At 70.0% G+C, this 112,890-nt stretch carries 97 protein-coding genes, 13 pseudogenes and 1 riboswitch (2 of these 111 only partly in view); of the genes and pseudogenes, 62 read left to right on the top strand and 48 right to left on the bottom strand.

What is annotated here, in order from left to right:
- Both IOD14_RS21740 and IOD14_RS21735 read right to left on the bottom strand, forming a co-directional pair.
- Positions 1–665 (bottom strand): annotated as a pseudogene (locus IOD14_RS21740) (IS256 family transposase) (its annotated part extends 537 nt beyond the left edge of the window); the annotation flags it as partial.
- A 95-nt stretch (positions 666–760) separates the two neighbouring features.
- Positions 761–2,713: an RICIN domain-containing protein gene (locus IOD14_RS21735; protein WP_249126012.1), complete on the bottom strand. Its 1,953-nt coding sequence runs from the start codon at positions 2,711–2,713 to the stop codon at positions 761–763.
- 708 nt (positions 2,714–3,421) lie between these two features.
- Here IOD14_RS21735 and IOD14_RS44435 point away from each other — a divergent pair.
- Positions 3,422–3,663 (top strand): annotated as a pseudogene (locus tag IOD14_RS44435) (sugar ABC transporter substrate-binding protein); the annotation flags it as partial.
- Between the two features lie 163 nt (positions 3,664–3,826).
- Here the strand turns inward: IOD14_RS44435 and IOD14_RS21730 are convergent.
- Positions 3,827–4,438 carry a TetR/AcrR family transcriptional regulator gene (locus IOD14_RS21730; RefSeq protein WP_212671235.1) on the bottom strand — a complete coding sequence of 204 codons (612 nt, stop codon included), beginning with the start codon at positions 4,436–4,438 and terminating at the stop codon, positions 3,827–3,829.
- Positions 4,439–4,593: 155 nt separating this feature from the next.
- Here IOD14_RS21730 and IOD14_RS21725 point away from each other — a divergent pair, with 155 nt between their 5' ends.
- The 8 genes and pseudogenes from IOD14_RS21725 to IOD14_RS21690 all read left to right on the top strand — a co-directional run bounded on the left by IOD14_RS21725 (position 4,594) and on the right by IOD14_RS21690 (position 14,426).
- Positions 4,594–5,151, top strand: a complete 558-nt coding sequence (locus tag IOD14_RS21725) for a 2Fe-2S iron-sulfur cluster-binding protein (RefSeq protein WP_123986517.1) — start codon at positions 4,594–4,596, stop codon at positions 5,149–5,151.
- On the top strand, positions 5,148–6,140 hold the full coding sequence (locus tag IOD14_RS21720; protein ID WP_212671234.1) for a xanthine dehydrogenase family protein subunit M: 993 nt from the start codon (positions 5,148–5,150) through the stop codon (positions 6,138–6,140). Before IOD14_RS21725 ends, IOD14_RS21720 begins: the two co-directional genes overlap by 4 nt.
- Complete coding sequence (locus IOD14_RS21715) at positions 6,137–8,254, top strand: xanthine dehydrogenase family protein molybdopterin-binding subunit (RefSeq protein WP_212671233.1); 2,118 nt, start codon at positions 6,137–6,139, stop codon at positions 8,252–8,254. Before IOD14_RS21720 ends, IOD14_RS21715 begins: the two co-directional genes overlap by 4 nt.
- Positions 8,247–9,479, top strand: coding sequence for an XdhC/CoxI family protein (locus IOD14_RS21710; RefSeq protein WP_212671232.1), 1,233 nt, complete (start codon positions 8,247–8,249; stop codon positions 9,477–9,479). Before IOD14_RS21715 ends, IOD14_RS21710 begins: the two co-directional genes overlap by 8 nt.
- An 885-nt stretch (positions 9,480–10,364) precedes the next feature.
- Positions 10,365–10,517, top strand: a pseudogene (locus IOD14_RS21705) (IS701 family transposase); the annotation flags it as partial.
- Positions 10,518–10,769: 252 nt separating this feature from the next.
- On the top strand, positions 10,770–11,621 hold the full coding sequence (locus IOD14_RS21700; protein WP_249126011.1) for an MBL fold metallo-hydrolase: 852 nt from the start codon (positions 10,770–10,772) through the stop codon (positions 11,619–11,621).
- Positions 11,622–11,760: 139 nt separating this feature from the next.
- Complete coding sequence (locus tag IOD14_RS21695) at positions 11,761–13,929, top strand: ATP-binding protein (protein WP_212671231.1); 2,169 nt, start codon at positions 11,761–11,763, stop codon at positions 13,927–13,929.
- A gap of 35 nt (positions 13,930–13,964) precedes the next feature.
- Positions 13,965–14,426 (top strand): hypothetical protein, encoded by a 462-nt coding sequence (locus IOD14_RS21690; protein ID WP_212671230.1) that lies wholly within the window; start codon positions 13,965–13,967, stop codon positions 14,424–14,426.
- Positions 14,427–14,681: 255 nt separating this feature from the next.
- Here the strand turns inward: IOD14_RS21690 and IOD14_RS21685 are convergent, their stop codons facing one another.
- Positions 14,682–15,314 (bottom strand): TetR/AcrR family transcriptional regulator, encoded by a 633-nt coding sequence (locus IOD14_RS21685; protein WP_212671229.1) that lies wholly within the window; start codon positions 15,312–15,314, stop codon positions 14,682–14,684.
- Positions 15,315–15,466: 152 nt separating this feature from the next.
- Between IOD14_RS21685 and IOD14_RS21680 the strand changes: the two genes are divergently transcribed.
- Together IOD14_RS21680 and IOD14_RS44430 are read left to right on the top strand one after the other, a co-directional pair.
- On the top strand, positions 15,467–16,228 hold the full coding sequence (locus IOD14_RS21680; protein WP_212671228.1) for a glucose 1-dehydrogenase: 762 nt from the start codon (positions 15,467–15,469) through the stop codon (positions 16,226–16,228).
- A gap of 562 nt (positions 16,229–16,790) precedes the next feature.
- Positions 16,791–16,994, top strand: a pseudogene (locus IOD14_RS44430) (PHB depolymerase family esterase); the annotation flags it as partial.
- A 267-nt stretch (positions 16,995–17,261) separates the two neighbouring features.
- Here IOD14_RS44430 and IOD14_RS21670 read toward each other — a convergent pair.
- From IOD14_RS21670 to IOD14_RS21660, 3 genes and pseudogenes are all read right to left on the bottom strand, one after another.
- Positions 17,262–17,905 (bottom strand): annotated as a pseudogene (locus tag IOD14_RS21670) (transposase); the annotation flags it as partial.
- 50 nt (positions 17,906–17,955) lie between these two features.
- Positions 17,956–19,332, bottom strand: coding sequence for a glycoside hydrolase family 43 protein (locus IOD14_RS21665; RefSeq protein WP_212671227.1), 1,377 nt, complete (start codon positions 19,330–19,332; stop codon positions 17,956–17,958).
- Between the two features lie 253 nt (positions 19,333–19,585).
- Positions 19,586–21,013, bottom strand: a complete 1,428-nt coding sequence (locus tag IOD14_RS21660) for a glycoside hydrolase family 43 protein (RefSeq protein WP_212671226.1) — start codon at positions 21,011–21,013, stop codon at positions 19,586–19,588.
- Positions 21,014–21,705: 692 nt separating this feature from the next.
- On the opposite strand from IOD14_RS21660, the pseudogene IOD14_RS44425 reads away from it, so the two are divergent.
- Positions 21,706–21,962: pseudogene (locus tag IOD14_RS44425) on the top strand (transposase); the annotation flags it as partial.
- 76 nt (positions 21,963–22,038) lie between these two features.
- Here the strand turns inward: IOD14_RS44425 and IOD14_RS21655 are convergent.
- Both IOD14_RS21655 and IOD14_RS21650 read right to left on the bottom strand, forming a co-directional pair.
- Entirely contained in the window at positions 22,039–22,596 is a 558-nt protein-coding gene (locus IOD14_RS21655; RefSeq protein WP_212671225.1) for a hypothetical protein, read from the bottom strand.
- Positions 22,597–22,739: 143 nt separating this feature from the next.
- Complete coding sequence (locus IOD14_RS21650; protein WP_212671224.1) at positions 22,740–24,389, bottom strand: serine hydrolase; 1,650 nt, start codon at positions 24,387–24,389, stop codon at positions 22,740–22,742.
- Positions 24,390–25,167: 778 nt separating this feature from the next.
- Here IOD14_RS21650 and IOD14_RS21645 point away from each other — a divergent pair.
- Positions 25,168–25,404, top strand: coding sequence for a hypothetical protein (locus IOD14_RS21645; protein ID WP_212671223.1), 237 nt, complete (start codon positions 25,168–25,170; stop codon positions 25,402–25,404).
- Positions 25,405–25,701: 297 nt separating this feature from the next.
- Here IOD14_RS21645 and IOD14_RS21640 read toward each other — a convergent pair whose 3' ends face one another.
- A complete protein-coding gene (locus tag IOD14_RS21640) occupies positions 25,702–26,676 on the bottom strand; it encodes an LLM class flavin-dependent oxidoreductase (protein ID WP_212671222.1) in 975 nt (324 codons plus the stop codon).
- A gap of 86 nt (positions 26,677–26,762) precedes the next feature.
- On the opposite strand from IOD14_RS21640, the gene IOD14_RS21635 reads away from it, so the two are divergent.
- Entirely contained in the window at positions 26,763–27,542 is a 780-nt protein-coding gene (locus IOD14_RS21635) for a helix-turn-helix transcriptional regulator (protein ID WP_212671221.1), read from the top strand.
- Between the two features lie 1,107 nt (positions 27,543–28,649).
- Here IOD14_RS21635 and IOD14_RS21630 read toward each other — a convergent pair.
- Positions 28,650–28,958 (bottom strand): DUF6355 family natural product biosynthesis protein, encoded by a 309-nt coding sequence (locus IOD14_RS21630; protein WP_212671220.1) that lies wholly within the window; start codon positions 28,956–28,958, stop codon positions 28,650–28,652.
- A gap of 615 nt (positions 28,959–29,573) precedes the next feature.
- Here IOD14_RS21630 and IOD14_RS21625 point away from each other — a divergent pair.
- Positions 29,574–29,900, top strand: a complete 327-nt coding sequence (locus tag IOD14_RS21625) for a hypothetical protein (RefSeq protein WP_212671219.1) — start codon at positions 29,574–29,576, stop codon at positions 29,898–29,900.
- On the opposite strand, the pseudogene IOD14_RS44420 reads toward IOD14_RS21625, so the two are convergent.
- The 4 genes and pseudogenes from IOD14_RS44420 to IOD14_RS21610 form a co-directional block, all read right to left on the bottom strand.
- Positions 29,891–30,250 (bottom strand): annotated as a pseudogene (locus IOD14_RS44420) (transposase); the annotation flags it as partial. The gene IOD14_RS21625 and the pseudogene IOD14_RS44420 overlap by 10 nt on opposite strands.
- 258 nt (positions 30,251–30,508) lie before the next feature.
- Positions 30,509–31,234 (bottom strand): PH domain-containing protein, encoded by a 726-nt coding sequence (locus IOD14_RS21620; protein ID WP_212671218.1) that lies wholly within the window; start codon positions 31,232–31,234, stop codon positions 30,509–30,511.
- A 178-nt stretch (positions 31,235–31,412) separates the two neighbouring features.
- Positions 31,413–31,880, bottom strand: coding sequence for a hypothetical protein (locus IOD14_RS21615; protein WP_212671217.1), 468 nt, complete (start codon positions 31,878–31,880; stop codon positions 31,413–31,415).
- A gap of 106 nt (positions 31,881–31,986) precedes the next feature.
- Positions 31,987–33,594 (bottom strand): ISL3 family transposase, encoded by a 1,608-nt coding sequence (locus IOD14_RS21610; protein ID WP_249126010.1) that lies wholly within the window; start codon positions 33,592–33,594, stop codon positions 31,987–31,989.
- A gap of 246 nt (positions 33,595–33,840) precedes the next feature.
- Between IOD14_RS21610 and IOD14_RS21605 the strand changes: the two genes are divergently transcribed.
- The 5 genes from IOD14_RS21605 (at position 33,841) to IOD14_RS21585 (ending at position 36,566) form a co-directional block, all read left to right on the top strand.
- On the top strand, positions 33,841–34,143 hold the full coding sequence (locus tag IOD14_RS21605; protein WP_212671215.1) for a hypothetical protein: 303 nt from the start codon (positions 33,841–33,843) through the stop codon (positions 34,141–34,143).
- A 540-nt stretch (positions 34,144–34,683) separates the two neighbouring features.
- Positions 34,684–35,043, top strand: a complete 360-nt coding sequence (locus IOD14_RS21600) for a hypothetical protein (protein WP_212671214.1) — start codon at positions 34,684–34,686, stop codon at positions 35,041–35,043.
- A 208-nt stretch (positions 35,044–35,251) separates the two neighbouring features.
- Complete coding sequence (locus IOD14_RS21595; protein WP_212671213.1) at positions 35,252–35,722, top strand: hypothetical protein; 471 nt, start codon at positions 35,252–35,254, stop codon at positions 35,720–35,722.
- A 439-nt stretch (positions 35,723–36,161) separates the two neighbouring features.
- Positions 36,162–36,359, top strand: coding sequence for a hypothetical protein (locus IOD14_RS21590; RefSeq protein WP_212671212.1), 198 nt, complete (start codon positions 36,162–36,164; stop codon positions 36,357–36,359).
- Between the two features lie 21 nt (positions 36,360–36,380).
- Positions 36,381–36,566 (top strand): hypothetical protein, encoded by a 186-nt coding sequence (locus IOD14_RS21585; RefSeq protein WP_212671211.1) that lies wholly within the window; start codon positions 36,381–36,383, stop codon positions 36,564–36,566.
- Between the two features lie 90 nt (positions 36,567–36,656).
- On the opposite strand, the gene IOD14_RS21580 is transcribed toward IOD14_RS21585, so the two are convergent.
- Positions 36,657–36,848 (bottom strand): hypothetical protein, encoded by a 192-nt coding sequence (locus IOD14_RS21580; protein WP_212671210.1) that lies wholly within the window; start codon positions 36,846–36,848, stop codon positions 36,657–36,659.
- Positions 36,849–37,039: 191 nt separating this feature from the next.
- Between IOD14_RS21580 and IOD14_RS21575 the strand changes: the two genes are divergently transcribed.
- Complete coding sequence (locus tag IOD14_RS21575) at positions 37,040–41,185, top strand: helix-turn-helix transcriptional regulator (protein WP_212671209.1); 4,146 nt, start codon at positions 37,040–37,042, stop codon at positions 41,183–41,185.
- Positions 41,186–41,295: 110 nt separating this feature from the next.
- Here IOD14_RS21575 and IOD14_RS21570 read toward each other — a convergent pair whose 3' ends face one another.
- The 4 genes from IOD14_RS21570 to IOD14_RS21555 form a co-directional block, all read right to left on the bottom strand.
- On the bottom strand, positions 41,296–41,820 hold the full coding sequence (locus IOD14_RS21570; protein WP_212671208.1) for a hypothetical protein: 525 nt from the start codon (positions 41,818–41,820) through the stop codon (positions 41,296–41,298).
- A 146-nt stretch (positions 41,821–41,966) separates the two neighbouring features.
- Entirely contained in the window at positions 41,967–43,232 is a 1,266-nt protein-coding gene (locus tag IOD14_RS21565; RefSeq protein ID WP_212671207.1) for an MFS transporter, read from the bottom strand.
- A complete protein-coding gene (locus tag IOD14_RS21560) occupies positions 43,229–44,353 on the bottom strand; it encodes a crosslink repair DNA glycosylase YcaQ family protein (RefSeq protein WP_212671206.1) in 1,125 nt (374 codons plus the stop codon). Before IOD14_RS21560 ends, IOD14_RS21565 begins: the two co-directional genes overlap by 4 nt.
- Positions 44,346–44,789, bottom strand: a complete 444-nt coding sequence (locus IOD14_RS21555) for a hypothetical protein (protein WP_212671205.1) — start codon at positions 44,787–44,789, stop codon at positions 44,346–44,348. The genes IOD14_RS21560 and IOD14_RS21555 overlap by 8 nt, the downstream gene beginning before the upstream one ends.
- Before the next feature lie 7 nt (positions 44,790–44,796).
- On the opposite strand from IOD14_RS21555, the gene IOD14_RS21550 reads away from it, so the two are divergent.
- On the top strand, positions 44,797–45,102 hold the full coding sequence (locus IOD14_RS21550) for a hypothetical protein (protein WP_212671204.1): 306 nt from the start codon (positions 44,797–44,799) through the stop codon (positions 45,100–45,102).
- Between the two features lie 21 nt (positions 45,103–45,123).
- Here the strand turns inward: IOD14_RS21550 and IOD14_RS44415 are convergent.
- Positions 45,124–45,282: pseudogene (locus tag IOD14_RS44415) on the bottom strand (IS630 family transposase); the annotation flags it as partial.
- Positions 45,283–45,357: 75 nt separating this feature from the next.
- Positions 45,358–45,789: a hypothetical protein gene (locus IOD14_RS21545; protein WP_212671203.1), complete on the bottom strand. Its 432-nt coding sequence runs from the start codon at positions 45,787–45,789 to the stop codon at positions 45,358–45,360.
- A 536-nt stretch (positions 45,790–46,325) separates the two neighbouring features.
- Here IOD14_RS21545 and IOD14_RS21540 point away from each other — a divergent pair.
- Entirely contained in the window at positions 46,326–46,685 is a 360-nt protein-coding gene (locus IOD14_RS21540) for a hypothetical protein (protein WP_212671202.1), read from the top strand.
- Complete coding sequence (locus IOD14_RS21535) at positions 46,682–47,842, top strand: caspase family protein (RefSeq protein WP_212671201.1); 1,161 nt, start codon at positions 46,682–46,684, stop codon at positions 47,840–47,842. Before IOD14_RS21540 ends, IOD14_RS21535 begins: the two co-directional genes overlap by 4 nt.
- Before the next feature lie 367 nt (positions 47,843–48,209).
- Here IOD14_RS21535 and IOD14_RS21530 read toward each other — a convergent pair whose 3' ends face one another.
- The 3 genes from IOD14_RS21530 to IOD14_RS44900 all read right to left on the bottom strand — a co-directional run bounded on the left by IOD14_RS21530 (position 48,210) and on the right by IOD14_RS44900 (position 50,927).
- Complete coding sequence (locus IOD14_RS21530) at positions 48,210–49,181, bottom strand: TniB family NTP-binding protein (RefSeq protein ID WP_212673349.1); 972 nt, start codon at positions 49,179–49,181, stop codon at positions 48,210–48,212.
- A 77-nt stretch (positions 49,182–49,258) separates the two neighbouring features.
- Positions 49,259–50,728, bottom strand: a complete 1,470-nt coding sequence (locus tag IOD14_RS21525) for a Mu transposase C-terminal domain-containing protein (RefSeq protein ID WP_249126009.1) — start codon at positions 50,726–50,728, stop codon at positions 49,259–49,261.
- Positions 50,667–50,927 carry a hypothetical protein gene (locus IOD14_RS44900; RefSeq protein ID WP_249126008.1) on the bottom strand — a complete coding sequence of 87 codons (261 nt, stop codon included), beginning with the start codon at positions 50,925–50,927 and terminating at the stop codon, positions 50,667–50,669. The genes IOD14_RS21525 and IOD14_RS44900 overlap by 62 nt, the downstream gene beginning before the upstream one ends.
- 179 nt (positions 50,928–51,106) lie before the next feature.
- On the opposite strand from IOD14_RS44900, the pseudogene IOD14_RS21520 reads away from it, so the two are divergent.
- A pseudogene (locus IOD14_RS21520) lies at positions 51,107–51,487 on the top strand (ABC transporter ATP-binding protein); the annotation flags it as partial.
- 198 nt (positions 51,488–51,685) lie between these two features.
- Here IOD14_RS21520 and IOD14_RS21515 read toward each other — a convergent pair.
- Complete coding sequence (locus IOD14_RS21515; protein WP_212671200.1) at positions 51,686–52,960, bottom strand: sulfite oxidase; 1,275 nt, start codon at positions 52,958–52,960, stop codon at positions 51,686–51,688.
- A 538-nt stretch (positions 52,961–53,498) separates the two neighbouring features.
- Between IOD14_RS21515 and IOD14_RS21510 the strand changes: the two genes are divergently transcribed.
- Complete coding sequence (locus IOD14_RS21510) at positions 53,499–54,533, top strand: NADP-dependent oxidoreductase (RefSeq protein ID WP_212671199.1); 1,035 nt, start codon at positions 53,499–53,501, stop codon at positions 54,531–54,533.
- A gap of 49 nt (positions 54,534–54,582) precedes the next feature.
- Positions 54,583–54,954, top strand: coding sequence for a MerR family transcriptional regulator (locus tag IOD14_RS21505; RefSeq protein WP_212671198.1), 372 nt, complete (start codon positions 54,583–54,585; stop codon positions 54,952–54,954).
- A 133-nt stretch (positions 54,955–55,087) separates the two neighbouring features.
- Here the strand turns inward: IOD14_RS21505 and IOD14_RS21500 are convergent, their stop codons facing one another.
- From IOD14_RS21500 to IOD14_RS21485, 4 genes are read right to left on the bottom strand one after another with little or no spacing between them, the layout of a single operon-like run.
- A complete protein-coding gene (locus IOD14_RS21500; RefSeq protein ID WP_160160186.1) occupies positions 55,088–55,624 on the bottom strand; it encodes a hypothetical protein in 537 nt (178 codons plus the stop codon).
- Between the two features lie 47 nt (positions 55,625–55,671).
- Positions 55,672–57,192 carry an aromatic amino acid ammonia-lyase gene (locus IOD14_RS21495; RefSeq protein ID WP_212671197.1) on the bottom strand — a complete coding sequence of 507 codons (1,521 nt, stop codon included), beginning with the start codon at positions 57,190–57,192 and terminating at the stop codon, positions 55,672–55,674.
- Complete coding sequence (locus IOD14_RS21490) at positions 57,189–58,124, bottom strand: 3-hydroxyacyl-CoA dehydrogenase NAD-binding domain-containing protein (protein ID WP_212671196.1); 936 nt, start codon at positions 58,122–58,124, stop codon at positions 57,189–57,191. Before IOD14_RS21490 ends, IOD14_RS21495 begins: the two co-directional genes overlap by 4 nt.
- Positions 58,121–58,843, bottom strand: coding sequence for a GntR family transcriptional regulator (locus IOD14_RS21485; RefSeq protein WP_212671195.1), 723 nt, complete (start codon positions 58,841–58,843; stop codon positions 58,121–58,123). Before IOD14_RS21485 ends, IOD14_RS21490 begins: the two co-directional genes overlap by 4 nt.
- Positions 58,844–58,865: 22 nt before the next feature.
- On the opposite strand from IOD14_RS21485, the gene hutU reads away from it, so the two are divergent.
- On the top strand, positions 58,866–60,509 hold the full coding sequence (gene hutU / locus IOD14_RS21480) for a urocanate hydratase (protein ID WP_212671194.1): 1,644 nt from the start codon (positions 58,866–58,868) through the stop codon (positions 60,507–60,509).
- A 263-nt stretch (positions 60,510–60,772) separates the two neighbouring features.
- Here hutU and IOD14_RS21475 read toward each other — a convergent pair whose 3' ends face one another.
- Positions 60,773–62,299: an aromatic amino acid ammonia-lyase gene (locus IOD14_RS21475; RefSeq protein WP_212671193.1), complete on the bottom strand. Its 1,527-nt coding sequence runs from the start codon at positions 62,297–62,299 to the stop codon at positions 60,773–60,775.
- Complete coding sequence (locus IOD14_RS21470; protein WP_212671192.1) at positions 62,296–63,297, bottom strand: ornithine cyclodeaminase family protein; 1,002 nt, start codon at positions 63,295–63,297, stop codon at positions 62,296–62,298. The genes IOD14_RS21475 and IOD14_RS21470 overlap by 4 nt, the downstream gene beginning before the upstream one ends.
- Positions 63,298–63,434: 137 nt before the next feature.
- Between IOD14_RS21470 and IOD14_RS21465 the strand changes: the two genes are divergently transcribed.
- The 11 genes and pseudogenes from IOD14_RS21465 to IOD14_RS21420 form a co-directional block, all read left to right on the top strand.
- A complete protein-coding gene (locus tag IOD14_RS21465) occupies positions 63,435–64,571 on the top strand; it encodes an ABC transporter ATP-binding protein (RefSeq protein WP_212671191.1) in 1,137 nt (378 codons plus the stop codon).
- Entirely contained in the window at positions 64,568–65,233 is a 666-nt protein-coding gene (locus IOD14_RS21460) for an ABC transporter permease (RefSeq protein WP_212671190.1), read from the top strand. The genes IOD14_RS21465 and IOD14_RS21460 overlap by 4 nt, the downstream gene beginning before the upstream one ends.
- Positions 65,230–65,919 (top strand): ABC transporter permease, encoded by a 690-nt coding sequence (locus tag IOD14_RS21455; RefSeq protein WP_212671189.1) that lies wholly within the window; start codon positions 65,230–65,232, stop codon positions 65,917–65,919. Before IOD14_RS21460 ends, IOD14_RS21455 begins: the two co-directional genes overlap by 4 nt.
- Before the next feature lie 47 nt (positions 65,920–65,966).
- Positions 65,967–66,914, top strand: coding sequence for an ABC transporter substrate-binding protein (locus tag IOD14_RS21450; protein WP_249126007.1), 948 nt, complete (start codon positions 65,967–65,969; stop codon positions 66,912–66,914).
- Positions 66,915–66,964: 50 nt separating this feature from the next.
- Positions 66,965–67,828 carry a MurR/RpiR family transcriptional regulator gene (locus IOD14_RS21445; RefSeq protein ID WP_212671188.1) on the top strand — a complete coding sequence of 288 codons (864 nt, stop codon included), beginning with the start codon at positions 66,965–66,967 and terminating at the stop codon, positions 67,826–67,828.
- Between the two features lie 364 nt (positions 67,829–68,192).
- A complete protein-coding gene (locus IOD14_RS21440) occupies positions 68,193–68,762 on the top strand; it encodes a winged helix-turn-helix domain-containing protein (protein WP_212671187.1) in 570 nt (189 codons plus the stop codon).
- A gap of 13 nt (positions 68,763–68,775) precedes the next feature.
- Positions 68,776–70,005 (top strand): acyl-CoA dehydrogenase family protein, encoded by a 1,230-nt coding sequence (locus tag IOD14_RS21435; protein WP_212671186.1) that lies wholly within the window; start codon positions 68,776–68,778, stop codon positions 70,003–70,005.
- Positions 70,006–70,123: 118 nt separating this feature from the next.
- Positions 70,124–70,398, top strand: a pseudogene (locus tag IOD14_RS44400) (hypothetical protein); the annotation flags it as partial.
- Entirely contained in the window at positions 70,320–70,778 is a 459-nt protein-coding gene (locus IOD14_RS21430; RefSeq protein WP_212671185.1) for an Rrf2 family transcriptional regulator, read from the top strand. The pseudogene IOD14_RS44400 and the gene IOD14_RS21430, both read left to right, overlap by 79 nt.
- A gap of 466 nt (positions 70,779–71,244) precedes the next feature.
- On the top strand, positions 71,245–72,351 hold the full coding sequence (locus tag IOD14_RS21425; protein ID WP_212671184.1) for an aliphatic sulfonate ABC transporter substrate-binding protein: 1,107 nt from the start codon (positions 71,245–71,247) through the stop codon (positions 72,349–72,351).
- A 39-nt stretch (positions 72,352–72,390) separates the two neighbouring features.
- Positions 72,391–72,673 (top strand): annotated as a pseudogene (locus tag IOD14_RS21420) (ATP-binding cassette domain-containing protein); the annotation flags it as partial.
- A gap of 310 nt (positions 72,674–72,983) precedes the next feature.
- Here IOD14_RS21420 and IOD14_RS21415 read toward each other — a convergent pair.
- Entirely contained in the window at positions 72,984–73,919 is a 936-nt protein-coding gene (locus IOD14_RS21415; RefSeq protein WP_212671183.1) for a LysR family transcriptional regulator, read from the bottom strand.
- A gap of 100 nt (positions 73,920–74,019) precedes the next feature.
- On the opposite strand from IOD14_RS21415, the gene IOD14_RS21410 reads away from it, so the two are divergent.
- Positions 74,020–75,042, top strand: a complete 1,023-nt coding sequence (locus tag IOD14_RS21410) for an NADP-dependent oxidoreductase (RefSeq protein ID WP_212671182.1) — start codon at positions 74,020–74,022, stop codon at positions 75,040–75,042.
- A gap of 485 nt (positions 75,043–75,527) precedes the next feature.
- Here the strand turns inward: IOD14_RS21410 and IOD14_RS21405 are convergent, their stop codons facing one another.
- The 9 genes and pseudogenes from IOD14_RS21405 to IOD14_RS21370 form a co-directional block, all read right to left on the bottom strand.
- On the bottom strand, positions 75,528–76,676 hold the full coding sequence (locus tag IOD14_RS21405) for an LLM class flavin-dependent oxidoreductase (protein WP_212671181.1): 1,149 nt from the start codon (positions 76,674–76,676) through the stop codon (positions 75,528–75,530).
- Positions 76,669–77,760, bottom strand: coding sequence for an LLM class flavin-dependent oxidoreductase (locus tag IOD14_RS21400; RefSeq protein ID WP_212671180.1), 1,092 nt, complete (start codon positions 77,758–77,760; stop codon positions 76,669–76,671). Before IOD14_RS21400 ends, IOD14_RS21405 begins: the two co-directional genes overlap by 8 nt.
- Positions 77,757–77,912, bottom strand: a pseudogene (locus IOD14_RS21395) (F420-dependent methylene-tetrahydromethanopterin reductase); the annotation flags it as partial. The gene IOD14_RS21400 and the pseudogene IOD14_RS21395, both read right to left, overlap by 4 nt.
- Before the next feature lie 219 nt (positions 77,913–78,131).
- The gene (locus IOD14_RS44895) at positions 78,132–78,197 is read right to left on the bottom strand and encodes a putative leader peptide (protein ID WP_322724904.1); all 66 of its coding nucleotides are present in this window, start codon (positions 78,195–78,197) and stop codon (positions 78,132–78,134) included.
- Between the two features lie 67 nt (positions 78,198–78,264).
- Positions 78,265–78,990 carry a GNAT family N-acetyltransferase gene (locus tag IOD14_RS21390; RefSeq protein WP_212671179.1) on the bottom strand — a complete coding sequence of 242 codons (726 nt, stop codon included), beginning with the start codon at positions 78,988–78,990 and terminating at the stop codon, positions 78,265–78,267.
- An 88-nt stretch (positions 78,991–79,078) separates the two neighbouring features.
- Positions 79,079–79,279 (bottom strand): annotated as a pseudogene (locus IOD14_RS21385) (ABC transporter substrate-binding protein); the annotation flags it as partial.
- 512 nt (positions 79,280–79,791) lie between these two features.
- Positions 79,792–81,303, bottom strand: coding sequence for an MFS transporter (locus IOD14_RS21380; RefSeq protein WP_212671178.1), 1,512 nt, complete (start codon positions 81,301–81,303; stop codon positions 79,792–79,794).
- A complete protein-coding gene (locus tag IOD14_RS21375; RefSeq protein WP_212671177.1) occupies positions 81,304–81,684 on the bottom strand; it encodes a hypothetical protein in 381 nt (126 codons plus the stop codon).
- A 97-nt stretch (positions 81,685–81,781) separates the two neighbouring features.
- Positions 81,782–82,597, bottom strand: coding sequence for a TauD/TfdA family dioxygenase (locus IOD14_RS21370; RefSeq protein ID WP_212671176.1), 816 nt, complete (start codon positions 82,595–82,597; stop codon positions 81,782–81,784).
- 592 nt (positions 82,598–83,189) lie between these two features.
- Between IOD14_RS21370 and IOD14_RS21365 the strand changes: the two genes are divergently transcribed.
- From IOD14_RS21365 to IOD14_RS21315, 11 genes are all read left to right on the top strand, one after another.
- A complete protein-coding gene (locus IOD14_RS21365; RefSeq protein ID WP_212671175.1) occupies positions 83,190–84,290 on the top strand; it encodes an LLM class flavin-dependent oxidoreductase in 1,101 nt (366 codons plus the stop codon).
- Entirely contained in the window at positions 84,287–85,687 is a 1,401-nt protein-coding gene (locus IOD14_RS21360) for an NtaA/DmoA family FMN-dependent monooxygenase (RefSeq protein WP_212671174.1), read from the top strand. The genes IOD14_RS21365 and IOD14_RS21360 overlap by 4 nt, the downstream gene beginning before the upstream one ends.
- 18 nt (positions 85,688–85,705) lie before the next feature.
- Positions 85,706–86,629 (top strand): LLM class F420-dependent oxidoreductase, encoded by a 924-nt coding sequence (locus tag IOD14_RS21355; RefSeq protein WP_212671173.1) that lies wholly within the window; start codon positions 85,706–85,708, stop codon positions 86,627–86,629.
- Positions 86,630–86,689: 60 nt separating this feature from the next.
- Entirely contained in the window at positions 86,690–87,508 is an 819-nt protein-coding gene (locus tag IOD14_RS21350) for a DUF1684 domain-containing protein (RefSeq protein ID WP_212671172.1), read from the top strand.
- A 138-nt stretch (positions 87,509–87,646) separates the two neighbouring features.
- A riboswitch (SAM riboswitch) is annotated at positions 87,647–87,760 on the top strand.
- A gap of 385 nt (positions 87,761–88,145) precedes the next feature.
- Positions 88,146–89,765 (top strand): ABC transporter substrate-binding protein, encoded by a 1,620-nt coding sequence (locus tag IOD14_RS21345; protein WP_212671171.1) that lies wholly within the window; start codon positions 88,146–88,148, stop codon positions 89,763–89,765.
- 3 nt (positions 89,766–89,768) lie between these two features.
- Complete coding sequence (locus IOD14_RS21340; RefSeq protein WP_212671170.1) at positions 89,769–90,728, top strand: ABC transporter permease; 960 nt, start codon at positions 89,769–89,771, stop codon at positions 90,726–90,728.
- Entirely contained in the window at positions 90,725–91,648 is a 924-nt protein-coding gene (locus IOD14_RS21335; RefSeq protein WP_212671169.1) for an ABC transporter permease, read from the top strand. Before IOD14_RS21340 ends, IOD14_RS21335 begins: the two co-directional genes overlap by 4 nt.
- The gene (locus tag IOD14_RS21330; protein WP_212671168.1) at positions 91,645–93,315 is read left to right on the top strand and encodes an ABC transporter ATP-binding protein; all 1,671 of its coding nucleotides are present in this window, start codon (positions 91,645–91,647) and stop codon (positions 93,313–93,315) included. The genes IOD14_RS21335 and IOD14_RS21330 overlap by 4 nt, the downstream gene beginning before the upstream one ends.
- Positions 93,316–93,328: 13 nt before the next feature.
- Positions 93,329–94,390: an LLM class flavin-dependent oxidoreductase gene (locus IOD14_RS21325; RefSeq protein WP_212671167.1), complete on the top strand. Its 1,062-nt coding sequence runs from the start codon at positions 93,329–93,331 to the stop codon at positions 94,388–94,390.
- Entirely contained in the window at positions 94,387–94,596 is a 210-nt protein-coding gene (locus IOD14_RS21320) for a hypothetical protein (RefSeq protein WP_212671166.1), read from the top strand. Before IOD14_RS21325 ends, IOD14_RS21320 begins: the two co-directional genes overlap by 4 nt.
- 36 nt (positions 94,597–94,632) lie before the next feature.
- Entirely contained in the window at positions 94,633–94,947 is a 315-nt protein-coding gene (locus IOD14_RS21315; RefSeq protein WP_212671165.1) for a hypothetical protein, read from the top strand.
- A 96-nt stretch (positions 94,948–95,043) separates the two neighbouring features.
- Here IOD14_RS21315 and IOD14_RS21310 read toward each other — a convergent pair whose 3' ends face one another.
- Both IOD14_RS21310 and IOD14_RS21305 read right to left on the bottom strand, forming a co-directional pair.
- Positions 95,044–96,132, bottom strand: a complete 1,089-nt coding sequence (locus tag IOD14_RS21310) for a maleylacetate reductase (protein WP_349252433.1) — start codon at positions 96,130–96,132, stop codon at positions 95,044–95,046.
- On the bottom strand, positions 96,129–97,010 hold the full coding sequence (locus tag IOD14_RS21305) for a dioxygenase (RefSeq protein ID WP_212671164.1): 882 nt from the start codon (positions 97,008–97,010) through the stop codon (positions 96,129–96,131). The genes IOD14_RS21310 and IOD14_RS21305 overlap by 4 nt, the downstream gene beginning before the upstream one ends.
- A 368-nt stretch (positions 97,011–97,378) precedes the next feature.
- Here IOD14_RS21305 and IOD14_RS21300 point away from each other — a divergent pair, with 368 nt between their 5' ends.
- From IOD14_RS21300 to IOD14_RS21285, 4 genes are all read left to right on the top strand, one after another.
- A complete protein-coding gene (locus IOD14_RS21300) occupies positions 97,379–98,386 on the top strand; it encodes an AraC family transcriptional regulator (RefSeq protein ID WP_123993002.1) in 1,008 nt (335 codons plus the stop codon).
- Positions 98,387–98,937: 551 nt separating this feature from the next.
- On the top strand, positions 98,938–100,095 hold the full coding sequence (locus tag IOD14_RS21295; protein ID WP_212671163.1) for a helix-turn-helix domain-containing protein: 1,158 nt from the start codon (positions 98,938–98,940) through the stop codon (positions 100,093–100,095).
- A 203-nt stretch (positions 100,096–100,298) separates the two neighbouring features.
- Positions 100,299–101,522 (top strand): acyl-CoA dehydrogenase family protein, encoded by a 1,224-nt coding sequence (locus tag IOD14_RS21290; protein ID WP_212671162.1) that lies wholly within the window; start codon positions 100,299–100,301, stop codon positions 101,520–101,522.
- Positions 101,523–101,706: 184 nt separating this feature from the next.
- Positions 101,707–102,177 carry a flavin reductase family protein gene (locus IOD14_RS21285; RefSeq protein ID WP_212671161.1) on the top strand — a complete coding sequence of 157 codons (471 nt, stop codon included), beginning with the start codon at positions 101,707–101,709 and terminating at the stop codon, positions 102,175–102,177.
- Positions 102,178–102,553: 376 nt separating this feature from the next.
- Here the strand turns inward: IOD14_RS21285 and IOD14_RS21280 are convergent, their stop codons facing one another.
- Positions 102,554–103,138, bottom strand: a complete 585-nt coding sequence (locus tag IOD14_RS21280) for a TetR/AcrR family transcriptional regulator (protein WP_212671160.1) — start codon at positions 103,136–103,138, stop codon at positions 102,554–102,556.
- Between the two features lie 166 nt (positions 103,139–103,304).
- Between IOD14_RS21280 and IOD14_RS21275 the strand changes: the two genes are divergently transcribed.
- Entirely contained in the window at positions 103,305–103,928 is a 624-nt protein-coding gene (locus IOD14_RS21275; protein ID WP_123993006.1) for a DUF1269 domain-containing protein, read from the top strand.
- Positions 103,929–104,197: 269 nt separating this feature from the next.
- Here IOD14_RS21275 and IOD14_RS21270 read toward each other — a convergent pair whose 3' ends face one another.
- Positions 104,198–104,770 carry a TetR family transcriptional regulator gene (locus IOD14_RS21270; protein ID WP_212671159.1) on the bottom strand — a complete coding sequence of 191 codons (573 nt, stop codon included), beginning with the start codon at positions 104,768–104,770 and terminating at the stop codon, positions 104,198–104,200.
- A 97-nt stretch (positions 104,771–104,867) separates the two neighbouring features.
- On the opposite strand from IOD14_RS21270, the gene IOD14_RS21265 reads away from it, so the two are divergent.
- Positions 104,868–106,076: an MFS transporter gene (locus IOD14_RS21265; protein ID WP_212671158.1), complete on the top strand. Its 1,209-nt coding sequence runs from the start codon at positions 104,868–104,870 to the stop codon at positions 106,074–106,076.
- A 297-nt stretch (positions 106,077–106,373) separates the two neighbouring features.
- Here IOD14_RS21265 and IOD14_RS21260 read toward each other — a convergent pair whose 3' ends face one another.
- Positions 106,374–107,468, bottom strand: coding sequence for an alpha/beta hydrolase (locus IOD14_RS21260; RefSeq protein ID WP_249126006.1), 1,095 nt, complete (start codon positions 107,466–107,468; stop codon positions 106,374–106,376).
- Entirely contained in the window at positions 107,465–109,021 is a 1,557-nt protein-coding gene (locus IOD14_RS21255) for a bifunctional 3-(3-hydroxy-phenyl)propionate/3-hydroxycinnamic acid hydroxylase (protein ID WP_212671157.1), read from the bottom strand. The genes IOD14_RS21260 and IOD14_RS21255 overlap by 4 nt, the downstream gene beginning before the upstream one ends.
- Positions 109,022–109,203: 182 nt before the next feature.
- On the opposite strand from IOD14_RS21255, the gene IOD14_RS21250 reads away from it, so the two are divergent.
- The 5 genes from IOD14_RS21250 to IOD14_RS21235 all read left to right on the top strand — a co-directional run.
- The gene (locus IOD14_RS21250; RefSeq protein ID WP_212671156.1) at positions 109,204–109,851 is read left to right on the top strand and encodes a TetR/AcrR family transcriptional regulator; all 648 of its coding nucleotides are present in this window, start codon (positions 109,204–109,206) and stop codon (positions 109,849–109,851) included.
- A gap of 190 nt (positions 109,852–110,041) precedes the next feature.
- The gene (locus IOD14_RS44390; protein ID WP_249126005.1) at positions 110,042–110,446 is read left to right on the top strand and encodes a hypothetical protein; all 405 of its coding nucleotides are present in this window, start codon (positions 110,042–110,044) and stop codon (positions 110,444–110,446) included.
- Between the two features lie 23 nt (positions 110,447–110,469).
- Positions 110,470–110,883 carry a hypothetical protein gene (locus IOD14_RS44385; RefSeq protein WP_249126004.1) on the top strand — a complete coding sequence of 138 codons (414 nt, stop codon included), beginning with the start codon at positions 110,470–110,472 and terminating at the stop codon, positions 110,881–110,883.
- 791 nt (positions 110,884–111,674) lie between these two features.
- Positions 111,675–112,679: a substrate-binding domain-containing protein gene (locus IOD14_RS21240; RefSeq protein WP_123993009.1), complete on the top strand. Its 1,005-nt coding sequence runs from the start codon at positions 111,675–111,677 to the stop codon at positions 112,677–112,679.
- Positions 112,679–112,890: the start of an ABC transporter permease gene (locus tag IOD14_RS21235; RefSeq protein ID WP_123993010.1), read on the top strand. Its footprint extends 865 nt past the window's final position; 212 of the gene's 1,077 nt are visible here — the first part of the coding sequence; the start codon lies at positions 112,679–112,681; its stop codon lies beyond the right edge, outside the window. The genes IOD14_RS21240 and IOD14_RS21235 overlap by 1 nt, the downstream gene beginning before the upstream one ends.

The raw sequence follows: 112,890 nt of genomic DNA, 5'->3' as shown, positions 1-112,890 counted from the left end.
TCTCCCGCCGACCCTCGGTGGTGACGGCCAGAGCCACATAGCCGGGCCGATCGGCCACCGCGCCGTCGCGGATTTCACGTGGATGGCGTCGATGAAGACGACCGGACAGACGGCGTCGAGAGGACGGCTCTGCCATTCGGCCATGCCCTCGAGGACCTGGTCGGTGATGGTTGCAATGGTCTGCCGGGAGATCTCGGCGCCATGACCTCGGCCAGGTGGGCTTGCACCTCGCCGGTGGTCAGGCCCTTCGCCGCGAGCGAGATGATGATCCCGGCGAGGCCCTTCAGGCCCTTCAGGTGCTTCTGCCGCTTCTTGACGATCTTCGGTTCGAGAGACCCGACCCGGTCGCGCGCCACCGCTGTCTCCACCGGGCCGGCGTCGGTCAGCACGGTCTTGGAGCGTTTGCCGTTGCGGAAGTTGCCGCCGTTCTTGCCGGCCGGGTCGTGCTTGTCGTAGCCGTGATGGCCGGTGATCTCGCCTTCCAGACCGGACTCCGGCAACCGCTTGGTCACCTGCTGCAGCACCCCGCCTTCACCGGTCAGCTGCAGCCCCTCCGCCTGGTCCCGGTGCACCATCTCGTCGATCAACCGGTCGTCAACGGCCTTCGGCGACACCGCACTTGCGGACTCAGCACCCTCGGACTCGGACACGTTCTCACTGGTCATCGATGCAGCTTCCATGATCGGGAGTTGCCCCGAACGTCTTGAAGTCCCCGACCGACGACGGGCGTCGGTGAGAGCGCCGCCCGTCGTCGGAATCGTCAGAGGGCTATGATCTGCCACTGTTGCTCGGTTGCGCGGGTGTAGGTGAGCTGGTCGATGTTGGCCCCATCGGCGGTCGAGCCCGAGTCGACGTTGAGCGACAGCCCGCTGAACCGGTTGGTGAAGTAGTAGTAGCCGTCGCCGGTGGGCGTGACCGCCCAGTGCTGCTGGGGAACGTTGTTGTCCGAGTAGATGGAGACGTTTCCGCCGTCCACCCGCGAGAGTCCGGCCACCTCCATCAGCTTGCCGCTGTTCACGTTCTTGATCTCGTAGTAGCCGTCGCCGGTGGAGGCGAAGGTCCACTTCTGCGCGGTGTTGTTCAGCCACGGCCACTGCTGGATGTTGGTGCCGTTGGCGGTGCCGAAGTTGAACACGTCGACGACCTTGCCGCTCTTGCGGTTGACGATGCGGTAGACCGTGCCGTTCCCCGGGAGGACCCTCGACACCAGGGCCGGCTTGGCGGTCCGGCCGCCGATGTGCAGGCCGCCGATGTTGGCGTAGCCGCCGGTGGCCGCGGTGGCCTGGATCCGTACGAAGCCCACGTTCCGGGCGGGCCACTCGGCCACCTTGGTGGCGCGGTCCCCGGCCCAGGTGCCGGTGGCGACCTGGGTGAAGTTCGTGCCGTCGGTGCTGGTGGAGATGGTGTACGAGGTGATGTCGCCATCGGTGGTGTTGCTGCGGTTCCACTGCTTGGGCAGGTACTCCAGGGTGGAGACGTTGCTCCACACCCCGCCCAGGTCGATCGTGATCGAGCGTGGCAGGGCCGGCGAAAGGCCCCAAGTGGACCAGCAGGTCTCGTAGTTCCTGTCGCTCAGTCCGTCGATGGCGTTGAGCGGTCCCTCGCCGGTGCGGAACGCGGTCGCGTAGGCGCTGACCGGTGTGACGGGGTGCTCGGCGCGCAGGATCTGCGTCGGCAGTGGCGGGCGGGAGGTGTCGGGGCTCCATGCCGCGCCGACCTCGGCGAGCCGGTTGACGATGTTGGTGTCGAGCCTGCCGTTGCGGTTGGGCGGGCAGTTGAGGATGAACGAGGTGTACTTCGGTTCCAGGTCCGCCAGATGGGACAGGATCGCGTCCTTGCTCATCAGGCTCTCGGTCGGTGTGGCCGGATGCCAGAACCAGCCGTTGCTGATCGTCTGCCCCTGCGTGGCGGCGTACGTGTTTCCGGCGGGCGCGCTGACGCCCAGCGGCTCCTCGAAATAGATCGCGTCACCGAGGAACGGCACCGACAGCGCACCGTGGTCGATCATGACGATGTTTGGCTGGAGCGACTTCACGTGTTCGCGGATCCGCTGGTAGGAGACGGCCTGCTGGCCCATCTGCCACGCGTAGCCGTCGGTGATGAAGATGTCGATGGTGCCGTAGTTGGTGAGGAGTTCGGTGATCTGACCGAGGATGAAGGTCATGTCGCCGGGCTGGATGGCGTCCGTGGTGTCGAGCCCGGACACCTTGTGCCGGCTCTCCCACGCCTCGACACCGAAGGTGCGGTCCCATATCGAGTAGTAGAGCCCGACCCTCAGCCCCTTGGCCCGGAAGGCGTCGCAGTACGCCTGCACCACGTCCTGCTTGTAGGAACTGTTGGCGACGTTCTGGGTGCCGTAGGCGCTCGGCCACAGGGCGAAGCCGTCATGGTGCTTGGTCGTCAGGATGCCGTAGCTCATCTTCGCCGCCGCGGCGGCGTCCGCCCACTGGGCACAGTCCACGGCCGTGGGGGCGAACAGAGCGGGGTTCTGGTTGGGTTCGGCCCACTCCTGGTTGGTGAAGGTGCCCAGGTTGAAGTGGTTGAACATGCCGAACCGCATGTTCGCCAGATTCTCCAGGTTGGTGTGGGGGTCCGCGGCGGCCGCCTCCGCCAGCAGTGGCGACAACGCGGGAACCACGGGCAGCGCGGTCGCGGCCACAGCGGCGCCCGCGCCACCCAGCAGCGTGCGACGGGACAGTCTTCCTGACGACATGGGTGAACTCCCTGTTTGGGGCGGCTCTGACGTTCGGGGGGAGGCGGTTGGGGGCGGCAGTCCGAGGGTGCGCGGCTCCAGGCCGTCAAGCGCGGCCCTCGCTCTGGTCTCCAAGGCGCCGGATGTTACGCATGAAGTTCGATGACGTAACTGCCCCGTGTCAACAGGCGAGAGGATGAAAGTGTCCAGACGGAGGGAAGAAAGGATGGTTTTGTGCCACTAAAATCCATCTGACTCACCGTAGACATGCCATGTTTTCCAGAAATTCGGAGCGCGATCCCCGGAGGCGCCGCACTGGTTGCAGCGACGGCACACACGGCCGAAGGCGCCACCCCCGCCGCCGTCTCTGACAGCAACACCTCGGTCGCGACAGCGGCCAGACCCTCGCGGTCAGGCCTCCCGAAGCGCTGTCGCCGATCGCCATGCGTTCACCGGCACCCCCACCGTCCGGCAGTGCAGAAGCTCCCAAAGGGTGCGAGCGCAAGCGTCAGCGGATCGTAGGTGCGCATTATTGATGGGATGGATTAAGCGGTAGAGTGCCCGCCTGGTGAGCGCCACTAGATCAACCGCCGCCGCTTTCTAGGAAACTTGCCGTTCCCATCTAGACGCCACTGTCAATCAGTGCCTATAAACATCCCATCCCTTCGGGTGCGGCACACAGCGGTCGTATCTCCGAAACAATCCCCGCTTCGGGACCAGCGCGAGGAAGTGCCGACGAGACTCAGAACCGCCCTCTCTTCCGCTGTCTCGGCCCTGTCCGTACTGGCATTGCTCACCGCCTGCCAGAGCTCCAGCACATCGGCCGGTTCGAGCGGCGGCAAGCCGGTGGTGGGTGTCGACTACCCGCGCTCCGACACCGACTTCTGGACTCGTACATCAAGTACACGCCCCAGTACGGCAAGGAGCTGGGCCTGGACCTGAAGACGACCAACTCGCAGAACGACGTCGCCAGCCGGTTTTCCGTCGACCGGTGGTGTTCTCGGTGTGAGACCCCCGTACCTGCGGAGAGCGGCGGGTTGTTGGTCATGGTGTGCTCCAGGGCGGGGGATCCTCCCCGCACACGCGGGGAGGATCCCTACACGGGCCGCACCGTGTCACGAGGCGCGCTGGTGCCTACCGTCGGCTTGATCGGCCGGACGACCCCGGGCGTCCTGGCGCCCCGGCACGGAGTCCGTCCATGACGATGTCCAGCAGGCGAGTCGCCTGCGGCTGCCAGTCGTCGTGCGGGGCGAGCTGCCACAGGCCGGCGATGGCCAGCATGAAGTCGTCGGCGGTGACGCCGGGACGGATCGCGCCGGCCTCCTCGCAGGCGTGGAGCAGGAGGTCGGCAGCCTCGGTCACCGGGGTGTGGCCCGGTTTCGCCGCCTTCCCGGACGAGGTGCTCAGGGCCTGGCGGATCGCCTCCGCCAGGCCGGCCTTGGTCATCGCGAACCGGGCGAGGTGGTCCATCCACGCCCGGAGCGCACGGTCGGGTTCCATGGTCTCCAGCAGCACGGACGCGGTGTCGGCGATCTGCTGTACTCCGTGGCGGTAGAGCTCGAGGACGAGCGTCTCGCGATTGGGGAAGTTCCGGTAGAACGTGCCCTGGCCGACGCCCGCCTTCTTGGCGATCGTGCTCAGCGGGGTGTCGGCGGCCCGGGAAAGCTCGGTGAGGGCCACTTCCAGAATGCGTTCGCGGTTGCGCTGCGCGTCCGAGCGCAGGTGCGGGTCGTTGCTCTGCCGCACTCGTCCTCCTCACCGGCGTGTGTCCGAAAGCGGTCCTTGAGAACCGGACAGTTGTCCACTACGTTCGACCGATAGCGGACAGCTGTCCGCTTGAGCTCACTCTAGCGTCGGGCTGACGCCCCGTCGTGTCCGGGACACGTGAAAGAAGGCTGAACATGGCCCCAGCCCCCTCGTCAACGTCCAGCGACATCACCCTGAACATCAACGGCGAGAAGCACAGTCTGGCCGTCGACCACCGCACCACCCTGCTCGACGCCCTGCGCGAGCGCCTCGACCTGACCGGTACCAAGAAGGGCTGCGACCAGGGGCAGTGCGGCGCCTGCACGGTACTGCTCGACGGACGCCGGGCGGTGTCCTGTCTGCAACTCGCCGTAGCCGCCGAAGGGCGCGAGATCACCACCATCGAGGGCCTGGCCGAGGGCGACCGACTGCACCCGGTGCAGCAGGCGTTCCTCGACCTGGACGGCTACCAGTGCGGCTACTGCACCCCCGGCCAGATCTGCTCGGCGATCGCGGTGATCGAGGAACACGCGGCCGGCTGGCCCAGTGCCGCCACCGACGACGTCCGCCCCGAGGCTGGACCACCACCCCTGAGCGCCGAGGAGATCCGGGAACGGATGAGCGGGAACCTGTGCCGCTGCGGCGCGTACGTGTCGATCGTCCAGGCCGTGGCCCAGGCGGCGGAAGCGAAAACCGAGGAGACGGCAGCGTGAGGGAGTTCGCATACGACCGGGCCCTCGACGTCTCCGGGGCCCTGACCCTGCTGGACGCCGACCCCGACGCCCGCTTCCTCGGCGGCGGCACCAACCTCGTCGACCTGATGAAGACCGGCGTCGAGCGGCCCACCCGCCTGGTCGACGTCCGTGAACTGCCCCTGGAAGGCATAGAGCTGACAGCGGACGGCGGCCTGCGCATCGGCGCCACCGTCACCAACAGCAACCTCGCCGCCCACCCCGAGGTCCGCCGCCGCTATCCGGCGTTGGCACAGGCGGTACTGGCCGGCGCCTCCGGCCAGCTGCGCAACATGGCCACCGTCGGAGGCAACCTGCTCCAGCGCACCCGCTGCGGCTACTTCACCGACGTGACCAAGCCCTGCAACAAGCGTGTGCCCGGCAGCGGTTGCCCCGCGATCGAGGGCGAGCACCACAACCACGCCATCCTGGGTGCCTCCGAGCACTGCGTGGCCACCCACCCCTCGGACATGGGCGTCGCGCTGACCGCCTTCGACGCGGCCGTGTCGTACGAAACCGCCGACGGCCCCGGCACACTGCCCCTCGCCGACTTCTACCTGCCGGTCGGTGACACCCCGCACCGCGAGACCGCGCTGCCGCCGGGCGCGCTGATCACCGGCGTCACCCTGCCGCCCGCTCCGGTGGCCGCCCGATCCCGCTACCGCAAGGTGCGCGAGCGTGCCTCGTACGCCTTCGCCATCGGCTCCGTCGCCGCCGCGCTCGACCTCCGGGACGGCGTCGTACGCGACGTACGCCTCGCCTTCGGGGCAGTCGCATCCCGGCCGTGGCGGGCGACGGCGGCCGAACGCGTCCTGACCGGAGCGCCTGCCGACGCCGAGACCTTCGCCGCCGCCGCGGACGCCGAACTCGCCGCGGCGAAACCACTGCCGCACAACGCATACAAGGTGACCCTCATGCGCAACCTCGTCGTGGCCGTGCTGACCGAACTGACCGAGGAGGCCGCCCGATGACCACCACCCCCACGGCACGCCAGAACGCCGTCGGCACCGCACACACCCGCGTGGAGGGCCGCGACAAGGTCACCGGAGCCGCCCGCTACGCCGGTGAGATCCCGTTCGCCGACCTCGCGTACGGCTGGCTGGTGCTGTCCACGGTCACCCGCGGCCGAATCCGCTCCATCGACACCGCCGACGTCCTCGCCATGCCCGGTGTGGTAGCCGTCCTGCACCACGGCAACGCCCCGCGGGTCGAGACGGGATACGTCGGTGTGCTGGGCGTTCCGGACCCGACCGCGGCCGTATTCCAGCACGACAGGGTGCCCCACGCGGGCTGGCCGGTGGCGCTGGTCGTCGCCGACACCTCCGAACGGGCCCGGGAGGCCGCCGAAGCGCTGGTGGTGCACTACGAACAGGAGCCGCACGACGTCGACTTCACCAGCGAGCACCCCGACGCGTACCCGCTCGACAGCCATGGGCCGGCGGTGATCGAGAAGGGCGACCTGGAGGCCCAACTCGCCACTTCCGCGGTCGTCGTGGACGCCGAGTACACCACCCCGGAAGAGCACCACACCATGATGGAGCCGCACGCGGCGACCGCCCGCTGGGACGGCGGCCGTCTCGAAGTCGTCGACTCCAACCAGGGCACCTTCTGGGTCGCGAGCGAACTCGCGCAGATGTTCTCGCTCGACCCGTCCGCTGTCCGGGTGCGCTCCGAACACGTCGGCGGCGGCTTCGGCAGCAAGGGCATCCGCGCACACCAGGTGGCCGCCGTCATGGCCGCGACCGAACTGCAGCGCCCGGTCCGTGTGGTCATGACCCGCCGTCAGATGTTCTCCCTCACGGGCTACCGCAGCCCCACCCGGCAGCGCCTGCGGCTCGGCGCCGATGCCGACGGCCGGCTGCGCGCGCTGGAGCACCGTTCCCTCAGCGCCACCTCCACCGTGCACGAGTTCATCGAATCGGCCGCCGGTCCCGCCCGGACCATGTACGGCGCCGACGCCCACCACACCGCCAACCGGCTCGTCCGGCTCGACGTGCCGACCCCGACGTACATGCGCGCGCCGGGTGAGGCACCGGGATCGTTCGCACTGGAGTCGGCGATCGACGAACTCGCCGAGAAGTGCGGTCTCGACCCGATCGAACTGCGCGCCCGCAACGACCCCGCGGCAGGCCCGGTGTCCGGGCTGCCGTTCAGCGGCCGCAACCTGATCGCCTGTTTCAGGGAAGGCGCCCGCAGGTTCGGCTGGGCCGACCGCGACCCGCGCCCCGGCCTGCGCCGCGAGGGACGCTGGCTGCTCGGCACCGGCACAGCGGCCGCATCCTTCCCGGCGGGTGCCGGCCCGTCCACCGCGGCCGTGACGGCACAGGCGGACGGCACCTTCACCGTGGGGATCAACGCCGCCGACATCGGCACCGGCGCCCGGACCGCACTCACCCTGATCGCCGCCGACGCCCTGCAGACCGCGACGGAACACGTCCGGGTGCGCATCGGCGACAGCGACCTCGGTCCCGCTTTCATCGCCGGCGGCTCCATGGGCACCCGCTCCTGGGCGTGGGCGGTCATGGCCGCCGCACAGGAGCTGCGGGAGAGGCTCGCCCTCGGTGCCGACATCCCGCCGGAGGGGGTCACCGCACGGTCCGACACCACGGAGGCCCTCGGCGCCCTCGCCAGGACGGAACGACACTCCTTCGGCGCACAATTCGCCGAGGTCGCCGTCGACCCCGCCACCGGCGAGGTCCGGGTGCGCCGCATGCTCGGCATCTTCGCGGCCGGCCGGATCGTCAACCCGCTCACCGCCCGCAACCAGTTCGTCGGCGGCATGACCTGGGGCATCTCCATGGCCCTGCACGAGGAGGCGGTCCGCGACCGTGCCCTGGGCAGCCACTACGGCGCCGACCTCGCCGGCTACCACGTCGCCTCCCACGCCGACGTTCCGGCCATCGAGGCGGACTGGATCGACGACCCGGACCCCGACGACCCGGTCGGCATCAAGGGCATCGGTGAGATCGGCGTCGTGGGCGCCGCCGCGGCCGTCGCCAACGCGGTCTGGCACGCGACCGGCGTACGCCACCGGGACCTGCCGCTGCGCCCCGACCGCGTTCTGATGGCAGGCTTCCATGCTTGACCTCGCCGGGGACCTGCACCGCTGGATGGAGGAGGGCCGCGCGTTCGCCGTCGCCACCGTCGTGGCCGTCGGCGGCAGCGCCCCGCGCGGCCCCGGCGCCGCCCTCGCCGTCGACAGCGAGGGCACGGTTGTCGGCTCCGTCTCCGGCGGCTGCGTGGAGGGAGCGGTGTACGACCTCTGCGTCCAGGCGCTGCAGCACGGCGAGACGGTCGTCGAACGGTTCGGATACAGCGACGAGGACGCCTTCGCGGTCGGTCTGACCTGCGGCGGGATCATCGACATCATGGTCACCCCGGTCGGCACGGACGCGCCTGGGAGGCCGGTGCTCCGGTCGGCCCTGTCGGCTGCCGTCCGAAACGAGCCGGCAGCCCTCGCCCGCGTCGTACGCGGCCCCGCCGATCTCCTCGGCACGGCCCTGCTGGTGCGGCCGGGCGAAGCGGTGGGGGAGCCGTCCCGGCCCTCCCGGGCGAGCTCGTACGAAGGCGGACTCGGCGGGCACACGGAACTGGACCGTACGGCGGCCGGTGAAGCCCGCGCCATGCTGGACGCCGGCCGCACCGGCACGGTCGAGCTGTCGGAGGACGGCTCGCGCTGCCCCGACGGACTGACCTTGCTCGTCGAGTCGAGTGTCCCTCCGCCCCGCCTGATCGTCTTCGGGGCGATCGACTTCGCCGCGGCACTCGTACGGGTGGGCAAGTTCCTCGGCTACCACGTCACCGTGTGCGACGCCCGCCCCGTGTTCGCCACCACGACCCGCTTCCCCGAGGCCGACGACGTCGTCGTCGACTGGCCGCACCGCTACCTGCGCGGCACCACGACCGACGCGCGCACGGTGCTGTGCGTGCTCACCCCCGACGCCAAGTTCGACGTGCCCCTGCTGGAGGCGGCACTGCGGATGCCGGCTGCGTTCGTCGGCGCGCTGGGCTCACGGCGTACGCACACCGACCGGGAAAGACGGCTGCGGGAAGCGGGCCTGACCGACGGGGAGTTGGCCCGGCTGAGGTCGCCGATCGGCCTCGATCTCGGCGCCCGCACACCCGAGGAGACGGCCCTGTCCATCGCGGCGGAGATCATCGCCACCCAACGGGGCGGAACGGGCACGCCCCTGACCGGGTCGGGCAGACCGATCCACCACGAGGAGGAGACGCATCACGCGGGGACGAGTTCAGGCCCCTGGACGCGGAGCACCGCGCCGATGCCGACGTCCATGCCGAGCTTGCGGTAGTGGCCGGCCATGCGCCGCGACGTACGTGTGGACCGTAGGGTCCGAGCCGCCCCGACGGCGCACGGCCGACGCGCGTTCCTGACGTCGCCGCCTCCGGAGCCGGCGACGCGCACTGAGCGCACGACCCGCCTCCTTCGCGACCGCGACCTGCTCGTCATCGCAGCTCCGGTGTCCCGGCGTCCTGAGTGCTGACACGGACGAAGCGGAACGGGCGGCGGCCGCCGCAGCGTCGGTGAGCTGCTGCAGCCCAACGACCGCCTGGGAGCAGCAGGCGCTCCTGGATACCACGCACGCCCTTGCCGGCGTCAGCGCTCAGTAGGGACACCGCATCGCCGCGGCCGCGTTCGAGTCCGCGCGGGTGCCCGTGAGCCCGTCCTGGCAGGCGGCCTCCGATCACCTGCCCATCCTGGTCCGGGCCACAGCAACGAGTGCTGCCGCGCCGTCCGCGTCGCCCGACTGTCTGGAAGAGATCACCGGCTTCGACCGTGAAGCCGAAGCCGCGGCTGCACGTCCGCGTGGATAGCGGTGGCAACCGGGAGCCGCTGTGTGATCCGACGTGCCCTGGTGGGCTCGGATGGTGCTCAGCGTTCCGCACGGTCTGTGCGCCACCGTCTCGCTGTATCCCTCGCGAACATCTCCAGCCTCGTGCTCCGAGGGTGCATGTAGGTCGGCGGCGCGGACCTGAACGGTGTTGAGGTCGTCGACGGTGGCCCGGGGAACGGTGCCGACCAGGTTCTCCCGGGGCGGCGCCCGCCCTTGACGTAGGCGCGAGCACGTTGGTGCGTCTCGTCAGACCACGACGTGAGCGGTATCAGGTGTTCGATGACGATGTTGGCGGCCGTGAACGGGTCGGCCAGCAGAGAGACGACGACGTCGCTGTGCCGGGTGAGCTGCAACGAGATCCAGCGCCTGTTCATCACGGTCGTCATCCGACCCGTCCACGACACAGCCCACCGGCTCAGCTGGTCCCACGGGCGACGCCGCCACCAGGCTCGATCTCAGGCCGGCCACCACCGACGACAAGCCGCGCAGGCATGAAGATCATGAACTACGGCTGGAGTACCAACGATCCGCACCACCACACCGGGAAAGTGGCACCCGGCGCCCACTCGACGCGGCAACCGGGCCGTCAAGCTGCCCCGGCCCCGAAAAGACCGCACCGGCCCAACGCAGAGTCCCCGTGAACACACCAACGAGGACTTATGCACGTTCTGCGTTTGACGGTGGCCCGCCATGGGGCTGCACTGGATTCATGGATGCTGCGGCGACTCCGTCCTAAGGAGAGCAGCGATGCCCATCATGGAAACGTTCAACCTTCTGCAGCCGTACAAGATCGCCGAGGAGACGTTCGTCATCCCGTGGGCCCTCGAGGCCCCGCCGGTCGGCCACTTTCCGATGAACTCGATGGTGATTCGGGGAGCCGAACCGGTTCTCGTGGACACCGGGGCGCCCGCAGTGCGCTCCCAGTGGCTGGAGGCAGCCTGGTCCGTCGTGGATCCGCTGGACGTCCGGTGGATCTTCCTCACCCACGACGATCGCGACCACGCCGGCAACCTCCTGGCGGTCCTCGCCGAATGCCCGAACGCGACCCTGCTGACGACATGGTTCTCCCTCGGCCGCATGGCCGAGGAGTGGGAGACTCCCATCAACCGGTGCCGCTTCATGACCGACGGCGACACGATCGACGCGGGCGACCGCACCCTGGTCGCCAAGCGACCACCCCTGTACGACAACCCCACAACCCGCGCCCTCTTCGACCCGAAGACCAGCGTCCTGTGGGCCGTCGACACCTTCGCCACGAACGTCCCCGCCCCGATGCCGGACGTAGCGGCGTTGTCCGCGGACGAATTCCGTGACGGCCAGTTCTTCGGCGGACGGTTGGTCTCCCCGTGGGTCGCGTTGCTGGACACCCAGAAGTTCCGGGCGGTCGTGGACGACTTCCAACGCCTGAACGCCGAGGTCATCGCCGGCTGCCATTCCCCGGTCCTCCGCGGCCCCAAGGTCCCCGAGGCCTACGACCTCCTCCGTCAGCTCCCCGAGATCCCCCCGTGGGCAGACTTCACCCAGGCCGACCTGGACCAGTGGATGGCGGCCGCCGAGAGTTCGGTACCGCCGGAACAACCGCGACCGTCGGGGACGTGACCGTCCTTGCCGTCGCACTCCGAGCAGGCAGAGACCCATACGGACAGATTCGCTCAACTCACCGGCAAAAGAAGAACTGTCGCGTGAGTGCCAACCACCGCCGACACGATGGTTCCCGAGGGCGACGTATGGGGAGCGCATGGCCGGTTCGAACACACTGCGGGTCGACGGGGACGTCGGTGGGCAGATCGTCGTCGGCGACCACAACGTGGTGATCAACGCACAGTACGGCTCCACCGCGACCCCCCGCTCCGAGGGCCCGCCCCCGACTCGTCGGCGCGACCGTCCCGCAGGCCGGGCCCTGCCCCGGCGCCCCGCGGAACTGCTCGGCCGGGCGGGCGAACTCGCCACCGTGGACGAGTGGTTGGGCGACGGCCATCTCGTCCAGGTGTACGGGCCCCCGGGCATCGGCAAGTCCGCGCTGCTGCGCCGTTACGCGGCGGACCAGCTCGCGCTCGACCGTGAACTCGTCTACCTTCCGGCCGCCGGGCTCGCGGTGGAGGACGTGATCCAGGAACTCTTTCACGCCTGCTTCGAGACCGAGGACTACAAGCCCGAACCGGCCCGGATGCGCCGCCTGATGGGCACGGTCCAGGCGCTGCTGGTCGTCGACGACTTCGAGGGTTCGGCGCAGGACCTCACCGCCCTGGCGGACGCGGCCCCCGGCTGCGATCTGTTGGTGGCCGCCGTCGCTCGGTGCCCGGCGGAGGAGGCGCGCACCCTGAGACTGGGCGGACTTGCCGAGGGCGCCTCGCTGGACCTGCTCGCGCGCGAGCTGCGCCGCACACCCGATGGCGCCGAGCGAGCCGCCGCGTGCGAGCTGATCGGCACCGTCCGCGGACACCCGCTCACCCTGGTGCAGAGCGCGGCCGCCGTCCGGGCGGCGGAGAACGCGGGGGAGGACCACGACGGCAGCGGGCTCGCGGCCGACGAGACGGCACGGGCGGTGGGCGCGGCCGCGAGGCTGAACGACGACGCCGTACGGCTGCTGCGCACCCTGTCCGCCCTCTCACCGCTGTCCGTGTCGTCCACGCTCCTGGAGGTGCTCACCGCCGAGGCCGGCCCGTCGGGCCCGGCGCTCGAGCCCCTGGAGGGACTGAACCTGATCGAGCGGGACGCGCCGGGACTCCGCAGCCGGGGCGACTTCGCCACCCTGGTCCTCCGGCACGTCGGCGGGGCACCGGACGCCGGAGAGCTCGCCCCCGCGCTGACGCACTGGCTGTCCACCGGGGCCACTCGGCAGCAGGCCGCGGCCGAGGCCACCGTGATCGCCAAGGTGCTGACCGACGCGGCACGGCGCGAGGACCATACCGCCGTACGCGATCTGGCACGGGCCGCCGCGCCCTTGCTGGCACGGTCCCTGCAGTGGGGCAGTTGGCGGGTGGTCCTGGAGCACGGTCGGGCGTCGGCCGCGGCGCTCGGGTCGGCAGTGGACGAGGCGTACTTCGCTCACGAGGAGGACGTACGCCGCAAGGCCCTGGGACTCACGGCGGTGGTCGTCGCGGCGGCGGCCGGCGGCGGTGCCGGAGCGGGCGCGGCCGCCCTCCACAACGCCCTCGGCGCGGGAGGAAGGAACACGACGGCCACGGGCAGGACCGGGCTGAGCGCACTCGCCACGAATCCCGCGGCGATCGGAACCGCGGTGGCGGCCCTGATCGCCGGCGGTGTCTTCGTGTCCCTGGCCGACACCGGCCACGGGCAACCGGCGATCGCCGCGCCGCCCGCACCGGCGTCGGCCTCCGCGTACAGCGCCCACGCCACACCCCCGGACGCCGAACCGCGGCCCTTCTCGCCGTCGTCGTCCGGGCCACGGCCGAGCGCGTCGTCGCCGGCGGCGTCCGCGTCCACGGACCTCCCGAGGCTGCCCGGACCCGACGGCTCGGGAGAATGCATCCGGTACCCGATCACCGCACCCGACTTCGGGCAGGTCACGGTGCCCGAACGGGAGACCCGCGAAGTCGTGTTCGACAAATGGCTCCCCTGTGACGACGAGAAGTCCCTGGACGTGACCGACAAGGCCAACTGGCAGGTGCGGCTGACGGACTGCCCGCCACCCGCGGGGTCCCGGGTGTGCCGTTTCACCGTGACGTTCAGGCCCAGAACACCGGGCACCTACCGGGCCACGGTCACCATTCGCGACGACTGGGGCCAGGACGACCTCACGATGGACGTCACCGGGGTCGCCGTGGCCGCCGACCCGGCCACACCCGCCGGACCGAGCGTTCCGCCCGAGCCCAGCGAGTCCGTCTCGCCCGAGCCGACACCGACGCCCCGTGGGCCCACCGAACCCCTGCCGTCGACCACATGAGCCAGCCGATCCATCCACCGCAAGGAGCCCGCACCATGGCCGAGCGCCGCGCCGCGGACCAGGAGCACCCCAACGACCGAGTCGACCACGCCGACCACTACGACGTACGCACGCACGCGGTGTCGGGCCAGGTGATCGTCGGACGGCACAACACCGTCACGCAGAACACGGGCGGCAGGCCCGTGGCCGACCCAGTCACTGAAGCCGAACTGGCCGCGCTCCGAGCCGAGTTCGCCCGCCTGCGAGATCTCGTTCCCGAGGACGAGCCGGACGCCGAGCGGGCCCGCGAACTCCTCGACGAACTAGAGGAATCGGCCACGGCCCCCGAACCGGACCTGTCCACCATGGAGTACGTCCTGCGCTGGTTCCGCCGCAGACTCCCGGCACTCGCCGGCGCCGTGACGAGCCTGATCCTCCATCCAGTGGTCGGCCACCTGGTCGAGGCCGCGGGCGTCACCCTGGCCGAGGACTTCCGCCATCGTTTCGGCGGCACGTGAGACCGAGCCGAAGAGCCGAACTGCGACATCCGCGTCGGCGCCCGGTGTGGGCGGGCACCCAGTTCCCTGTCTGCGGGTCCTGCACCGCGCGGGTGGGCGGGCGCAGTGCTGTCTTGTGCACGGCAGGTCAGTGACCGCCGCATGTCTCCCAGCCAAGCCGGGCACGACTGCCTCCCCGGCAAATCCGGCAAACGCGCCATCGGCGAAGCAGGATGAAGAACGGGCCCTGGCAGCCGCGATACGCATCCCGTGGGCCTACTTCACCCCGTCGGCCGCGACGGCGAGGGCCGAGCGCAGGGTTTCCACCAGCTCGGCCTCCGCCGTCCCGCGCGCCGTGTCGGCGGTGCGCCAGGCGTGGTGCTCGACGGCCGCGCGCAGTGCCGCGTTGAACATGGCCGCCCGGATCGCCGATTCGAAGCCGCCATGGGGCAGCCCGGCCCGCTCGGCCAGGGCGCGGGCGAACGCCGGCTCCGCCTCGTCGTATGTCTGCAGCCAGACGGCCCGCAGACCCGGCTCGCTGCGGGTCAGGCGGACCAGGTCGCCGACCGTGGGCCGGTCGGGACCGGCGACGATGCCGAGCTCGATCGCCAGGGTTCGGTCGAAGAGCTGCTCCAGGGGCTGGTCAGGGGCCCACTCCCGCAGCAGGGCGGCGATCAGGCCGATGCCCTCCGAGAACAGTGGGCTCACGCAGCTCTCCTTGCTGGGGAAGTAGCGCCACACCGTGCGCGCCGAGACGCCGACGGCCTCACCGATCTGCTCCCCGGTGGTGGCCGCCACGCCCTGCGCGACGAACAGCTCCACCGCCGCCCGGGCGATCTCCAGGCGTATCTCCGCCTTGCGCTCCTCGGTCAGGGGCGGTCGTCCCGCGCGTCCGCGCGCTGCGGTCATCGGTTCCTCCGGCTGCGGTGATCGCTTGATCGCTGTTCCGGAAATTCTCCACCACCAATTTATGTCACTCGAAGACACTAAGTCGTAGGGTAGCGACAGCGCAGGGCGAAGCGCCCGCGCGGGGGCCAGGCAGCCATCGACAGGAGCACCACATGGCCGACGAATTCGACGGACGCGGCGTCATCGTCACGGGAGCGGGTTCGGGCATCGGGCGCGCGACGGCCCTGGCCTTCGCGGCTCGGGGCGCCCGGGTACTGATCGCGGACCTCAACGCCGAAGGCGCGGAGGCGGTTGTCAAGGAGATCGCCGAGGCGGGAGGCACCGCCGTCGCCGTCACCGGGGACCTCAGCGAGCAGGCCGTGGTGGACGAGGTGGCCCGGACCGCCGTGGAGCGGTTCGGCGGGGTGGACGTCCTGGTGAACAACGCCGGCATCATGGACCGGATGTCGGCGCTCGCCGACGTGAGCGACGCGGAGTGGGAGCGGGTCGTCCGGGTCAACCTGACCGCGCCCTTCCTGCTCACGCGTGCCGTGCTTCCGCACATGCTGGCGGTGGGCCGGGGCGCGATCGTGAACACCGCCTCCGAGGCCGGCCTGCGCGGCAGCGCGGCGGGCGCCGCCTACACCGCCTCGAAGCACGGCGTCGTGGGCCTGACCAAGAGCCTCGCGGTGATGTACCGCAAGCAGGGCATCCGCACCAACGCCATCGCGCCGGGCGGCACGGCGACCGCGATCGTGGTGGAGGCCGACCAGGAGGCCCACGGGCCCGCCGCCCTCGGCCCGCACTTCGTCAACCTCGGGCGCCTCGCGCAGCCCGAGGAGCAGGCCGCCGCGATCGTGTTCCTCGCCTCCGACGCGGCGAGCAACATCAACGGCGTGGTACTGCCGGTGGACGACGGCTGGTCGGCGGTCTGAGCTGCCGGGCGCGCCTGGTCAGGAAAGGCACGCCCCCGGGGTACGCGCTCAACTGCGCCGTCGTACCGGGGCCGTTCACGACGTACACGCCGACGCCGAGCTCCGAGTCGGCCGCCGCGTGATACCCGACGAGGTCCGCCGTCCCCGCTGGCAGCCGCCACAGCCGGGAGGCGCTGTCACCGTCAGTACCGGCCAGTGCGAGGGTCCGCCCGTCGAGGCTGACCGCGGTCACCGCACCGTCCGGCAGGCGTCCCGATCTCGTATGGCGGTGTGTGGCCACGTCCCAAGCCGATCACCGGCCGCCGACGAGCAGGGTGCGCCCGGAGTCGGCGATGAAGTCGCGGGGCTCGTCGCTCTGGTCGGAGTCGGTGAAGGCGTCACGTTCGGGTTCGGCGCGCACGGCCTGGCCGGGAGAGCGGTCGGGGCAGGGGCACGCAGGACAACCACGGGCCGCGCGCGGCGCCCGCAACCCAACCGCGGTGCCCTGGGCTTCGCCATCCCCCTGGCGCAGCACATCTTCGACGGCGCCTACGTCGTCGCCCCGCAGAGCACCTCCTACTGGATGGAGGACGGCCCCCGCTTCGCCCCCTTCATCCACGAGATCATCAACGACGTGGCGCGCAAGCACCGCATCGACCGCGACCGGATCTACGTCGCCGGCTGCAGCAACGGCGGCTACATGAGCATGAAGATGACCGCCGTCTCTCCCGCCCTGTTCGCCGCGTCCGTGCCGATCTGCGGCATCGTCATGGATCGCTGTCACCCTGCGCCGTCGGTACGGCGTGGTCGACGTGATCGACAGGGACAGGAACGGCCATCAGGCGTTCGCCACCGCCGCCGACGTTCGCCTCGCCGTGCTCCCCTGCGCACTGGAAGCGCTCGAGGCGAGAAAATATCTGCGGATCTTTGCGGCAACCTTTTCGCGCTCTCGAACCACTCAGTGTTGTCCGGCCAGGTGGTCCGGTCAGAGCAACAGGTGAAAGAGAGCACAGGCATGTCCCTTGAACGGGAACACAGACATGTCCCCAGCCCTCTCGGCGGTGACGGCCAGGGCCACATGGATCGGCCGATTGGCGACCGCGCCGTCGCGGATCTTGACATGGATGGCGTCGATGAAGACCACCGGATGGACGGCGTCGAGGCGTCGGCTCTGCCATTCAGCCATGCCCTCCAGGACCTTGTCCGTAATCGTGGAGATCGTCTGCCGGGAGACCTCCGTCCCTTAGACCTCCGCAAGGTGGGCCTGGACCTCACCGGTGGTCAGGCCCTTGGCGGCCGGCGAGATGACCATCTCGGCGACGCCGGGCAGGCGCCTCTGCCGCTTCTTGACGATCTTCGGTTCGAACGAGCCATCACGGTCACGGGGACGGCCATCTCCACAGGTCCCAGGTCTGTCAGCACGGTCTTGGAGCGTTTGCCATTGCGGGAGTCGGCGCCGTTCTTGCCTGCGAGATCGTGCTTGTCATGGCCGAGGTGATCGGTGATCTCACCCTTGAGAGCGGACTCCAGCAGCCGCTTGGTCAGTTGCTGCAGCAGCCCGCCCTCACCCGTCAGATGCAGGCCCTCAGCCTGGGCCCTGGTCACCGGCTCCTCGATCGGATGGTCGTCCACGGCCTTCGCCGACACATCCGCTGCCGACTCGACAGCCTCGTGCTCGGCCACGTTCTCACTGGTCATCGATGCATTTTCCATGATCGGGAGTTACACCGAACGATTTGCAGTCCCCCTCAGTACCAGACGGAGAACGTGGCGTCGGCTCTGCCGGTAGCGGTGGAGATCGGGTCGATGCGCAGTTGGTAGGCGTAGTGGCGGATGTAGCGGTCCGGGTGGTTGTGAGAGCGGAACGACGACCAGGACGGGTCGGCGAGCCCGGCGGTCCTGTGGAAGGTGGCGTCCTCGGCGAACCTCGTGGTGCTGTCGTTGGCGTCCAGCCGCAGTTGGTAGAAGGAGTGCCGCAGATAGCGGGTCGGCTGGTTGAGGGACTGGAAGGAGACGCCGGAGGGGTCGGCCAGCCCCGGCACCAGCTTCCATTGCGAGTCGGTGTAGGGGTCGAACGGGTACGGGTCGATGCGGCCGAGGGAATCGACCTGCCGCCAGTATCGGTCCGGGAAGTTGTAGGACTTCAGCCGGTTCCAGGCGGGCGTTCCCCACCTGGCGATCATGTCGTCGTACACCGTCTGGGGGATCGGCTTGATGTCGGCGTGCTTGGAGTTCAGCGGCTGGGTGTAGACGCGCCGGTCGGTGGCGGTCCAGGTTCCGGTGGAGAGGTCGTTGGTCTGCCAGGTGTAGAAGAGCGCGTTGGCGTCGCCCCACAGGTACCAGGTGTCGGAGGTCTCGGCGAGGATCGGGCCCTCGATGCCTCCCTGCGGCGCCAGGCCCGAGGTGAACTGGCTGAAGCTGCCGGGGGCGAGGGATGTGGACCTCGCACCCACCAGGCTGTTGCGGCCCTTGTAGTACAGGTAGTTGACGCCGTTCACGTCCTTGGCCAGGGTGCCGTCGATGATGTCGTAGCCCGGGTCGAAGAAGACCTGCGGTGCCGTCACCGTGTGGAAGTCCGTGGTGTAGTTCACCATGATCACGTTGTGTCCGCTGCTGTTGACGGCCGAGTAGGTGAGGGCGTACTGGCCGCGGGAAGGGTCCCAGAAGGCTTCGGGCGCCCAGGTGTGGGTGGCCATGTCGTGGAGTTTCAGCAGCCGGTAGTTGTCGAAGGAGCGCAGGTCGGCGGAGTCCCAGACGTGGATGTACGGGGTCTTCTTGGTCCAGTCGGTGCCCTTCAGGTTGGTCGCCATGACGACGAAGGTGCCGTCCTGCTTGGGCAGGATGAAGGGGTCGCGCAGACCGCCGTCGCCCGCAGTCGGGGTCACGACGGGGTTGTTCTGGTTCAGCGGCATCCATTGCAGCGCGTCGGTGCTGACAGCGAGGTGCAGGCCGTAGTCCGTGCCGAGGTTTCTCGGTGACTGGGTGAAGTAGGCCATGACGAACGGGGAGGTCGTCGCGGCGCTCGCGGACCGGCTGCCGAGGGTCAGCACGCCGGTGGTGGACAGCGGCACGGCCGCGGCCATGCCGAGGAAGAGTCGGCGCGACGGGAGGGGGATTGCACTCATCTGGTGCCTCCGGGGCGTAGGAAAGGTGCGGGCGGATCCGAAACGTGTGGGCGGCCCAGGTCTGGAGCCGCCCACAGGTTCGATCCCTCGTCAGCGTCAGGCAGCCGCGGTGAGCCGACTGGTGCCTGGGCCCACGCTCTCGTGTTGTCCCAGGCCTTGGTGCCGCCATGAGGGCCGTGCGGACGTGCGGGGTTGGGGTGACGCATCCGTGCCGGCGCCGATCTGGCGGCGCCGGCACTCCTGGCGATGCAGGTCAGTTCGTCACACGGAAGGTGGCGTCACCGCGGCCCAGAGCGGTGGTGATGGGGTCGAGGCGGAGCTGGTAGGCGTAGTGGCGGATATAGAGGCCGGGGTGGTTGTACGACTCGAAGGACGACCAGGTGGGGTCGGCGAGTCCGGCGACCTTGTTGAAGCTGGCGTCGGCGGCGAACTGGGCGGAGCCGTCGTTCAGGACGAGCTGGAAGTCGTAGTTCTGGTGACGCAGGTAGTAGCCGGGGTAGTTCACCGACTCGAAGGAGACGGTGCCGGCGCCCGCCAGGCCGGGCCGCAGCCGGAACTGGGAGTCCTCGACGGGGGTGACGTTCGGGTCGATGCGCACGTCGAAGTTGGTCTGGCGCACGTACCGGTCCTGGAAGTTGTACGACTGGAGCCGCTGCGCCGGGGTGTTGGGCCAGCGGGCGAGCACGCGGCTCTCCTCGGCGGAGGTGAGGGCCATGATCGCGCCGTGGCGCTTGGCGGTGCCACCCATGTCGTAGCTGGTCGTCGGCTGCAGCCGGTAGGAGCTGACGTCGAACGGGTTGGTCGTGAGGATCGGCCTGTACTCGCGTACGCCCTGCGGGCTGTTGTAGTCGATGTAGAGGGCCCACTCATTGCGGTCCTGGAACCTCATCCAGACCGGCCCTTCGACCACATTGCCGGTGAGGCCGATGCTGGAGAGGTTGCCGAGGTTGGTCCACGTCCCGAGGATCGAGTTGCTGCCCTCGACGTTGTTCTGGCCGTCGCCGGAGACCCTCAGGTAGCGGTAGGGGCCGGTACCTGCGGGCACCTCGGTCATCTGGGTGTCGACGACCGCGGTGCTGCCGGGCGGGTCGATCCAGATCTGCGGGGTGGTGATGGAGTGGAAGTCCGTGGTGCGGGCGGCGTAGATGCGGTACTTGTTGATGCCGTTCAGCGTGGCGTTCGTTGCCCAGTACAGGACGTAGTCGTTGGTCTCGGGGTTCCAGATCGCCTCCGGCGCCCACGCGTTCTTTCCGCCGGGGACCAGTGAGGCGGCGGCGAGCAGCCACGGCTTCGACCAGGTCACCAGGTCTGTCGACTCCCACACCACGAAGTTGGGGCTGCCGTTCTGGTACGTCGAGCCGCAGCGGACGCACAGATCGGTCGCGATGATCCAGTACTTGCTGCCGTCGGGGGAGCGCACCAGTGCGGGGTCGCGCACGCCCTTAGTGCCGATCTTCGAGTTGAGGACCGGCTGTCCGCCGTTGAGGTCGTTCCAGTGCATGCCGTCCGCACTGTGCGCGAGGTACAGCATCTGACCGGTCGCGGAGTCGTTGGTGAAGTGCACCATCAGGTAGCCGGGGTCGGCGGCGGCCGCCTGCTGGGGTGTGGTGAGGGCTTGGCCCGTGAAGAGGAGGCAGACGGCGAGCAATATCACCGTCAGCCGGGCGCGGAGCGCATACATGGGATCTCCTGTCGGGTGCGGGTGGCACCGCCGGGCGAAGGGGGAGCGGTGTGGCGGGGGGAACTTGGTCTCGGAATGGACGGGACAGGACCCGGACACCGCGTGGGCCGGACAGGGGGATCCGAACGGCGGCGTTTCACCGCTTCGCCCAGGGCGCCGTGGTGATGGCGGGTCAGGCACGCGAGCACGTGCGTCCGCCCAGATGGGGCGGTTGCGGCACGAGCCGGGTGTCTGTGCTTCTCAGCGCCCGTGAAGGCGTTTCAGGTGCGCGGCGCTTCGGCCGGGAGCCTTTATGAGCAACTCACTGTCCAATCAGGCCAGTTGAACGGTATTTCGAACACTGTTCGCGAAATCGGACAGAGGCTAAATCTGGAAAAGGGAGCGCGTCAATACATCCGACACATCCGAATAATCGATCGTGCAAATGGGCGATCCGGCACTTACCCGGCCCCCTGGGCGTGGCGCGCGGGACGGGAGACGCGACGCGGCACGTTCCATCACGACCGACGGCCCCGTCGCCGCACAGGACCGACCGTGACTACCGGCGATCGACATCCCCCGAGCCCCCACGAGCCGGACGCGAACGCGAGGGCTAACAGTGCGGAGAAATCCATGGCACAGTCCCTGGCCGACAAGAGGTCTGACCAGGGGTTGCCCAGGTTCTGATTCAGGTCCGCCTGTACTCCGGCGACCTTCTGCGCGAGGCCGCCGCCGACCTGCGGCGGCCGTGGGAGAAGCCCGCCGAGCCCGGCCGGCTCACCCCGGCAGAGTCCGCCGGGGGTTCAGAAACCTCCGCCCACATCTCACCTGTCCGGCCCGTGCACCGAAACCTTCAACTCCCGGACCAGGAAAGCCACTTGGCTCGAAGAACCGGCGGCCAGCCAACCGCTACGACGTGGGCAAGACCGTGAAACGACCCGAGAGCATCATCGAACGAAACCGACTTAGACCATATAGAACAAGCTTACGGGCGCGGCCGCATCGCAGTTGGGGACCCGTTCGTGCCGCGGGCGCGGTGACTCGGCTCAGTGCACGCAGATCCGCTGCACGGCGTCGTCGATGGCGGCGGTCTGGGCCGCGGTGGGTACGACCGGAGCCCTGCCCTCGCGACGGGTGTTGCGCACGGTCACGAACAGCAGCGGCGTTCCGGGTGGCGGGAGGGGCAACTGGCAGTACACGTTGAGGCGCGTGTGCAGGACGAGGACGCGACCTGGCGGGAGAACGGCGACCGGTACTGGCCGGGTCTGCAGGAAGCCGTCGTAGCCCTCTCTCGTCCCCGTGAGCGTCACGGCGGAGGCTGATGCGATGCGGACGGTGACGCCGAAATCGAGGCTGGAGACCTCAGGCATCTGCACGCCGGTGATCCGGACAGTGGTGGCGGCGACCGGGTCTGGCGGTGGGGGCGGAGGGCGCGTGGCCACGACGTATCCGAGGACCGCGCCCAGGACGACAGCGCCTGACGACACCGCGACCGTCACCTGGGCGCGGCGCGACAACGCCCGCCAGCGCTCCCCAAGCAGCGGACGGTCCGCGCCGACGTTCTCGACGACGTCCCTGCCCTGGTCCTCGGGCTGAGTCACCATGTCCGGAGCGTAGAGGTGCCGGCCGGGTGATGGGTACCGGTCGGACAGCCCCGACCGTCTCGTGGTGCGGCGGATCATCGGCGATTTGGCCCTGACTGCTCAAGTCGAGCGCATGACCTACCGGTATCTCGTCTTCGCCGGCCTCAGTCGTTCCTGGTGAACGTGCCGAGACCGGTCGTGTTGAGATTCTCGACCCGGACCTTGTCGGCGCGTCCGCCGGACCCGACGGTGAACGTCACGCCGGACAGGCCGACGGCGTTCTCGCCGGTGGTGCGGTAGCTGAACGTGTCACCGTCGTAGTGGCGCAGGGGGAAGCGTTGCTTCTTGGGCCCAAGTTGCATGGTGAGTTCGCCGCCTTGGGCGCTGATGGTCAGTGGGCCGTAGTACTCGTTGGCGTAGGTTCCGGTGTAGGTGTTGGTCGCCTTGGCGGGTGTGGGCGAGGCCGGCGGTTTGTTGTAGTCGACCGGCGAGCGTTCGCCTTCCGTCGCCTGCTTGAAGACGGGCCCGAGGAACGTCAGCCAGTCGACAGTCGGCCCGCCGGTCTGCGCCGTGTCCAAGAAGGTGGTGGAGATCGCCTCGGGAACGCCGATGGGCTCGCCGTTGGTCAGGACGACGATGCCGAGCCTCTCCGAGGGCAACAGTGCCACGTTGGTGGCCGCCCCCAGGGCGAAGGCGCCGGAGTGGCCGAGCTTCAGCCTGCCCTGGTCGTCGTAGCTCACGTTCCAGCCGAGTCCGTAGAACCCGGCCCTGCCCGCGGGCGAGTGCGGCGGCTCGGAGACGATGTGCGGCAGGTGGGTCTGCTCCAGAGCGTCGGCGTCGACGACCTTGCGCCCTTCGAATGTGCCGTTGCCCAATTGCAGGCGCAGCCACTTCGTCATGTCCCGGACCGTGGAGCTGGCTCCGCCCGCCGGGCTCTGGGCGTCCGGGTCGCGCACGTACGTGGCTCGCCAGGTGCCGTCGGTCTTCTCGTGCAGGGCGGCCTTGTTGCCCGCCTTCTCGTAGTCGGCGAACGAAGAGCTGGTGGAGTTCATCCCGAGCGGCCGGTACACCTTGTCGGCGGACAGCTTCTCCCAGTTGGTCCCCGCCGCCCGCGCGGTGGCGACGGCGGCTTGGGTCAGCCCGAAGTTGGTGTACGCGTAGTGGGCCCGGAAGGGGGCCAGCGGTTCGTAGCGCAGGTGGTCCAGGATGTAGGAGCGGTCGTAGCCGAGGTCTTCCAGGAGATCACCGGCGTGGTCGGGCAGTCCGCTGCGATGCGAGAACAGGTCGGCGAGCGTGGCATGGCGGCTGACCCACGGGTCCTTCAGCGCGAAGCCGGGGGTGTACTTGACGACCGGGTCGTCCCAGCCGACGGTCTTCTCACCCACGGCCGCGGCGACCACGGTGGAGGCAAGGGGCTTGGAGACCGAGGCGAGCTGGAAGACCGTGTCCGCTCCGACCCGGTCCTTCGTGCCCACCTTCCGCGCGCCGAACCCCTTGAGGTACATCACCTTGTCGTCATACACCACGCCCACGGCGACTCCGGGCACACCGGTGCGGCGCATGACGTCCTGCACTACGCCGTCCAGTTGGCTCACCGCGGTCTCGACCTTGGCTCGGGTGAGCTGTGACGGTGGCTGGGCGGGTGGGACCGTGGGCAGCGGCGACGTCTTGGCGGCCGGGCGGGCGACGGCGGCGGCGGTGGTGTCGGCATCTGACCGTGTACAGCCGACGGCCAGCGCCGCCACCAGGCCCAGTGCCGCGGCGGAGCGAAGGGGCCGGCGGCATGCGCTGTCGAGTGGGGACATGGCGTCCATGAAATCCCCCTCACTGACGCCTGTCGCGGCTGGGCGGACCGTTCGGGGGATCCGGCGCACGCCGTCAAGCGGCTTGCACCGGACGAGGTCCTGAAGGTGTCGCACCTCCCCGCACATTGACGCCGGCAGGCAACCCGATGGCCCATCGTGCCTGGCGGCGCTGGGGTGCGATACCGCCTTCCCCGGCGGCCATCTCTTTCTGAGCCTGACGGACATTCGGCGGGTTTACCTCAGCCGGATGGACTTGGAGGAGATACAGCCATCCGCAGACCCCGCCCATCCGTTCTGACGAGTGGGTCAAGATCACTGAAACGCCCCGGTTCCTCACGGGCGGGCGTCGGCATTCCGAGAACGAAGAGCTCATGTTGGTCACCCGCGCTGCACTCGGGGCACCGTTCGCCTTGTCCGTGCGCACGACACAGCACGGCCGCTCCGTCCTCCTCGGCGTGTTCAGGGCACCGAGGGCGGTGGCCGGCAACTGCCCGGTCTGCCACAGCGGTTCGCACCAGGGCCGCGCACGGACGTGGCCCACAGACATGAGGCTGAGGCATACAGGTGGCCGGCGGAGCCTAACGTGCGCTCTGCTACCCGGCAGCTGGGCAGCACTATGAACCCGGACATGTCGTCGGTGCGTTTGGCGATCTCCAAGGTCAGCGCGAGCTTCTGACGGCACCAGTCGACTAGGGAGTCGGTGTAGCTGCCCGTGGGCCCAGATGAGGGTGATGGGGCGCGGTGTAGGTGCCACAGCCGGGGCGGCAGGACCGCCGCGGCGTCGCGGTTGCCGATCGCCTACCTCGGGACCTTCGGGGCGCTTCTCGCCGTCATCGGGGTGCTGGGGACGTTCACAGCCACGCTGGAGAACGAGCTGTACCGCGCGGCGTACGACCTGGGCTGGTTCCAGTCGCAGTCGGGTTACTTCGACGGTGCGCCTGCGATCATCACCGGGGCGGCCGGGCTGCTTCTGCTGGCCGGTGGACTGGCCGCCGTGCGGCGGGAGCGGAGGCTGGCTGCATGAGCCGCCAGGAGGCCGCACCAGAGATGCGGCAGACTCCCGACGTCTCCGCCACCGTGCACCTGGACGACGTCGTCCACCAGCGGACCCGGCTCGGACTGCTCGTGGTCCTCGCCGAGGTCCATCAGGCGGACTTCGCCTATCTGAAGGCGAGGCCGCAGCTCACCGACGGCAATCTCGGCAAGCACATCGAGATCCTCGCCCACCACAACCTCGTCTCGGTCCGCAAGGGTTACGAAGGCCGAAGGCCGCGAACGTGGATCTCCATCAGCAGAGCAGGCAAGGAGGACTGGGCCAGGTTCAGGAGCTTTCCGAGGTGGAGGCGTGATCCGCTGCCGCTTGGACGCAGGGGATCAGGTCTGCGATCCGTTCGAGCTGGTCGTGCTGGGAGTGCAGGTCCAGGGCGCCGAGGCGGGCGACGATGTGCCGAGCACCGGCGGCGACGTACCGTCCCAGGTGCTCAAGCACCTGGTCCGCGGAGCCGGTGACAACTGCCTGGATCTTTTCCAGCTCCTCCAGTGGCATGCCGTATGCGGCCCGCGCGTAGTCGTCCAGTGCCCGACGGCCGCTCTCGATGTCGTTGTCGATCCGGACCGAGACGAATAGTGCAGGGGTGATGTCCTCGGTCTCGCGTCCCGCCTCGGTCGCCGCTTTGTGGACGTTGCGGAGGCCGGACGCGTAGTCGGCGGGGTCAGGCGGGTAGGGCAGCCATCCGTCGTACTGTCGGCCAGTGCGGGCCAGCGCTGCGGGGGTCGCGCCGCCGAGCCAGATGGGCGGGCCGCCGGTTCGGTGCGGCCTGGTCGTGGGCGGGATGTCATCGAACCTGAGGATCTCGCCGTGGAAGGCGTCGGCGCCGTCCCACAGGGCCCGCCACAGCGCGACAGTCTCGTCCAGGCGGGCGAAGCGCCTTTCCCACGGCAGCTCGGACAGTGTGTAGAGGGGCCGCCCGAAGCGGCCGGGGAAGCCGGCGCCGACGGTCACGGTGAGCCGACCACCAGACAGCAGGTCGATCGACGCAAGTGCCTGCGCGGCCTGGATCGGCCGACGCAGGAACGGCATCAGTGCCGCTGTACCCAGCGTCACGGTCTCGGTCACCGGCGCGAGTGCGGCCAGCATCGTGAGCGCCTCGATGCGCGGGCTGATCAGAGAATCGTTGGCGAAGAGCGAGGAGAACCCCAAGCGTTCGGCGGAGCGGCCGAAGGCAACCAGCTCGCGAGGGTCGTCGGCAGGGCCCCACTGGGCGGTTCCGGTCGGAAGCAGTACACCGATGTCCATGCCGGCAATGTTCACGACCGGTACGAGTGGCGACAATTCCCTGCGGGGAATGGCCTGGGACCCTTCGCCGCCGATACAACAGGCCCGTGGACTTCTCTCGTGCGCTTCGTGAACGTCGTACCCGCCGTCATGTCAGCCAGCTTGATCTGGCGCTGCGAGCGGGCACCACCCAGCGCCACCTCAGCTTCATTGAATCTGGCAGGTCTGTCCCGGGCCGGAACATGGTCGTGCGCCTGGCCGAGTCGCTGGAGCTGCCGCTGCGGGAGCGCAACGAGCTGCTACTGGCGGCCGGGTATGCGCCCGCCTACCCGGAGAGTTCGCTGGACGATCCGGTGCTGGCCCCCGTGCGCACGGCGATCGACCACATCCTCCGCGGGCATCTGCCGTATCCGGCGCTGGTTGTGGACCGAGGCGGTGACCTGATCGCCGCGAACACCGCATTCGACCTGATCACGGAGGGCGCGGCTGACGAGCTGGTGGGTCCGGGCACGAATATTTACCGCCTGGCGCTGCATCCTGACGGACTGGCTCCCCGCATCCTCAACCTCGCCGAGTGGGCGCGCCACATCCTGGTGCGCCTTGGCCATCTGGAGGAGTTGCGCGCCGAGCTCACCGGGTATGTTCCCGAGCTGGAGCCGTCCGCCGGGCAACTCGGTTTCGCGGTGCCGCTCCGCCTGCGGTCCTCGTACGGTGAGCTCCGCCTGATGACGACTGTGACGACCTTCGCGACCGCCGTCGACGTGACGCTTGCCGAGCTGAAGCTGGAGGCGTTCCTGCCGGCCGACCCGGCGACGGCCGAGGCTCTCTCAGCAGCCGCCGGGGCAATGGCTTGTGCTGCCGCCACTCAGGAGCCCGGGAACATGTAATCGGTCTTGATGCGGCCGTTGTCGTCAAGCACGAGGAAGTCCGAACCACCACCCACCGCGTCGCCGGTTGCCGTGGACACCGCCTCCCAGCCGATCCTCACCATGCCATTGAGACGTATCGCCCCGGGCAGCCAAGTGGCCTGACAGACTCATCACGAACTGGCTGATGTGACGCGCGGGCCCGCTGCCGGCCCGGCCGCACGGCGTTGAGGCGCCGGAGTCCCAGGCGCCGGCGAGCGGGACCAGGTGGTCGATGCCAGGGCGCGGGCCGCGGTGAAGTAGGTGTCGTCGTAAGGCGAGTACCAGCTCCCGCCGGTAGCCATCAGCTGCTGTCATGCTCGGGAGGTGATGGCTTCCTCGAGGAGGACTTCGTTGCGGGTGCTGCAGCCGTCGCGGTCGGTGTCGGTCCAGTGCCGGAACTTGGTGCGCTCGTACCTGGTGCGGGACTCGGTGTGGACGGAAAGTGCGGCGAGGGCGTCGCGGACCGGCAGCGCGATCGTGTCGCCGGGGCTGGCGGCTGGGTGCGCGGTGGCGGTGGTGGGGGTGAGCAGGACGGTGAGTACGGGCAGCGCGGCGGCCGCAGTCCGGGCGATGGTGGAACCGCACGGCGGGACTCCTTCACGAAGTCCACGGGAGGGGATGGTCCGGGATCTTCGTAGCGGTCCGGTGTCCGGCGCATGAAGTGATCGGCCGTCATCTCACCGGCGCGGGCGGAAAGTCACACCGCCGGGCCTGCCGGACGCTTGGACCTGAGCCGCCAGCGGCGTCGCAGCCAACTCGCTCGACTAACCGAAGTCGTCGAGGAAGCCGAGCAGCCTAAGCACGCGCAACCCCTTTCAGCGCGCAACGGGGTAGGTCCTGCTGCGCGGGTCGGCGGCAGGGTCTGTCGTCGGTCGTGTGGTGCCGGGCGTCGGCGAGGTGCCGCAGCCGCCGTCCGAGGCCGCCGTCCAACCCGTCGACGGGGAGGGGCGGACGGCGGGCGTTTCGCGGGGCTCCGCGACAGATGTGCCACGTCTCCTCAAGGGACTCGCAGGCGCTCCTCACGGATCTGGGAGCGCCCGGTCGCGGCGCTTCCCGGCACAGGTGACGAGACGGGACTGGGCGGGGCTAGCCGCAGGTGCCCGGGATGGCCCAGGCGTTGTCGATCCCGTCGGTCGTGCCGAGATGGGTCTCGCCCGGCGGGACGCACCTCTTGATGTCGGTCGGCCACCAGTCGATGTCGACCTGGATCTTGACCCAGGTGCTGCCGCAGTGTCCGTAGTACGCGTCTGTCTGCGTCTCGTAGTAGCCGCAGGCCTTGACCCCGGCTTTCCCCTCGGGCGCGGCGTGGGCACTTCCGGAGAGCGCCGTGCCCGCGAGGAGTACAGCGCTGAACGCGGCTGCGGCGAGGCGGAGCTTGCTTGCGGTTTTCTGCATGGAAGGGTTCCTCACTTGTGCGAGTCGACGGAAGGAGGCGACTTCGACTGGTGAAAGGTGACTTGCCTGCGGCGGCTGACGGCACGCGAGGTGAAGGCGGCACTCGCGCCGCCCGGCTCACGGACAAGGGCCCCCGGCTGCCGCGGTGTCGGGCACACCGCGGTCCGCCCGTCGACCGGGATGGCGCGTCCGTCGATTGGGGCAGCGCTCCAATACTCACGCGGCGGTGTCATTGCTGTCAGCACATGGGGTCATGCACGATCTCTGCAAAATCAGTCTGCTGCACCGCCTGTTCGCTGGCCTGCGATGTCGCAGCGGCGCCGGTAATCGCGCTTGTGGCGACAACGCCGCTGTTGCCTGCATGGTTTTCTTGAAGATCGGTTTCCCCTCATGGACGAGTCACCAGAAGCGCGATAGCGATCCGCCGTGCACCGGGTTCCGGGTTCAGCTTGCTCTCGACTCGGTGGCAGCGGCGACTTCTTTCGGTCTGGGCCGAAACGAGGACCGCGACCTGCCCTTTTGAGGATCAGGAACAGGTTCTTACCTTGTCGTTTAACGTGCGCACTGCTGCTTCGGTCGAGCAGGTGGCTGGGGGGACCTGACATGCTTCGGGGCATGGAGTCCCGCAAGAGTCCCGAGAAGAGCCCGTTGCGCCTGGCTGATGTCTGCCCTGATCTTGTTGGCGAGATAGTTGCCCTGCTGCGGGACTCACATCCGGGAGACCCGATCGCGGACTCGATCTCGAGCCTTCCCTTTCACGGGATCTGCCGCAACTACGTGCTGACGGCTCCAGAGGGGACGCCATCGCCGTGGGTCATCGAGCTGGAGCGTGAACAGGAGACGGTGTTCCTGCTGGGTGTTGATCCGTCACGGTCTCTAGTCACATGGGTTGATGTGCTGGACGGGCGGGATCCGTCTGCTGCATTGCCGCGTCAGTCCTGACTGACGCGTCTGGGCTTCGTTCCGTTGTGGTGATGGGTTGGACGGCTGTAGGCCTCACCGGTGGCGAGGATCCGGCCCACATCATGGCGGGGTGCCGGGCAGCGGTTCTTCGAGCCGGGTGGCCGGCCGGGACCGGGCTGAGACGGTTTCGGTGCACCAGCCGGAGAGCCGGTCTTCGCGTGCAGGTTCCTGAACCCCCTGAGGACACGCGCTGGTGTCAGCTTGTTCGGCTTGGTCGGCTTCTCCCAGGGCCGCCGCAGGTCGGTGGCCAGCGGGCGGGCCAGTCGGAGCTGGGCGTAGGCCGCGATCACCACCCATGTCCATCGGTCGGCCGTTTCCGAGCTGCGAAGCACCCGTATGCCCTGCGGAGTCTGCGACTGGCTTGGCGGCACGCGTGTATGCCGCGGAGGGGCCCGCTCGGTCTCGATCCCCGCAGACGTCCTCTGATCCGGCCGTGGGCAGGCGGGCCTACGGCAGCTGCCGGCACGGTGCCGCGGTCAGGAGGCCAAGTACTCGCCCTGGGGCGGACAGGAGTCTGGCGTGTTCTGCGAACAGCCGGGCGTGTTCGCGAAAGCCGCTGCCGATCCGGCCGTGGGCCTTGGCGACGGCTACGGCTGCTGCGCGAGGGTGGGCGGCAGACGCGTTGTCCAGTACCACTGCAGTACGGCGCCCAGGGCGACGAGGGAGGTCAGTGGCACGCAGGCGAGCAGTAGGAGCATGTGTTCCGGTAGCCCGACGGCGACACGATAGAGATCGACGGCCAACATGGCGAAGAACACGATGAGCGTGCCGTACGCGGCCCAGGTCCACGCCTTGCGCCGCGCGGCCCGCCGCAGGATCCGCTCCTCGATCTCTGAGCGCCGTTCCCAGGTGAGGCTGCGGTACGGGGCGGCGGCCAGACACAGCTCCGAGACCTCGGCGTAGGGGTCGTCCAGCTGCCAGTCGTTGAGGTGCGGGAGTTGGAAGCGGCGGCCCTCGAGGTCGTAGAGGTAGGTGATCCACTGCGGGGCCATCCGGCCTGAGCCGCGCGGGGCCGGCTGCACCCGGATGTCGTACACCTCCTGCCAGGCCCAGGTGCGCGATCGCACGGGGCCCTGTGCGGTGATGCCGGCGGCCGTGACGTGGGTGTACGCCCGGTACTGCTCCAGGACGATCCGCACGACGGTCGTCACCATGAGCAGTACGATCACCGCCGGTATCCAGCGTTGCATCCCGTCGGAGACGCGGCCGCTCTGGATGAGTGCGTTCAGCATCACCACACTCAGCAGGAGCAGGTACGTCCGCGGCACCTTCCGCCGCTTCCGGTACTCGCGCTCCACGCCACCATCGTGCATCGACGGTTCCCTCCCCAGGCGCACCAAACAGGTGCGCGACTGGGGAGAGCGTAAGTCCGGTTGCTGTCGGGTTTTCCGGCGGGTCCCGGTCTGGCATTAACGGTCTGACTTGGGCTCTGGCACAGATCTTGTGGAGTCGTCGCAGAGCGTCACCGGGCAGGTCGATTCGCGGCTGTGATCACACCTGTTCCTGGTAGACCCTGATTTCCGTGGGATGGAAGTTGGGGACGATCGTCCAGAATTCGTGAAGCCTGAGGCCGTCGGCCCAGCCGTCGAGTTCCTCGTCCGTGTCGTGGAAGAACCAGGACTCAAAGTGCCCCAGCGCCCGAAGTTGAAGGACGGGTTCGTACCGGAGTTCGCAGTGGAGCTGGATGTAATGATCATGCTCGCCTGAGGCACCGTTGACCTCGAACTGGCGGGCAAAGTCCAGGGTGAAGGCAGGCGGCCCATCGAAGGCGTGGGTTCCGTACTGGCAGAGCAGGCCATCCGCGTCGGGAGTGTTCGCGACGTCGAAGCGTTGTGAGCCGAAGCGCACGAACCTCAGCCACACCTCGTCCACGCCCAGTTCGGCGAGAGGTTGTTGTCCATGGCTCAGCTCATGTCGAAGCCGCTCCTGGGCCCGCTCTATGGGCAGTCTCTTCGACATTCCTGTCCGTCTCGGTCGCGAGGGAATCTGACGTTCCCATCGATCTTCTCAGCCCGTCGCAGTCGCTGGCGTGGCCAGCGTTGGCTGCAGAGCCTGTGGTGAGACGCTATTGGAGCAGGATCATCTTGCGGAGGAGTTCGAATCCGGCACGGCCATAGAGCTGCCTCTTGATCTTCTTGATGCGGTTCACGGCGCCTTCTGTGCCGCCGGAGCTCCAGTGCACGGTGAGTCCGGCGATCACGGCTTCGAGATCGGTGGTGAGTCCGTGAGCGAAGCCGGTCATCCCTGGCAGCCGTGCGGCGCGGGCGGTGCCGATCCAGTCCGGCAGGTCGGCGCCAGTGCGCCGGGCGAGCATCTGAGTGAGGGCGCGTACGAGTTGGTGGGTTTGATCCAGCTCGGGACAGGCATCGAGGACGGCCTTGAGCTGGCTGGTTTCGTCTTCCGTGAGGGTGTCGGGGTGGCGGGTGATCCAGCCGACGACCGTGCGCACCGACGGTGCCGCAGCGGTCGGCGCGGGTGCATCGGGCCACTCCAAGCGGCTGCGGGCCCAGTCTCGCAAGCTGCTGTAGGGCACTCGGTGGCCTCGCGCGGCGAGTTCCTCTCGCAGATCCTTGATGGTGATCACGCCGTAGGTGTCGTCGATGCGCCGTTGCAGGTAGAACTGGTGCACGTCGAGGTGGCTGGAACGGGTTCGGCGCCCGGTGACCATGTCCTGCCAGCGGGCGGCCCGTGCGTATCGCTGGACGGTGTGCCGTCCCCAGCCGAGATGGCGGGCGATGGCCCGCAGCCCCATTCCCTCCTTCAACAGGCCGTGGACCAGGGCATGATGGGCCCGCATCCGCTCGGCCCTGCGGCCGGCGGGCACCGCGGTGGCGAGCATCTCGATCTCGGCGATCTGTGCGTCGGTGGTCGCAGGATCGGGTGGTGGGACGACGGTACGCAGGCAGTCGCGATGAGCCGCGACGCACTTCTCGACGGCCTGGTTGAGGTTCTGGAGAATATGGAACCGGTCCGCGACCTGCAGCGCGTCCGGGGCGCCAAGCGCGGCACCCTCGGCATACGCCCCCGCACGGTCCCTGCAGATCACTTCTACTCCTGGATGCACCCTCAGCCAGGCCGCCAGCGGCGCGGCCTCGCGGCCGGGCAGCACATCGATGGGGTGGTGGCGTTCACCATCCGTGATCACGGTGGCGTACGAGTGGCCACGGCGGGTGGCGAAATCGTCGACCCCGACCGCCTGCGGCGTGTTGAACTGCGGATCCGGCAAGGCCATCACCCTGCGCAGAAGCGTCATCCGCCCGGCATCAAGGCCCAGTTGGGCCACCATCCGGGCGCCGGCCCGTCCGGCAAGTGCGAGACCGATGTGCTCCAGGAGACGGCCGAGCCGGGTGGTGAAACGCGCGTACGGGCAGGTCAGCCACGCGAACGATTCGACGAACGTGCGGCGCGGACATGTCCTTGCCTCACAGACGAAGCGCCGGACCTTCAGCAGGATCACGACGCTCCGCTCACCGAGCGGCAGATCCCGCAGTCTGCGCTGGTAGGAGCCGTGCACGCGCTCTGAGGGGCGGCCGCAGTCAGGGCAGGTCGCACCCGTAGTGCGGCCCTTGGCCACGATGTCGATCGTCCCGAAGGCAGCAGTCACCTTCTCCACGTCCACCTCGTCGACCCCGTCGAACACGAGCGTCTTCCAGAACAGCGCGTCGGTCTGCATGACCGGCACCGTCACTGGCGACCGCCCCGGAGCGCGGAGTTCCGCACCGACTTGACGGAGCGTCAGCAACCGTTGTTCGGGGGCACGGCGCACGCGGTCTCACGGGGAAGCAGCCCCCCACATTCGAACACCGTAGTAACGCTCTGCGACGACTCCACAAGATCTGTGCCAGAGCCCAAATCAGACCGTTAATGCCACCCGAGAGCACAACGTTGAGTAGTCACTCGTCCAGAGCGGGGGCGCAGGATGGACCGACGCCTCATCCAGACCGCGGTTTTCGGCAGTCCGGACTCTGACGAGCCGGCGCTGTGTCCTGAGACAGTTGAGGAACTGGACGTATTCCGCAGTGAGCACGAGGACGTCCCTATCTGGTATGGCACCAAGTTCGAGGGCGGTTGCGGCCGCCGGCTCACGACCAGGCGGTGCACCGACAAGATCTGCCACTTCGCGCACTACGGCAGCGGCGGGGACGGCCGTCCGTGCGGCCGCAAGGAACACGGCAAGGACAGCGTCAATCACCTCTTCGCCAAGGCCCACCTGGCCGCCTGACCGCGAGAGCAGGACATCGCTGCCGAGTTCACCTATCCCGAGCCGCTCGGGTCCGCTGTGCTCGTCCGCGTCGAGGACGGACGAACTCTCCTGATCCACCTCGACAAAGCCCAGCCTGTCGACTGGGGGAGCGGCATGTGGGAGACCATTCTCGGGCCCGGCGTCCGCGTCAATCCTGGCGTCCTTGCCCCGCGGCTACGTTCACAGGGTTCGCTTCGAGGACCACCCCGGGGGCGGCCGCATCATGAAGTTCGGCACCGAGATCCCGGAAAAAGCAGCACGTGGGGCAGCCTCGCCGAAGCCGTCCTGACATCCAACGGCCTGCTCACCGAGGCCAGGCCCACCGCCGCCACCCCTGCACCAGCCGCTGTTTCGCAGCCGATGAGAGCTCCGGCCCGGGCACTCCTCTAAACGGGGCATGTCCTCTTCTTGTCCGCCTGGCTCCTGCTTCTTACAAGGCGACTTCGACGAACTTCGTTGCTGAGTGCGGATCCGGTCGCGTTGCCGCCGTTGTCAGTGTCAGCCGCTACGGTCCGCACCATGACGTCGACTCCCAATCCCAACCCCGTACGGTGGCTGCTGGAGGTCACCGCTGCTGCGGCCTCCGCGTCCCCGGCCACCTTCGAGCAGCAGCGGCAACTCCTACGGTCGGTCGCTCAGTTCGACCAGCCTTCACGGACCTGGTGGGCGTACATAGGTGCGCTCGATGTCCGGGCGCTCCGCATTTTGGAGTGCCTGTTCGAGGCCGCCCGGCGTTTTGGGACCGAGGTCCGTGCGCAAGCCATCGCCGCTCCCGACGGCTGGGCGGGGCCGTGCTTCAGCGACGCCGGCCAACTGGCGGACCTGGTGGCAGCCCGGGCCGACCGCGGCCGGCTGCTGGGGCAGCTTCACCTCTCCTGACACAGGGGGTCGCCAACGTCGGCCGCCTCGTACGGTCTGAGGTGCGCATCCAGCCGATCCGTAGGCTACTTCCCCGACAAAGGCGTTCCCGGCGGGTCGGCTGTGGCACCGTGGAGCACGTTCTGGCCCGCCGCTTTCCCCCGAGCGGCGGGCCAGATCCTGTCCTGGAGGCGAATCCGGCCCAGTAAGCATGGGAGGTGGTCGACTCGTGGAAGCCGTCTTGGCCAGCATGGTTGCCGTGGCCGGCACGCTGATCGGCTCGATGAGCACCTACCTGTTCCAGCGGCGTATGGCTGAACGCGCGGACGACGCGTCTCGGCAGGAGCGCCTGCGCCAGGAACGTCTGGCCGCCTACAGCGGGTATGCCGGCGCCGTGTCGGAACTCAAGCGTGGCCTGATCACCGTGTGGTTCCGGCGTCGGGCATCCCCGCGCGACGAGGACGCCTACAGGGCAGCGCGGGTGGAGAGCGACAGACTGGGAGCCGCAGCTGACACCGCCGACTTCCGTCTCCAACTGGTGGCAGACGATCCGGTGCTCCGTCCCCTGATGGACGCGGTACGTGCCAAGGTCGGCGCGATCGACGCAGCCGAAGACCAGCAGCAGCTCATCGTGATCGAGTCCGAGTTCGAGCAGGCGGTACGAGCATTCCTCGACGCGGCTGCCCGAAGGATCAACTGATGCTGCGCTGACCCGGCGAGGTGCCTATGCCTAGAGGCGTCGTCTGCGAGGCTGGCCAACGCGTGTACTCCGCCGAAACGCACTGCTTCGGAGTCTTTTCCGAGTTGGCTGCGTCCCTGGGTACGTGATCCGACGTAGTCCAGGCAACAGCCCGGCTGTTGGGCCAGCAAGACCGGGGAGCTTGCCGTACGCAGAGCCGGTCCTGCTGGGGGAGTGGCAGCATCTCGAGACGGTGAGAGCGAAGCCGACCGCTAACGACCGGCTGATGGCTGGTGGGACTGATCGAGCAGTACGCCCCGCACTCCTGGTAGTCCTGCCCGAACCCCCGGCCGCACGCTGGGGGTTCGTCGTTTCGCCGGCCAACTCGCCCTGCCTTGAGGAGACATCGTCGTGGAACTGGCTTCGTCCACCATCACCGGCGTGATCGGCGTGCTGGGGGATGCGGGTCGGCTTCCGCCTCCAGGAGCGGTCCACCGCACGGCGTGACCGGCACGCCCGGCAGGCGCAGCAGCGCGCGGAACTGCGCGCCGTGTGCGTCCGCTTCCTCGCCCGGCTCGCCGCGATGCGCCGCCTGCAGATCACCCGCTCTGTCCTGCGGGATGCCGACGCTCCCGAGGCGGAGCAGGCCGCGCTGTAAGCGCGCACCACCGTGGGCGAGGTGCTCGCCGAACTCCAACTGTTGACCAGCGACCTTCGCGTCCTCGGCCTCGCCGACGGCCTCGTCGACCTCACCTTCACCCTGCACCGGGACCCCGACCAGGCCGAACGTGACCGGCGCAGCGCGCTTGCCCGGGCCGCGCACAACACGTTCATCGCGGCCGCGGGCCCGCTCGTGCGGGCCTGACCGGGCCGGCTCCCCGCCGGATGCGAACGTGCGCACAACCGCCCGGAGTGCGCGGGGCCGGTTCCCCGCTGGTGGCGGGGGTCTGACGATTCAGCTTTCCCGGTCGTCGATGAGCCGGTGGAGCTTGTCGAGCACCCACAGGGCGGTGGCCGTGGCGGCGAGGTGCCCGAAGCCGTGGGGCTCGCCCGGCATCGCCTCGGCGAGCTGCCCAGCGGCTGAGCCGGCGGCTAGGGCAGTTCCGATCAGTACGGCCTGGCGCAGGGTGAACGGTTTGCGAGCCATGTCTCCTCCTGGAGGTCTTCGATGTGGCTGGTTCGCAACCAGCACATCCCACCGCCGGGGTGACGCGTCGAAATGCCGAACACTTTTCCCCGTTCACGTCCCTGACCAGGCCAAACCCGTCGTGCGGCTGAAGTGTTCAGTGAACGCGCGACCATCTGTGCCGCGAAACCGCGACCCGATAGCCTGTCTGGATGGGCACGAACGGTGACGAACCGGTGGGCTACCACCGTGAGTTACTCGACCTCCTTCGACTTTTGCGAGAGGAACATGGCGGGGATTCGCTGCGCGCCATTCACCGGCGTTCCGGCGTCTCCCTCGGACATCTGAGCAAGATCTTCGCCGGTTCGCAGCTGCCCAGCCGAGCCAAGGCGATCGACATCGCCCGCGCGTTGGGTGCGTCCGAGAGACAGCAGCAGAAGGTCGGCGAATACGCCGACAACGCCAAAAACGATCCTCGAATCAAGCGGGACTGGGTCGCTGACGGCACCGTCAACGCGGTGCTGGCAACCGTCCAGGACTACTTGGCCACGCAACGGCCGCCTGACCGTGACGAGCACCCGTGGCGTCCGTTCCAACCGCCGCAGCCACTCACGACGACGGCGTTGCGGGAGTTGCCGCCGAGCGAGCTGCTGGCCACGCGCCACGGCGTGGTCAGCTTCGCGGGGCGGGGGGACGAGCTCGCGTGCCTCAGGGCATGGCGGGATGGGACGGCGCCATACGCGGCGCATCTCGTCTGGGCCCAAGGCGGCGAGGGCAAGACCCGCCTGGCCGACCACTTCGCCCAGCTGTCGGTGACCGACGGCTGGACGGTCCTGCAGGCCGATCCCGCGGCAGGCCCGCCCCCGGCCCGTCGATGGGCAGCCTCGCCGGGCGACTACCTCTTGCTGGTCGATTACGCCGAGCGGCTGACCCACGACCAGCTCGACCGTCTTCTGCAATGGCGGCCCGATGCGCCCGGCCGGATCCGGTGGCTGCTGCTGGCACGGACGGACGGCCCGTGGTGGGAGTCCATCCAGTACACGCTGCGCGTCGCCGGGGTGGCAGCATCCCAGGAGCACCTGGCGGCCCTGGCCGACGGCGGATCGCAGCGGCACGCAGTCTTCCGAGCGGCCGTGCGGAGCTTCGCACCCATCTATGATGTCGCCGACCCAGACGCAGTCGCGGCGCCACAGCATCTGGAACACGGCACCTCGGGGTCGGCGCTCACGCTGCACATGGCCGCACTGGCCGCCGTCGACGCACACGTGCGCGGCGCCGCCGCACCGGACGATCCGGGTGAGCTGTCCGCATACCTGCTCGACCGCGAATTCCACCACTGGCAACGGCTGAGCGACACGCGGCGGATCGGCGTCGAGCCCAGCATGATGGGGCGGCTCACCGCGGTGGCAGTCATGGCCCAGCCGCTGCCGCCGCCCGACGCCGTACGTCTCCTTCAAACCGTCGAACTCGCGGCAAGCCCTCCAGAGGCACACGCCATGGCGATCGCCCACGCCGCGTGCTACCCGCCCGAGGCGCCCGGCACGCTGCTCGAGCCCATGCGGCCCGACCGTCTCGGCGAGGATTTCCTCGCCCGGCATCTGCCGGTCGTCACCCCGGACGGCACGGCGGCGCGGCATTCGCATCGGGCGGACGCGTGGCACGGCACGGTCGCGCGGCGCCTGCTCGGCACGGCGGCCGATTCAGCAGACGTCGACCCGGGCAGCCGACGCAACGCCTGGAGCGTCGTCATCGAGACCGGCCGCCGATGGCCGCACGTCGCCGACGGCTACCTCACCTCGGTCATCATCGAGCAGCCAGCCGTCGTACGACATATCAGCGCCGCCTCGCTCACAGTGCTCGCCGGGTACGCGCCACTGGCCCTCTTGGAGGTCCTTAAGGCGCAGCTTCCCAGCCATCGCAACGTCAGCCTCGACCTGCCCGCCGCGGTCATCGCCGCACGACTCGCCGAGCATCGGATGAAAACGGTCGCGACCAGGCAGGACGAGGGCGCTCTGCAACTGGACCTCAGCGTACGTCTGGCAAACGCCGGGCTCTTCGAGGACGCGGTCACGGCGGCCGAACTGGCTGTGGCGGCGTACGAGGCGCTGGACGAGAGGGAGCCCTTCGCCTTCCATCCGGCACTCGCCGCGGCCTGGAACCAGCTCGGCATCGTGCTGGGGCACGTCGGCCGGCCCGGGGCGGCGATGGCAGCCACCCGGCGGGCCAGCGGGATACAGGACGCGCTCGCCACAGTGGACTCCCGGTTCTCCGCGGGCCACGGCGTGATCCTCAACAACCTCGCGGTCGACTACAACACCCATGGCAGGCACGCCGACGCCCACACCGCCGCCACCAAGGCGGTCGGGCTGATCCGGGCCGCCATCGAGGCCGGCGACGGCGACCCGCACCTGCGCGAACAGCTGGCCATGGCACTCAACAACCAGGGCCTGTCCCGGCTCGCCCTCGGTGACGTCGCGGCGTCGGTCGAGGCGCTGCAGGCCGCTGTTGAGATCACTGCCGCGCTGGCCGGGGAGGACCCCGGACGCTTCGAACCCGACCACGCTCGTCACCTGGCCGACCTGAGCCGCGGGCTGGAGCGCGATGGCCAGTATGCGGCGGCGCTGGACCATTCGGCCGCCGCGGCGACGATCCTGCGGCGGCTCGTGCGGCACAACCCGCGCCTGTTCGCGGACCAACTGCTCAAGACGCTCACCAAGCAGGCGGAGCTCGCGGCCCGCACCGGAGCCACCGAGACGCCCCTGGCGCTGCTGCAGGAACGAACCACGCTGCGCCGCTCTTTGGCCGACCGGACCGATACGGCCGGTGACATCGTCGACGAACACCGTGTCACCGGATTGCTGCACATGACTCTCGGTCAGTGGACGCAGGCGGTCGATGCCCTGCACAGGGCCGTACAGGAAGCGAACCGGTTGTCCGACGGAAACGCTGAGCGTTTCCGTCCCACTCTGGCCGAGGTCCTGGTGGATCTGAACATCGCGCTGTGGCGGGCCCGTCGCGGGCCCGAGGCGATCAAGGTCGGAACCGCCGCGCTCGATTTGTACCGCACGCTGCGGGCCGAACATCCCGGCGTCTTCGACGCGCGGCTCGCCGCCGTGCTGGTGAACCTCGCCACCGACCTGGAGCCAGCCGGCCGCCCGGCGGAGTCAGCGAGCCTGGCCGAGGAGGCGATCGCCATCCTGCGCGGCCTGGGCAGCTCGGCAGAGACTTCCGAGGCGCTGGCCCTCGCGCTGACCAACGCGGCGCTGGGCCGGTTCAGCGCCGGTGAGTCGGAGGCGGCCCTGCCCCTCGCCGAGGAGGCTTTGGCTATCCTCACCCGGCTCGACACCGGCGTCACCGTACCGAGCCTCGCATTGCTCGGGGCGAGCAGCTGCCATGCCATCGTCCTGGCGACGTTGCGTCGTGCAGGCGAGGCGGCGGATGCCGCCCGTGCGACCATGGCCGTCGTGAGGCGTCTTGACCTGGACTACGTCACAGGCGACGAGGGCAAGGTGACAACCGCCTTGCAGTGGTGCCTGAGGGCATTCGCGGTCGCGGACGACACGACCGGGGGTCTCGCCGCCGCCGACGAGATGGTCCGAGTGGCGCGGCGGTTCGCCGGGCGTAGTACCAGCCTTGCCGAGCTGTTGCCCCTCGCGCTACTGCACCGCGCCAGGCTTCTCGACAGTTGCGAGCGCGCGGACGAGGCCCGCGAGGCCGACCAGCAGGCGATCTGGGCGTTCGAGGCCTGCCGCGTCAATGCCGGGGCCGAGTCCGGCGACGTCAGCATCACGGCACCCGCCTGGCGCGCCTCCCGGCGCATGCAGGCGGAGCTGTTCAACGATCGCGGCTATGCCGCCTGCCGCGACGAACGGCCGGAGGCCGTAGACCTGCTGCGCTGCGCCGACGCAATCCACCAGGAGCTCGACGATCCCAGTGGGCATGCGATGGCGCTCGAGAACCTGTACTTCGCGCTGCGAGCCAGCCGCCAATACGAGGCGGCGTTTGAGACGCTGCCGAAGATCGTCGTCCGGCACCTCGATGCCGAACAGTACGACCAGGTCCGGCAATACGTCGTCGAGGTCATCAAGGCACACAACGCCCTGGAAGAGGTGCAGTCGCCGTGGATCGTGCGGGACGCACACCGCGACGCTGACCTGCGCCGACTGATCAGCGAGCACGGAGAGTCAGCGGTTACCACGACCGGCGTACTTCTGGTGTCACCGGAGCAGGACATACTGGAGGTTCTCGGGCACGTGCCGCAGGAGTCACGGGTGCGGTTCGCCGAGGCGATGGCCCGGTTGGCCGGTATCGACCTGGCTGCGGTGCGTACCGGTGCGGACCCCGAAGCGGGAGCTTGATCTCCTATCCTGAGCCGAAGCACGATAGCTGTCACCAAGGCAGGCTTGCTGTCACCAGAGGCTGAGGCATCCGGTCAATACGTATCTGGCTCCTCAGGTCTTGGGGCCGCTCACGAGGTCCAGATTGGGTCGTCCGAAGCAGGCCGGCCGGAGAAGCGTTGGAGCGGATCTCCTGCGAGTGATAGTCGACGCCGTGCAACGGTGATGAAGTTGTTCTGCGCTGACTCGACAGCCGAGCGCAGAACAAGCCAGTCCTCCTCGGGCTTCAGGCCACGTTTGATCATGGTGTGAAGACGCCATATCTGCTCGTCAAGAGCGTGGGCAGCTTCCGCGATGTCCTTGTCGGCGACTAGGTTCACCATGCTCAGGGCTTCGTTCCACGGTCGCCAGTCGATGGTGGTGGGCAGCAGCACACCTTGCGGAACGTCGTCGGGCCGGCTGGCTTCCATCTCGCTGAGATCCACGAGGACACCTGACGACTCGCGCAGCACGCGCGCGCACGTTGCCGCGACTTGGTCCCGGACCCAGTGTCTGTCCTGCGCCCTTTTACTGACCACGCTCCCCGCGACCACGCCGATGAGGGTGGTCGCAACGGCTGCGGCAGGGGCGACCAGTGAACTCCACAGGGCGGACATGGGCCCAGTTTGACGTGCTGAAGGACTGGCCCGCAGGCGCTCGCGCGCCCAGCACCTATCGTTCCGGGACCGGCCGGGAGGGACAGCACGCCGGTCGCACCAGCTAGACCGGAGCGTTCTGGAGCAGCAGAACAACCGGTGCGGTTTCAGGCTTCAGGGAGTGCTGTCTCGGTATTGGGTTGAGCTGTGGATGTTTCGGGTGAGTCAGCGGTCGGCAATCGGTGGCTGATCATGGTCGCCAGGGCCGCTGCAGCGGCGAGCGTGATTGCGGTGACACGTGGTCCGAAGGCGGCGATGAGCTGGCCGCCCAGGGCGGCCCCGGCGGCCGAGCCGAGGTTGTAGCCCGAGCTGAGCCAGGCGTTGGCCTCGGTGTGGCGTGCCGGGAGGATACGTTCGTCGACGAGGAGGTAAGCGAGGACGAACAGCGGGGTGAGGGGCAGTCCTGCGCAGAACACGGCCAGGATCATCAGCGGCGAGGCGGCGAGCGCGGCCAGGATCAGCGCGCTTGCGGCCAGGGCCAGGGTGGCCTGGGTGTAGCGGGTGCGCAGGGAGGACGTCCAGGTGCGGCGGCCGTAGACGAGGCCGCCGACCAGGCCGCCGAGGGAGAAGGCGGCGAACGCATACCCGGAGGAGCCAAGGCTGGAGAACGCGATGGAGGCTTCCGGGATGATGACGTTCAGGCCGCCCGCGCACAGGCCCAGGGTGACGATGGGGACGACGATGCCCTGTCCGTCCCGGGAGCGGATGAGGGACCGGCTGCCCGGCGCGGCGCCGGTGGCCGAGTCGGTGGTCGGTGCTGGGGGCGTCTCTGCGTCAACCGCGGGGAGTCTCTGCTGGAGGCGGTGCAGTCCGGCGGCGGCGAGCGGCAGGAGCAGGGCAGCCGTCAGGAGTGTCAATCGGGCGTCGGTCAGCGCCAGGGCGGCGGTACCTAGGAGCGGGGCGGCGATGAAGGTGAGTTCTTCGACCGTCGAGTCCAGGGCGTGAGCACCCTGCAGTTGCTGTTTGTCGGGGATCAGGCGGGACCACAGGGCTCTGAGCGTCGGGGCGAGCGGTGGCAGCAGGGCGCCTGCGGCGGCCGTGCCGATGAGGGGGACTAGCCAGGTGCTCATCGCCAGGGTTGTGGCGGCTGTGGCGAACAGGGCCGCGCTGGCGGTGGCCATGGCGGACACTGCCCAGGTGCCTCGCCGTGCGCACCATCGGGCGCGGGCCGGGCCGGGCAGTGCGATGGCGAGCATCAGGGCGCCCGAGGCGAGGCCGGCGGCGCCGATGCCGTGCCGTTGGGTGAAGGAGATCAGCACGGCGAAGGGGATGAGACCGGAAGCGAGCCGGGTGAGGACGCCCAGGCCGAGCACGGTCTTGGTGTGGGGGAGGGCGAGCACCGCGCGGTAGCCGGAGGCGGCCGTTTCGCTCACGAGGCGGCTCCTGTTGGCTGGGCGTGCGGGCTGAAGACGGGGACATCGCGGGCGCCGCCCCATTCGCACAGGGTCTGCAGGGCGGTTTGCAGGCGCTCGGGGTCGTGTCCGTCGGCGACTTGGTAGCCCTCGACCTGGGCCTGGCCCTTGCTGATGCGTACGGCGATGCGTCCGGTGATCTCCGTTCCGGAGAGGACCGGCATGCCGAAGTAGCCGCACTGGCGGGTACGGGCCGGTTTGTAGGCTTCCAGCAGGTATTCGACGCCGAAGAGGCGCTGCATGCGTGGACGGTGCCAGATGAGGGAGTCGAAGGGGGACAGGGGGGTGGTGAGATCCTTGATGACTGCGGTTGTATGCAGTTGGGGCCGGCAGACCCACGCGGGTTCCGGCCATCCCTCGACCTGTGCAGGCTCAGCTTCGTCCAACTCATCCATGACCAGGGCGACTTGTTTGACCGGCAGGCGGAAGTAGTCCGCAACGTCCCCAGCGGTGGCGACACCGAGGGCACGCAGCGCCACGGCGGCAAGGGCCCTCACGCACTCTGCGGAGCTGAGAGTCTGATCGCGCAGTTCCTGTGGGATGACGGTCTCGGTCAGTTGGTAGACCCGCTGCCATCCGCGCCGGTGGACGCACGCGACGTCGCCGATAGCCAGCAGCCACTCCAGGGCCCATTTGTTCACCGAGGACCGTTCCCACCCGCTGCCCTGGGCGCCGCCGACGTCGCTGATGGTCACCGCGCCGCGCTCAGCCAGGACCGTACGGACGTGGTCACAGGCAGCGGCATCGACCGGAGGACCGCTCCAGCCGCGGGTCCGGTAGCCATGGCGGCGGAAGCGGAACAGCGGCCACAGCTCGATCGGGATCAGGCTGGCGGCGTGCGCCCAGTACTCGAACAGCACCGGCGAGCCGGAGGGACCGGTGAGCCGGGCGGCTGCCGAGGGCTCAACCCCCCGGGCCAGTTGAACCAGTTCGTGCGAGCGGCGCACCACACTGATCGTATCGAGCTGGATGCAGCCAAGACCCCGCAGCGTGGACAGCGCCTCGGGCTCGGGGGCGGGAAGGTGAAGGCCCTGGGCACTGACCGCGATGGTCCGGGCTTCGGGAAGGGACAGCTCATGCACCGGCGGTCTCTGCCTCCGCTTCGGATTCGTAAAGCCCCCTGGCTTGCAGGGAGTCGGCGTGCAGCAGGACGATACGGGCCAACGGCTGGCCGCGTCGCACCTGGGTCTTGGCAGTGGGCCGTACCGCGATGCTCACACCGTTGTCCTGACCCATGCGGGCGATGACGGTACTGGTCAGGATCCCGACCGGCACGTCCAGGCCCTCCAGACCGGGCAACGGCATCACGAGCAGGAAGTAGCCGCGGGGAATGTCGGCCGCCCAGCCCAGGCGCCATTCAACCGTCCCGGCGCCGTTGGGCAGAAACATGTTCTCCCAGCCCCGTTGCGTACGGAACTGGTGCAGGTGCAGCCAGGACGTCTTCTCCACGGCCAGATGTGACTTCTCCCGCTGCCACAGCTCGGTGCGGTTGACCGCGGTCGGCGACTCGCTCGTCACTTACACGATGACGACCGGCGGCGTCGACTTCAGCAAGCTGGACCCGGCCGACGTCGACACCGCCGCCATGGACCAGCGCGTCCCCGGACTCCCCGAAGCCGTACGGGAATCGGCTGGGCAGCCCGCCAAGGCGGCGGACGGGTCGATCTGGCTTGGCGAGACGGCGAAGGCGCCGCCCGCTGGCAGGTGGGACGGCGTGCGCTCGTTCTTCGCCGGGCGCACCGGGCTCCTCATCCTGCTGCTGGTGGCCCTCGGGGTGGTTCTCTTCTTCGTGCGGGACGGTTTCGGCGCGTGGCGCAAGCGCTCCGGGTGAGCAGCGCCCACAGTCCATCCTCAGCTGGGCGATCACCGGTACCCGGTTTCCGCCAGCCGAGGCCAACAGCATCATCGCCCGCCGGTAGCGCACCGAACTGGTGCTGCCCCGGCGCACGATCTGTTGCAGCTTCTGCCCCTCCTGGCCGGTCAACCTGCGCACACGAACAGGCTCAGCCACCACACCCCCAACGGTCGGACCGGACGTCTCCGAACATCCAACCGCTGAAACCGCCGATCCGGCGAACCTTCCCGGTCAGAGCACTAGAAAAGGCCCTTGTAGCCCTGCCAGCCGGTGGATGACCTGCGGGGTGATGCCGGCCTCCTCCAGCGCGCGCTCGGTGAGCCGGTCGAAGTTGGTGGTGATGATCACCCCGATGCTCCCGCGGCGTACGAGTTCCGCGATGGCCCGGTGCGCTGCGCCGGGCCGCTTGTCCTCCGCGTCGTCAGGATCGGCGTCGAAGTATCCCGACAGCAGCGCCTGCCGCGCGGCGGGGGTGCTCCCGAACGAGGCGAGGAGCGTGGAGTAGCCGAGCGGACCTGTGCCGTGGGCGTCCCACCAGGCCTCGGGATCCTGCGCGGCGTTCTCGCCCGCTGTGCGAACCCGGGTCGTCCGCGGCGACCGCCCTGCGGACCAGGTCCGTGACGACGCCCCAGCCGGTCTTGATCCCGGCGCCCATCGAGACACCGGCGCCCAGGAGGAGGGCGTACACGCGCGGACTGGCGTGCACGCTCGTGGCCAAAGCCACCATGGGATCGAGAGCGCTCCCCGGCGGAACCACCAGCGATGCTGGGGTGGTGGATGTACTGCTCAAGGTCTTCACGGTGGCGCTCCTGCTCGACCGTATCGGGGCCGGTGTCCCAGGGCGTCGACCCTATCAAACTTTGCGTCACTATGACGATAATGAGGAGTTGTGCGTCTTCTGGCGCTCGGAGGGGGCTTGTTGGTGTGCAGGGTGGCGGCTGGCCTGGTGTGTTGCTGTTTTGCTGAGAGGCCCGGGTGACCGGTTCCAGCGGGTGGCCGGGGTGTGTGAGCTGGGGTTGTGCCATGTGTGCTGAGTGGGGCTTGGTTCGTTGTAGGTAGCTTTGGTATGTAAAGGCTTGGCATGGGTTTGTGCTGCTCAGGGGCCTTTTGTCTGGTCGGGGGTGGTGTTGTGCTGGAGCGGGTTTCCTGATCGGTTGTGCATGGTCGGTGGGTGCGCGTACAGGTCAGGGGAGGTCGGGGTGCGGTTAGAGCTGCAGGTTGGGCTGGGTGCGGGGGAGTTGCGTTCGCTGCAGGGCTGGTTGCGTGCGGATCCTGTGGTGCGCCGGTCTGTGGTGGTGGGGGTGCGGGGTGGTGTGCCGGGGCCGGGGGATATGGGCACGGTTTTGGATGTGCTTGAGCTGGTGACGGGCAATGGGTGGAGCGCGGCGTCGTTCGTGCTGGCGGTGGCGGCATGGCGGCAGAGCAGGCCGCAGCGGCCGCGGGTGGAGATCCGGCGCGGGGAGACGGTCATCGTCCTTGCGGAGGGTTCTGAGGAGGAGATCGCGCGGGCGGTTCGGGCGCTTGAGGCCGTCGGCGGCGGTGGGGGCGGGGATCGGTGAGTGTGCTGCCCGATCCGGGGGCCTCGAGGGCTGTGCTGGTGGGCTCGAGCCGCTTTGAGCATCTGGAGCCGTTGCCGGCTGTGGCGAACAATCTGCGGGCTCTGGCCGATCTTTTGTGTAGTCCGCTGTCGCTGCACCTGCCCGCCCAGCATGTAACTGTTGTGGAGGATCCGGCTGCCGCGCATGCGGTGGTGGGCGCGGTGCGGCAGGCGGCCGCCGAGGCCAGCGACACGCTGATCGTCTACTTTGCCGGGCACGGACTGGTCGATGCCCAGGATCAGCTTGTTCTGGCTCTGCCGCATACCGAGTTCGGCCGCATCGAGACCGGTTTGCCCTATGACTGGGTGCGCCAGGTGCTGCTGCTGGACTCCCGGGCCGAGCGGCATGTGGTGATTTTGGACTGCTGTTACAGCGGTCTGGCTCTGGGGAGGATGAGCGCGGGGACGGGGCTTGCCGACCAGGCGGCGGTGGAGGGCAGTTTCCTGCTGGCGGCCGCAGCTGAGACCCGTACTGCTTTGGCGCCCGTGGGGGAGACCTACACGGCGTTCACTGGGGCGCTGCTGGAGGCTCTGAGGCGGGGCGTGCCCGGCGGTCCCGCGCTGGTTGACCTCGGGGTGCTGTACCGGCATCTGCGCCTGACGATGGAGGCGCGGGGGCATCCTGTTCCGCAGGCGCGGGACCGCAACAGCGGTGCCCAGGTCGCGCTCGGGCGTAACCACGCGGATCTGCCCGCCGCGCCCGTTGCTGCGGCTGGGGCGGCGGGTGCGGGTGCGGGGGAGCGGCCCTGGCCGGATCCGCGCGCGATCCGTACCGTGACCGGGTTCTTCACCGCTCTCGGGCAGGTGCGGGTGGTCAGTGGACTGACTCATCGGGCGGTCAGTGAGCGTTCGGCCGGACGCATGGCGGCCGGCACCGTCGGCGCTCTACTCAACCGCAGCACCCTCCCGGCGACTTGGGGTACCACGGCCGTCTACCTCTCAGCGTGCGGTGTTCCCGATGAACAGATCACGCAGTGGCAGAGCGCCTGGCAGCAGCTGCGCGCGCAGAGCCTGCCGGCCAAGACGGGCAGCCCGGACGTCACCGGTGACGGAGGGCCTGAGAAGGCCAGAGCGTGGCAGCGCCCTTTGTCGGCCTTCCGCCGCAGGCGGGATCACTGACCGGGTACCCCAGAGACCGAGACACTGGACGGCTGAGGGGGAGGCGTCTTGTCCGAGCCCCCGGAGCCGTCTGAGAACAGGGTGTTCCATGCGGCGATGAGCAGCACAACGGCGCACAGGATGAGCCCCAGGGATGGCTTCTTCCATCGGCTGGACGTCGAGGATGGCCTCACGTAGTGCGCTGCCCGGTAATAGCCCTTGCGGGTCTGCGCCTTTGTCTTTGCTCTCGCCACAGCTACACGCCCCCGTTCAGTGCGACTGCCTGCCAGGCAGAGTTTCGCAGCGATGAGACCGTGTCGCTCCTGAACAGCTCACTACGGCTGGTTTCGCCCTGTTGCGGTAAGGGGGCGACATCTGAGTTGGGCGGTCAGCGGCCTCGTGTGCGGGGGCGGTGGTGTTGCTCGGCGAGGTGGTCGAGGCGGATGGCGTCGAGTGTTTTTTTGGTGATGCGTTCGGTGCCGTCGCAGATGGCGGTGATGGCGGCTTCCCGGATGAGTCTTGTGAGGGATCCGATGCGGCCGGCGGTGCGTTGGTGGAGGTAGGGGGCGTGGCGGGGGAGGGTGCCGGGTTTGTGCTGCTGAAGGTCGAGGTTGTTTTCGATGTCGGTGATGACGTCGCGGAAGGGGTGGGTGTTGCCGTGGCGGGCGGGGAGGGGGCCGCAGTCGATGAGGGCGGCGCGTGCGGCGAGTTGGGCTCCGCGTGTCCCGCTGAAGAGGGGGGTGTCGGGGAGGTTGATGCCGGCGTAGACGAACGTGGCCCGCAGGTGTTCGGTGAGGTCCTTGATGAGGTCGGCGGCTTGGGCGCCGGTGGTGGTGCGGGGGTTGAGGCGGTGGATTTCGTCGATGAGGACGAGTTGGATGCCGGCGGCGGTGTAGGTGTGGCAGACGGCATCGGTGATCTGGGTCTGGGCCATGCGGGTGGTTACGGGGATGCCGAGGTAGCGGGCGAATTCGGCGATGAGGGTTTTCGCGGTGGCGCCGGGCGGCACCAGGACGTACGCCACGGGCACTGTGGCGTGTGCTGACCCGGGCGGTGCGGGGGTTTTGCGGGTGTGGGCGAGGTGGCAGGCGCGGCCGACGCTCAGGAGTGCGGCGGGTTTCCCAGCTGCGGCGGGTCCGGTGACGATCAGCGAGGGCCGTGCGGTGGCCTGTTGGTGGCGGCCCAGGATCATCAGGGTGCGGACCTGGGTGGCGAGTTGGCTCATGGCGGGGGTGCGGATGGTGACGAACGCGGAGTGGTAGGCGAGGCGTTCCTCAAGGCTTCGGGGCGCCTGGCCGGGCTGGGGCGGGGTGGGCGGGTCGGTGGTGGCGAAGCGGTGCCAGCCCTGCCAGGTGGTCAGGGGCCAGGACGGCTCGGTGGCGTCGCCGTCCTGGCCGGTGGGGGCGTGGGCCGGTGCGGTGTTCTGGGGGTGGGGGGTTACCACTTGTCTGCTTCCTCGTGCGCGTTGTAGAGCCCGAATCCCGTGTACGGGGTAGGAAGGCCGGCCCCGTCCTCTTCGGTGTCGGGGTGGTCGTCGAGGTCGTCGATGCTGTCGTCCTCGTCCCACTCGGCGGGGCTGTCGGGGCCCTGGCCCATGTCGTGTTCTGGGCGACGGGCTGGGGGCAGGGCGATGGCGGTGATGCGGGCGAGGAGGGCCTGTTCGGTTGTGGTGGCGTGGCCGGTGTGGACGCGGCGCATGAGCTGGTCGAGGGCGTCGGCGAGGTCGGCCTCGTGCTGGTCGCTGTCGCCGTGATGGTCGTGCAGGACGTGGGTTTTGATGTGCTGCCAGGTGCGGTCGTTGAACGGCCGGTGGACGTGATCGCGGTGGATCCACGGGATTTCGGTCAGGTGGCCGTCGGGCAGGCGGACCCAGATCTGGCGCGCATCGTGGGGGTTGTGGTGGATCTCCCATTTCCCGCCGCGCGCCGTGACGCGGGAGGCCTGGCCGCGGTAGGGGGCGAGGAGGTCCGCGTCGTAGGTGCGGTGGTGGATGCGGATACCGGAGGCGGTGATGGCCTGCCAGCGCACGGGCAGCAGTTCGAGGTAGTCGTGGCCGGTGAGCGGGACGGGCACGTAGCCGGCGACGGCGACGAGGGCGGCCCACATCTGGTTCGGGGTGAGGGCCTTGCGGGGCATCATCGGATGCCGCAGGCCCTCGTGGGGGCGGTGGTGGTAGTGCACGAGCCATTCATCGAGGAGGTCTTGCAGCTGGGGGACGCTGTAGCAGGCATCGTGTTCGGTGTCGGGGCCGCGGCGGGTGACGTCGGATCCGGTGTAGCCGGGCAGGTGCTGGCAGAACAGCGCGTTGATGGTGCCGAACGCACGCTCCACGATGCCTTTGGCGGTGGGTGCGAACGGCGGGGCGGGCTGGACGCTGATGCCGAGGCTTTCGCAGGCGGCGGTGAAGGCGCGGGAGACGAAGACGCGGCCGCGGTCGACGACGATCGTCTCCGGCAGGACGACGGGCCTAGCCGCGGCCCCGGCCAGGCGTTCGTCGAGCGTGGCCAGCCGCTGGTGGGGCAGTTGCGGGGCGTGGTCCATGCGCAGGATGCCCGGCCAGGTGGGGCGGGCGGGGTGGGGGACGGCCATCTCCGCCAGCAGCAGGGCCGCATCGACGGCCTTGGTCGCGCTGGGGCACAGGACCGCGGCGAGGATGGCGCGGGTGGCGACGTCGATGGCGATGGTCAGCTCCGGCCGTGCGAGGCGGCCGTCGTCGAAGAGGGCGAAGACATCCAGGCGGGTGGTGTCGACCTGGACTTGCTCGCCGGGCCGCAGCGCGGTGGTGGGGGTGAAGGCCCGCCCGTCGAAGCTGGCGGGAATGGCCCGGACCGGCCCGGTGGGCAGTTCACCGGGGCGGGCGAGAGAAGTGACGAGCCGGTACAGCGTGGCCTGGGACGGTGCGGGCACCGTGCCGGTCTTCCAGGATCTGGTGGATCAGGGGGAACAGGCCGTTGATGGTGCCCTTGGAGCGGTGGCGCCGGCGGCGCAGTGCCTCGCGGACGGCGGCGACGACCCGTTCGTCGGCCCGCCCGGTGGGACTGGCAGTGCGCGTGCTGCGGTGGTCCAGGAGCCCCCACAGACCTTGTTTGCGGTAGGCGAGCCGCATGCGCTGCACCGCGGTGCGTGAGACGCGGCCGAAGCCGAGCGCGGTCAGCTCTGCGGCCTTGGCCTGCTCCCGCTGGGCCAGCGTGTGCTGGGCGGGGTCGTACTACTCCCGGACAACTCCTTCGCTGCCGGGCCCGCCGGCAAGGCCGCATTCCACCTCTCGCACGTGCCGCTGCCACGCTGCCTCGGGAGTTCAGCGGGGGTCAGCGACAACGCGTCGCGATCGCCCGCGCCCTCGCACCCGCCCCCCGGCTCATCGTCTGCGACGAACCCGTCTCCGCACTCGACCTCACCACCCAGGCCCGCGTCCTCGACCTGCTCGTCGACATCCAGCGCCGCGCCGGCGTCGCCTACCTGTTCATCTCACACGACCTGGCGGTCATCCGGCACGTCAGTCACCGCGTGAGCGTGATCCACCGCGGCGACATCGTCGAGACCGGGGCGGCGGGCCAGGTCACCACGGCCCCCGAACACCCCTACACACAACGACTCCTGCTCGCCGCGCCGGTCGCGGACCCGGCGGAACAGCGCCGGCGGCGCGAGGCGCGACAACGTCTGTGACCTGTTCGCCCGACCGCCGGGCGAAGGCGTATCACCCCACCATGATCCTCCATCACCTCGCCCAGCAGGCAGAGTTCGTCACCGAGTCGCCCCACGATCACGACGACCTGAGCGAGGTGGAGCAAGTCGCCGCGCGCGTATGCGAACTCGTGGAACAGCAGACGCAGTTGGGATCCGGCCGAACGCGAACGGCAGCCTTCACACCACGGTCACCGGGTGCCGGACCACCGCGTCGAACAGGTAGCCCTGGGTGTTGGGCGTGGCGACATCCGGCTGAGTGCGGCCGGCCGTGTCCGTGGCGCGGGCCAGCAGGTGGGTGGCGCCCGGTTCGTCGGGCTGCCAGCCGAGGGACCAGCGGGTCCAAGTACCGGCGCGGGGCCGGTCGTGCAGGTGGGCGGGCCGCCAGTTCGTCCCGCCGTCGGTGCTGACGTCGACCCGGGCGACGGCGCCCGCACCCGACCACGACCGTCCGTGCAGTACGTGCCTGCGGCCCGCAGTGAACGTGGCACCGCTCGCCAGCTCGAAGGCGCTCTTCGTGACCTGCCGGGTGAGCGGCGCACTGCCGCCCTCCGGATAGGACGGGCCGAACAGCCGGTAGAAGGTGGTGTTCCAGGGCGAGTAGAGCGGCTGCGCGGACACCTCGATGTCGCCGACCCACTTGATCGACGCGATCCCCACCCAGGAGGGCACCAGCACCCGCACCGGATAACCGTGGTCGTACGGAAGTGGCTCACCGTTCATCTCGTACGCGAGCAGCACGTCGTCCAGCGCTTTGGCCAGCGGCAACGGGCGGCGTACCCGGCCCAGGTTCTCGCCGCCGCTGACGTACTCGGCGTCCAGGCCCCGCGGCTGCACGTCCACGGCGTACGGGGACAGCCCGGCCCTGCGCAGCACGTCTGCCAGGCGCACCCCTCGCCAGCGTGCTACGCCGATCGCTCCCAGGGTCCACGGGGTGCCGGTGACCGTCTGGCCCTGTTGAGTCGTGTAGTAGGAGCGGCCGTTCCCGGCGCACTCGACGAAGGCGGTACGGGTGACGGCCGGCAGTGCCCGCAGATCGTCGTATCCGAACTCCACCGGCCGGTCCTCGCCGGGGGTGCCGCGCAGCCCGCTCCCCCACAGCCGCAGCCGCCAGTCGTCGGCTTCCAGGACGGGGGTGGCGGTGTGGTTGCGCACGAAGAACAGCTCGTTGGGGGTGTGGTGGCCGGTTCCACGCAGTGCCTCCCAGCGGGTCTCGGCGTTGGTGCCGCGCTCGATGAACCACTCGGACGGCAGCGGCTTGACGATCCCGGCGACGGCGGCGCGGGCCGAGCGCGGGTTCACGAGCGCGGAACCGGCGGCGGTCGCGGCGAGCAGGGTGAGCAGCCGGCGGCGGGTGACGCCGTCGGCCCTGGCCTCACCGGCGAGCCACTGACGCAGCCTGCGGCGGTCGTAGTCGGTTTCGTAGGAGTGACCGGCGGGGGTGGATGCAGGCACGGCGTGTCCTCGTCATGGGGAGGGAAGCGTACGAGAGCGGTGGGCGCGGGCCAGCGCAGGGACATCCGTGGGCTGGCCCCGCAGGCACAAATGGCCTGTGCGGCAGGGCTGTTGGTACAGGCGCGAGGAGGCGCGCGATCAGCCGGCCGTCCGACACAGCGCGGCGGCCACGCGGACGAGGTCCACGGCGCGGCGACGGGTCAGAGGCTCCGAGAACGGCATGGCGGGATGCAAGCACGTGGGGCGGAAGGTGTCAACGGCGTGGGGGTCTCTCAAGAGGCCGATCGCCCTGGGGTGTTGACCCGTGTTGCCACGGAGACGCGCAGTCGGGGCGGTGACGGTGCGCCGGACCCAGCGGGAGACGTACTTCGCTCTGCGCTGTTCCCGTGGCGTGCACGGGGGCGGCGGCTGCCCGGGCGGCCGCCAACTGCCTTGCCTCTGACGCGCGCGTCAGAGGTTAGCGTCTGCGGGCCCGGCAGCCGGACCGGTACGGCTGCCAGGCCCGCGCTCACCTTCGACCCCCTCCAGGAGCCCCGACATGGCCGTCGCCCTGCCCGCCACGTCCCGCGAAATCCACCTTGCCGACCTGCCCGGCGGACTGCCCGGGCCTGAGCACTTCAGGATCACTCGGAAGCCGGTGCCTTTGCCCGGTCCGGGACAAGTCGTCGTCCGGAACCGGTACTTCCTGGTGTTTCCCGGACTGCGCACGCTGATCGGCGGCCAGGCCGTCGGCGTCCCGCTGCCGCGCATCCACGTCGGTGACGCGCTGTTCGGTCCCGCCGTCGGTGAGGTCGTCGCGGCCGCGCCGGGCGGTCCGCTGCGCCCGGGGGACATCGTCACGCACATGCTCGGGTGGCGCGAGCACGCGCTGGTGGCGGCGGCCGACTGCGCTCCACTGGGCGATGTACTGCCCGACCCTGTGGCCCACCTTTCGTCCGGATCGGCCGCCTACGGAGCACTGACCCGGCTCGCCGAAGTGCGCCCCGGCGACACCGTGTTCGTCACAGGCGCGGCGGGAGCCGTGGGAACGCTGGCGGGCCCCGTCGCGCGTCTGCTGGGCGCCGGAAGGGTCATCGGGAGCACCCGTTCGCCGGAGAAGGCCGAGCGGCTTCGGACCGAACTGGGCTATGACGAGGTCGTGGTGCCGGGGCCCCGCTCGATCGACGAGCAACTGGCCTCGGCGGCGCCGGAAGGCATCGACGTGCTGCTGGACACCGTCGGCGGTGACCAGCTGACCGCGGCTGTCCGCGCCGCGCGCCGGGGCGCCCGCTTCGCGCTGGTCGGCGCTCTGTCGGGACAGTTGTCGCCGCGCCGGGACGGTGGCAGCGCCCCCGCGGAGATCGACACCTTCCGGCTCGTCAACCAAAGCGTCTCGCTGCACGGCTACAGCAGCCAGGACCACCCCGAGGTATCGGAGGAATGGACCAGGCGCTTCGGGGACTGGCTGCGCGCCGACGAGATCACCTTCCCGCATGTACGTATCCCGGGCATGGACAACGCGCCCCGGGCGTTGCGGGAATTGTTCGAGGGGCGGCACTTCTGGACCGTCGTCGTGGAGTTGCCGCCAGGGTGATGTGTCGTCGCGCGGTGGCGGCGAACGAGGCTGAGACGTGAGGTCGAGCATGCGGATCGGGGATGCGGCGGTAGCGGCGGGGACCACTCCACGGGCCCTGCGGTTCTACGAGGAACGGGGGCTGCTGCCGCCACCGCGGCGCAGCGCCGCCGGGCAACGTGAGTACGGGCCGGGCGAGGTGGCCAGAGTCCGCGTCATCCGTGAACTGCTGGCGCTCGGGCTCACCGTCGAGGACCTGCGCAGCGTCGCCGACCGGATCGGCCTGCTGGTCGACCATCCGCGACGGCGGTGCGGACGTCCCGACCCCGACGTCCCCGGCTCCGGGGTGGTCGACCGCAGACTCGCGGCCCTCGACGCCGAGATCGACCGTCTCACCCGGATGCGCACCCACCTGGCCCTGCACACATACCAACAGCCGTGACGACATGTCTTCGGCAGCAGGATCGGCCCCGCCGAGAACGGCCGGGGGCGGCCCCTCGGCCGGCCCAGCGGTCATCACCGCGCCCACGCCGATGCCGTCCCGGAAAGAACTCGCCGCTCACCGGGGCGTAAGGTCACCGGTCGATCGCGTTCAGGGCGTCGAGCAGTCGGGGGCTCGCGGGTGAACCCTCGTCGGGCGGGCCGGGTGTGCGGTGGAGTTCGCCGTCGATGATCTCGTAGTGGCCGATGGCCTGCAGGGGAGGCGAGTAGACGTGGATGGTGATCGCGCCGGCCTCGTGATCCATCCGGTGGACGCCCGAACCGGGGAAGGAGAACGACTCGCCAGGGCCGTACCGGCGTGCACGGCGCGGCCCCGCCACCGGCAGCCCCTCCTGCCAGGCGGTGCCTTCCAGCACGTGCACGCCGACACAGGAACCCTGGTGGTCGTGGTAACCGGTGTCGCGCGACTCCCACCAGGTGTTCAGCCATGCTTCCGAGTGCTCGTTCCGCCACAGCAGCACGTACGAGCCGGGGCCGGAGCGGTCGAGCGCCGTGGCGTCCACGAAGGCCGCCGCGCTGCGGGCCCGGTCCGCGGCTTCCTGGGGCAGGAACGGACGGTCGGACACGCCGAGTTCGGCGAGGGAGGTCGTGTCGATCGGGGTGGCGTTCATGGTCATCCTCAGTGCGGGTATGTCGTGGACCGTCAGGTGTGGGTTCGTCACGGGACGTCGTCGCCGGTGAGCCAGTCCTCCAGCGCGTCGAGGTCTCCGTCCGGTGCCTCGCCCGCGCCGACGAAGGGGAGCGATCGCCGAGCCGCCGCATAGGCGCGTCCGGTTCCTTCGCCCAACTCGCCGACGGACCCGCGGAGATCGACGGCCTGGGCGCCGCACATCAGCTCGACGGCGGCCAACCGCAGCGCCAGACCGGCCATTTCATGGAGGCGGCGCGCCGCGGTCGGCGCCATCGTGATCCGGTCCTCGATGCCTGCCGCGATGGCACTGGTGGGCTGTTCCAGGGTGACGGGCTGAGCGAGGAGGCGTGCCTCGCCGGCCAGGCTCGCCGCCCCGTTGGCGACGATCGCCAGACCGTCGTCGGGCGAGGTGGGATCGGCGCGCAGCCCGGTCGGCAGGCCGGTGAACGCCGAGTCCAGGAGCTTCTGCACCCGCTCGCCCGCGATCGTGACCGCCTGCGCGAGCCCGAGCCGCGCGTAGTCGAGCGCGATGGCGACCGGGGCGATGTCGTGGTTGCCGGTGGAGATGGCGCGCCCCTCGTCGACGAGCACGATCGGGCTGTCGCCCGAGGAGGCGAGTTCGACCTCGACCGCGCTGTCGCAGTGCCCGAGCGCCTGACGGGCCGCACCGTGTGTCTGCGGCACCACCTTGAACGCCAGCGGATCCTGGAGGGCGCGGGCCGGTCTGGCGCCGGTCAGCAGAGCGCCGCCGGCCAGCAGCGCACGCAGGCGGGCGATCGTCTCGTGAGCGCCGCTGTACGGCCGTACTCCGGCGACGGCCGGGTGGATCGCGTCGACGTTTCCCGTCAGGGCCTCGAGCGACAGCGCCGCCGACACGTCCAGGGCCCGGACGGCTCGGGTGGCCCGCTCCAGGGCGAGACAGGCGATGCCGACCGAAAACGCGTTGCTGTTGACGATGGCGTGCGCCTCGCGCGGGCCGAGTGCGAGCGGTGTGCAGCCGCGCGAGACCAGTGCCGCGCCGTCGCTGCCGTGACCGATGAGGGCCAGACCGATCTCGGCCATCTGGCTCAGGTCCGCCTGCCCGATCGAGCCGAGCAGATGGACGCGGGGCGTCACGTCCGTGTCGAGGGCACGGCAGAAGGCATCGGCGACCTCTTCCCGTACGCCCGCGACGCCGACGGCGAAGCCCGCGGCCCGTACGGCCATGGCGGCCCGGACGAATTCGGCGGGCGCCAATTGCCCGTGCCCCACGCGGTGCGCGCGCAGCAACAGGGGCTGGAAGGCAGCCTGACGGTCGGCCTCGATCGCCTCGGTCTTGATGGCGCCGACGCCGGTGGTGAGTCCGTACACGGCGTCGCCACGGGCCAGCACCTCCTCGAGTGCGGCGCGGGAAGCGCGCATCCGCTCACGGGCGGCACGGCCGAGCAGGACCCGGCGGCCCCGCGCCACCGCCACCACGTCGGCCGGGCGCAGGGAACGGTCGCCGAGCACGAGCGCGCCCTCGTCCGATTCCGTTCCGGCCGCCAAGGGTGCCGCGAGAGACGTCATTCCTTCGTCTCCCGTCCTGCTGCGGCCAGCAGCGCGAGCACCGCGTCCCGGCGCGCCGCGATCTCGCGGGCTGTGTCCGGCGGGTAGTCGCCCAGCAGCCCCCGGCCCCCCTTCATCCCGGTCGCACCGCTGCTTCGCGCGTCCCGGAGCAGGGCCGGTACCCCGGTCGAGCGGGAGAGCTGCGGGAACAGCTGCTCGGTGACGGCTTCGTGGACATCGAGTCCCGCGGCGTCCATCGACGCGAACGGTCCGATCGCCGCCCAGCGCGCCCCGAGTCCGGCGACGACGGCCCGGTCGATGTCCTTCACGCCACAGACACCCTCCTCGACCAGCGCGTACGCCTCGCGCAGCAAGGCGTACTGCAGTCGGTTGGCCACGAACCCCGCGTGGTCGCGCCGCAGTGTGATCGGCTGCTTGCCGATCGCCGTCGACAGCGAGGAGAGCCGCTCCAGGGTTTCCGGCGCCGTGCGCGGTCCGCCGGTGACCTCGACGAGCGGCACCAGTTCGGCGGGGTTGAACCAGTGCCAGCCGGCGAAGAGTTCGGGGCGCGTCAGGCCGTCGGCGAGATCCGCCAGGCGGAGCGAGGAGGTGTTGGTCGCCACGATCCCGTCGTCGGCGACAAGCGTCTCGGCCCTGGCCAGGACGGCGCGTTTCGTCTCCGCGTCCTCGGTGACCGACTCCACGGCGAGCACGAAACCGCGAGGCGCCTCATCGGCCAGGACCGTCGCGGGCCTTACGGATTCCCGTGCTGTCGCGCCGAGCTCGACGAGCGACACGCACCGTCTGGCGATCTCGTCCCCGACAGCCGCGACCGCGTCCCGGCGGCGTACGAGCACGACGGTTTCGATGCCCGCGGCGGACAGGCGGGCGGCGATTCCGGTGGCCATGGCGCCGCCACCGATGACCAGCACCCGGCCGAAGGGCGGACTCATCCCCAGAATCCCTGCTCGTCGAGGTGGGCGAGCAGGATCTCACCGGCGCCGCGGACGTGGTCGCGCATCAGCGTGCGCGCGGTGTCCGGCGTACGCGCGCGGAGTGCCGCGGCGATGGCCTGGTGCTCGTGCACGTTCATGGTCGTCAGAGCGGTCTCGTCGTGGGCGATGACCCGCCAGACCGAGTCGCGGGGGAAGACGCTCTGCAGTTGCTCGATGGACTCGGTCAGACGTCGGTTGCCGGCGGCCTGGTGGATCAGAGAGTGGAAGGCGGTGTTCGCCTCCGTCACGGCCGCGTCCAGCTCCGAGTCGTCCAGGCTTCCGGCCGCGGTGACTGCTTCCGTGAGCCGTTCCTGGGTCCGCTCCAACTCGTCCAGGTCCTCGGCGCAGGCACGTTCGCCGGCGAGTGCACACGCGAACCCCTCCATCTCGACCCGGAGTTCGTAGACCTCGACGAGCTCCGCCCGGGACGGGGTGCGCACGGTCGCGCCACGGTTGGGCGCCAGCTCGACGAGGTTCAGGGCCTGCAGCTGACGCAGTGCCTCGCGGATGGGTGTCCGGCTCACGCCGAAGCGCGCGGCCAGGTCCTCGTGCTGGAGGCGGGCGCCGAACGGCAGCTTCCCGTCGAGGATCTCGGCGCGCAGCCGGTAGGCGATCTGGTCGGCGAGGCTCGTGACGGCGAGCACCTCACCCGGTGTGGACGGGGGTGGCGGGCACATGCCCGGATACTAGATTGGATCCATGGATCCAATCAATGCCAGGCTTGGCACACCGGCGCCCACGGGCGCCGAACTCCGTTGCCGCGGTTGGGAGCAGGAGGGTGTCCTTCGCTGTTTCCTCAACACCCTCGACCCGGCCGTCGCCGAGGACTCCGCCCGGCTCGTCGTCTACGGCGGGCGCGGTCGGGGGGCCCGCTCCTGGGAGGCGTACGACGCGATCGTCGCCGCTCTCGAACGGCTGGGCCCCGACGAGACGTTGCTGGTGCAGTCGGGCAAGCCGGTGGCGGTGCTGCCGACGCACCCGGACGCGCCGCGCGTGCTCATCTCGACCGCGATGGTCGTGCCGGCCTGGTCGGACGAGGCGGGGTTCCGCCGACTCGAGGACGCCGGACTCACCATGTACGGGCAGATGACAGCGGCCGCCTGGTTCTACATCGGCACGCAGGGTGTGCTCGGCTTCACCCACGAGACGTTCGCGGCCATCGCCCGCCGCCATTTCGGCGGGACCCTCGCGGGCCGGCGGGTGGTGACGGCCGGGCTCGGCGGAATGGGGGGCGCCCAGGGGCTGGCCATCGCGAACCTGGGCGGCCGTGGCCTGATCGTCGAGGTCGATCCCGAACGCGCGCGGCGCAGACTGGACGCGGGCTGGGTCGACCGCATCGCACCCGACTACGAGGCGGCCGTCGCCGACCTCACCGGTTCATCCGACCCCGCCGCCATCGCGCTCGTCGGCAACATCGCCGAGATCCTGCCCCGGCTGGTGGCCGACCGAGTCGCCGTCGACATAGCCACCGACCAGACGGCGGCGCACGACCTCGACCACGGCTATGTGCCTGTGGGGTACCTGCCCGACCAGGCGCGCACCCCCGATCCCGCCTACCGTGACGCCGTGCAGGTGTCGCTGCGCGCGCACGCGAACGCCCTGCTAACGCTGCGCGAGCGCGGCTCCGTCGTCTTCGAGTACGGCAACAACCTGCGCGCCCAGGCGGTGGCGGCCGGAGCGTCGCGGGCCGCCGAAGTCCCCGGGTTCGTGGCCGAGTACGTACGCCCGATCTTCGCGCGCGGAGTCGGTCCGTACCGGTGGGTCTGTCTCAGCGGCGACCCGGAGGACCTGCGCCGCAGCGAGGACGCCGTGCTCGACGTGGTCCGATCGCCGTCCCTGGAGCGGTGGTTCACGCTGGCCCGTGCCCGGGTCGCCCCGCAGGGACTGCCCGCCCGGATCTGCTGGCTCGGGCTCGGGGAGCGGCACGAGGTCGGGCTGCGCCTCAACGAACTCGTCAGGCGCGGTGAGATCGGTCCGCTGGCCCTCGGCCGGGACCACATGGACCCCGCCGCCGTCGCCTCACCGTCCCGGGAGACCGAAGGGATGCTCGACGGCAGCGACGCGATCGCCGACTGGCCCGTGCTGGCCGCGCTGCTCAACGCGGCGCAGGGCGCGACCTGGGTGTCCGTCGGCAATGGCGGCGGAGTCGGGGTGGGCCGCAGCATCCACACCGGCATCACCGTGGTCGCCGACGGCAGCGAGCTGGCGGAACGCAAGATCCGCCGGGTCTTCTGGACCGACCCCGCACTGGGCGTGGCCCGCTACGCGGACGCCGGCTACGAGGAGGCGGCCGAGAAGGCCCGGGAGGCAGGGCTCGACCTGGGCGTTGCTCCTCTCCCGTGAGCAGCCTCCGCGGATCGGCGATCCGCGAGGCGCACCGCGCGGTCGCGCGGAGGGCCGGTCAGAGCCCTGGCCGCCGGCGTGCACGCCGACGGCGGTCGGACACGCAGCGGGCAGCCGGCGGCCGCTCAACGCCGACCAGGACAGGGAGGTCAGCGCCCGGGCGGGCTCGTCGGCGACGGCGAGTTCCGTACGGCGGCTCGCCCCGCGATCGCGGGGCCGCCGGCGGCGATGGGGTCAAAGAGGCTGGTGCACGTCGACGTCGGTCATGCCGAGCCTCCCGCCAGGGCGCGCAGTGCACCCCGGACCTCGTCCGCACCCAGGACCTCGCGGCTTACCGCCTCCACGTCCGCCCCGCACGCCCGGTCGTCGTCCAGACGGGGCACGACCTTCCGGATGGCGCCGTGCAGGAACTCCGGCCCCCGTCCCAGCACGGGCGGTGCTGCCAGATCCACCGCCTGCGCGGCGACCACGGACTCCACCGCCAGCAACTGCCGCAGCCGGACGAGGATCGTGGTCAGCCGCCGTGCGCCGAGCGCCGCGTTGGTCGAGTCGTCCTCGACGGCGTGCGCGCCATGGCGGGGGTCGGTGCTCACCGGTACGGACAGCATGCGGATCTCGGCGACTAGCGCCTGCGCCGTCTTGGCCAGTGGGGCGAAGCCCGAGCGCTCCGGACCGTACGGCGAGAGGTTCGCGGGCAGTCCGCTGACGGCCGGGTCGAGCAGCCGTCGCATGCGCTCGGCGGAGATCGACGCGGTCTGTGTCAGGGCCAGGGCAAGGGTGTCGAAGGCGAGGGCGAGGGCCGGGGTGTGGAAGTTCCCGGACGAGAGGATCTCGCCGGTGTCGGACAGGACCACCGGGTTGTCGCCGCAGCCGTTGAGCTCCGGCCGGAGCGCGGTGTCGGCGAAGTCCAGCGCGGTGTGCAGCGCCCCGTGCACCTGGGCCGAGCAGCGCAGGCTGACGGGGTCCTGGACGCGCCGGGCGTTGCGGGGATCGCCCAGCTCACCGCCGTCCAGGAGGGCGAGCAGTTCGCGCGCGGCCCGGGACTGTCCGGGGGCGGGCCGCAGTGCCAGTACCCGGGCGTCGAGCGGACTCGTGTTGGCCCGGAAGCCCTCGTAGGTCAGGGCCGTGACCGCCTGGGCCAGGGTGAGGACGGCGGCCGCTTCGTGCAGGGCGAGCGCGCCCTGACCGGCCGCCAGCGGGCTCGCGCTGCACAGCACATGTCCGTCCTTCGGGCCCAGGACGGCAGGGGCCAGACCGGCCCGGCGCAGTGCCGTGGCGCCGTCGAGCACCTCGCCGTCGAACTCGGCGCTGCCCTCGCCGATGACGACCAGACCGACATGGGCCATCTGGACCAGATCGGCGGCGCCGATCGATCCCACCTCGGGTATCACGGGGTGCACCCGCGCGTTGAGCAGGGCCACGAGCAGCGTCAGGATCTCCGGTCGCACTCCGCTGCCGCCGCCCGCGAGGCCGTTCACGCGGGCGAGGATCGCGGCGCGTACGACGGGGACCGGGAGCGGATCGCCGACCGCGTTGGCCCGCCCCCGGACCGTGCGGACGCTGAACTCCTCGAGCTCGTCGCGCGGCAGCGCGTACGAGGAGCGGGTGCCCAGACCCGTCGTCAGGCCGTAGGTCGGCACCCGGCGGTCGACGACGTCGTCCACGGCGGTCCGCTCGCGCGCGAGCCGCGGGAGCACCTCTTCCGCCAGTTCGACCCGGGCGCCGTGGTGGGCGACGGCGACGACATCGTCGTAGGACAGCGTCCTGCCGTCGATGACGAGCGCGGTCATGCGAACCGCAGCCTCTGGCCGAGGCCGCGTTCCTCGGCCTTCTTCAGCATGGCGGCGCCCAGGGCGATGTCGGAGAGGGAGAGACCGCGGTGCCAGAACAGGTTCGTCTCCTCGGCGCTCTCCCGGCCGGGCTTGGTGCCGACGACGATCTCGCCCAACTCGGCGTGGAGGTTGTCCTTGTTGAGCTTGCCGGAGTCCACATGCCTGCGCAGGGCACCGAACGGCCCGGCGTGCGCCTGCCCCCAGTCGTCCATCACGATCTTGTCCATGATGTCCGTGAGGTCGAACTCGACGGCGCTGTGCACCCCGTAGGGCACGACGAGCGAGCCAGGGGCGATCCACTCGGTCTTCAGCAGCGGCTCCGGACGCTCCAACCGGGACGCCTCCACCACGATGTCCGCTCCTTCCACACAGCTCTTCCAGTCATCGGTCACGACGACGGGCTTGCCGAGCTCCTCCTCCAGCCGCCCGGCGAAGGCCTCGCGGCTCTCGGGGCGGCGCGAGTGGACGCGGATCTCGGACAGGTCGAAGATCCGGTCGAGCAGCCGGACGTTCCAGTACGACGTGGCACGGGCGCCGATGTGCCCGAGCACCTTGGCGTCCGGGCGGGCCAGATGGCGCGCACCGAGCGCGGTCAGGGCACCGGTGCGCATCTCCGTGATGGCGGTGGCGTCGAGCACGGCCACCGGCATGCCGCTGCGCGGGTCGAAGAGGTTGAGCAGGGCCATCTCGGAGGGCAGCCCGGCCTTGTAGTTGTCGACGTAGTCGCCCACGATCTTGACCCCGGCCAGCGCCAGCGGAGCGATGTAGCCGCGCAGGACGTTGAAATGACCGTTGAACGCGGGATCGGGCACCAGGTGGACGCGCGGTTCGATCACCGTCTCGCCGTGGCCCTGGGCACGCAGCCCCTCCTCGACGGCGTCGAGTATCTCGGTGTCGGTCAGTTCGAGCTGCTCTATGTCCGCGCCGTTGAGGAAGGTGAACCAGACAGGATCCATGGGTTATTCCCCTACGTCTGAGCTGGGCAGTTGCTGATTTCGTACGAACGTAACGCGCCGTTAACAGTCAGCCATTGACTGCCATTCATCCAGGCATAACTCTGCATGACCATATGCAGTCGGGGTAAGGGGCAGCCTTGATCAGATTCGACGCGGTGAGCAAAAACTATCCGAACGGCACCACAGCCGTGGACGAACTGTCCCTGGAGCTCGCCGAGGGCGGCATCACGGTCCTGGTCGGTCCCTCCGGCTGCGGCAAGACCACCACCCTGCGCATGATCAACCGCATGGTCGAGCCGACCGCCGGGACGGTGAGCCTGCGCGGCCGGGACATCCGCGAGGTCCACGCCCCCGAGCTGCGCCGTGGCATCGGGTACGTCATCCAGCACGCGGGGCTGTTCCCGCACCGCACCATCCTCGACAACATAGCCACCGTCCCGCTGCTCCTCGGCTGGAGCCGGAAGAAGGCGCGGGCACGGGCGGCGGAACTGCTGGAACTGGTCGGGCTGCCGGCGGAGATGGCCAAGCGCTACCCGAACCAGCTCTCCGGCGGGCAGCAGCAGCGCGTCGGGGTGGCCAGAGCGCTGGGCGCCGACCCGCCGGTGCTGCTGATGGACGAGCCGTTCAGCGCGGTCGACCCGATCGTCCGGGCGGAGCTGCAGGCGGAGTTCATCCGGCTGCAGAAGGAGCTGCACAAGACGATCGTGTTCGTCACCCACGACATCGACGAGGCGATCAAACTCGGCGACAACATCGCGGTCTTCCGGACCGGCGGAAAGCTCGCCCAGTTCGACACCCCCGAGCGGCTCCTCGCCCACCCGGCCGACGACTTCGTCGCCGGATTCGTGGGGCAGGACCGTGGCATTCGCCGGCTGTCCTTCGTCAAGGCCGCCGAGGTGCCGCTGCGCCACGGTCCGGTCCTGCCGGCCACCACTCCCGTCGCGCAGGCCCGCGCGGCCGGTGAGCCCTGGCTGCTCGTCGTCGACGACGCCCGGCGACCGCTCGGCTGGGCCGCGTCCGCCGACCTGCCCGAGAGCGGCACGCTGGCCGACACGCCTCTGACGCCCCTCGGCCACACATTCAGCCTCGCCGGAGACTCGGCACGGGCTGCCCTCGACTCCGCGCTCCTGTCGCCCGCCCGGCTCGCGGTGGGGGTCGACGCGGACGGCGCGGTCGTCGGGGTCGCCGACGCCCATGAGCTGTCCGTCGTGGCGGCCGCCGAAGCCGCCGAGACGGCGGCCAACGGTGAGAAGGCCGACGGTGATGACCGATGAGCGACGGTGAGCCGCTGGTCCGGTGGCAGTGGATCGGCGATCACGCCGGCGAGCTGGCCGACTACACCGGCGTGCATCTGAGACTGGGCCTGCTGCCGGTGCTGTTCGGGCTGATCATCTCGGTGCCGCTCGGGATCGCATGTCATCGCTGGCGCTGGCTCTATCCGCCGGTGCTGACGGTTGCCAACATCCTTTACTCGATACCGTCACTGGCCCTGTTCATGATCTTCGTCCGCTACACGGGGCTGACCGAACGCACGGTGATGATCCCGCTGACGCTGTACACGCTGTCGGTTCTGGTGCCCAACGTCGTGGACGGCCTCGCCTCGGTCCCCGAACCGGTCCGGCAGGCCGCCACCGCACTGGGATTCGGCACGGTACGCCGAGTCGTCCAGGTCGAACTCCCGATCGCCGTACCCGTCGTCATAGCCGGTGTACGCGTCGCCGCCGTCTCGTCCATCAGTCTCGTCGCCGTCGGCCAACTGATCGGACAGGGCGGCCTCGGCTACTACATCACCCGCGGCCTCCAGCTCGACTTCCCGACCCCGATCGTGACCGCGATCGTGCTCATCATGCTGCTCGCGCTCACCACCGACGCGCTGCTGGTTCTCGCTCAGCGGCTGCTCACCCCGTGGTCCCGGAGCAAGGTGACGTCGTCATGAACGATTTCCTGAACCAGGTCCGGCTCGTGGGGGAATGGCTGACGTCCTCACAGCAGTGGCACGGCGACGACGGCATCCCCCACCGGCTCCTGGAACACCTCACCTACAGCGGGGTGTCGCTGCTGTTCGCCGCCCTGATCGGGCTGACGTTCGGGCTGCTCGTCGGGCACACCGGGCGCGGCGCGTTCGCCGTGGCCAGCGTCGCCAACCTCGCGCGGGCCATCCCCACCTTCGGTCTGGTGGTCCTCGTCGTCACGCTCGCCGGGCTGAGCACCACACCGGTGCTGGTCGCCCTGGTCGCGCTGGCGGTCCCGCCGATCCTCATCAACACCTTCGAGGGCGTACGAGGTGTGGACCCCGCCACCAGGGACGCGGCGCGCGGGGTCGGCATGACCGAGTGGGAGGTGCTGGTACGGGTGGAGGTGCCGATGGCGCTGCCGCTGATCCTCCTCGGCCTCAGGATCGCCGCGATCCAGGTCGTGGCCACCGCGACCGTCGCGGCCTACCCCGGCCTCGGTGGCCTGGGCCGCTTCATCGTCGACGGACTCTCCCGCAACGACTACCAGCTCGTCATCGGCGGTTCCGCCGTCGTCGTCCTCCTGGCGCTCGTCGTCCAGATCGTCTTCACCGCGCTGCGGCGCGTCATCGTCTCGCCGGGCCTGCGGGCCCCGGCGTCCAGATCCTGAGTTCTGCAGAGCTTCCGGCCCTGAGGGCCCTGAGAAAGGAAACACCCATGAGCCCCAAGAGAGCTGTGTACCGCGCCGCCGCGTTCGGCCTGATCGCCGCCTTCTCGCTGACCGCCTGCGGTGATGGCGGCGACAGCGACAGCAACCCGCTGACGGGCAGCAGCAGTGCCGCAGCCGGCGACGGCAAGACCCTCGTCGTCGGCTCGGCGAACTTCCCCGAGAACCAGCTGCTCGCCGAGATCTACGCCGAGGCACTGGAAGCCAAGGGCCTGAAGGTGACGCGCAAGTTCGACATCGGAGCCCGTGAGGTCTACTACGACCAGATCGTCAAGGGCGGCATCAGCGTCTTCCCCGAGTACAACGGCGCCCTGCTGGCAGTGGCGGTCGACAAGACGAGCACCGCGACCGGCACCGAGGAGATCAACGCCGAGCTGAAGAAGAAGCTCCCGTCGTCGGTGGAGATCCTCGACTCCGCCGAGGCCCAGGACAAGGACTCGGTCACGGTCACCGCGGAGACCGCCAAGAAGTACAACCTCAAGACCCTCGCCGACCTCAAGCCCGTCGCCGGCAAGCTGACTCTCGGCGCCGGATCGGAGTTCAAGACCCGTCAGCAGGGCTGGATCGGTCTGCAGAAGATCTACGGCGTCGAGTTCGGGAAGTTCCAGCCGCTCGACGCGGGCGCCCAGAGCACCCTGCTGAAGCTGCTGGAGTCCGACAAGGTGCAGGCCGCCAACATCTACACGACCGACCCTGCCATCGTCGAGGACAAGCTGGTGGTCCTGGAGGACCCGAAGAACCTCTTCTCCTCGCAGAACGTCACGCCCCTCGTCTACAAGTCCGCGGTCAACGACACGGCCAAGGCGGCGCTCAACGGCGTCTCCGCCAAGCTCACCACCGCCGACCTGCAGGACATGATGAAGAAGCTCGTCAACGACAAGGAGGACGCCAGCACGGTCGCGAAGGAGTGGCTGACGAAGGCCGGCCTCGTGAACTGACGGGTTCGGCAGCGCTGACCGGTTCGGCAACACAACGGCTGGGGGAACGGATGAGTGAAGGTGCCGGCACCGACATGCCTGCTGTCGGCACCTTCGCTCGGCTGCACCAGCTCTTCGAAAGCCGTCGCCTCACCCCGACGCAGCGTCGCATCGCCCACTGCCTGGTGCAGCGAGCGGCGGAGGTGCCCTTTCTGTCGAGCGTCGAACTGGCTCAACTGGCCGGCGTGAGCCAGCCGTCGGTGACCCGTTTCGCGATCGCCCTCGGCTTCGACGGATATCCGGGGCTGCGCAGTCATGTGCGAGAACTCTCGCCTCCCGGAACCGGCTCGGACCAGGAGCCGAACAACCCGTACCAGCAAGCGGTGCAGACCGAGATCGACAACCTGCGGCACCTGGCGACCCTGCTCGCAGATCCGGGGCCCATCAGGCGCGCCGGCCGGCTGCTCGCCGCCTCCCGGCCACTGCCGGTGCTCGGGCTGCGTGCCTCCGCCGCTCCGGCGCGGGGCTTTGCCTACTTCGCCGCGAAGATCCACCCCGACGTGCGCCTGCTCGACGAGGGCGGTTCCCTGCTCGCCGACCGTGTCGACGCGGCCCGGCACGCCGGCGCGAGCGCGCTCCTGTGCTTCGCGCTGCCCCGCCATCCGCGGGAGACCCTCTCCGCACTCAGCCACGCCCATGACACGGGGCTGACCGTGGTGACGATCGCCGACGGCACGTTCGCCCCGGTGGCCGCCCACAGCGATCTGCTCCTGCCGGCGGCCGTGGGGACGGGCCTGGTGTTCGACACCGTGAGCGCCCCCACGATGCTGGGTCAGGTCCTCCTGGAAGCGATGTGCGACGCCCTTCCGGACGCCCAGGTCCACCTGGAGGAGTTCGACGCGCGGGCCGCGGCGCGGGGGCTGTTCGTCGACTGAGCCAGGCCGGATGGCCGAGGCAGCACATCGCGCTTTCGTCAACCACGGCCCGGATGGGTCGGCGGGGGCCGTTGAGCACGCCCCGGTGTTGCGTTCCCTACATTTCCTATCGACTTACTAGGAAAACATTGACGGCCTGCCCGTCGGGTGCGCAGGATGATGCACATGCCCCACACGCAGCAACGACTCACTCGTCGTCGGCATGTCGACTTTGGTCACGTCGTCAGCGCCGCCTGCTGTCGCGCGTAGGCACGCGGCTCTCACCTTGCGCGTGCCCCTCCGCTCCTTCTCCTTCCTCCCAGGTGATCAGGCGAACCCACCCACTGAGCCTGACGACCCGACACACTTCCGAAGGACGACCGCCATGACCACGGCACTTCCGGCCCAGGCCACTCCACCGGATTCATCCCTCCCGGACATACGCCGTCTCCGCCTCGTGGACGACACCACGCAGAGCGGTACGGAGCAACACGGTTCCACCCCCCTTGTCGGCTACCTCGTGCTCGTTCCCGAGGGCACCGACCCCACCCAGCTCTTCGCCAAGGACGTGCCACGTCCGGAGATCCGACCGGTGGTCTACACGGACTCACCTCCCGTGCAGCAGTCGGGAGACGGTGTCGTGCGCATCGACCCCGCTCGACGTGTGGCAGAACTGGACGGACGTGAACTCGACCTCACCTACCTGGAATTCGGGCTGCTGGCCCGTCTCGTTCTGCATCCCCACCAGGTGCACTCGCGCGAGCAGTTGATGGCCGGCGTCTGGGGCTACGACCACATCGGCGACGGCCGCACCGTGGACGTCCACATCGCGCGACTGCGCCGCAAGCTGGGCAGGGCTCACCGGCACCACATCGTCACCGTGCGGCGCGTGGGCTACAAGTACGCGCCCGACCAGCCGGAAAGCCCCAACACCGCACCGTGCCGCCGACCTTGAGGAGACCATCGCCATGGGCCTTGCCACTGCGCCGTCCGGACCCGCCTCGGAATCCGACCGGACCAGGCCCGGCCGTGCGCACTGGCTGCGGGTGGCCCGCGAGACGGCGGACGACCTGGCCACGGACGCGGCGGACAGGGAGCATGCGGGCAAGGCCCCGTTCGACGAGGTGTCCCGGCTGCGCGAAGCCGGACTGCTGACGCTCCTCGTACCGGACGAGCTCGGGGGAGGTGGCGCGGACTGGCCCACGGCGTACGCCGTCGTACGGGAGGTCGCCGCCGCCGACGGCGCGATCGGTCAACTGCTCGGCTGTCACTACTTCCTGTCGTGGTACGCCCGGTTCTTCACCGAGCCCGCTCTCGCCGCTCAGATCGAGCGGAGGTCCGCGGCGGAGCAGTGGTGCTGGGGCGGCGGTTTCGCCTCTGAAGAACCGCCTCTGACCCTGACCAGGAAAGCCAGGGGCCATGTGCTCGACGGTCGGCAGACCTACACCACCGGGGTCCAGGTCGCCGACCGCCTCGTCGTGCGGGCCGAGCGGGCCGACACTGGCGAACCAGTCGCCGTGGTCGTCGATCCCGCTCATCACGGCGTAACGATCGAGGGCGACGCCGACACCTTCGGCCAGCGGCTCGCGGCCGGCGGCAGCGTGGAGTTCGACGCCGTACCGGTCGTCGCCGAGGACATGCTCGGCTCCCTGTCCGCGGACGAGGATGTCCTGTCACCTCTCACCGCTCTCGCATCGCCGGTCGGACGTCTCCTCTCCGTCCAGCTCCTTCTCGGCATGACTGAGGGAGTGCTCGCGGAAGCGCGTGAGTACAGCAGGGCGGGCCACTCACCCTGGCATCCCGCCTGGCAGGCCGGCTCTTCCCAGGATCCGCAGACACTGACCACCTACGGGGAACTCACCGTCCTCGCCCGCGCCGCCTCCGCGCTCACCGAGCAAGCGGTGGAAGCCGTGCACGGCGGACTGGCCCACGGCCAGGACCTCACCTACGACGAGTACGCGGACATCTCGGTCCTGGTGAGCGTGGCCGAAGTCGCCGCGAACAGGGCCGCACAGGAGTCCACCACCCGCGCCCTCGACATCATCGGCTCCCGCTCCGCGTCCTCACGGCTGGGCTTCGACCGCTTCTGGCGCAATGCCCGTACGCACACTCTGTACGAGCCTGCCGCCCACCGGCTCCGCGATGTCGGGGACTACTTCCTCAACGGCGCGCACCCTCCGTTCGTCCTGCCTGTGTGACCGAGAAACAAGGGTCAGGACCGCCACCACCTTGCTGGTCACTGTCAGCACGGCACCGGCTGCCCCACCCGCCGCCACCTGGCCTCCTGCCCCGGTCTCGCCCTGGCCACAAGAGTCGTCCGCGACCTCGATCCACAGCGAGGACGCACCCACACGGGCAACAACCGGGAGCAGCAGCGCGTGGTGTCGCTCTCCGCGTTCGGCGCCCTGCACGACCCCGCCTCGCGCCCCCGCATCTGCGTCCTGTGCACCATGCTCCGCGACGGCACCTTCCACGAACCCCGAACCCACACCTCACCTGAAATAATGTGCACATGCGGATCTCAGCCAGGGCGGACTACGCGGTACGTGCCGCGCTGCAGCTCGCAGCGTCACGGGATGACGGGCCACTGAAAGCCGAGGCCATCGCCGACGCTCAGGACATCCCACACAAATTCCTCGAAAGCATCCTGAACGACATGCGCCGCGGCGGGCTCGTACTCAGTCAGCGCGGCGGCAACGGCGGCTACCGGCTGGCCAGGCCGGCCGAGTCCATCAGCATCGCCGACGTCATCCGTACCGTGGAGGGACCACTCGTCTCGGTGCGCGGGGTGCGCCCTCCCGACCTTTCCTACACCGGCCCCGCCGAGTCGCTGCTGCCGTTGTGGATCGCGCTACGTTCCAACGTGCGCGAGATCCTCGAGGGCGTGTCGCTCGCCGACGTCGCGTCGGCCCAACTGCCCAGCGACGTGTCCGCGTTGACCAACACCCCAGGTGCCTGGATAAACCCCTGACGCACTCGGTCGCTTAAGGCCAATCTCATAAAGCGAGATGGCCGCGTCCGCCATACGAACACCCTCTTGGGGTGGACGCCTGCTTCTGTCACGATCCCCATCAGCCAGGTAGGAAAACTAGGGATCTGGGGGGGTGGGCATGACAACGCTGGACCGCACAGGCGGGATGCCGCCCCTTCTGACCTCGCGTCGCCACATCGACCTCGGTCGCACGTCCAGTGCCATCTGTCGGCCACTCCGGCGCCGCACAACCTGACTCTGCCCCAGCCGCATGGGCCCCCGCCGCTCCGCCTCCTCGACGGCGCGGACGCCTTCGGCCGGCTACGGCCCTCGTTCCAGTTCTCAGCCCGCGACGGCATGCCCGCGGCCGAGGAGTGGAGTGTCGGTGCGAGCCGACAAGCAGTCGCCTCACCTGTTCGTATCCCTTCGTATCTCCCTGATCGCACACCCCTGAGAGGACACCCCCGTGTCTGCCGCGAGACCGCTCACCACCCTGCGCACCATCGCCGTCCTAGCCGCGCTCCCGCTCGTGCTCACCGCATGCGGCTACGGTTCCGACTCCACCGACGACGGCAAGCAGCCCACGGTCGCGGCAGGTGCCAAGAAGCTCTCCACCGACGAGGTGAAGATCGGCTACTTCCCCAACCTCACGCACGCCACCGCTCTGGTGGGCGTCCAGGAGGGCCTGTTCCAGAAGGAGCTCGGCGGCACCACGATCAAGGCGTCCACCTTCAACGCCGGCCCGTCCGAGATCGAGGCTCTGAACGCCGGCGCCATCGACATCGGCTGGATCGGCCCCTCCCCCGCCATCAACGGCTACACCAAGTCGAACGGCAAGAACCTGCGGATCATCGGCGGTTCCGCCTCCGGCGGTGTGAAGCTGGTCGTCAACCCGAAGAAGATCAAGACCCTGGCGGACGTCAAGGGCAAGAAGATCGCCACACCTCAGCTCGGCAACACGCAGGACGTGGCGTTCCTCAACTGGATCGCCGATCAGGGCTGGAAGGTCGACGCGGAGAGCGGCAAGGGCGACGTGTCGGTGGTCCGCACCGACAACAAGATCACGCCGGACGCCTACAAGTCCGGCTCCATCGACGGCGCCTGGGTGCCGGAGCCCACCGCATCGAAGCTGGTCGCCGAGGGCGCCAAGGTACTGCTGGACGAGTCTTCCCTGTGGCCCGACAAGAAGTTCGTGATCACGAACATCATCGTGTCGCAGAAGTTCCTCAAGGAGCACCCCGACGTCGTCGAGGCCGTGCTGCGCGGCACCGTGAAGACCAACGCCTGGATCAACGCCAACCCGGACAAGGCGAAGGCGGCCGCCAACACGGCACTGGAGAAGCTGTCGGGCAAGGCGCTGTCGGCCGCCGTCATCGACCCGGCCTGGAAGTCCATCACCTTCCTCGACGACCCGCTGGCCTCCACCCTCAACACCGAGGCACAGCACGCGGTCAAGGCCGGCCTCCTGGACAAGCCCGACCTGACGGGCATCTACGACCTCACCCTGCTGAACAAGGTCCTCAAGGCCGACGGCAAGGCCGAGGTCAGCGACGCCGGTCTCGGCGCCCAGTAACGCCGACCGGCCCCGATCAACTCCCAGCAGGTGACGACCATGGCCACCGCTGTCGCCAAGGCTGCCGAGGACACCACGGCGTGACACACGCCACCGGCATCGAGCACGTCTCGAAGTCCGCCCCCCAGGAGAGTTCGTCACCCTCCTGGGGGTCTCGGACCGCGGCAAGTCCACCCTGCTCAACCTGGTCGCGGGACTGGACCGGCCGTCCGCCGGCTCGATCACGGCAGACGGCCGGACCCGCCCTGACTTCCAGAGACACGCCCTGCTCCCATGGCTGCCCACGGGCCAGAACATCGGACTCGCAAGCAAGCTGCGCGGCCGCCAGGCCGCAGCGCCGTACCAAGGTTGAAGGTCGGGCGAGTTCGTCCATGCGGGCATGGGTCTCGCCGAGGACGCGCGCCATCCAGTCCCGGTCGGCGAGGTAGCCGCCGAGGCCCTCCCTACTGGTCATGGCGCCCTGTGAAACCGCCGGAGGCCGGGCGTCCTCCGCCCAGTCCACGGTCTGCACCGGAGCGCAGGCCGCCTCCTCGTCCCGGCGGTGAGCGTGATCACCGCAACACGTGGGCGGAGTGCGGGTGCCTTCCTGATCTCCTGGCCGCAGTGCCGTCGAGCACCAGCGGTCCCCCAGGTCACGCATGCGGCCTGATCGAGCCGCGGGGCGGAGCATGCTCACCCCACTGGGAGACCGTGGCCCGCAGTTCCCTCACGAAGGCGCGTACGACGGTGGATCCGGCCAGTTCAGAGGCGGTGACGTAGCCGACCTGGCGGGTCGGGCGCTCAGATCCCAGATCGGTGATCCCGACCGAGTCCGCTGCTCCGACCAAGGAGAGGGCGGGCATGACAGCCATCCCGTGACCTGCGCTCACCAAGGAGAGCACGGCTCCGTCGTCCTCGGCCTCGATGGTCGCGTTCGGGATCCAGTCCTGTGCGGCCCACCAGCCGCGGGTGTAGGAGCCGCAGTTCTCGGCCCAGTCGACCAGCGGCAGCGAACGCGGGGCGGCGTGGCCCGCCGCGTGTACCAGGGCGTACGGCTCTTCGAGGAGTGCGTGCGCGACAAGGCCCGGAGGCAGCGGCAGAGAGCCGCCCAGGGTGGCGATGGCCATGTCGGCCTTCCCGTCGGCCACTTCGCCGGCGGTACCGCGTCCCACCTCTCGTACGATCCGCACGTGCGGCTCGATTCCGGGATGCCGGGCCCGCAGCCGCTCAAGGGCGGGCGGCAGGAGGTGAAGAGCGGCGCTCCGGAAGGCCGCGATCCGCAGTGGTCCCTCGGCCACGTCGGACCGCGCCGCACTCCGGGCCTCAGCGGACAGGACGTCCAGCAGACGCAGGATGCGACGGGCGTAAGCCACCGCCCGTCCCCCGGCCGGGGTGGGGCGGGCACCGGCGCGGCCGCGTTCGAAGAGCACGGCGCCGATCTTGCGCTCGCTGCCGCGGACCGAGTGGGAGACCGCGGACTGGGTCATGCCCAGTGCCCCGGCCGCGGCCGAGAAGCCACCGGTGTCCGCGATCGCCACCAGGACGCGAAGTTCGTGCGGGGCGAGATCGGACTCGTTCGTGCGGGCCACGGGGCGCTCACCTCAACGTATGAGAAGTGCTCATGGAACGGCGTGTCGCATGAGCCCAACCGGCTGCCCAGCAGACGCATTCCCGCCCTACGGTCCCGTCATGAACGACACCGCGCTCACCGTGCACCAGACTGCCCGCCCGCACGGCTTTCCCACCGCCGAACACTTCACTTTCGTCGAGTCCACGCTTTCCGACCTCGCAGTCGGCACCGCGCTGGTGAAGAACCTCTACTGGTCCGTCGACCCCTATCACCGCGAAATGATGGACGACGTGCCCGGCGGCTTCGCGCTCGACGCACCTCTTGAGGGCCGCGCCATCGGCCGGGTCATTGCCTCGCGCACACCTCGGCTGACCGAGGGAGAGATCGTGTTCCACCGGAAGGGCTGGCGCACGCACGCGGTCGTCACGCCCGAGGAGGTCCGGCAGCTGCCCCGTTTCGACGGGGTGCCCCTGAGCGCGTACTTGTCCGTCCTCGGTGGCACCGGCCTGACCGCCTATGTGGGCCTGACCCGGATCGCCCGGCTCCGGGAGGGTGAGGACCTGTTCGTGTCGGCCGCAGCGGGCGGGGTCGGCACGGCGACCGGGCGGTTCGCACGGCTGCTCGGCGCCGGACGGCTCGTGGGCAGCGCCGGCTCGGCGGCGAAGGCCGACCATCTCACGCGGGAGGTCGGCTACGACGCGGTCTTCGACTACCACGACGGGCCCGCCGCGGCCCTGCTGGCCAAGGCCGCACCGGACGGCATCGATGTGTTCGTCGACAATGTCGGCGGCCGGCAACTGGCCGCCGCGGTGGGAGCACTGCGCGAGTTCGGACGCGTCGTCCGCATCGGCACGATCAGCCAGTACAACACCCCCGACGCCCCGCCGCCGCGCTTCAACCACGCGGACATCGTGGAGAAAAGCATTCGCATGGAGGGGTTCTTGGTGAGCAACTACCGCGATCTGCAGGAGGAGTTGTACGAGTTCGCGGTTCCACATCTGCAGAGCGGCCGGCTCGCACGGGATGAGACGGTGGTCGACGGGTTCGAGCACATCGTGGACGCGTTCCTGGGAATGCTGCGCGGTGAGAACATCGGCAAGATCATCGTGCGAGACCGCACGCAAGGAACCGATGTGCGGTGACGAGATCGAGCGACTCGATCGCGCCCGCCCGTACGGGCCGGGGAGTTCTTGGGCCTGGCCGAGCGCGGCGCCTGCCCTCCGCCAGAGTCAGCCGGGCGTGCTCGGAGGCCGACGGGATGCCGATCCCTTGCATGCCCAGTTCGTGCCCCCTCGACGAACACGCGCCTCGGACACGGGCTTCGCGGTGCGCTGCAGATCCTCGCTGGACCGCCGGTCCCGGTCGCCCCGGGTGGACCGAGGGGCTGGGGACCACGGTGCTGTCGTGCTTCAACGTCGTCGGCCCTCCCCCCGGTCTTCGGCCCAAGGACCCCCATTTGCTGCGCTCGCGGTAGATGTCCCTCGCCGCGGCAAAGGACGAACACGAGGTCGTCCTCGCGTGGTCGTCTTCACGCAAAGGGTCCTCCGCTGTCGGCGCGATGACGAGACGAGCCGCGCCGAAGCGGTCGCGTGCAGCCGGTCGGTGGGAGCTCTGGGGCTCCCGAACATCAGCTCGGCTGGAAGGAGTGACCCCGTCGGCGCCATTCCTCCGCGAGCAGTTCGTACGAACGGACCCGGTCCGTGTGGTCGTGGGTGATCGTCGTGATCAGCAACTCGTCCGCGCCTGTGGCCTCCTGGAGTTGTTCCAACTGGTCGGCCACCCTGCCCGGTGAGCCGACGAACTGGGTGTCGATGCGGTCCTGGACGAGGGCCCGGTCCTCGTCGGTCCATGGGTGGGCACCCGCTTCCTCCGGCGTCGGGTACTCGATGGCGCCCTCGGCGGTGCGGATGCTGCGGACCCATGGGCCGTAGCCGGTGGCGAGTGCCCGGGCGGTGGCGTCGCTCTCGGCGACGACGACGTCCGCCGAGACACTGACGTACGGCTTGTCGAGGAACTCGGAGGGCTGGAAGAAGGACCGGTAACCCTCCACCGCCTCCAGGACCGTGGCCGGGCTGACGTGGTAGTTCGCCGCGAACCGAAGACCGTTGCGGCCCGCGACAGCGGCGCTCTCACCACCGCTGCTGCCCAGGATCCACACCTCCACGTCGGCGCCCTCCCCCGGCACGACGTGCGCCTCGACGCCCTCCGGAGAGCGGTAGGTGCCCGAGAGCAGGGCGAGGATGTCGTCGATCTGTTCGGCGTAGTCCTGTGACTCGGCGCCCGGCAGCAGAAGCAGCCTGCGCTGCAACGCGATGCGGGGTGACCCGAGCAGCTGCTCGAAGGAGAAGCGGGGCGGGATCAGCAGGCCGTTCGGGGTGCGGCCGTCGACGACCGGGGTCGCCGTCGGCAAGGGTGCGGCCGGCTGTCCCGGCGGGCGGCCGCCCGAGCGGCCCAGCCCCAGATCGAAGCGGCCCGGGTGCAGCGTGTCGAGCAGGCCGAACTCCTCCACCGTCGAGAGCGCCGTGCGATGCCCGAGCTGCACCGCCCCGGAGCCGAGTCGGATGGTGGAAGTGGCGGATGCGGTCAGGGCAAGGACGACCGCGGGGGACGTGCCGGCCACGCCCGGATTGAGGTGGTGCTCGGCGAACCAGTAGCGGGCATATCCGAAGCGCTCGGCCTGCTGTGCGAGGTCGATGGAGTTGCGCAGGGCATCGGCTGCCGTCGAGCCGGAAGATATCGGGACCAGATCGAGAACGCCGAGGGCAGTATCAGACATGGACGGACTCCTGGGTGAGCGGTGGCGCCGGAAGCACGGGTCCCCATACGAACGGCGGGTCCGGGATCTCGCGGCGCAGCACGGGGGCGGCCTTGGACTGGAACAGCTCGAGGGAGGCCCGGTGCTGGGACTCCGTCAGCCCGCTCGCGTCGGCGTGCAGGTGGAGCACGGTGTGCCCGAACTGTTCGTGGTAGCGGTGCACCTTGTCGATGACCTGTTGCGGGCTGCCGATCAGAGCGGAGCTGCGTTCGACGAAGTCCTCCAGGGTCTCGAAGACGACCGGCAGGCCCGCCTTCTTGAAGAACGCCAGATTGGACTCGAAGACCGGCCGGTACGCAGCCAACGCCTCCTGCGAGGTGGGGGCCACGTGGATACCTGCCGTGCCGGCGCCGACGGTGATCTGCGCCGGGTCGTGGCCGTAGTGCTCCCACCGGTCGCGGTAGTGGCGGATCAACTCGGCATACGGCTCGATGGGGTGGGTGACGTTCGCCGAGAAGAGCGGGTCGCCGTAGCGGGCGGCCAGGTCGACCGACTCCTTGCTGGTCGCGCTGCCGTGCCAGACCCGGACCGGTCGCTGGTACGGCCGCGGCCAGACCTCGGCGTCCGTCAGCGGGGGACGGAAGCGGGTGTCGGCGGTGACCTTGTCCTGGCGCCAGATCTTCCGGAAGACCTCGTAACTCTCGGCGTTGCGGTCCCACTGGTCCTCGGGCGTGACGTGGAACAGGTCGCGCTGAGCGGCGCCGTTGCCCTTGCCGATGATCAGGTCGAGGCGTCCGTCGGACAGGTGGTCGAGGGTGGCGTAGTCCTCGTATGCCCGGACCGGGTCCAGCAGGCTGAGCGTCGTGACCGCCGTGAACAGGCGGATGCGTTTCGTCAGGGCGGCCACATGGCTGAGTACGACGGTCGGTGAGGAGGAGATGAACGGCCGCTCGTGGCGCTCCCCCACACCGAAACCGTCGAAGCCCAGCTCCTCGGCGAGAACTGCGTTGTCGAGGACCTCGCGGAAGCGGTCGTGGGTCGGCTTCTGTACCCCGGTGACGGGATCCGGGCGGTGCACGATGAGCGTGATGGCGAGGAATTTCATGACGCCACCCGCTGCTCGTCCTGATCGTCGTCCGGGCGGGCGAGGCCGAGATGGTGGCGCAGGGTCGGACTCTCGTACTCGGTCCGGAAGACGCCCTGTTCCTGAAGGAGCGGGACGACCTTGCCGGCGAAGGCATCGAGCGTCTCCGGTGAGCCTATGAGGTCCCGGGCGCGGGCAACCGACTCACGCCTGGAGGCGGGGTGCCGGCCGGTGCCCTCAAAGGCGACGGCAAGAGGCTGGTGGGGAGAGGGAGTTGAGGACACGAGGGTGCCTTCCTGAAGGTCCGTACGAGATCACCGGCCCGCGGAGCGGGGGCACGGCGGAGGCGACCGCAGGCAGATGAGGGTCCCCGGCCGAAGGCTGGGGAAGGGTCAGGAACAACAGAGGGCGCCGGCCACGCGCTGGAGGTCGATGTGGGGCCGGCTGTGGAGGCGCACGGCACGCAGTACACGTGTCACGTGGCCCACCTCCAAGTCATCGCGTTCGACACACACAACGGCGCTGTTATGCCGTTTCTTCCAGGACGGCGGCTTCGCTCTGCCGTACGAGCGAGAAGGCCGTACGACGGCGCAGGGTGAAGCCGATCGACTCGTACAGCCGGATCGCGTTCGCGTTGTCGGCCCTGGCGTGCAGGAAGGGCCGCTCGCCGCGCTCCTTGATTCCGGCCGCGACGGCGCGGACCAGACGGGTGGCCAAACCCCGGCCGCGGTAGCCCGGGGCGGTGCACACGGCGCTGATCTCGGTCCAGCCGGGTGGATGGAGGCGTTCGCCGGCCAAGGCGATCAGGCGGCCGCGGTGGCGGATGCCCAGGTAGGTGCCCATCTCGACGGTGCGAGGCAGATAGGGGCCGGGTTCGGTGCGGGCGACCAGGTCGAGGATCTCGGGCACGTCGTCGGGGCCGAGCCGTACGGCCTCGGGGTCGGGCTCCGCACGCAGGCCGGTGTCCACGAGCTGGACGCCGTATCCCGTGCCGACGACCTCCCAGCCATCCGGCGCCTCGGTGACGCCCCGCACCGAGGCGGTGCCGCCGGGGCCGACGAGCGCGGCAAGGTCGACCCAGGCACGCGGGTCGTCCTCGTCGGAGACGGCGTAGAAGGGAGCCACGTCCTGGTGATAGCGGGCGGCGTGGCCGATTCTTTCGGCGAAGTGGGCGTGGGGGCCGGTGAGCGCGGCCCAGGCGGGGTTGTCCAGGATGTGCGAGGGGCTGGCGTCGAGGATGGTGACGGACATGGTGTGGCGGTCTCCAGGGTCGCGGATCGGGGTGTCCAGCACGCGGGGACCCATCGCGGGGCGGCGGTGGAGTCCCCGTGCGCGGTGGTCAGGAATTGTCGAGGGGCAGGTCAGGCGGGTTGACCTCGGACTTGGCGACGGCCTCGTTCGAGAGGTTGTACGCCTTGAGCCACTCGGCGTACTGACCGTTCTTGATCAGGTGGTTGATCGCGCCGGCTAGCGGCTGGGCGAGTCCCCTGTCCGTCTTCGCCGTTGCCGCGATCAGGCCCTGCAGGCTCGCGCCCGCGCCGAGGGGCGAGGTCAAGAACTCCACCTGGGAGAACCTCTTCGTCGGGATCGACAGTGGCAAGGGTGACGTGGCCTTCTCCGACGTCACCGACGAAGGCGAAGTCGTCCTGCCGGTATGAGGCGAACTCGTACTTCTTGCGCTCCTCGGTGCACAGGCGGACGTCGGCAACGACCAGAAGACCCTTACCGGCTCCGAGACCGACCTCGGCCGCCTGGTCGCCGCGGTGTCGGGACTCAAGGCCGAGGCGGGAACCCGGCCGGCAGGGCACCGATGCCGCACTCCGGTTTGCCGTCCTTCTTGGCGGCGGCGGGCAGCTCGGCGCTGATGGTCTTGGCCTCGGAGACCTTGCTCTGGGTGGACGCCCCGGCAGTCGCGAGGGCCTCGGCTGTGGCGTCGTAGCAGATGAGTCGTAGGCGAATTGTCGACCGCCGAAGCACGCGGCACGGCGGCAGACCCGGACAGCAGGACCGTCGGGTCCAGGACGACGAGGGCAGGGCGGGTTCTGGTCGAACTCACGTGTTCCTCCCTGGGGTGTGGTGGGGTGAGCGGGTCGGTGGGACGTGGCGGGCGACGGGCGCGCCATCCGCGCCACGCGTGGTCGGTTCGGCTCCCTGGAGAGGGGACGGCGTGGCGGCGCGACGCAGACGGGAGAGCAGCAGGGCCACGGCGAGCAGACCGGCGCAGACGCCGGACGCCAGCGCGTATCCGGCCCGCGGGTGGCCGCCTCCCGGTGGACCGGAAGCAGCGTGCAGGTACACCGCGGGGACGGCGCTGAGGCAGACCGCCGCCGCGATGCGCTGGGCCATCTGCAGGATGCCGCCGCCCACTCCGGCGGCTTCCGCCGGAGCGTGCTGGAGCACCTGGGCCTGGTTGGGTGACACCGTGAGCCCTCCGGCAACGCCGGACAGCAGCTGTGTTCCGGCCAGAGCCACGGGCAGCACCGCCGTCGGCACGCAGAGCGCGACGACCGCCCCCGACAGGAGGGCACCGATTCCCAGGGTCAGGCCGATCGTCACGGTACGGGGTCCGATCCGCCGCACCAGCCGCCAGGCGAGAGCCGAGGAGATGCCCATCCCAACCGCCCCGGGGAGGGTGACCGCCGCCGTGAGCAGGGCGGACAGGCCGAGCCCGTCCTGCAGAAAGACGGTGATGACCAGGAACGCTGCCAGTGAGGAGCCGAACTGGGCCATGGCGACGGCCGTGCCCAGCAGGTACGGCTTCGACGAGGTCAGCGCCCGGTCCACCAGCGGCTGACGGCCGCGTCGTACTCGTAGGCGTTGGTGCACGGCGAAGACGGCTGCCAGTGCGCACACCGCAGTGCCCCACAGAAGTGCTTGTCCCCCGCTGTCGGGTGTGCGGATGAAGGGCACCATCAGGGTCAGCGTGCAGCCGCACAGCAGACCGAGGCCGAGGACGTCCAGTCGGGAATTGCGTGCGGTGCGCCGGGGCGGGGGCAGCCGGCGGGCCGCGAGGAGCAGGGTGACTACCGCGCACGGTGAGCTCAGCAACAGGCAGCACCGCCAGCCCGCCTCGGGGCCCAGGCCGGCGACGAGGGCACCGCCGAGGGGCGGGCCGAGGGCCGTGGCCACGCCGCCGGTGACTGCGTAGAGGCCCAGCGCACGCCCGCGGGCCTGACCGTGGAAGACGTCCTGAATGGTGCCGATCACCTGCGAGTTGACGAGCCCGGCCGCGGCACCCTGCACCAGCCGGGCACCGATCAGGGTCCCGGGCCCTCCCCCCGTGGCTGCCGTCACCCCGGCCAGGAGGAAGACAGCCACCCCGGCCAGGAAGGGACGCTTGCGCCCGTGCAGGTCACCGAGGCTGCCACCGGGGACGAGGGCCAGCCCGAAGGCCAGCGAGTACCCGGCCACGATCCACTGGACATCCGCCCCGGTCGCCCCGAGCGACTCGCGCATGCTCGGGACCGCGATGTTCAGGACGGCCTGGTCCAGCAGGGTCGTGGCACCCGCCGCCATGCACACCAGCAGCACCCGCCGCGCGGTGCGGTCTTCTCCCGGAAGCATCTACACCCGCCGGGACGGCCGCGGCAGACCACGCCGGTCGCGCGGCGTGTGGCCCGTGCAGTGGGCGCGGAACAGGCCGCGGCGGCGCAATTCGGGGACCGTGTGGCCACGGCGGCGCTGTGCGGGCTCGGCGAAGTCGTCCGGGGTGCCGGGCGGATACGCGAAGATCACGTCAGAGCCGTCGGCGGCGCGATCATGGAACCACTCCTCGATGTGGCAGGCGATCTGTTGGGGCGGGTCCGTGACGGTGCGGTCGTCGTTCGCGACGCGCCGGCCGAGGTCCCGGTTGACGGGGTTGGCGCGGTGGGGGTCCAGGGAGCCATCGAGCGGGAGGGCGCCGAGGCCGAAGCCGCCGAGCCGGTGGGAGAAGTCGGTCAACACGACCTGCGGGGGCAGGATTTCGGTGAGGTGGACCTGATCGAACTGGTCGGCGCGGCGGCTTACCCGGAAAGGACTGCCGATACCCCAGCGGACTCCCTCAAGCCGCGGGCTGCCGCACCGGCTCCACTCCGATGACTTTGCGGTAGACGCGGGCGCCGTCTCCGTAGTCGTCCACGGCGTAGTGCCAGGTCGCCCGGTTGTCCCAGAGCACGAAGTCACCGGCGTTCCAGCCGAAACGGATCGTGTAGTCGGGCGAGGACGCGTGCCTGAGCAGGTAGTCGAGCAGCGCCTTCCCCTCCTGCTCTGTGACACCCGTCAGACCGCGCGCCGAGGTGCTGATGAACAGTCCCTTGCGGCCCGTCTCCGGGTGCTCCAGCACGACAGGATGCTCCACGGTCTCCTCGACCTCGACGCGCTTGCTGCCCTGTGCGTAGTTCGCGACATGAGCGTCGTACACCGCGCCCACCGACCCGAGGAGTTCCTTGAACGGCTCGGACAGGTCGTCGTACGCCGCCTGGAGATCGGCCCACAGGGTGTGGCCGCCCAGCTCGGGCACGACTTCGTAGGTGAGCGACTCGATCGCGAAGACCGGCTGCCGCCACAGTCCCCCGATGTGCCAGGTGCCGGCCTTGCCGGTGCGCTGGACGTCGTAGGGATAGACCAGCGGATGGGTGGGGTCCTTCACCGCGGTCGGGTGGTCGAAGGGCTCCGCGAAGATGCGTACGGCCTCGACGTGCTGCTCCGGTGTGAGGTGCTGGCCGCGGAACACCAGCACCTTGTGCTCGCTGAACGCCCGACGCAGCTCCTCGGCGGTTTCGTCGTCGACGCCGGCCCTCAGGTCGATGCCGATCACCTCCGCGCCGAATCGCGGACCGGCCCGGCGTATCTCGTGGCTCGAGACAGTCGTGGTCATGGCATTCCTCTCTCAGTGCTGCCCTACGGGGATGACGTGCGCGCGGTCGCCTCACGCGGAACGGGCGGAGACGAGGTCAGAAGCATCGACACGCGGAGGCGTCGACACGCGCCAGATCCACGTACAGCCTGCGGTGGAGCGCTGAGGTGGTCACCCCATCATGTCTAGCAGGAAGTTGAGGGATGAATCGTTGCAGCTGCATGAAATGACGGGCGGACGGCCTGGGCTCCGTCACGGCGACGACGGGCCGACCGAAGTGGAACGGGAGCTCTGCGCCCGGCCGGGCCCGGGGCATGAGGCCTCGACAACAGGCCCTTGACACTCGCACCGGCGGACGACATACGTTGAACTAGCAATTTTCTGACAGGTGGAGGCCTTCGATGCGCGTATCTGGCGCGGCACCACAGGGTGCCTGCACGGGTGCGCGGCTGATCACCCGGCGGCATGTCGACTACTGCCGCACCTCCTCCGCCGTCTGTCCCTCCGCACACGTCTGACCCTTGCCGGCCCGTCCCGCCGGCCGTCTCGTCGTGGCCGCAGGCCTTGTGCCCTACGGCCGCGAGTTCGCGTGCATCTCGGAAGGAACTCCCCCTTGTCCGGCCCCACCCTGCACCTCGCCGTTGAGATCGACGGCGAGGGTGCCCATCCCGCGGCCTGGCGCCGCGCCGCCCACTCGCCCGACCAGTTGCTCACCCCTCGCCGCGTGGCCCGGGTCGCCGCCGTGGCCGAGAACGCCGGGTTCACACTGATCACCCTGGATGACGGCGTGCTGCCGCCCGGGGCCTCACCGGATCCGGTGGGCCGCATCGGCGCGGTGGAGCGGGCGGCCTTCCTCGCGGCGTCCACGAGCACCATCGGGATCGCGCCCGTCGTCCCGGTCACCTATGCCGAACCCTTCCATGTCTCCAGCCAGTTGGCGTCCCTGGACCACATCTCCGCCGGCCGCGCCGGATGGGTGGTGACGGAGGAGGATCGCCCCGAGGCGGCCCGCGCCTGGGGCCGCCCCGTGGTCGCCGACGCCGACGCGCGGGCCCGGGAGTCCCGGGACGGGGTGGAGGTGGCCCGCGCCCTGTGGGACTCGTGGGAGGACGACGCGGTCATCCGGTCCGTGGCCACGAGCCGCTACCTCGATCGCGAACGGCTCCACTACATCGACTTCACCGGAGAAACCTACGCCGTCAAGGGCCCGGCGATCGTGCCGCGCCCGCCCCAGGGGCAGCTCGTCGTCCTGGGCAGGACCGGCCAGGTGCCCGCAGCGCAGCTCGATGTCGGCCTCGTCGAGGGCCGCGACCTGACGGCAGTCGCCACGGCCGCCACGGCCGCGGGCACACCCCGCGTCTTCGCGGAGGTCGAGGTGGCGCTCGACACGCCTGACGCCACCGGCGCCGAGCGCGTCGCCGACCTGGAACGGCACGCCCCGTGGACCGATCGGGGAAGGCTGCGGCACATCGGTCCGGCAGACCGACTGATCGCACTGCTGGGCGAGTTGAGCCGTCACGTCGACGGCGTACGGCTGCATCCGCTGGTGCTGGACGAGGACCTTCCCGTCCTGTCCCGCCTCGTCCTGCCGGCCCTGTCCGAACGCCGTCTCGTCGCCCGCCCTCTGCCCGGCACGTCCCTGCGCTCGACCCTGGGCCTGGAGCGCCCCGCCAACCGCTTCGCCACCGCGGCCGTCCAGGAGGAGACCCGATGACCCGCACCGACCCCCTCGACGTCCCCCGGCCCGACGCCCAGCTGCACTTCGGGGTGTTCTTCCAGGGCGTCAACCACTGGACCATCTGGTCCGCCCCCGACAGCGGCTCCCAGATCGACCCCGCCTCCTTCCGCCGGGTCGCCCAGACCGCCGAACGCGGACTGTTCGACGCGTTCTTCCTCGGCGAGGGACTGCGGCTGCGCGAGGTCGACGGCAGGATCCACGATCTCGACGTGGCCGGGCGGCCGGACGCCATCACCCAGCTCGCGGCGCTGGCCGCGGTCACCCGCCGGATCGGCCTGGTCTCCACGTCCAACTCCACCTTCAACGAGCCCGCCGACCTCGCCCGCCGCCTCTCCGGGCTCGACCTGCTGTCCGAGGGCCGCGCCGGCTGGAACGTGGTGACGACCGACAACGCCTGGACCGGTGCCAACTTCCGCCGCGGGGGCTACCTCGACCACGCCGACCGCTATCGGCGCGCCGAGGAGTTCCTCACGGTGGCCCGCGCCCTCTGGGACGGCTGGAAGGACGGAGCCGTCGCCGACTCCGCGGAGGCACGGACATGGTCGACGCCCGGTGCCGTACGCCAAGTGCGCCACCGGGGAGCACAGTTCGACGTCGACCTCGCGCCGACCCTGCCGCGCAGCGCACAAGGCCACCCGGTCATCTTCCAAGCCGGTGACTCCGGCGAAGGGCGCGACTTCGCGGCCCGCAACGCCGACGTCATCTTCTCCGCGCACGGCACCGACTTCGACGACGCCCTGGCCTTCGCCGAGGACATCCGCACCCGTCTGCGCGCCGCAGGGCGGCCCGACGACGACCTGCGGATCCTGCCCGGCACGGAGATCATCATCGGTGCCACCGAGGAGGAGGCCCGGGAGAAGAAGCGCTGGATCCGCCTCCAACAGGTCACCCCCGCAACGGCGTTGGGGATCGCAGGGCTGCTGTGGGGCATCGACCTGTCCGATCGCGACGCCGACGGGCCGCTGCCCAAGGAGGACCCCGTCGTCAGCGACAACGACGGCTCCTTCGGCGCACGGCGCATCGCCGACCCGCGCGCGGTCGTGGCCGAATGGCGGGCGAAGGCGGAGGCACACAGCTGGTCGCTGCGCGAGACCGTCATCGCGCTCGGCCCGCAGCGCGGCCACGTCGGCACCCCCTCCGCCCTGGCCGACAAGTTCGCCCACTTCGTACGGCACGGCGCGATCGACGGCTTCAACGTCACCCCGTACCTCATCCCCGAGGGCCTCGACGACATCGTCGACCTGCTCGTCCCGGAACTTCAGGAGCGCGGGCTGTATCGCACCGACTACACCGGCACCACGCTCCGTGACCACCTCGGGCTGCGCGAACCCCTCACCCACCGGTCCGCACCGGACCACCGGCAGGCGGGCTGACAGCCACCCATGACTGACATGACCGTGGGAGTAGCACTCAACGCATCCGAGGCACAGAACCAGGTCGACGCCAGCGTGCAACTGGCCCAGGAAGCCGCGGCCGCCGGGCTGCGGTCGGCCTGGTTCGGCCAGACGTTCGGCGCGGACTCACCCCAGCTCGCAGCGATCGTCGGACGCGAGGTGCCCGGACTGCAGGTGGGCACCTCCGCGATCCCCGTCTTCGGCCGGCATCCGCTGCTGGTCTCCAGCCAGGCCCAGACGGCCCAGGCGGCGACCCACGGCCGTTACCACCTCGGTCTGGCCCTGGGCACGAAACTGCTCACCGAGACGGGCTTCGGCATGCCCTTCGAACGCCCCATCGCCCGCCTGCGTGAATTCCTCACCGCACTAAGGCAGTTGACCGAAACCGGCACGGCCGACTTCCACGGCGAACTGCTCACCGCCACCACCCCGATCCCGGCGCGCGTACCGGGCGCCGGGAACGGAATCCCCCTGCTGGTCGCCGCGATGGGGCCACAGGCACTGCGGGTCAGCGGTGAACTGGCGGACGGGATCCTGCCCTACCTGGCAGGTCCGCGCGCCCTGGCGGAACACATCGTTCCCGCCGTGACCGCAGCGGCCGAGGCCGCCGGCCGTCCCGCACCCCGGATCGTGGCTCTGGTGCCCGGCGTGGTCACCGACGACGTGGACGCGGTCCGGGCGCAGGCCACCGAGAACCTCGCGTTCTACGAACAGATCCCGTCCTACGCCCGGGTCATCGAACTCTCCGGCGGCCGACGGGCCGCCGACCTGGCCGTCATCGGCGACGAGAAGACAGTCGAGACCGAGACACGGAGGTATCGGGACGCCGGCGCCACCGAGGTCGTCTTCACGGGCACCGAGATCGCCGGTGAGACGGATCGCCGACGCACCTGGGCACTCCTCGGCGAACTGGCCGGCTGAGTACGCCCGTCGGGACGTATGCCCGACATGTCCCCGCACGCACCCCTCGAAGGAGAAACCATGACCACCGAGGCCACCACAACGGACCTCCAGGCCTTCACCGAGAGCTGGCTGGACTGGCACCGCGCCCAGGAGGCCCGGCTCGCCGACCCCCACGGGTTCCTGGCGATCACCGGCCTGCACTGGCTCGACGACCGGCCGCAGCGCTTCCCCGACGCACCGGGCACATGGCACACCGGCCCCGACGGAGTCGTCGTGAACCTCGCCGACGACGAGGAACTGGTCATCGACGGAACGCCGGTCCGGGGTGAACACCGCTTCGGCGTTCTTCCCGAGCGCAGCGACATCCACGCGGTCTGGGGAGACGCCGTCATCGAGGTCGCCAAGCGCGGCGGCAACGACATCCTGCGCCCCCGGCACCCGGACGCGCCGCTCCGCACGGCCTTCGCCGGAACGCCCGCCTACGCCCCCGACCCGCGCTGGGCCGTGACGGGCCGGTACATCCCCTTCGAGGAGCCGCGGCCGACCACCGTGGGTGCCGCGGTCGAGGGCCTTGAGCACGTGTACGACGCTCCGGGCAGGGTGGAGTTCGAGCTGGACGGGCGTCAGCTGTCCCTGACCGCGTTCCCCGGACGCGGTGCGGGCAGTCTGACGGTGCTGTTCACCGATGCGACGTCGGGGGTCACCACCTACGCCGCCAACCGGTCCCTGGCCCTCGGTCCCCCCGCCGCCGACGGCACGGTAGTCCTGGACTTCAACCGCGCCGCGAACCTGCCGTGCGCCTACACCGACCTGGCCACCTGCCCGCTGCCCCCGGCCGAGAACCGGCTGCCGGTGGCGATCGAGGCGGGCCAGAAGATCCCCCGCGAGCGGCTGTGAGCGCGAGCACGGCGAGAGCCTCCGCAAGGGCGAGGGTCGCCCCCGGCAGAACGGGGAGATGGCAGACCGGCTCTCTCCAACGGGGCGTCCCTCTTGCGGCATTGACGTACCACAAGTCCGCTCCGTACGATCACGAACGGCATTGAGTGTCAGCGTCAAGCCCTGGCTTGCTGACCGGCAACCCTCCCGCGCGGTGGGGTGCTCCAGGTGAAAGCCCGGCGGGATCACCGACGATCACCGCAAGCGCGTGGCCCCCGAGCGGGGCCGGAGACGGGAAGGATCGGCATGCGTCTTCGTTGTGATGACCTCAGTGCCTTCGCCGTCGCCGTGGTGTTCTCCCGGCTCTCGCGCCGGCGCCACATCGACCTGAAGCGTTCGAACAGCAGCCTCTGTCAGGCCTGACGCACCTGGCGGGCCTGACAGGCCTGCCCACGGCCGGTGGACGTCCGGCACCGGTCGTCGCCGTACCCGTCCCCGCCTGATCCCGCCCTCTGCCTCCGCGGCCCCGTTTCCCCTGATCCCTGTATGCACTGCGCCACCCCGCCACCGGCAGCACGCCGAGCGGGGCCGTACGCCCACGCACGCCTGTGCCTCCCGCGGCACCTGTGCCCGGTGACACGAGTAGGAGTACCCCTCCGTGAGAGCAATTCCGGATTTCCGATCCTCCCGATGGGCGGCGCTGACCGCCCTGACCACCACCGGTGTGCTGCTGACCGCCTGCGGTTCGAGCAGCGACGGCTCCGGCGCCGGCAGCGGCGCGCCGAAGTCCGGCGGCACCCTGACCTTCGCGGTGGGTTCCGACTCCGGCTGCGTGGATCCGCAGCAGGTCGGCAGCAACGAGAGCATCTACTCGGTACGCCAGACCGTGGACTCCCTGACCGACCAGGACCCCGAGACCGGCAAGATCGTGCCGTGGCTGGCCAAGAGCTGGGACGTCAACTCCGACGCCACCACGTTCACGTTCCACCTGCGCTCGGGTGTCACCTTCAGCGACGGCTCCGAGCTGACCGCGCAGGTGGTCAAGGACAACTTCGACGCGGTGCCGAAGCTCGGCGCCCTCGGAACCCTCGCCCAGGGGTACCTCAGCGGCGTCAAGAGCACCTCCGTCGTGGACCCGCTCACCGTCAAGGTGACCTTCAAGCAGCCCAACGCCCAGTTCCTGCAGGCGACTTCGACCCACACGCTGGGCATCGAGTCGTCGGCGAGCGTGAAGAAGACCCCGCAGCAGAAGTGCACCGAGGGCGTGGTCGGATCCGGGCCGTTCGTGCTGAAGCAGTACGTGCAGAACCAGTCGATCACTCTGGCCAAACGCACCGGCTACGACTGGGGCTCCTCGCTGTGGTCCAAGAAGGGCGAGGCCTATCTCGACAAGGTGGTGTTCAAGGTCGTGCCCGAGGCGGGGGTGAGGGCCGGCAGTCTCCAGTCCGGGCAGGTGGACGCGATCAGCAGCGTCGGCAGGGCCAACGAGGCGGCCCTCAAGGGCGGTCAGGTCACCCTCCTGCGCCGGGCCAACCCCGGTGTGGTGTTCGGCCTGGGGCTGAACAACTCCCGGCCCCTCCTCAAGGACACCAAGGTGCGCCAGGCGATCCTGGCCGCCATCGACCGGAAGCAGATCGCCGACACCGTGTTCCCGACCGGCACCCAGCCGGCGACCAGCGTCCTGGCACACACCACACCCGACTACACCGACCTCTCCACGGACCTCTCCTTCGACTCGGCCAAGGCCAAGTCCCTTCTCGAGGGGGCCGGTTGGAAGGAGGGCAGCGACGGGATCCGCGTCAAGGACGGCAAGAAGCTCCGCCTGACCATCACCTGGTTCCCCAACGCGGCCACCAACCAGCCCGCTCTGGAGCTGGTCCAGCAGCAACTGAAGGCGGTCGGGATCGACGTGGTGCTCCAGCAGCGCCAGGTCAGCGAGTTCGCCACCACGGTCCAGTCGAGTGACTTCGAGGTGGTCTGGGGGAACACCACCCGCGCCGATCCAGACATCCTGCGCACCTCCTTCTCCACCCAGCTGAACAACTCCTACAAGCTTCCGGCCGGTTCGCTGGACACGGCACTGTCCGAGCAGGCCGCGACCACGGAGACCGCGAAGCGCAAGCAGCTGGTGGAAGAGGCGCAGAAGCTCATCGTGCAGAACGCGTACAACGTGCCGGTGGTGGAGCTCCAGACCCAGCTGGCCGTGTCGAAGAAGGTGCACAGCCTCGACTTCGACTCGGGCAGCCGCATCCAGCTGCACGACACCTGGATCGGCTAGCGCGTGCGCCGCTATGTGATCAAGCGACTGGCGCAGGCGGCCGGGGTGCTGTGGGCGGCGTACACGGTGTCGTTCCTGGTACTGAACTGGCTGCCCGGTGACCCGGTCACCGCGATGGCCGGTGCCGGCATGGATTCGGGTGAGGTCGATCCGGCCCGGCTCGCCGCGCTGCGGCACGAGTACGGCTTCGACAAGCCCGTGCTCGTGCAGTACGCCGACCATCTGGGACGGGCGGTGCGCGGGGACTTCGGCGACGCGGTGTCCACGGGCCGCCCGGTGACCTCCACTCTGGCTGACGCGCTGCCGCAGACGCTGCAACTGACCGGTGCCGCAATGCTGTTGGCGGTGTTTCTCGGCGGCGGTCTCGCGATCGTGGCCACGTACACCTCGCAGCGGTGGCTGCGGCAGGTGTTGCTGTCGCTGCCCCCGCTCGGGGTGTCGGTCCCGACGTTCTGGGTGGGGCTGCTGCTCGTCGAGGCGCTCTCCTTCCGACTGCACTGGTTCCCGGCGTTCGGCAGCGACGGGCCCCGCGGCCTGGTCCTGCCGGCGCTGACGCTGGCTGTCCCGACCGGCGCGCAGGTCGCCCAGGTGCTCGCCAAGAGCCTGCTCACCGCCCTGGACCAGGCCTACGTGGAGACCGCGCGGGCCAAGGGCGCAGGGCGGTGGCGGGTCCATGTGCGGCACGCGCTGCGCAACGCGTCCCTGCCGGCGCTGACGGTCGTCGGCCTGCTGGTGGGACAGCTGATCGCCGGCTCGGTGGTCGTCGAGACGGTGTTCTCGCGTGACGGCCTCGGCCGCGTCACCGCGGCGGCGGTCACCGCTCAGGACATCCCGGTGGTCCAGGGGGTGGTGGCCTTCGGAGCGCTGATCTTCGTGACGACGAACCTGGTCATCGACCTGGTCTATCCACTCCTCGACCCGCGGATCGTGGTGGCCTCGGACAGAAGGGCGAGCTTCGCATGAGCCAGAGCCTTGTCGACGACGCGGCCGAGGCGGCTCTCGGCCTCGCCCGACCGCTCGACCCCGGGACCGAAAGCCCAGCAGGCCACCGCGCCGACGCACGACGGACGCTGCGTTTCCTGCTGCGCCGCCCCGGCCTGCTGCTGTCGGTCGCCGTCCTCGTGTTCGTGGTGCTGGCTTCGTTCTGGCCCGGTCTGCTCACCTCGCAGGATCCGCTGAAGGGCGTGCCGTCGCAGAACTTCCGCGGCCCGAGCGGCGCGCACTGGTTCGGCACGGACGAGCTGGGGCGCGATGTGTTCTCCCGTGTGGTGCACGGCGCCCAGCTCTCCCTCAAAGCCACGCTGATCGCGGTGCTGGTCGCGTTCGTGGTCGGCGGTCTGCTCGGCGTGGTCGCCGGGTTCGTGGGCCGCTGGGTGGACGACGTGCTGATGCGCTTCGTCGACGTACTGCTGTCCATCCCCGCGCTGTTCCTGTCGCTGGCCCTCGTCACCGCGCTCGGGTACGGCACGGTGAAGGTGGCGGTCGCGGTCGGCATCGCCAGTGTCGCGTCCTTCGCCCGGGTGGCACGCGCCGAGGTCCTGCGGGTGCGGCAGGCGGTGTTCGTCGAGGCGTCCCGCGCGAGCGGGGCCCGCTGGTACTCGGTGCTCGGCCGACACGTGCTGCCCAATGCCGCGGGCCCGGTGATCGTCCTGGCGACCCTCGACTTCGGTTCCTCCATCCTGGCCGTGTCGGCACTGAGCTTCCTCGGCTACGGCGCTCCCCCGCCGGCCCCGGAATGGGGCACGTTGATCTCCGACGGCCGCAACTACCTCGCCAATGCCTGGTGGTTGACCGCGCTGCCCGGTCTGGCGATCGCCGCGACCGTGCTGTCCACCAACCGCATCGCCCGGGCGCTGGACGGCGAATGGTCCCGGCAGCGATGACCGACGAACGTGAGAACGGTGACGACGTGACCACACCCCTGCTGGAGATACGCGGCCTGTCGGTGTCGTACCGCACCCGGGCCGGCACGGTCCCGGCCGTCCGCGGCGTCGACCTCGACGTATGGCCGGGGCAGGTGACGGCCGTGGTCGGTGAGTCCGGCTCCGGCAAGAGCACGACCGCGCACGCGATCACCCGGCTCCTGTCGGGCAACGGCGCCATAGACGCGGGCACGATCCGCTTCGGCCGGCACGACCTGGCCACGCTGTCCGAGGCGGAGCTGCGCACCGTGCGCGGAGCGCGGATCGGGCTGGTCCCGCAGGACCCGACGGTGTCGCTCAACCCGGTCAAGCGGATCGGCGACCAGGTCTCCGAGGTGCTGCGCATCCACGGTCTGGCGACCCGCCGCTCGGCCGCCGCCGAAGCGATCGCCGTCCTCGACCGGGCCGGGCTGCCCGACGCGGCCACCCGCGCACAGCAGTACCCGCACGAACTGTCCGGCGGCATGCGGCAACGCGCCCTGATCGCCATCGCCATCGCGGCGAAGCCCGAGCTGATCATCGCCGACGAGCCGACCAGCGCGCTCGACGTCACTGTGCAGCGGGTCATCCTCGACCATCTCCAGCGCCTCACCGAGGAGTCGGGCACCGCGGTGCTGCTCGTGACCCATGACCTCGGAGTGGCCGCCGACCGGGCGCAGCGCCTGGTGGTCATGTCGCAGGGCAGGGTGGTGGAGGCGGGCCCGACACACGACATCCTCGCCAACCCCCGGGACGAGTACACCCGGCATCTGCTGGCCAGCGCCCCTAGCCTGACCACCGCTCGGCCTCGTACAGGCATCCCCGTCCCGAAGACGGACTCCGCCCCGCTGCTCGAAGTGCGCAACCTGGTCAAGGAGTTCAGACTTCCCCGCACCGGCGACGGGCCCCGTACCCTGCGCGCCGTCGACGACGTCAGCTTCGCCCTCCAGCGAGGCCAGACCCTCGCCCTGGTCGGCGAGTCGGGCTCGGGCAAGTCCACCACCGCTCGTGTGGTGCTCCGGCTCACCGACACGACCGCCGGAAAGGTCCTGTTCGACGGCACCGACGTCACCAGCGCGCGTGGCGCCCAGGCCAGGCAGCTGCGCCGCCGCGCCCAGCTCATCTACCAGAACCCGTACGCCTCCCTCGACCCGCGCTTCTCCATAGCCGAGGTGATCACCGAACCGCTCCGGGCCTTCAAGGTCGGCGACCGCGCCTCCCGGCTCGCCCGCGCCCGCGAACTGCTCGACCGGGTGGCGCTGCCCACCACCACGCTGGAACGGCGCCCTGCGGAGCTTTCCGGCGGGCAGCGTCAGCGGGTGGCGATCGCCCGCGCCCTCGCCCTCTCCCCCGACCTGGTGGTGTGCGACGAGCCGGTCTCCGCGCTCGACGTGTCCGTGCAGGCCCAAGTCCTGGAACTGCTGGCCGAGTTGCAGGCCGACACGGGCGTGGCATACCTCTTCATCTCCCACGACCTCGCCGTCGTACGCCAGATCGCGCACCAGGTCGCCGTCATGCGGGCCGGCCGGATCGTCGAGGCGGGCCCGCCGGAAGAGCTGTTCACCCGCCCCCGCCACGAGTACACCAGCGAACTCCTCGCGGCGATCCCGGGCGGGCGCGTCCCCTCCCCCGAGCCCACGAAAAGCTGAGGACCGGCAACACATGAGCACTCCCACCATCACCTCACTGGCTCTGCTCACCCCGGGCAACTTCTCCGACGACGACCCGTACACCGGCCTGGAGGAGACGCTCCAACTCTTCGAGTACGGCGAACGGTTGGGCTTCGACGGCGCCTGGATCCGACAGCGCCACCTCGAACACGGCGTCGGCTCGGCCGCCGTGTTCCTCGCTGCGGCCGGTCAGCGCACCGAGCGCATCGAACTGGGCACGGCGGTCATCCCGATCGGCTACGAGAGCCCCTTTCGCCTCGCCGAGGACCTGGCGCTGGCCGACGTACTGTCCAAAGGGCGCCTCCAGATCGGCTTCAGCACCGGAATGCCGCACGCCGAACTGCTGGGCGACCTCGTGTACGACGGCGACTGGCGCGGCTTCGACCTGTCGTACGGCAGGATCGCCCGCCTCGTCGACAACCTGCGCGGCGACTACCTGGGCGGCCCGGACACAGTGATCCACTCCCCCGGCAACATCCAGCGGCCCCGGCTGCAGCCGCACAATCCCGGTCTGGTGCAGCGGATCTGGTACGGCGGAGGCAGCCTGCGGTCGGTCCGCTGGGCCGCCGAGAACGGTCTCAACCTGTTGTCCGGCAACATCGTCTCCAGCGAGGACACCGACGATTTCACCACCGCCCAGCTGAACCTGCTCTCCGAGTACCGGAGCAGCCTGGGCAACGACCGGTCGGCGGCGCGGGTGGCGCTGGGACGGGTGATCGTGCCGTTCGACAGCGCCGACGCAGCCACCCGGGCCCGCTACCGGGACTACGCGGCCGGTCGGCACGAGCGCACCCTCAAGCCGCAGACCCTGGCGGCACTGGGCCCGAAACGGATCCTGTTCGCCCCGGACGTGGTCGGCACCGCCGAGCAGATCCTCGAACAACTGGCCGCCGACCCCGTGCTCTCACAGGTGTCGGAGCTGCGCCTGGAACTGCCGTACGAGTTCCGCCGGGAGGAGTACGAACAGATCCTGCACGACGTGCGACACCTGATCGCACCGGAGTTGGGCTGGCGTCCCGCCTCCCCGTCGCCGCAGGAGGCAGCGGTCCGATGACTCCCTTTCCGGAACCGGCCGTGCAGTTGGAGGTGCACACCCGCGAGCCGTTCGCCGAGGGCCACCGCTTCGCCGACACGGGCGCGTACGAGGTGCTCACCGCCACAGCCCACTACACGGTCGACCCCCATGGCGCCGCCCCAGCGCGCGATCCCGACCTCGACCTCGCTCCGCGTTGCTTCGCCGGGTCGGGGTCCGCGAACTGAACCTCGACGTCGGTGAGTTCCTGGCAAGATCTCCGCATGTCCGAAGCGAAGGTCGACGCCCTCACGCAGAGGATGGCCGAGCACATGGCCCTGCCCTTCCCACCCGGCTTTCGCGGCCTCGACATCGAGAGCCAGGACATGGTGATGCTCGACGCCGACGCCTACGGCTACGCCCTCGGCGTCGTCGAAGGCCCGCTCAACGAGCAGCGCTGTGCGGGCCTGACGCGGCTGATGACCGTGTTCGAGCGCGTCCTTCCGGCGATCCACGACGAGTACGCGACCAGGTACTTCACACACGTGCGCGACATGGCTGCGATGGCCGCCGAAATCGAGGCCCAGCGCGACATGTAGTCCATGCCGCCTACCCGCGCAAAGTCCACGGCCGCGTCATCCGTGGAGACCGCCAGTCCTGCGAACCGGCTGAGTCAGGATCCGGCGGCTTCGCATCTATGCGGTCGGCGTGCTGCTCGTCGGGGGCCGCCCGGCCCAGGCGGCGTGCAGGAGTCCGCCGAGGCCTTCCGCGGTCACCTCTCGGGGGTTGGCGTAGGGGTTGGCCAGCGTGACCTGGACGATCCGGTCGATGTCGCTCTCGGCCATGCCGAGTTCCCGCAGCGACCGCGGGGCGCCGAGCCGGCCGGCGAGGTCCCACAGATACGAGGCCGGGTCGGCCGGGGTGGCCAGAGCACGGCTGAGCGCTGCCACCGCCTTGGGTGCCGCGACCTGGTTGTGGGCGAGGGCGTGCGGGAGGACCACGGTGTGGGTGGGGGCGTGCGGCAGGTCGAGGGTGCCGCCGAGGGCGTGGCAGAGCTTGTGGTGCAGGGACATGGTGGTGGCCCCGAGGCAGGCGCCGCACAGCCAGGCGCCGTACTGGGCGCGGGCTCGGGCGTCGAGATCTGTACCGTCGGCGACGACGTCCGGGAGTGCGGCGGCCAGCGTTCGCACACCTTCCTCGGCCATCAGGTCGATGACCGGGGAGGCGTCCGGGGCGTACAGGGCCTCGACCGCGTGCGCGATCGCGTTCATGCCGCTGGTCACCGAGACGTCCGTCGGCAGAGCGACCGTGAGCGTGGGGTCGTACAGCACGGAGACCGGCAGGACGCGTGGGTCGCGGCCGGTGCGCTTGACGCCGTTCTCCGTCAGACCCCACACGGGCGTCATCTCGGACCCGGCGTAGGTCGTCGGGACAGCGATGACCGGCAGGCCGTACCGGAGGGCGACGATCTTCCCGAGACCGATCGCCGAGCCGCCGCCGACGGCGACGCAGCCGTCCGCGTTCACCTCTGTCGCGCGTCGTTGCGCCTCGGCCGCCGACTCGGCGGGCACGTGCATCCGCGCGTGGGGGTGGACGTCCACGGCGCGGGGGCCGAGGAGGCCGGCGACGGTCTCGGCGAGCTTCCGCTGTCCGGGCGAGCACAGCACCATGACCCGCTTGAGTCCTGCGTGGTCGATCTCGTCGGCGAGCCGGTCGAGGGCGCCGGTACCCATGACCACGCGCATCGGGAGCGCCTGGTAGCTGAAGTCGAGCGGGGTGTTCACCGGGTGTCCTGGTCCGTCTCGGGGTCGACGGTGATGTCGAACTCGGCCAGGCGGAACGGAGCGGTGACCCGGTACGTGCGGGCCTTCTCCTCGTCGTCGACCTGCGGGAAGTCGACGACCAGGCTCTCCTTCACGGCGAAGACGGCGTCCGAGTCCAGGTAGGGGCCGTCGGCGACGAAGATGTGCGTGGTCAGCGTTCGGTGGCCGTCGGCCTGGACGATGAAGTGGATGTGGGCGGGGCGGTAGGGGTGCCGCTCGGTGGCGTCGAGCAGCACTCCTACCGGGCCGTCCGTCGGAATGGGGTAGTGGCTGGGCACGACCGTGCGGAACCACACGCGGCCTTCGTCGTCGGCCCGGAACAGCCCGCGTCCGTTGCCCGGCGGCTGCACGTCGGGCTGTTGCACATCGTAGAAGCCGTCCTCGGTGCACTGCCACACGTCCACGCTCGCCCCGGCCAGTGGACGGCCGTCCGCCGATGTGACGCGGAGCGACACGACACAAGGTGTTCCGGTGCCCATGAGATCGATGGTGTCGCCACTCTCGCGCTGGGGGGACTCCACGACGTGGAAGGGGCCCAGGACCGTGCTCTCGGTGCCGCCGCCCTCCTCGTTCACCGTCTCGACCAGCATGGAGACACCCAGCACGTCGGAGAGCAGGATGAACTCCTGACGAGTGGGGTCACATGTGTGCCCGACGGCGGTGAGGTAGTCCACCGCGTACTCCCACTCCTGGATCGTGGGGCGCAACTCACGGACGTAGCCGTGCAGATGGCGCACGAGCCCTTGGAGCAGCTCACGCAGCCGGGGGTCCGGGGTGTCACGGAAACTGTCCACGGCGGCGGCCGTTATCGCCTTCACCGCCTCGTCGGTTCCGGGCATGGCATACCTCCAGTGGTGGCGCGTTCCTCGACCGGGGTCGCGGCCTCGATGTGTGTCTGCTGCCGTGCGCCGGAGAGCGCCCGCGCTGGTCGACGCTCCCCGCCAAGCGCCGAAGGCGCAGAGGCCAGGATGCGAGGGAAACGCTAGGGAGCCACGACCAGGGGCGATATCCGCAAAACGCGACCGCCACCCGCATCGCGCGACACGTTCCGGACGGCCGGGCAGGGACGAGGCCAGGAGGGCTCGTGGGGGACTCACGTCCACCACCTGGGTGATGAGGCTCGCACCAGACCGATGACCTGGCATGATCTGCCGGAAGCCGCGGATCACCCCTTGTTGCGCAGGCAGGGCCCGGATAACAATGGCGCATGGGCCGCTCCCCCTTGGCGAGCCACGTGCTGTGCCGCGACTCGGGCTTCGAGGACTTCCGCGAACGCCTCAACGACCTGTTCTATCCGGCGGAGGTCACCCCGCTGTCGGGTCCTGAGGGCCCCGGCGGCGAACTCCGTGGCACGCGCACTGAGCACATCACCGTCGGGCTGATGACCTTCGGCCAGCGCACGCGCGTCGATCCCGGGCGGACGCCGTCGCACTACCACGTCAACATCGTCCTGCGAGGGGCCATCGAAGCGGCCACCGGCCGCCAGGAGATGGTGGCCACCGCCGGAGACGCGATGGTCTTCACACCGACACAGCAGCACCGGCTGCTGAGCTGCGCCCACGGCGAGCAACACTTGGGAATCAAGATCGACCGGAGCCTCGTCGAAGCCGAACTCGAGGCTCTCCTGGGCCGCACTCTGCAGGCTCCACTGGAGTTTGCGTTCGACTTCGATCTGGCGACCGCGCCCGGGCGTAGCTGGCGCAGCACCCTGGACCTGTTGCTGGCCGAGTCCGACAACACCAGCGGGCTCATCGGCCGACGCCCGGTCCAGCAGCACTTCGAGCGCGTCCTCGTCAGCGGTCTGCTGCTGGCCCAGACGCACAACTACACGGAAGCGCTGCTGCGTCCGCAGCCTCCCGCCTACCCGCGGACGGTACGCAAGGCCGTCGACCTGATCGAGGCCCACCCCGAGACCCCCTTCACCGTCGGGGACCTGGCCCGGGCGGCAGGCGTCAGTGTCCGACGTCTCCAGGAAGGATTCAGGGAGCACCTCGGCGTGACCCCGCTGACGTACCTGCGCAACGTCCGCCTGGACCGTGTTCACGCCGACCTCCTCACGGGCGCCACCGGAGTCACCGAAGCGGCCGGGCGGTGGGGCTTCAGCCACCTGAGCCGGTTCTCCGCCGCCTACCGCGAACGCTTCGGTGCCGCACCCTCCGAGACACTGGCCGGGTCCGGAGGTCGGAGCCTTGGCAAGCGCGGGAACCGCGGGTAAGGCGGTCAACGGTTGCCGACATGGCCGTTGGCGCGGCCGCCGTACTTACCGAACAGTCCAGGGTCACGTGCATGAGGTTCCACGGTTCGCCGATCTGAAGGGGATCCCGCTCACGGCGCGTTCCACGACCTCCTCCACCAGGCCGCCTTGAGGGGGGACGCTCCCAGGCACCCTCTGCGTCGAGCGCACCGGAGGACAGTGGTCGTCCACGGAACGGCTCTCGCCCAGGCACGAGGCCCCCTGTCTGACCGCGCGAGCCTCGCCATCGGTGTTACCCGTCCCCTGACCAAGCTGTGGTGGATGCTGCGCGCGGGCGGTCGAGATGGTCCAATCTTCATATTCATCTGAGAGCCGTCGGGCCGAGCTACGTGGACGGCCACAGCGTGGTCGCAGGACGGCCGGGACGGGAGGCGGGGTTGGGCGAGCACGTCGGGGTGTGGGTGAGGCGGTTGCGCCCGGCCGCGGACCCTGGGGAGCCCACCTGCACGCGCGAAACAGTACGCCGTGCGACCGACCAGGTCGGTGACCTACCGGTCGCGTGGGCGGTCGGGGTGGCGGCCGACATCGTCCAGGGCAACGCACTCCCGGATCTGACCGGCGTCGGTCTGAAGGGCCCGCAGGTCCTGCGCTCCACCATCGAGGCGATCGTCATCTCGACGCTCGTCGCCATCGAGGCCGACGGACATCCACCGGCGCAGCTCCCGCCCGAGGCGGAGGCGCAGATCGTGGACCTGGTCCACCGCCGGGTTCCTCTCGACCTGCTCCTCACCCATCAGCGCAGGATCCACTCGCAGTTGGCCGACCACTTCATGGGCGGCTGTCGCTCCCTGGTACCGCTCGCCGATCTCGCGGCGTCACTTGAGCACGTGTCTCATGTGCTCTTCGAGTTCGCCGACACGTTCGCCACCATGACCGCCGAGTCGTACGCCGTCGAGAACGAGCGGTTCCTGAGGAGCACCGCGGCTGCCAGGTACGAGACGGTTCTGGCGCTGCCGGCGGGAGAGGGCTCCGTCGACGCGATGTCCCGACAGCTGGCCTACCCGCTGGCGAACGCGTACCACATCGGTCTGGTTCTGCATCCCGTGACCTCGCCGAGCCCCACCGGGGATCACTTGCACCAGGTGGCCCGGTCCCTCCTGCGCGGCCTCGGCGCGGACGCACACCGGGTGGTGCCGGTGGACCGCACCGAGGCATGGGCATGGGGAGCGTTCCGGGCGCGGCCACCGCGTGAAAAGCCGCTGCTGCCCGACGGGTCCGACGTGATGGTGGGCATGGCGTCACCTCACCGAGGCGTCCAGGGCTTCCGGCGCGCCCACGAGGAGGCCGTCGACGCGGCGCGGGTGGGGGCTTTGGGCATGCCCTCGACGGCAGACGCGAACGTCGTCCGGTACGACGAGGTCCGGTTGCTCTCGCTGCTGATCGCGGACCCCGACAAGGCCGCTCGCTTCGTGAGGGACGAACTCGGCGCACTGGGATCGAGCGCGGGTTCCACACGGGTTCTCCGCCGGACAGTGCGGGCCTACCTCGACTGCCACGCCAGTCCGCAGGAGGCCGCCAGAGAGCTGCAGGTCGCGAAGAACACGGTCATCTACCGGGTCAAGCGGGCCGAGGAACTCCTGGGCCGCCCCGTCAGGGAGTCCCAGCTCGAGCTGCACGCGGCACTCCGCCTCGCGGAGCTGTTCCCCGATCTCGACGACACCGGTCACTGACGGGCACACGTCACACATCCCGCGCGCCGCCACGGCCGTCGGCCCCTTCGCCGCGCCACCGTTTTGGACCCCGGGCCCAATCGGCGTCGCAACCTTGGCCGGTCAGGCATAGAGGCCTGCGTCACGCCCGGACTTCAATCAACAGCAGGACGACAGCACCGGCCACCGCTTCGGCGTGTGAGCCGCCGAGGCAAGGAGGCCTCATGACGACTCTCGATGACGTCACGACGTTGGGACCGCAGGCACAGGGCGAAGTTCGCGAACGTCTCCTGCAGACCGCTCGCGACCTGCGGCCGCTCCTGCGTGAGCACGCCGGCGAGTCCGAGCGCAACCGCCGTCTGGCCGAGAACACGGAGCGGGCCCTGCGCGAGTCCGGGTTGTTCCAGGCCACGGCGCCCCGCCGGTCGGGCGGGGCCGGCGGAGACGTCCGGACCCTCATCGAGCTGTCGGCCGAGATCTCTCGGGGGGACTCGTCCGCGGGCTGGGTCGCCTTCATCGCCAACACGACCGCGTTCGGTATGGGCCTCTTCCCCGACGACGTACGGGAACTGGTGTATGGCCCGGACCCCCGCAACGTCGCGATCAGCCAGTTCGCCCCAGGCGGGACCGCCGAGAAGGTCGACGGTGGCTACCGCATCAACGGCAAGTGGGGTTTCGCCTCGGGCTGTTACCAGGCCCAGTGGACGCTGAACGCGTTCCTGGTCCTCGACGCGGAGGGGCAGCCCTCGGAGGTGCGGTGGGCGCTGATGCCGCTGGCCGACATGCGGATCGAGGACACGTGGTACGTCGTCGGCATGGCGGGGACCGGCAGCAACACCCTCGTGGCCGAGGACCTCTTCGTCGAGGATCGGTGCACCCTGGACCTGGAGACGTTCATGGGTACGGCTGTCTTCCCGATCTGGCACGAGGACGAGACCAGCTACCGGGCGTCGCTGAACAGTCTCGCGTGTCTCGGCCTGTGCGGTCCGCTGCTGGGCATGGCCGAGGCCGCCTGGGACTTCACGACGGAGAACCTCGGCAAGGGCCGCCCCGTCAGCTACTGGGCCTACTCGGACCACCGGGACGCCCCCAGCTACCGCCTCGCTCTTGCCGACGCGCGGGTCGCGATCGACGCGGGCAGGATGCATCTGCTCAGGTCCGCCGACGAGATGGACGACGCCGCCCGCGAGGGCCGGGTCCTCGACACGGCGGCCCGGGCGCGGATCCGCGGCGACTCCGAGATCGCGACGCGCAACTTCCGCCGGGCCGTCACGCTCATGCTCGACATCGTCGGCACGAGCAGCTTCGCCCAGTCCAACCCGCTGCAGCGGGTCTGGCGTGACCTGACCGTCGCCAGCGGCCACGGCCTGAACAACCCGCCGCTGAACCGGGAGATCTACGGCCAGAGCCTCGTCGGTCGCGACACCGCGGAGATCGGTTCGCTCTGAGGTCGTCACGGCCGGGCCCTCGTGGCCCGGCCCTCTGGCCTCCACGGCGCGACCCGACACGTCGAAAGGATTTTCGCCATGACGACATTCGCCATGCCTTCGCCCGCCCACCCCCCCGATCCACCTGACCGCAGCGGAGCGGGCGGAGTCACTGCCGGCCGAGACCTTCAGGTCGGCGTTCCGGATGCATCCCTCCGGCGTCACCGTCGTGACCGCCGACCTGGGCGGGCGGCCGGTCGCGATCACGGTCAGCTCGCTGGCCTCCGTCAGCGCCGAACCGCCGCTGATCGTCTTCTCCGTCTCCTCGAAGGCCTCCAGCAGCTCGGTCCTGCGGCAAGTCGACAGCGTCGTCATCCACATGGTGGGCAGCGACCAGCTCTGGCTCGCGCAGCTAGGGGCTACCAGCGGCGTCGACCGATTCGCCGATACGAGTGCCTGGACGCGACTGGCCACGGGCGAACCGGTCTTCACGGCAGCACCCGCGTATGTGCGGGGGAAGGTGGTCTCCCGTATCGAGGCGGGAGAGGCCTCTATCTTCGTCGTCCACGCGGTGTCGGCGACCGTGCCCGAGGGCGCCGCCGAGCCCGTGTCGGCTCCGCTCGTCTACCACTCCCGGTCCTGGCACCGGCTCGATGAACGCTCGAAGCTGGCGTGACGCGGGCTGCGGTTCTCGTGCCAGGTCCGACGGACCCACTCGCTCCCGCAGCGCCGGCTCACGGCGTGCCGGTGAGGCTGCGCATCACCTCCGCGGCAGCGCGGTACGCGCGCACCGGCGGCTGCGCCTGCGACACCCGCCTACAGGCGCGCCACAGAAGCGAAGACTCCGGTCGACCCTGTCGGCGAGCGGGCCACCCAGCATCGTCCGTCGAAACGACCGAGGGGCCCGGGACCGCACGGCGCCGATCAGCGCCCCGTGCCCGGCACACCGCCCCAGCGCCGTGCGTGCGCAGACACCATGGAAGTCAGGGCGCGCGGATCCGGCGAAGTGGCGGACCCAGTGAGCGTCCGGCTTCGAACCGCGCGGGACGCGGTCACGCGTTCGGCAGCCAGGGCGCGAGCGCGGCGTCGACCAGACCGACCACCAGGTCCTGTTCAAGGTGCACGCCGTGCAGGAAGCGCTCGAACAGCAGCGGTCCGAAGATGCGGGCGACGAGTTCCCTGGCGTGGTCCTGGACGCCGGGGCGCAGTTCTCCGCGTTCGACGGCGGTGGCCAGCGCGCGGGTGAGCTCTTCGTCGGCCCGGCCGAACATCTCCTCGCGGATGCGCCGCGCGTCCTCGTCCCGCTCGGCCCGCTCGATGACCGTGACGAGGATCGACACGGCGCTTGGCTGGTTGAGCCGATGGGCCATCTGCTCCGCCTGGGAAACCAACTGGTCGCGCACGGGGCCGTCGCCGAAGGAGAGCAGGGGGCCGACGTCACCCGCGAGCGCGTCGAGCAGGAGGGCCTGCTGATCGGGCCAGTGCCGGTAGACGGTCGCGCGGCCGATCCCGGCTCGTTTGGCGACGCCGGCATGGGTGACGTTCTCGGGTCCGCCTTCGACGAGGAGTTCGGTCGCGGCGGCCAGAGCGGCGGCTCGGCTGCGCAGAGCACGGGGGTCGTCGTTGCTCCGGAGCATCGGAACACCTCTTTCTCGGCAACTTGTGAGACGCATTGACTCACAACCTATCTTCGATACATACTGTCTCACAGATGGCCACGGAAGTCCCGCCGAAGCGGGCGTCGTGGCCCTCCCCTGCCAGATCTGGTCCCCATTTACGGGTCCGCCGACCGAAGGAGAGCTCATGTCCGTGAACGAGAACGCCGTCATCCTGCGTTTCGCCGATCGTGCGACCGCCTACCAGGCGCTCAGTGACCTGAAATACCTCAGCCCCGCCACGACGGAGGTCCGTGCCGCCGTTCTGATCGAGCGCCTGGAGGACGGCGCGGTGCGCATTCCGGAGGGACTGGACACCGCGGAGGGACGCAACACGGCGGTCGGCGGGCTGGTCGGGTCGCTGGTCGGCATCCTCGGCGGACCCCTCGGCGTCCTGATGGGTGTGGGCGTCGGCGCGCTGATCGGCGGAGGCTACGACTACAAGAGGGCCGAGGAGGCCACCACCGCCGTCGGCGCCTTCGTCCAGCACGTCCCGCCCGGCGGCACGGCCCTCCTGGCCGAGGTCAGGGAGAGCGACACCCAGGCCCTGGACATGCTGGCCATGCGCTACGACGCCGTCCTCGAGCGCCGCCCGACCGACTCCGTTCGAATCGAGCTGAAGGCCATGGAGGAGGCCGCCGAGCGGATCCGCAAGGAAGAGGCGAAGGCCAAGCGCGCCGACAAGCGCGCCGAGATCGCGCAGAAGTTCGGCCGGCGCCCCGGCGGACGCGAGGAGGACGACGCGGCCTCGAAGGGCACGCTCGCCGTGTGACCGGCGCGAGCGCCATGGACGCGGGGCACGGACCGCACCGCGGTGCGACTTCTCTGCGCCCCGCTGGTCGGGGCGGGCCGATACCCCCCCGGCCCGCCCCGACCGCTTCACCCCACCGCTTCATCCGACACCGAGCACGGGCCTCGCACTCCCGGCCTCGCCGACCTGCCGACCTGCCGAAGGGAAAGACCCTCACTCCGGCGAAGGAGGGCCTGACCAGCCAACTCCCTCATGTCCGACGAGGCGAACCGCTCCCGCCAACTCGACTGCTACACCGGACCGGGAGGCCCCGCGTCTGCCGGCAAGGTCCGTACCGCCCGGGCGACGTCCACGCGGAGGTCGTCGAGGGTGTAGTCGGGGCCGAGGATCATGCGCCGCAACTGGGGCATGCCGATGCTCCAGCTCGCCAGGGCCAGCGCGAAGAACACCCGCGTGCGAGCGTCACCACCAGGAGCGGCGGACGCGGCGGCGTCGACCTTGTCCTGGTAGTGGCGGGTGCGGGCCTCTTCCGCGGCAACGGGCCGGTCACCGATCTCCAGGGCCTCCCACATGACCAGGCGCAGGGCCTCGGGGTGGGCGCGATGGTAGTCGAAGAGACGCTCGGCGTAGCCGGGCAGGTCGTCGCTCGGCGGGACGGCCTCGGCGAGGTCGGCCAGCACGCGTTCGAGGACGACGGCGAAGAGCTTGTTCTTGTCGCCGAAGTAGTCATAGATCGCACGCTTGTTGGCCTTGGCCTCGGCGGCGATACGGTCCACCCGGGCACCGGCGACCCCATGCGCCGCGTACTCCGCCGTCGCCGCCGCGAGGATGCGTTCTTTGGTCGCAGTGGAGTCGTATGCCATGCGTCCCAGGGTAACGAACTGGTTCGTTTGACCAATCCACGGCCGACATGCCAGCCTCATAACCGAACCATCCAGTTCGTTCGGTTGGAGAGGAACGATGTCCCGCAAGCTGCCCCTGCTGATGGCGCTGGCCTGTGGTGTCGGCGTCGCGAACGTCTACTTCCCCCAGGCCCTCACCCCGCTCATCGCCGATGGCCTGGGTGTCGCCCCGGCCACCGCGGCGATCGTGGCCACGGTGACACAACTCGGCTACGCCGCAGGGATCTTCCTGCTGGTGCCCCTCGGCGACCGTCTCCCCCGCCGTCCTCTGATCACCGGGCTGCTCGCCACGACCGGCCTCGCCCTCCTGGTCGCCGGACTCGCCCCGGCCACCGGTCCGCTCCTCGCGGCCGGCGCCGTGGTGGGCATCGCGACGGTGGTCCCGCAACTCCTGCTGCCCATGGCGGCCGGTCTGGTCGAGCCCGATCAACGGGGAAGCGTGATCGGCACCCTGCAGGCCGGCCTCATCGGCGGCATCCTGCTGGCCCGCACCTTCGGCGGCGTACTGGGCGAGCACCTGGGCTGGCGTGCCCCGTACCTCGTCGCCGCCGCGCTCACCGGGCTGCTCGCCGTCGCCCTCGGCCTCGCCCTGCCCAACGACGCCCCGGCCGTGCACGACCGCTATCCGACCCTGCTCTCCGACACCCTCCGGATGCTGCGCACCGAGAAGGCGCTGCAGCGCTCCGCGCTCTTCCAGGTCACCGTCTTCGGCGGGTTCAGCGCCGCCTGGACCGCCCTGGCCCTCCTGGTGACCGGCCCCCGGTACGGCATGAGCACCCAGGCGGTGGGCCTGCTGGCCCTGATCGGGGCGGGCAGCATGTTCTGCGCGCCCGCGGCCGGACGCTGGGTGGACCGGCTCGGTGCCGACCGGGTGAACCTGTGGTGCATCGTGGCCGCCCTCGCCGCGGCGGCAGTTCTCACCGCGGGCTCGATGGGCGGAGCGGCAGGCCTCGTGGCGCTGGCCGCCGGACTGCTCCTGCTGGACGTGGCGGTGCAGTGTGGTCAGGTCGCCAACCAGGCCCGCATCTTCGCTCTGCGACCGGAGGCCCGCAGCCGTCTGAACACCGGCTACATGACCTGCACGTTCCTCGGCGGCAGTGCCGGATCGTGGCTCGGGACCCGCGCCTACCTCCAGTTCGGCTGGGGTGCCGTCTGCGGCCTCATCGCCGTGACCGCACTCCTCGCCCTCGCCGCGTACCAGGTCGGCCGTCACGGTCGGCAGGACAACCGGGACGCCCGTCCCCACCCGATCGGCACAGCGCGGTGAGCACCCTTGCTGCCGGGTTCCCTTCTGCGCGACTCACGCGGAGGGGAACCGGCCAGGTCAACCCGCATTGAAGCGGCACGAGCCCGCCCGGTCGGCCTCGGTGCTGTACGGCACGGCACCGCGAGGTCGAGGACGGCGTTGACGTCCCAGGTGAGGGATTCGGACTCGGAGCCGGCCATGGCGTCGCCGGTCCAGCCGTTCTTCTCAGAGGGCGGTATGTAATTTGATCCTTGGTCTCCCGGAAGCTCCCCACCACAGCGTCGGTGGCGGTCTCGACGGTGAAGTCCACTGGTGGTCCTAACCTTTCGGGATGCTCTGGCCGGTGAGGTGGTCGGTGAGCCAGTCGCCGGTGAGCGCGTCGCGTTCGGCCGCGTGGTTGTAGAGCGTGTGCTCGCCGTCGGGCCAGATGCGGACGGTCGCGGCGACGGGGTCAGCGGCACGCAGGAAGGGCTCCTGGTCCTCGTAGCGGGCCAGAGGATCCTGGCCGCCGTGCAGCAGGAGCAGCGGGCAGGTGATGCGGTACTTGTCCGGGTCGAAACGCAGGGCATCCATGACCTCGGTCACCCGGTCCGGGGCGTCGGTGCCTACCACGGCGGCCATCTGCTCACGGGCGGTGCGGTATTCGGGGACCGTGGGCGCGGCCGGGGCGCCGTTGACCACCACCGCGCCGACGCGTGTATCGGCGGCGGCCAGGTGAGCGGCGAACAGGCCGCCGAAGCTGACGCCCTGCACCCCGATCGCGCCGCCGAGGCGGGGATCGGCCTCGACCAGGTCGACGAAGCGGGCGAAGCCCTCTGTGACGCGTTCGTCGACGTACAGTCCGTGACGCAGCCGCGACTCGCCCTGACCCGGACCTTCCGCGAGCAGGCAGGCCAGGCCGCGCGAGGTGTAGGCGTCGGCGACCGGCAGGTACGCGGCTCCCCAGCCGCTGAGCCCGCCCCAGACGATGACGGTGGCCTGTGCCTCGCCGGTCGGCGGCAGACACAGCCAGCCGCCGAGCCGCCCGTGACGATGCGGGATGTCCACGCGTTCCACGGCGGGTGCCAGAGCGGCGGTCGCGGCGGTGTGCCGGGCGTACAGATCCCGTTTTTCCGCGGTGTCGGTCTGGTGCGCCATCTGCGCGAACATCCAAGCCGCGGAGGCGAACCGGTACGCCTGCCGGGCGGTCGTGCGGTGCCCCGACTCCTCAGCCAGACGGGCCCGTTGCAGCTGTGTCCGCGCGATGGCCGCGGCTGCGTCCTGCCACGGTGTCCCGGCTGCGGTGTCGGCGAGCAGGCGGCGGGCGTCAGCCGGGTCCATGGCGCAGTCGGTGAGCCGCGTGAAGGGCATGGCCCGGTGCTGGGCCGCCACCAGCGGCGGCAGAGGAGCCGTCCCGGGGACTGCGGCCGTCATGCGATCGCCTTGGCCGTGCCGGACAGCGCGCCGTCCAGGTCGTCCACGAGCGCGCCGAGGTCCGTGCGGTCGGCCGCCGCGCCGAACAGCACGAAGTCAGGGCGTGCCAGGTAGGCGACCGCGCCGAGCCGCTGCAGGTACTCCCGGTGCCGCCCGTCGAGGTCGTCGACGGTGTCGAGGGCGACCACGGTGCAACCCAGGCGCGTCAGCCTGGCGAGCCGGTCGGGGCCGAGGGCGGCGGTGGGATCTTCGGTGGCGACCAGGGTGAAGCCGTATCCGGTCAGGTCGTCGAAGCGTCCCGTACGGCCGTCGGCGAGGCGGATGCGGCCCTGCGGGGTGAGGGTGCCGACGGGCGCGTCCCCGTCCGGCCTGAGCACCCCGCCCGCAAGGGGCGGGAACGGTGGCGGCGGCGGGACTTTGCCCGCGAAGAAGGCCGCATCCCGAGCCGCCGCTGCTTCGACGTCGTGGGTGTTGGCGACCTTGCCGAGGCCGATCGCCCTGTGGGTGAGGGCGGTGACGTGCGGGCGGCGCTCGCTCTCGTAGGTGTCCAGCAGAGCCTCGGGCGCCAGTCCGCCGAGGACGAGGTGCAGTTTCCAGGCGAGGTTGGTGGCGTCGCGCAGGCCGCTGCAGGCGCCCTGGCCGAGGTAGGGGGGCATGGTGTGGGCGGCGTCGCCGGCCAGGAAGACCCTGCCGGTGCGCCAGCGGGTGGCGATGCGGGCCTCGAAGCCGTAGACGAGCCGGCGGGTGATCCGCACATCGTCCGGGCCCAGGTCGTGGTACTGCCGCAGCAGCCGCCAGGCGGCCTCCGGGGCGGTCATCTCCTCCCGGGACTCGCTCGGCAGCAGGGCGAACTCGAAGCGCTGGCGGGTGGTGCCGATGTTGATGGTCATGTGCCCGCGCGCGGGATCGCAGTACTGGGTTCCGTAGGCGAACTCCGGTGGCTGGGGTCGCAGCCACTCGGTGTCGATGTTGACCCACTGCTCGTTGAAGCCGAGGTCCTCGCGCTCCACTCCGAGCAGTTCCCGTACCCCGCTGCGGCTGCCGTCGGCGGCGATCACATAGCGGGCCCGGACCTCGTCGCGCGGACCGTCCGCACAGCTTGTCTCGGCGTTCCAGCCGCGCAGGCGCAGGGTCACGCCGTCGTCGTCCTGGTCGAGGCCGGTGACCGCCCAACCCTGGCGAACGTCGACCGAGCCGTAACCGCGCAACCGCTTGTCGATCGCGTGCTCCACGTCCGGCTGGTACATGGAGATGTGATCCGGATATCCCATCGGGCCGTCGAGGTTCGCCGGGATGCGCACCAGCGTCTCGCCCTTGCCGTTGACCCACAGGTACTCGCACGGGGACGAGTCCCGCAGCGCCTCGTCGACATCGCCCGCAGCCTGGACGGTACGTGCGGTCTCGTCGTCGATGTGGGTGAGCCGGGGCAGCCCGTACAGGGCCGGCCAGCGTTCGCAGACGACCACCCGGTGGCCGAGCCGGCCGAGCAGGGATGCCGCGGCGAGTCCGGTCGGACCGTAGCCGACGACGGCGATGTCATAGTGCGGAGCCATCGGACACCTCCAGAGACAGCCCCGCGCCGTTGCGAGGGGTCGTGGTGGGATGGGAGAGGGGTGCGGCTCGACCGTGCGGTGCGTGCCGCAGCTCCGTGTGAATCGAGATTCACAGTTGGAGTGAAGCGAGATTCACACAACGGCAACATGGACGTCAAGAGCCCGGTCGATAAACTGCGCAGATGACCGAGTCCCCCACCCGCAGGCCCGCCGCCCTCCGTGAAGGCAGTCGCCGTTCGCAGCAGGACCTCATGCAGGCCGGGTACGCGCTGCTCGAAGAGGGTGGAGTGGACGCGCTCACCGTGGCTGCGGTCGCCGAACGGGCCGGCATGGCGGTCGGCAGCATCTACCGCCGGTTCGGAGACAAGGAAGGGCTTCTGCTCGCCATCCAGCACGCCTTCACCGAGAACCTCCAGGCCGAGATCACGGAACGCATGTCCGTGGAGCGGTTGCGCCTCCTGCGCGATCCGGCCGTGGCGATCGCCGAAGCGGTCGGCGCGATCACCGACGCCTTCCGGGCACACGAGGCCCTGTTGCGCGTTTTCCTGCTGCTCGGCACCCGGCACGAAGCGGTACGGGTCGAGGGCTCGCGCGTCAGCGTGGAGGGCAAGCGCTACTTCACCGAGGCGCTGCGTCACACACCCGTCGCACACCCGGACCCCGAGGCCGCCCTGGACTTCGCCTTCCGCCTGGTCTACGCCACGATCGCGCACCGCATCACCCAGGGCGAGTTCCTCGAATCCGACCGCCCACTGCCCTGGAACGAGCTGCGCAGTCACCTCCAGACCGCGGTCATCTCCTATCTCCTCGGCACCCCGGACGGCCGCTGACCTCCCTGACGCACCGTCGCACACAAGGGTGCGCACGGGGCTTGACGCAGCGGGATCGATTGTGAGCTCACGCTCACCACAAGTGTGATTGGCGGCTCACACATAGGTTCGCTCCAGTCGCTTCCGGCTCAGGCCCTCTCCCACCCCCGGAGCTCCGTCGTGGCCCGAGCAAGTCGAAGGTGAGTTGTCGATGCATGCGACCGTGCCTCTGCCCACCTCCGACGTCGAACTGTTCGCCGAGGACGTGCTGCACGACCCCTACCTGGCACTCCGCGACATCAGGGAAGCCGGGCCCTGTGGTACGGCTGACCGCCTTACGACGCCTGGGTCCTTTCCCGCCACGAGCACGTCGGCGGCGGCCCTGTCCGACCACGCACGTTTCTCCTCGGCGCACGGCGTCGGCTACGAGGACCAGTTCAACGCACGGATGCAGGGCACCGTGCTGGTCAGCGACCCGCCGGACCAAGCCCGACTGCGGGCTCCGCTGTCCGACAAGCTCACCTCCAAGGCCCTGGCGGGGCTCCGCACCCGGATCGCCGCCCTCGCGGACGCCCTCGCCACCGACGCCGCGGCCAAGGGCGACTTCGACGCGTAACGGATCTCGCCGCGGTGCTCCCCGTGACCGTGGTCGCCGACCTGGTCGGACTCGGCGAGGAGGCACGGGGCCCGCTGCTGTCGTTCGCGAACGCGGCGTTCAACACCTTCGGCCCGTTGAGCGCCCGCGCCCCGGCATCCATCCCCTTCGTCAACTGGATGTTCGGGGACCTCAGCACGGTGATGGCGCCGGAGAACCTCCGCCCGGACGGCTGGGTCGCCGCCATCCACCAGGCCGCGGAGCGGGGGAAAAATCGCGGCCGCCTCCGTGGTGCCCCTGCTGTCCGCGTACGTGATCGCAAGCATGGACACCGCCATCAACGCGATCGGCAACACGATCCTCTTGTTCGCCCGGCACCCGCAGACCTACCAGGAAGTACGCGCCGAACCGGCGCTCGGCGGCCCGACGTTCGGCGCAAGACGCGACAACGCCTGTGACCTGTTCGCCGTACCGCATCAGCCGAACACGTCAGAACCCGTCGACAGGAAGCCCCCTTGGGCCACGGCACCTTCAGCAGGATCGTGTCGCGGGCCGCAAAGCAGCGGGACGCCTGACCGTTCCGCGAGCTCGCGGGCGCTGACACCGTACGCCTCCCGGATCCATACGTCGTCAGGGCAGACGCCGAAGGCACCGCAGTCGGTGCGGACCCGGCCGACGCAGCCGACGCCGGTGAGCGGGTAGGTGCACCGGGGAACGAGTCTCGGTTTTCAGGCCTGCCCTTGTTCAGGGACCATGCACCGTCGGCGGATCCACGCCCGGGGCAGCCGCCCTGCGTTCCGGTCCCCTGCCCGGCTGCACCACTTCACGGGACGCGACGATCCGCCCCGGAAGTCGAGGACCCGGTCGCCTGCGGGATGCCGCCGCTCTGCTGAACGCCTGGAGTCCTCGCCCCCGAGTTGCCCACCAGCGTGGGCTCGGCCCGCCCAGTGGCTGGATCCGTGCGTCAATTTCGTTCGGGACACTTTGTTGGTACGTCCTGACATACCCGTTGACATCCGCGCGAGGCGGCTCCATAGTCTCTCCAACTAGAGCGCGCTACTAAAGCGCTCCAGTCGCTGAACAGGTGGTCCACACCTACGACCGCCGCAGAAGCGCCGTCACGCACGGCACACACATGCCATCCGCGCGCCGCCTCGTTTCTCGGTGATCAGGCATCGACCACCGACGTCGGACGCGCCCCAGCTCATCACCGACTCCACCCCGACAAGCACAGCGAGGTGCAAGGGACATGCACAGAAACCACCGAGCCGCGGTCCTCACCGCTACCGTCCTGGCCGGGACCCTGCTGGCCGCCGGCTGTTCCAGCAGCTCGGGCGGCAAGAAGTCCGAGGAAGGCAACGCGGCCGCCTCGGCGGGCAAGGCCACCACCCCGCGCATGACGGTGGCCATGGTCACCCACGCCTCCCCCGGCGACACGTTCTGGGACCTGGTCCGCAAGGGCGCCCAGGCCGCAGCCGCCAAGGACAACGTCAAGCTCGTGTACTCCAGCGACCCCAACGCGGGCAACCAGGCCAACCTGGTCCAGAACGCCATCGACCAGAAGGTCGACGGCATCGCCCTGACCGCCGCCAAGCCCAGCGCCATGAAGGACGTCGTGGCCAAGGCCACCGCCGCCGGCATCCCCGTCGTCGGCTTCAACTCCGGCGTCGGCGACTGGAAGCAGCTCGGCATGCTCGAGTACTTCGGCCAGGACGAGAACATCGCGGGCCAGGCCTTCGGCCAGCGCCTGAACCAGCTCGGCGCCAAGCACGCCCTGTGCGTCATCCAGGAGCAGGGGCAGGTCGCCCTGGAGGCCCGCTGCGCCGGCTTGAAGAAGGGCTTCAGCGGCCAGACGGACATCCTTTACGTCAACGGCACGGACATGCCGTCGGTGAAGGCGACGATCACCGCCAAACTGAAGCAGGACTCGTCCATCGACCAGCTGGTCACCCTCGGCGCGCCGATCGCGCTGACGGCGGTCCAGTCGTTGTCCGACGCCGGCAGCAAGGCCAAGCTCGCCACCTTCGACCTCAACAAGGACCTGGTGAAGGCCGTCCAGGACGGCAAGGTCGAGTTCGCCGTGGACCAGCAGCCGTATCTGCAGGGCTACCTCGCCGTCGACGCCATCTGGTTGTACAGGACGAACGGCAACTTCAGCGGCGGCAGCACCGCGCCCGTCCTCACCGGCCCCGCCTTCATCGACAAGACCAACGTCGACACGGTCGCCAAGTTCGCCGCGAACGGGACCCGGTGATGAGCATGGCCCAGCACGCCGAGCCGGCGGTGAACACACCGCCGGCCCCCGGCCCGGAGGAAACCGACGGCCGGACCGTGCAACGCACCCTGACGTTGAGGGCGTTGGCCCGGCCCGATGTGGGCGTCTTTCTCGGTGCCGCCGCCGTGTACGTGTTCTTCCTGATCGCGGCACCGCCGGTGCGCGACGCCGGCTCGATGGCGAACATCCT

Source organism: Streptomyces sp. A2-16, assembly GCF_018128905.1.
Taxonomy (GTDB): domain Bacteria; phylum Actinomycetota; class Actinomycetes; order Streptomycetales; family Streptomycetaceae; genus Streptomyces.
The sequence above is the reverse complement of the archived record's forward strand: the minus strand, read 5'-3'. Positions and strand labels throughout refer to the sequence as shown.

Excerpts from the sequence above, each read along its gene's own strand:
- IOD14_RS21710 (WP_212671232.1), top strand. The coding sequence starts at position 8,247 with ATGCTTGACCTCGCCGGGGACCTGCACCGCTGGATGGAGGAGGGCCGC.
- IOD14_RS21285 (WP_212671161.1), top strand. The coding sequence starts at position 101,707 with ATGCATCCCTCCGGCGTCACCGTCGTGACCGCCGACCTGGGCGGGCGG.
- IOD14_RS21355 (WP_212671173.1), top strand. The coding sequence starts at position 85,706 with ATGACCGTGGGAGTAGCACTCAACGCATCCGAGGCACAGAACCAGGTC.
- IOD14_RS21390 (WP_212671179.1), bottom strand. The coding sequence starts at position 78,990 with ATGTCCGTCACCATCCTCGACGCCAGCCCCTCGCACATCCTGGACAAC.
- IOD14_RS21405 (WP_212671181.1), bottom strand. The coding sequence starts at position 76,676 with ATGTCTGATACTGCCCTCGGCGTTCTCGATCTGGTCCCGATATCTTCC.
- IOD14_RS21505 (WP_212671198.1), top strand. The coding sequence starts at position 54,583 with ATGCGGATCGGGGATGCGGCGGTAGCGGCGGGGACCACTCCACGGGCC.
- IOD14_RS21650 (WP_212671224.1), bottom strand. The coding sequence starts at position 24,389 with ATGGACGCCATGTCCCCACTCGACAGCGCATGCCGCCGGCCCCTTCGC.
- IOD14_RS21440 (WP_212671187.1), top strand. The coding sequence starts at position 68,193 with ATGACCACGGCACTTCCGGCCCAGGCCACTCCACCGGATTCATCCCTC.
- IOD14_RS21485 (WP_212671195.1), bottom strand. The coding sequence starts at position 58,843 with ATGTGCCCGCCACCCCCGTCCACACCGGGTGAGGTGCTCGCCGTCACG.
- IOD14_RS21320 (WP_212671166.1), top strand. The coding sequence starts at position 94,387 with ATGACTCCCTTTCCGGAACCGGCCGTGCAGTTGGAGGTGCACACCCGC.
- IOD14_RS21575 (WP_212671209.1), top strand. The coding sequence starts at position 37,040 with ATGGGCACGAACGGTGACGAACCGGTGGGCTACCACCGTGAGTTACTC.
- IOD14_RS21435 (WP_212671186.1), top strand. The coding sequence starts at position 68,776 with ATGGGCCTTGCCACTGCGCCGTCCGGACCCGCCTCGGAATCCGACCGG.
- IOD14_RS21620 (WP_212671218.1), bottom strand. The coding sequence starts at position 31,234 with ATGCACGATGGTGGCGTGGAGCGCGAGTACCGGAAGCGGCGGAAGGTG.
- IOD14_RS21470 (WP_212671192.1), bottom strand. The coding sequence starts at position 63,297 with ATGGATCCTGTCTGGTTCACCTTCCTCAACGGCGCGGACATAGAGCAG.
- IOD14_RS21665 (WP_212671227.1), bottom strand. The coding sequence starts at position 19,332 with ATGAGTGCAATCCCCCTCCCGTCGCGCCGACTCTTCCTCGGCATGGCC.
- IOD14_RS21265 (WP_212671158.1), top strand. The coding sequence starts at position 104,868 with ATGTCCCGCAAGCTGCCCCTGCTGATGGCGCTGGCCTGTGGTGTCGGC.
- IOD14_RS21615 (WP_212671217.1), bottom strand. The coding sequence starts at position 31,880 with ATGTCGAAGAGACTGCCCATAGAGCGGGCCCAGGAGCGGCTTCGACAT.
- IOD14_RS21660 (WP_212671226.1), bottom strand. The coding sequence starts at position 21,013 with ATGTATGCGCTCCGCGCCCGGCTGACGGTGATATTGCTCGCCGTCTGC.
- IOD14_RS21685 (WP_212671229.1), bottom strand. The coding sequence starts at position 15,314 with ATGACCGCAGCGCGCGGACGCGCGGGACGACCGCCCCTGACCGAGGAG.
- IOD14_RS21570 (WP_212671208.1), bottom strand. The coding sequence starts at position 41,820 with ATGTCCGCCCTGTGGAGTTCACTGGTCGCCCCTGCCGCAGCCGTTGCG.
- IOD14_RS21445 (WP_212671188.1), top strand. The coding sequence starts at position 66,965 with ATGAGTGAAGGTGCCGGCACCGACATGCCTGCTGTCGGCACCTTCGCT.
- IOD14_RS21290 (WP_212671162.1), top strand. The coding sequence starts at position 100,299 with ATGACGACTCTCGATGACGTCACGACGTTGGGACCGCAGGCACAGGGC.
- IOD14_RS21280 (WP_212671160.1), bottom strand. The coding sequence starts at position 103,138 with ATGCTCCGGAGCAACGACGACCCCCGTGCTCTGCGCAGCCGAGCCGCC.
- IOD14_RS21715 (WP_212671233.1), top strand. The coding sequence starts at position 6,137 with ATGACCACCACCCCCACGGCACGCCAGAACGCCGTCGGCACCGCACAC.
- IOD14_RS21490 (WP_212671196.1), bottom strand. The coding sequence starts at position 58,124 with ATGAGTCCGCCCTTCGGCCGGGTGCTGGTCATCGGTGGCGGCGCCATG.
- IOD14_RS21725 (WP_123986517.1), top strand. The coding sequence starts at position 4,594 with ATGGCCCCAGCCCCCTCGTCAACGTCCAGCGACATCACCCTGAACATC.
- IOD14_RS21655 (WP_212671225.1), bottom strand. The coding sequence starts at position 22,596 with ATGGTGACTCAGCCCGAGGACCAGGGCAGGGACGTCGTCGAGAACGTC.
- IOD14_RS21640 (WP_212671222.1), bottom strand. The coding sequence starts at position 26,676 with ATGGACATCGGTGTACTGCTTCCGACCGGAACCGCCCAGTGGGGCCCT.
- IOD14_RS21590 (WP_212671212.1), top strand. The coding sequence starts at position 36,162 with ATGCGGGTCGGCTTCCGCCTCCAGGAGCGGTCCACCGCACGGCGTGAC.
- IOD14_RS21305 (WP_212671164.1), bottom strand. The coding sequence starts at position 97,010 with ATGCCCGGAACCGACGAGGCGGTGAAGGCGATAACGGCCGCCGCCGTG.
- IOD14_RS21315 (WP_212671165.1), top strand. The coding sequence starts at position 94,633 with ATGTCCGAAGCGAAGGTCGACGCCCTCACGCAGAGGATGGCCGAGCAC.
- IOD14_RS21360 (WP_212671174.1), top strand. The coding sequence starts at position 84,287 with ATGACCCGCACCGACCCCCTCGACGTCCCCCGGCCCGACGCCCAGCTG.
- hutU (WP_212671194.1), top strand. The coding sequence starts at position 58,866 with ATGGATCCAATCAATGCCAGGCTTGGCACACCGGCGCCCACGGGCGCC.
- IOD14_RS21690 (WP_212671230.1), top strand. The coding sequence starts at position 13,965 with ATGGCCGAGCGCCGCGCCGCGGACCAGGAGCACCCCAACGACCGAGTC.
- IOD14_RS21350 (WP_212671172.1), top strand. The coding sequence starts at position 86,690 with ATGACCACCGAGGCCACCACAACGGACCTCCAGGCCTTCACCGAGAGC.
- IOD14_RS21630 (WP_212671220.1), bottom strand. The coding sequence starts at position 28,958 with ATGCAGAAAACCGCAAGCAAGCTCCGCCTCGCCGCAGCCGCGTTCAGC.
- IOD14_RS21270 (WP_212671159.1), bottom strand. The coding sequence starts at position 104,770 with ATGGCATACGACTCCACTGCGACCAAAGAACGCATCCTCGCGGCGGCG.
- IOD14_RS21500 (WP_160160186.1), bottom strand. The coding sequence starts at position 55,624 with ATGAACGCCACCCCGATCGACACGACCTCCCTCGCCGAACTCGGCGTG.
- IOD14_RS21260 (WP_249126006.1), bottom strand. The coding sequence starts at position 107,468 with ATGACGGCCGCAGTCCCCGGGACGGCTCCTCTGCCGCCGCTGGTGGCG.
- IOD14_RS21605 (WP_212671215.1), top strand. The coding sequence starts at position 33,841 with ATGGACCGACGCCTCATCCAGACCGCGGTTTTCGGCAGTCCGGACTCT.
- IOD14_RS21255 (WP_212671157.1), bottom strand. The coding sequence starts at position 109,021 with ATGGCTCCGCACTATGACATCGCCGTCGTCGGCTACGGTCCGACCGGA.
- IOD14_RS21430 (WP_212671185.1), top strand. The coding sequence starts at position 70,320 with ATGCGGATCTCAGCCAGGGCGGACTACGCGGTACGTGCCGCGCTGCAG.
- IOD14_RS21700 (WP_249126011.1), top strand. The coding sequence starts at position 10,770 with ATGCCCATCATGGAAACGTTCAACCTTCTGCAGCCGTACAAGATCGCC.
- IOD14_RS21600 (WP_212671214.1), top strand. The coding sequence starts at position 34,684 with ATGACGTCGACTCCCAATCCCAACCCCGTACGGTGGCTGCTGGAGGTC.
- IOD14_RS21370 (WP_212671176.1), bottom strand. The coding sequence starts at position 82,597 with ATGACCACGACTGTCTCGAGCCACGAGATACGCCGGGCCGGTCCGCGA.
- IOD14_RS44390 (WP_249126005.1), top strand. The coding sequence starts at position 110,042 with ATGCATGCGACCGTGCCTCTGCCCACCTCCGACGTCGAACTGTTCGCC.
- IOD14_RS21695 (WP_212671231.1), top strand. The coding sequence starts at position 11,761 with ATGGCCGGTTCGAACACACTGCGGGTCGACGGGGACGTCGGTGGGCAG.
- IOD14_RS21380 (WP_212671178.1), bottom strand. The coding sequence starts at position 81,303 with ATGCTTCCGGGAGAAGACCGCACCGCGCGGCGGGTGCTGCTGGTGTGC.
- IOD14_RS21325 (WP_212671167.1), top strand. The coding sequence starts at position 93,329 with ATGAGCACTCCCACCATCACCTCACTGGCTCTGCTCACCCCGGGCAAC.
- IOD14_RS21275 (WP_123993006.1), top strand. The coding sequence starts at position 103,305 with ATGTCCGTGAACGAGAACGCCGTCATCCTGCGTTTCGCCGATCGTGCG.
- IOD14_RS21580 (WP_212671210.1), bottom strand. The coding sequence starts at position 36,848 with ATGGCTCGCAAACCGTTCACCCTGCGCCAGGCCGTACTGATCGGAACT.
- IOD14_RS21400 (WP_212671180.1), bottom strand. The coding sequence starts at position 77,760 with ATGAAATTCCTCGCCATCACGCTCATCGTGCACCGCCCGGATCCCGTC.
- IOD14_RS21410 (WP_212671182.1), top strand. The coding sequence starts at position 74,020 with ATGAACGACACCGCGCTCACCGTGCACCAGACTGCCCGCCCGCACGGC.
- IOD14_RS21735 (WP_249126012.1), bottom strand. The coding sequence starts at position 2,713 with ATGTCGTCAGGAAGACTGTCCCGTCGCACGCTGCTGGGTGGCGCGGGC.
- IOD14_RS21300 (WP_123993002.1), top strand. The coding sequence starts at position 97,379 with ATGGGCCGCTCCCCCTTGGCGAGCCACGTGCTGTGCCGCGACTCGGGC.
- IOD14_RS21510 (WP_212671199.1), top strand. The coding sequence starts at position 53,499 with ATGGCCGTCGCCCTGCCCGCCACGTCCCGCGAAATCCACCTTGCCGAC.
- IOD14_RS44900 (WP_249126008.1), bottom strand. The coding sequence starts at position 50,927 with ATGCGGCTCGCCTACCGCAAACAAGGTCTGTGGGGGCTCCTGGACCAC.
- IOD14_RS21450 (WP_249126007.1), top strand. The coding sequence starts at position 65,967 with ATGAGCCCCAAGAGAGCTGTGTACCGCGCCGCCGCGTTCGGCCTGATC.
- IOD14_RS21335 (WP_212671169.1), top strand. The coding sequence starts at position 90,725 with ATGAGCCAGAGCCTTGTCGACGACGCGGCCGAGGCGGCTCTCGGCCTC.
- IOD14_RS21550 (WP_212671204.1), top strand. The coding sequence starts at position 44,797 with ATGACGACCGGCGGCGTCGACTTCAGCAAGCTGGACCCGGCCGACGTC.
- IOD14_RS21460 (WP_212671190.1), top strand. The coding sequence starts at position 64,568 with ATGAGCGACGGTGAGCCGCTGGTCCGGTGGCAGTGGATCGGCGATCAC.
- IOD14_RS21680 (WP_212671228.1), top strand. The coding sequence starts at position 15,467 with ATGGCCGACGAATTCGACGGACGCGGCGTCATCGTCACGGGAGCGGGT.
- IOD14_RS21330 (WP_212671168.1), top strand. The coding sequence starts at position 91,645 with ATGACCGACGAACGTGAGAACGGTGACGACGTGACCACACCCCTGCTG.
- IOD14_RS21610 (WP_249126010.1), bottom strand. The coding sequence starts at position 33,594 with ATGCAGACCGACGCGCTGTTCTGGAAGACGCTCGTGTTCGACGGGGTC.
- IOD14_RS21455 (WP_212671189.1), top strand. The coding sequence starts at position 65,230 with ATGAACGATTTCCTGAACCAGGTCCGGCTCGTGGGGGAATGGCTGACG.
- IOD14_RS21475 (WP_212671193.1), bottom strand. The coding sequence starts at position 62,299 with ATGACCGCGCTCGTCATCGACGGCAGGACGCTGTCCTACGACGATGTC.
- IOD14_RS21240 (WP_123993009.1), top strand. The coding sequence starts at position 111,675 with ATGCACAGAAACCACCGAGCCGCGGTCCTCACCGCTACCGTCCTGGCC.
- IOD14_RS21625 (WP_212671219.1), top strand. The coding sequence starts at position 29,574 with ATGGAGTCCCGCAAGAGTCCCGAGAAGAGCCCGTTGCGCCTGGCTGAT.
- IOD14_RS21250 (WP_212671156.1), top strand. The coding sequence starts at position 109,204 with ATGACCGAGTCCCCCACCCGCAGGCCCGCCGCCCTCCGTGAAGGCAGT.
- IOD14_RS21495 (WP_212671197.1), bottom strand. The coding sequence starts at position 57,192 with ATGACGTCTCTCGCGGCACCCTTGGCGGCCGGAACGGAATCGGACGAG.